Source organism: Sediminibacillus dalangtanensis (assembly GCF_017792025.1).
In the GTDB taxonomy this organism is placed as follows: domain Bacteria; phylum Bacillota; class Bacilli; order Bacillales; family Amphibacillaceae; genus Sediminibacillus; species Sediminibacillus dalangtanensis.
In genome coordinates, this window is record NZ_CP046956.1 from 1,958,987 (window position 1) to 2,074,329 (window position 115,343).

A 115,343-nucleotide genomic window follows, 5' to 3' on the forward strand; every position below is an offset into this window, starting at 1 on the left:
ATTTTTTTTACTCATAATACAAGCATCAACTCCCATAATAGATAGCAAAGTATAAAAGGAGAGTGTCAAGCGCTGTGGCAACTAAATTACACAAAGGACCAGCTATTTTAGCAATAAGTTCCATTCCACTCATTATGACACTTGGCAATTCGATGCTCATACCAATATTGCCAAAGATGGAATCAGAACTGGATATCAACAGTTTTCAATCAAGTTTGACCATAACGATTTTTTCGATAGCTGCAGCTATTTCCATTCCGGTCTTAGGATATTTGTCTGACCGTTTCACAAGGAAAAGCATCATTTTGCCGGCATTGATGCTATATGGGCTCGGTGGTCTGCTCGCAGGAATGGCAAGTGCCTGGTTCGACAGCGCTTATATGTGGGTGCTCATTGGCAGAGCATTACAAGGAATCGGCGCAGCAGGAACAGCACCAATCGCTATGGCTTTGACAGGCGACTTGTTCAAGGGTGGCGAACAAAGTAAGGTCTTGGGACTGGTAGAGGCATCCAACGGTTTCGGAAAGGTACTTTCACCCATTGTCGGTTCCCTACTAGCATTGCTTGTATGGTATGGTCCGTTCTTCGGCTTTCCTGTATTTTGTCTTATATCCATTTTACTGCTGTTGTTTTTTGTGCGAGAAAAAAAGAAAAAACAAAAACCACCGACGCTTGGAAACTATTTGAAAGGGCTGTTCACCGTATTCAAACATGAGGGTCGCTGGCTATTTACCGCCTATTTGGCAGGAGCAACCGGGTTATTTACATTGTTCGGCCTGCTATTTTATCTCTCTGATGTGCTGGAGAGTGATTACAACATCAATGGCGTGCTAAAAGGGTGTGTACTTGCAATCCCACTTTTATTCTTGATGTCTACCTCCTTTACAACAGGGAGTAAAATAGGGAAAAATCACCGGGTCATGAAATTGTTGATTGTTTTGGGATTATTGTTGATGACGGCGTCTTTTGCATCACTGGTATTCTTCACAAAACTAATTCCATTTATTGCAGTTCTGGTAATCAGCAGTATCGGTACGGGTCTTGTCCTTCCATGCTTGAACAGTCTTATCACAGGATCTGTCGGTAAGGCAAGAAGAGGGTTTGTTACATCCCTTTATGGCTCTGTCCGTTTTCTCGGCGTGGCTGCCGGCCCGCCGGTATACGGTTGGCTGATGAACTGGTCGAGGAACGGTATGTTTTTAACGACAGCTGGATTAACCTTGCTGGTCGCTCTGTTGTGTATGCTGCTTATTCATGTGAAAAAGAAAAAAACGGATGAGGACGGATCTGCTCATACCTTATTCAAAAAACTTCAATTAACGACGGAATGACTTAAACTAAAGGAGGAATTTGGTTTGCAACTTTATTTTTCACCAGAATTTTTAAAAGAAGAGGCGCAAGTTTTGAATATTGTGGATGACAGCGAAAAAGCTGTTGGATACCTGGCGTTTTTAATTGAGAGTGATAAAATGTATGTTTATGGTCAGTTGGAGCATGAAGGGGTGACAGAAGATTTCAAAGACTTGGTGAAACCATACTTACAAGGGCTCAGCAAATTAAAACCAAATTTAGAGGTATATTCGTATTTGACGATCGGTGGAAAAAAAGTCGATTTGGATGAAGAAAAGAACGGTTAGCACAAACTGCTGACTGGGTGAATATCATATCCTATCTCGAAATGGGAGGATAGGATACATGGCTTTTATCGGAGAGATCTTCGAACTGCATCATCTAGTGTTCTTAGCTGCAGGTTTGTTGACCGGTATCATTGTTGGAGCATTGCCAGGACTGACGCCGACGATGGGTGTCGCACTCACCATTCCCTTCACTTTTACACTGGGTCCAACAGAAGGATTAATTTTATTAGGAGGGATTTACTGCGGAAGTGTTTTTGGGGGGTCCATTCCCGCAATCCTGTTTAATGTTCCTGGAGCACCTGCTTCTGTGGCGACTACTTTTGATGGATATCCCATGGCACAAAAAGGACAAGGACGAAGAGCTCTTGAATTGACAACGATTGCTTCGGTGATCGGCGGATTGTTCGGAATGATTTTGCTTGTCTTCTTTGCCCCGGTTTTTGCGGATATTTCGTTACAGTTTGGTCCTGCTCAAACCTTTTGGGTTGCTGTATTCGGAATTACTGCGATTGCTGCCATATCAGAAGGAACAGTCACAAAGAATTTAATTGGCGGTTGTATTGGAATCGGTCTTGCGTTCGTTGGTATCCATACGGTAACCGGTGTTCCTAGATTCACTTTTGGGATAGACAGTTTTGTTGGGGGGTTTCATATTGTCGCTGTGTTAATTGGGTTATTTGCATTTCCCCAGGCATTCCGCTTGATAGAGATACTGTCTTTACCTGACAAACGAACCATATCAGCCTTGCAGATAAAAGGTTCAACTATCCGGCAGTCTTTCAAGGACGTGGTACTCCACCCGAAGTCCGTTCTGATCGGCAGTGGGTTGGGATCGTTTATCGGTATGATTCCAGGTGCGGGCGGAAACATCGCCAGCATTCTGGCTTATAATGAAGTGAAACGATTTTCAAAGAATAAAAGTGGATTCGGCAAAGGTGAAAAAAGGGGAATCATCGCATCTGAAAGCGCAAACAATGCCATGGTGGGCGGTTCCTTGATTCCTTTGCTCACGTTAGGTATTCCTGGTTCGCCGACAGCAGCCATTTTTCTCGGGGGTCTGCTGATTCATGGGATTTGGCCGGGAAGAAGTTTGTTTGTGGACCATGCAGACGTTGCTTATACCTTTTTGTTCAGTATGGTTGCAGCTCAGGTTTTGCTATTATTTCTCGGTTTGGCATTGATTAAGTATATGACCAAGCTTTCCTTGATTCCCTCTTTTTTAATGGCACCTGTTATTTTGTCATTTTCTATTATCGGCTCCTATACGACACAGAACAGTGTATTTGATGTGTACACTGCTGTAGTCATTGGTAGTGTGATGTTTTTTCTGCATAAATTCCAATTCTCTGCGGCCCCGATTGCACTTGGATTTATACTAGGCAGCATTGCGGAAGAAGGTCTACTTACCGGTATTCAAGTAGGCAATGCAGAAGGAGGAGCTTGGCACTATTTCTTTTCAGGGCCTTTGAATCTCACACTTGTTCTGCTAATTGCCGGAACCATTGCCACAGCCATCTATCAAGGAATAAGCAACTACCGAAAAAAGGAAAGACCCGATGAAAAGGCTGGCACCGTGCGTCAGTTTCCATATCGAATCCCCTGGATTTCGGCAGCCGTTATTTGTTTGCTAATGGTCGGCTTGTTGAACGGTCTACAATTTGAGCTTCGGGTCATGCCGCAGATCACGTTGATCATTCTATCACTCCTTGCCTTGCTAGAATCAGTTAAAAGGAATAAAATAACGGCTGTCGGATCAGACATCATGCCAAAGAAAATGCTGCCGCTTATGCTGCTTGTTCTGTTCATCCTTTTGTCCGTCCAGATGATCGGGTTTTATTTTCAGGTGCTTTTCCTTATGTTGCTTATCCCCGGATATGCGATAAAAAAAGGTTGGCACACTTTTCCCTATAAGCATTTGCTCGCAGTTACGGTGATTTTTACGGGCATTCTTTACCTCATCTTTTCGTTGATTTTTCAAGTTCCTCTTCCTGTTCTAGGCTGAGTAACAGAGCAGTCAGTTGACAACATGTATAGATTCCAATAGTTCTTTATAATCCTTGGATCGCTGTTCTATTTCTTTTTTTATCTTTTGCCGGTCCATTATCAACATGTCGGCACCGGCTTTTTCCATTTCTTCTAAAAAGTCTTGATCCTCCAATAGTTCCAGAAATGCCTTTTCCAATTTTTCGATAATTTCTTCCGGAGTACCTTCTCTTGCCGCAATACCTCGATCCGTACTCATGATTATTTGCGGAAATCCGAGTTCTTTAAAGGTGGGTATATCAGGTGCAAAGGGGTGCCTTTTCTCCGAAGCGATCGCAAGTGGTCTAACTTCACTGCCCAGTCGGTATATATCAGATAGATTTCCTGCGAGCACGTCTGTGTGCCCACCAAGCAGAGAAGAGATCGCTTCGGAAGAACCTTTAAATGGAACATCCTCTACCTCAATTTTAGCAGCGTTTTCCAGTAGCAGAATAGCGAGATGCTGACCCACGAATCTTCCCGCATTGCCGATTGTCATGGTACCTGGTGACTGTTTTGCGTCCCTTATTAAATCATCGAGCGTGTTGATCTGGCTGTCACTGCGTACGGCAAAGACGGTAGGGTCGCCGCCCCAGTTAACGATCGGTTCGAAGGTATCCAGGTTATAGGATGTATCTCCTACCATAGGCTGAGTGATGATGTGAGGGAGATTGTATGCAGCGAGGATATACCCATCAGGCTTAACCGAGGAAAAATAATTCCAACCAACTTGGCCTCCGCCACCAGGTTTGTTGACAATCACCATTTCCTGCCCCAGGTATTTCTTTGCATACTTGGCTATTATTCTTGCCTGCGTGTCAGTAGCGGCTCCAGGTGAATAGGCGACAACCATCTGAATGCTCTTGTCTGGGTACTTATCAGCACTGCTTTTACTTGTGCACCCTGCAAGAAAAAAGAGACAAATACAGAAGATGAATAACCGGTAGATGATTTTCATACCGAACGCTCCTTTCTTCTTCAAGAAAGCATATGCACGGCAAAAAAAGTTTAAAAATTGTCCCATCAGATAAACTCGGGCTTTTATTTTTGGCTCCTGACGCGGCAAGGCCATTAACTCAACGGACACCGGGACACCAATTATAAGGAAGCATTACGTTTTCGCACTTCAGTTGTAGAGGATGCGAGAAGCCTTGCTAAGACTGATAGCAATGTTTGTATGTGGTCTCTAAAACGACAACCAGAAGAAAAAGGTTACTTTTTCCTTCTGGTTGACAATAAACCCGGCAGAAAAGAAAACCTTGTAGTAAATAGGAGATCCACCATTTTAGTGGATACCCATTGGCAAATGATCGCTTGGATGACGATTCGCCAGTCGATGATCGATGCGGTCAATAAAAATACAGAGCCATTAAGAAACAACAGGGGTTTGCCAGGAGGGATGTTCCGGTATTTTGCGGTGATCAGGGCAATGACGCCCATTCCGCCATTGGAAACACCTTGTTTTAATAGGATTCCGATCCCGAAACCGAGGATCAGGGACCCGAGCAAAAGGTCGAGCCATGCGTTCCCGGCATGCAAAAATAGGGGATTATCAAAAAATTGGACTGCCAGCGAGGTGACTGTGATGGCATACATTGTTCCGAGCGCGCTTGCATTTCCGAGCCAGTGAATTGCCGCGGCCAACAAAGAGAAATTGACAATCCATAATGCGACGCTGATAGGCAATCCGAACCAATAGTTAAACAAAACAGCTATCCCGCCAGCTCCTCCCGATGGAATAAAATGAGGAAATAAAAACACGGACATCGCATAGCCTTGGATAATAGCTCCCAGTGTTACCAAACCGAGTATCGCACCTTTATGCGCCATGATTGCTGTTTTCCTTCCGAGCTTGTAGGAGATTTGTTTGTTCCTTCATCCAAATAATCCACACATTCATTGCCGGGCTCCTCAATTCTTTTTATAAGGCTTGTCAACCTCATTCTATTTTCTTGTTGCTTGTTTTATGTTTAGAAGTAGTGAAAACAGAACTAGACTCAGGGACAAAAGCATGATCAAAGAGGAAAACAAAGCGGCCTGCATCTCGCAGCCCGCTTGCTTGTAGAAAGTACCGAACAGATTTTAATTACGTGAGGGAGTTTGTGTTTGGTCACTGTTTGTGGAAAACATTTCCTTATACATACCCGGTATTTCCTTGAAGGTTTGAATGGTTTCCTGTATATCGCTTTTCGATTTTTGAATGTAATGTTGAATGGACGATTGTTTTTCCGACAAAACGGACGATTGCTGCTTCATTTCATTCATTTCTTGCTGGAGAGGAGCCATTGTTTGACTCATCCTATTTAACTCAGATTGAATCCCTTTTCTGGCCCGGTTTCCCATTACAGCGCCTATAACCAAGGCAATCAGGACGATAGCCAGGCAGATAAATGCAATTACCAATTGAATCAACTCCTTTGTGTTTTATCTACCCGGACAGGCCTCTTGTAAATCCTTTTTGTCCTGATTAAACAGGCGGGATGAAAACCATACTAACCACAAAACAATCGAAGTGGAGGCACGATGATGACTATTTTCCGGCTTGGTTACGTAGCCATGAGTAAACAGGTGACAAACAGTTCTCCTTCTCAGACAATGACATTCAAAACCTTCAGCCAGCTGCACGACCGGGAAGCGGCAAAGCGGAAACTCGAGCGGATTGCAAGAAGCAACATCCATAACTGCCTGCGGCTTCTCAAACATAATAAAGCGCTTGATATTTCTTTTTTCCGGTTAAGCTCTCGGTTAATCCCTCTTGCCACCCACCAGGAATTGTCAGATTGGCGCTATTACGAGGCTTTAGAAGAAGACCTTCAGCAACTCGGTGCGTATGCCCTTGCAAATAAAATGCGAATTGATTTTCACCCTGATCATTTTGTGGTTCTCAATTCCCCTAAGGAAGAAATATTGAAAGTTTCGGTCAAAACATTGAGATACCATCATCGATTGTTATCGGCGATGAAGATTCCAGTAAAACACCGTTGTGTTCTTCATACCGGAGGCCTGTATGGCGATAAAGAAAAAGCACTTGAAAAGTTTATTGATAACTGGAGCAGGATGAACGAAGAATTGCAGCAGATGATTATGCTTGAGAATGATGATAAGACATTTACCCTTAAAGATGTTCTGTATCTTTCTGAAAAACTTGGAGTTCCTACTGTATTTGACCTGCACCATCACTTAGCCAATCATATAGAAGCGGACTGGTTTTCCGATTGGCCAAGGATATTGGAGACATGGAGAACGTCTGAGTTGCCGGTGAAAATTCATCTTTCCAGTCCAAAAAATGAAAAGAATTTTCGCCACCACGCCGATTATGTGGATGCAAATATGGTTGTCGAGTTTGCACGTAAAGTAAGTGGAACGACTGGACAAATCGACTGTATGCTTGAAGCTAAACAAAAGGATAATGCCCTCATCCAGCTCGTTAAAGACTTAAAAGAATTTCCTCAAATAAATTGGATAAATAAGAGCACTTTTATTCTGAAGTGAACTTATATATTTTCTTCTTCTTCTGTTTTTTTTATACTGTTAAAGAAAGAGATAGGAATCAAACGTACAAAGGAGTAGAGGAAATATGGTATATGTAAAAATGAATGTGCAGACCGCTTTCCATGGAGAGTTGTTCCGCGCGGGAAAAACCTATGAAGTAGATGAGAACACGGCAGAACGCTGGCAATCCAGCAACATTGCTGAAATAATAACGCAGAATCAAGAAACAGATGAAAGCGAAATGAATGATTGACAATTCTGATATTTTATCTGATAATGATACAAATATGAAAAAAGCAAGGAAAAAGACCAGTAGGTTGATCTTCCGTGGAAAGAGAAAAGAAACCACCGGCTGAAAGTTTCTTACACATCGAGCCAACCGAACCTATCTTTTGAGCTGTCGGACAATGGACCGTTTTCCTCGTTACGGAAGAAAGAGGGCATACCGTACGTGTATGTCAACAAAGGTGGTACCGCGGAAACATACCCACTTCGTCCTTTGCATGGAATCCCATGCAGGATGAAGTGGGTTTTGTATTGGTCAAATAAAGGGGGAGTCCCAGGCAAGGCGTAAGCACCTAACCTTCCGAAGGCGTGATGTCTTAAAGCCGCAAGATCTGATATGGATTGGAAGTTCGTCTCTTGACCATACAAACAGAGGAAAGCTATCAAGCATGCAACAAAAACAAAACTGCAACGGAACAAGGATAGCGAACTGTATGGATAAACGCTCCCAGGTAGGAGGAAAAGAGGTTTGAAAAAGAGATTCATTGTTAAGGTAGGAAGTAGTTCGCTTGCCAAAACAAACGGCGGTTTGAGTAAAAAAAAGCTGATCAAACATGTAGCTGCAATTTCTCGGTTAGCTCGAAACGGACATCAAGTCATTTTGATTTCTTCCGGAGCCGTGGCTGCCGGTTTCCGTTCACTAGGATATGAAACAAGGCCGGAAACCATCAAGGGAAAACAGGCCGCTGCTGCTGTCGGACAAGGGAAATTACTTCATGCTTACGAAGAAGCTTTTGATCGGTATGACATTGTAACAGCGCAGTTGTTACTAACAAGTAACGTATTTTCAGATATAAATCAGTATTCTAATGTCTTTCATACCCTTGAAGAATTGTTGAAACGTTCAGTGATTCCGATTATAAACGAGAACGATTCAGTGGCTGTAGACGAACTTACCTTCGGTGATAACGATATGCTCGCTGCGCTAGTAAGTGGTTTGTTGAATGCCGACCTTTTAGTGCTGTTCACAGATATGGACGGTATCTATACAGCAGACCCGTCTTGCCATCCTGATGCTGAAAAAATTTCTTATATATCGAAAATAACAGAGTCTCTTTTAGAGGGAATTGATCATTCTTCTGGATCCAAATGGGGGACAGGAGGAATCAATTCAAAATTACTAGCTGCAAAGACTGCCCTCGATCTCGGAGTGCCAGTCTTTATCGGACAAAATACCGGGGAAGAGGTACTGGAAAAAATTGTAACCGGCGAAGGAGAGGGAACATATATTGGAAAAGAAGGATTGGTCAGCTGGAGAAAGCCTAAACAATGGATTGCATATCATTCCAATATATCGGGACAGATAACGATCGATAAAGGGGCCGAACAGGCGATCGTTCATGGCCGTAAAAGCTTGCTTCCTGCAGGAGTCATCGATATATCAGGAGATTTCTCTCCAGGCAATGTGATTGAAATACTCAATCAGGACCGACTCGTTATTGGGAAGGGGCAAGTCAATTACTCTTTCTCCTCCCTTTGCAAAATAGTAGGGATGTCCAGCACGCAAGCCATGGCTGTAACAGGAAGTAAACATCGGGAAGTCGTGCACCGCGACAAAATGGTAATAGAAAAGGGGGATTTTGAATGAGTGAGCTACTACAAAAAGCATCTCTTGCCAAACAGGCAACTCTACAGCTGTCTACTTCAACAACGAAACAAAAAAATGAGGCATTGCAAAAAATCGCTGATCAAGTAAAGAAAGACAAGGAATTAATCCTGGAAGCAAACAAAAAGGATTTGGCAGCTGCCCGCAGCAGAAATTTATCCGAATCCATTGCCGATCGGATTTTGCTGACGAAGGAACGGCTTACGTACATGGCAGACGCCGTTGAAAACCTGATCGATTTAACAAATCCCGTCGGACAATCCATGGCAGAATGGGTAAGGCCGAATGGATTGAAAATAAAAAGGATTTCTGTACCGATTGGGGTAGTCGGAATGATTTATGAAGCAAGACCGAATGTTACTTTAGATGCAGCGTGTTTATGCTTGAAAACTGGAAATGCCATTTTGTTACGCGGCAGTTCTTCGGCTTCTTTTTCCAATCGAGCCATCGTAAAATCAATCCGTTCGGCTCTGGAAAACACGGAACTTCCTTTGCAATCTGTTCAGCAGCTGGAGGATAAAAGCCGTGAAACTGTCCGTGAAATGCTTCGACTTAACGAGTATCTTGATGTGTTAATCCCCCGCGGCGGAAGGAAACTAATCGACACAGTCGTCCAAGAGGCTTCTGTACCGGTGATTGAAACAGGGGCAGGGAACTGCCATTTATATATTGATGCAACAGCAAATGTAGAAATGGCCGTTTCCATTGCCATAAATGCGAAAACCCAACGGCCATCGGTTTGTAATGCTATCGAAACGATTGTCGTACATAGAGATTGGGCCAATTCTCATTTGGATCTGTTAATTGATTCCCTGCAGCAAAAGAGTGTGATCATCAAAGGGGATAAGCATGCGTTGGAACGGAGTTCTTTTGCAATAGAACCAGCAGAAGATGTAGACTGGGCAGAGGAATACCTGGACAATATGGTGGCTTTAAAAATAGTAACAAATATATGGGAAGCCATCGATCATATCAATCATTTTAGCTCCAAACACAGCGAAGCCATCATTAGTGAATCTATCCCCAATGTAGAAGCTTTTTTTCAATCTGTCGATGCCGCAGCTCTCTATCACAACGCATCGACACGATTCACCGACGGCTTTGAATTCGGATTTGGCGCCGAGATAGGCATAAGCACTCAAAAACTTCATGCCAGGGGACCGATGGGACTATCGGCATTGACTTCTTATAAATACCTGATTGAAGGAGACGGGCAAGTTAAATGCTGAAGCTTATCAGAAAATTGGCGTAAATATCTAGTTCTCTGTTGAAATAAATGGTATAACTTGCTATAATAAACAGCTGTATAATAATGATTATTAAATGATAATAAATAAAAATTCAGGGAGAGTCTTGATGTCTAACAGTCATTTAGTCTTTGTTTATGGCACCTTGAGGGAAAATGAACCAAACCATCACTTGTTGGGAGATGCCAACTGCATCGCAAGACAAAGCTGGACAGAGGGTGTATTATACGATACCGGAAACGGATATCCTGTAATGGGTGTTAGCTCTCTTCACCGTGTATATGGGGAAGTGTATGAAGTATCCTCGGAAACACTAGAAAAGTTAGATGAATGGGAAGGTTTTCAAGGAAAGACGGAACGGTATGAAAGAGTCGTTCAGACCATCTATAGCGATGGAGGAACGATGGAAGCAACTATTCATGTCAATGGGATTTTCCCTCTTGAACAGTTGGAAGAAGTCAAATTCGGAGATTGGAAATGCCATCGTTATTTAGATAATGAGTCGTTCCGTTACTTTGCGTATGGGTCATGTATGGATTCGGAGCGTTTTACCACTGCCGGTGTAGTGGAACATTTTACCAAAGTGATCGGTTGCGGAAAAGCGAATAACTTTTCGCTGGCATACACACGAGCTGCAGAAGATGGCGGCAGGGCAGATATTATCGAATCTGAGGGATATGTAGAAGGCAAAGTATATGAATTGAAAAAAGAAGCGTTAGAGTATTTGTTTGTCCGCGAGGGGGTTCAAGGCCACCATTACCGTCCAGCATTTGTTTCCGTGGAATTGGATGGAAAAGTACTCCAAAATGTATTGACCTTTATCGTGATTGATAAATCGACAGAAATCGCACCACCTATCCATTATGCAACTGAAATACTGCGGGGCGCCAGCGGCATTGTCAGTGACCAATATTATCGACAGCTTGAAGAGGATTTGTTCCGTAAATTCCAGTTGAAAATCGATATACAGAAAGACTTGGAAGTTGCTAACTCCTAAAAAAGGAGCCTGGCACAAAAATCATCGTGACCAAAATAAAAACCGAACCATTCGTTCGGTTTTTTTGATGAGCAAAAAGCCAAACCGTTCTCCCCTAAGAAAAGTGCAACTTTCCACTCCGGCAAGGTATTTCGCTTTCCGCGGGCACGGCTTCAGCTAACTTGGTAAAGAATCCCGCTTTGCCAAGTGGATCTTCAGCTCGCGCTCATCCCGCTGGAGTCTGCGTACCTTGCCTCCGTTGAAGGAGATACCTTCTCTTCGGATGTGATTTCCGTTTTGCCTATTTCCGTTATAGATAGAAAGCTGAACTGCATGGAAACCGCCTTTTTATGCTATTGGCCAATTTCCAAAGAATAAAGGAACTCTCATGCTGAATTTTCGTCTTCGTTCCTGTTTAGAGATACCTATCACCCAATAAAAGAATCCGGTTCTATTCACTGTCTTGATCACGTGGAAATCAGAGCCCAAAAACATAGCGAAGGCAAGATACGGAGACTCTAACGGGAACAGCACGAGCTGAAAATCCCGCAAGAAAGCGGTTAGTGCTTTCTGAGGAAGTTGAAGCCGTACCCGTGGAACGCGTAGTATCTTGCCGTAGCGATTTGAAGCACGCATCAAACAACAGGATAAAAGGAAGTCTAACCTTACAAAAAAACCGAGCGAATTCAATCAGCATTTAGAACTCGCTCGGTTTTTGCTTTGGTGGCCTTGCTTTTGTCCCGGCCTCTTTTTCTTTTGATTTGGATAAAAAAAACAATGTTGTAATTCTGAATATTTAAATTATAATGAATGAAAACCCTTTCATAATCTTAAGGTTTCATAAAAAGAAAAGGAGTGATAGCGATGAGCAAAGAGTTAAGTGAACCAGAATCCATTTTCGGGCTATTAGAACGTGCTCGGAGGAATACTTTATCCGACTTATTAGTCCGTACTAGCAGCAGGTATCCTGATAAACCGGCTGTTCAGTATCAAGGGAAACGGCTGACTTACGGACAATTGGACAGTCTGGTTAACCGGACGGCAGGTGGATTAAGGGAAGATGGAATCAAAAAAGGGACAATGGTAGCGGTATTATCCAACAACAGTCTCGATTTCGTCGTATTGAATTTTGCGTTGGCAAGAATAGGCGCTGTTATGGTTCCGCTCAATTATATGCTTCATGTAGAAGACATTCAGTATATACTCGACCATGCCGGTATCGAAGGAATTGCTGCATCTGCCGAGTATGCAGGACGAATAGAGGAAGCCGCCGCGCGAAACGAATCCAATATATCGTGGAGGTATTTGATGGATGCCGACACTGTCTTGGAAACGCAGCCAGACTGGAAACCTTTAGCAGAATTGCAGGATAGTGCGGAAACTGCCCCTGTAGAGGCGGATATCCAAGATGATGACCTTGCCCATGTTCTCTATACGAGCGGCACAGAATCAAAACCGAAAGGGGTTATGCTAACTCACAAAAGTTTGATAGCTGAATATGTAAGCAGCATCATAGAAGGGGAAATGGAGGCTTCGGACATCGCGATTCACGCATTGCCTTTTTATCATAGTGCACAGCTTCATGTTTTTTTGGGGCCTGGCGTCTATGTCGGTTCAACCGGTATCATCCTGCCTCAGGCAAGCCCTGAAGCTATCCTTGAATCCATTGAAAGAGAGCGGGCTACTCAACTTTTTTGTCCGCCAACAGTTTGGATAGCACTATTACGGCATCCCGATTTCGAACGAAGAGACCTTTCCTCTTTGCAAAAATGTTATTATGGTGCTGCCATCATGCCAAGGGAGATACTCAAAGAATTAATGGAAAAACTCCCGCAGGCAAGATTTTGGAATTTCTATGGACAAACAGAAGTCGCTCCGCTTGCAGCAGCACTACAGCCGGAGGACCAATTGCGGAAACTGGGAGCTGCCGGGAAAGCTGTTTTACATGTCGAAACAAAGATTGTGGATGATAACGATGAAGAGGTGCCAAGAAATCAGATCGGTGAGATTGTCCATCGTACCCCGCATGCTATGAAAGGTTACTTGCATGATCCGGAAAAAACTGCCGAAGCCTTTCGGGGTGGGTGGTTCCATAGTGGCGATCTCGGAGTCATGGACAAAGAAGGTTATATAACGATTATCGACAGAAAGAAAGACATGATTAATACAGGCGGTGTGAATGTTTCCAGCAGAGAGGTGGAAGAAACACTTTATGAATTGGAAGGAGTCTCAGAAGCAGCTGTCATCAGTATTCCAGATTCCTATTGGATAGAAGCAGTCACGGCAATTATCGTACCGAAACAGGGTAGCCCGATAACCCGGGAAGAAGTGTTGCGGTTCTGTAAAGAGAAACTCTCCACATACAAGGTACCAAAGTATATCGAGTTCGCTGAGACAATGCCGAAAAATCCTAGCGGAAAATTGTTAAAGCGCACTCTTCGTGAAACATACAAAAATATTGGAAGTTGAAACGGCATGTGTTAATTTAACATGGAGGGTAGGAAATGGAGAAACAACTAATCGAAACAACCATAATGGAAGGTATTGGGCATATACGTTTAAATGATCCAGAAAGAAGAAATTGTTTGTCTCTGGCACTAATGGAACAATTGACAGACCAGCTTTCCCAGTGGGAATCGGACGATAGGGTGAAAATGATTGTCTTATCTGGAGAAGGGAAGACGTTTTGTGCTGGCGGGGATATTCACGCCATGAAAAACCTTCAGAACCAAGCAGACATATCTGCATACATGAAGGCCGCTTCCCGTCTGCCCCAATTGATAACCAAACTGGACAAAATCGTCATTGCCGCCGTTCATGGTCATGCAGCTGGAGCTGGCTTCAGCTTGGCTCTTGCAGCAGATTTTATTGTAGCTGAGGTATCTGCTGTTTTTGCTCTTCGTTTCCGGCAGATAGGATTGATACCTGACTTAGGATTGATGAAGTTGTTAACGGAGAGAATTTCGGTACCATTGGCCAAGCAATGGATTCTGGAAGGAAAGGAATTGACGGCAAAAGAAGCGGACGACCTTGGAATCATCAATCACTTATCGGAACATAATGCAGCAGTAGCTGCCCATTCCTGGGCTGTTCAATTGGCTTCCGGACCAATTGGAACGCATAAATACGTCAAACACATGTTAAATCAAGTATCAGTGGAAATGGATGATTTTCTGATGAAAGAGTCGCAAATTCAACAGGTTTTGTTGCAGACAAGAGATCATAAGGAAGGTGTCCAAGCTTTTCTGGAGAAAAGGAATCCGGTTTTTTATGGTCAATAAACCTGCTTTTATTCCTATAGGAAACACCCTTTTCGTTAAGCGTAATGTCTCAGTATAAGTTACCAGCATATGGGTCTTAACATAATCCTCTAAACCACCCATCTAATTCGTTGTTATATATATCCTTGTAGAAAGAGAGAATAGGAGGTCGATAGCAATGAGATTAAACATGAACCCAGCTATTGCATATACTTTTATCATTATCGGAGCAGCTTTCTGGGGGAGTACAGGGTTTTTTGTCACCTACTTGTATCATTTCGGTTTCACGCCATGGGAGGTCGTTGCTGTTCGGCTGGCTTCGTCGAGTCTCGTGCTTTTTGGTTTAATGGCTACTATGGCCAGAAAATATTTACGCATAAAATGGAGACATATCCCTTACTTTTTTGTTTTGGGAATCATCAGCATTGCCTTGTTTAACTGGTGCTACTTTGAAGTGATTGACAGGGCATCCCTTTCGGTTGCGGTTATTTTTGTTTATACTTCTCCGGTATTTGCGGCCTTGATTGCCTATGCTTTTTTTAAAGAAGAAATGACCTGGAAAAAAGGAATGGCAATCATTTTTACGATCATAGGATGCGCCCTCGTTATCGGTTATTTTCCTGGTGGAAATGCAGGGATGGGTTTTGTTACCATTATCCTTGGCCTAGCTGCGGGGTTGTTCTGCTCATTGTTCAGTGTCATTGGTAAACTGGTCAGCCGTTTTTATCACCCACTTACCGTCACCTTCTATGCAATGCTGTGCGGCAGCCTTTTCATGGTGCCTACCAGCGGCATATGGAAAAAAGGACAGCTTTTTATCAGCGGGGATGTCTGGGGGGGCATTGCCGGCATTACCTTGATTTCCACGATTGCAGCATACTTGCTATATACGATGGGGCTGACCTATGTAGAGTCGAGCAAGGCTGCAATTCTGTCATCTGTAGAATTGGTCGTTTCCGTTTTGATTGGGGTTACTATCTTTCATGATGCTATCGACCGATGGCAATGGATCGGGTTTTTATTCGTCTTTTGTTCATTGTTTTTAACGGTACTTCCCATTAGGAGGACAACCCGTGATTCTTTTGACAAGAAAAAAAGTCAGTTACCAAAATAATACAGCTAAAAAGCAGACGCTCTGATCGTACTGCTTTTTCTTTATCTAAATTTTAAGAAAATATAAAAAATAATGTTTACAATTCGCTTGTTTATGTGTAGTATTGTGCTAACAATTTTTTCAGCAGGAAGGATACGTGGGACATGAGTACAAAGCTAAATACCGTTGAAGTAAAAGATATTATTATTGCTCACCAAATGCTAAAAGACGTTGTCGTAAAAACACCTTTGCAAAGGGATTCCATATTATCCGAGCGTTATCAATGCAATGTTTATTTAAAACGGGAGGACCTGCAAATAGTTCGTTCTTTTAAAATCAGAGGTGCATATAACTTCATGCAAAGCCTGACCGGTGAGGAACTGCGAAACGGAGTGGTATGTGCCAGTGCCGGTAATCATGCTCAAGGCGTTGCCTATTCGTGCAAAGCATTGGGTGTTAAAGGGAGAGTTTTCATGCCGGCTACGACACCGCGGCAAAAAGTGGACAGGGTGGAGTTTTTTGGCGGACCGTTTGTGGAAATTGTATTGACTGGGGATACTTTTGATGATTCATACAAGGAAGCAATCACTTTTTGTGATGAACATGGAATGGCGTTTATCCATCCATTCGACGATTACCGTACCATAACGGGACAGGGAACAATCGGCTTGGAAGTATTGGAAGAAATCGATGAGCCAGTTTCCCACGTATTTATGGGAGTAGGCGGAGGTGGTTTGATTTCCGGCGTCGGTTCCTATATAAAAAATATAAGCCCTTTCACTCAAGTAATCGGGGTGGAACCAGAAGGGGCGCCGGGAATGAAGCTGTCCCTTGATAATGGCCGGGTTTATCCTTTAGATAAGATCGACAAATTTGTAGATGGAGCAAGTGTCAAGCAGGTGGGTAAGTTGACATTTGAAATCGGGAAAGAAGTGATCGATGATATTGTTTTGGTTCCGGAAGGCAAAATAAGCACCGCTTTGGTCGATTTATACAATGAAAATGCGATTGTTGCAGAGCCAGCTGGCGCTTTACCTGTCTCAGCCCTTGATTATTACAAAGATCAAATCAAAGGGAAGAACATTGTTTGCATCATCAGCGGAGGAAATAATGATATTGACCGGATGCAAGAAATCAAAGAACGTTCCTTGATTTATGAAGGATTCAAGCATTATTTCATCGTCAGTTTTCCCCAGCGTGCCGGTGCTTTAAGAGAGTTTATGGAAGACGTATTAGGAGAAGACGATGATATCACACGCTTTGAATACACAAAGAAAAATAATCGTGATAAGGGACCAGTGCTTGTCGGCATCGAACTGAAACATAAAACAGATTATGAACCTTTGATCGACAGAATGAATAAAAAAGGGTTTGCATATATAGAAATCAACAAAGACCAAGACTTGTTCAATCTTTTGATCTAAAAACGGGGAGTTGAGAAGCTCCTTTGTTTTAACCCCAAACTGTTCTAATTAAACCATGTTCTAAATAAACAATGAATTTCTTCAGCCTCGCCCCAATAAAAGATAATATCCTTCAAATTAATGACACGTCCAATCAACTAAGATTTCATAAAGGAGGTAGTCAAAATGGAAAGACAACCAAGTGGATTTTTAGTGAAACAGCGAGCCTTTTTAAAATTATACTTGATTACATTAATAGAAAACAAACATTTATATGGATTGAAACTTCGTGATCTGTTAAAAGAAGAGTTCCGGGAGCTAGGATACAGACCAAACCATCCGGAAATATATAAAGCTCTGCATGATCTAATTGAACAAGGCATCTTGTTCCAGCAAAAGGAGAAGAAACAGGGAACCGTTTACCAGGAGGTTGTTTATTATCAATTTACCGAGGAAGGAAAAGAGAAGGCCGAGGCGTATAAAAAACAATTAAAAATAGAGCTTGAACGCTGCCTCCAGTTGTTGGAAAAGGCAATAAAGGATAATTTTCAATAGCTTGTCCTGAAAAACAAGGACAACCGGGTATGTTCGTTTGTTCGTGATCTCCATGAATTTGAGACTGAGTAGCAACACCATAAAGAAGAAATCCATTTCAACAAGATTTCGATGTAACGACGAACCAACAAAAGAATTTAGCCATCAAAAGGACAGGAGCTCGTTAAGAGTATTTTAGTAGCAACTTTGAACATCGAGGAGTCTTAGGAGTACAATAGGCCAGAGACAGAATCTAAAATCGTATAAGAATAGAGTAAAGCCCCCTGCGGGTTGCATGTCGCTCGAATGGCTTTACTCTATGTTAAAGAGTGCCCAGTCTCTATCCTTATCGTTTACATAGAATCCAATTTTTGAAGGATGTTAAGAACTTTCTTGCTGTTTTGAAAACCGATCAAGTTACCATACTCAAAATCTTTTTGGGCTCTTGCTTCCATTTCCGCGATCCAGTCTCTAGTTCCTTCGCTGCTCACAGAATGTTGGTACATCGAAAATTCCTCGGAAGTTAAACCTGGTACTTTTTGTTTTAAATAATCTGTAGCTTTTTTTTGATCAAAAGTTAAAATAGCTACATCTTTTAAGGAAATCTCTCCATTATCATATAAAGCTTTCGAAATGGAGTTGATTTCGTCGAAGGTGGCATTCCGAACATCATATTTTGTTGCGAGTTCTGCCCACACACTTGAAGGATTACTTTTTTTTAAACGAAAATCCTGGTTATTAGCCGAAGAATCTTCGCGATAAGTTGTTTTGGTTATTTCAGTTTTTCTACTAGTTGTAGCATGTGAATATAAAGAATATCCTTGTCCAGGAGCTACGGTACCTACAATCATTTTTCATCACCTTTCGAAATGTATTACTTAATGTTCATTCTATCAAACATGGTGTTCCAAGGTGAATTGGTTGAAGTGTTTTCGTAAGTGAATAAACCATTTTCATTGCCGCTTGCATCCCACCAAATAAACCAGCCATCTACAATAGAGTCACCTTCCAAATCAATGTTTTCTCTATCTATTTCCGATAATTGTCTCCCATTGAATGCAGCATTTCTTTGGAAACCGTATCCAAGTTCGGCAGTTACAATGTATAATTCTTCTCCTCCATGATCTTGAACGGAAGATAATTGGTTTGAACTAAAGTATTCATACTCTGGATAGTTAGATGATATAGCCGCATATACCTCAAGTGAAGTAAGAGGAGGGGCTGAAGCAGTAATATTAACTCCCGATATCATCTCTTGTTTCTGATATAGTTCATCTTCTCTGGTGTTTTTATCAAGAAATTGTGCATTTGGATAATCGTCTTTGAGGTTTTCTAGTACATGTTGCTTAAACGCTTCTTTTTTTGATAATTCTGTTGGGGTGTTTACTACTTGACCCGACGGCGAAGCTGCAGAAGCTTTTTCAGTTCCTATGAACAAAGGGATAAATAATAAAGCTGTCAAAGTGATGTTTAAAACTTTCCTCATCATTCCGCCTCCTTAAAATTTTTAATAAATAGAGATTTAATTGGACACTCATATCTTCTATCGGTTTATCTTTCGTGTTATTTAGCAATTATTACAAAAATTTGTATATTTCAGGTTGATTTGGAAATCGGTCGAGAATGGCGTAAGGCTTTTTAAGGTACGATATCTTTTTATGAAGGTAGCATGAAAGTGAACGAATGAAATGGTCATCCTGCTATATTCCAAAGATGTAATGTCTGGAAGAGGGGAAAAGGGTACTGGTCTAAAGGCATTTAAGTTAGGAGATTTCTTCATGAACAAAAGAGTAATCAGTCTTTGTATCGGGAATCGTAAGAAGCAAATAACTTGTAAACCACTCCATTTCTAATAAGGGTTGTGAAACATGAATATTAACTTTTCCAACGAGAATGCACTAACTGTTGAAAAAGTCTACGGTCCGATTTTAGTTCAAATAAATTCCCTGCAGTACGATTCACGGAAGGTTGAAGAAAATGTAGCGTTCTTTTGTATCCAGGGAGAGCAGCAAGATGGGCATGTCTTTATAGAAGATGCCATTAAAAAAGGGGCTTCTGTCATCATTGGCAGTAATGAATCAATGCTTTCAAAACTGGCGGCCAACTATCCAGATCGAACCTTCGTAGTAGTGAAAGACGCCAGGGAAGCGATGGCCCGTCTTTCGATATTATTTTATCAGCAAGCATATAAAAAGCTTACAACTATCGGTGTTACAGGGACCAATGGAAAAACAACGGTAGTTGCTTATATCTATTCATTGCTAAATCAAATTGGCGTACCGACGGGTTCCATTGGTACAATTGGCACAATGACTTCTGGAGGTCCTTTTCCCTTCCAACCAACAACGCCTACAACACCTGAAGCACCGGATCTCCATTATATTTTTCACCAATTCCTTCAAAGGAAGGAACAGGCAGCTGCGATGGAAGTATCTTCAATAGCGATCGAACAAAAAAGGGTAGAGGGCATTTCATTCCATATAGGTATCCATACCAATATATCCAGTGAACATTTGGAATTTCATAAAACCTTCGAAAATTATAAAAGGGCAAAGCTCAAATTGTTTAAACAGACAGAAAAAGCTGTAGTAAACCTGGATGACGAGGGAATGGCAAAGGACATCCTCGATTTGTACCACGGTCCTTTGCTAACATATAGCATAGACGGTCATCCAGACGCGGATGTTTTTGCTTCCAATATCAGAATAAAAAGGGAAGGGTCGGCTTTTTTACTGTCCATCGAAGGAGTATCTTCTCTCGTCCATACACCGGTAATCGGTGAGTATAACATCTCTAATTTACTGGCTGCTGTTTGTGCTGCTCTCCACATGGGTGTCACCGGCAAAAAAATCCTGGAGGCATTACCGAAAATCCAAGGCCCGAAAGGCAGATTCCAGCTAGTGGAAATACCAGGTAACAGTAGCGTATTGCTGGATTATGCACATACCCCAGAAGCTCTGCGGAAACTCTTATCGGAAGTTAAGAAACTAAACTACCGTAAACTAATTCTAATGGTGACAGGAGTAGGTATCCGGGATGAAAAGAAAATGGCGAGAATGGGAGAAGCTGCCGATGGACAGGCAGATGTGTACATCATTTCCGTTGATCATCCCGGGTACAGGAAACCAGAAGAGATTGTCGCAAGCGTGCTGTCTGGTTTTTCAAAAACGAAGCGAACACATATTACATGTACACACTCACGAAAAGAAGGAGTTATTGCAGCTTTAAAACTGGCGGAAAAAGAGGATTTAATCATTTTAACTGGAGGTTGTATCAACGGTTGTCAAATGGTTAGAGGAAAAGCCTTCCCACACTCGGATGAAACGATAATCGAGCAATTTTATTCCAAACGCATTAATCAAACAAAATCCTCGCTGGCACCGGAAGCAAAATAACCCTTGTTCTAAGAAATGACAAGGGTTATTTTTGAATCTTACTTATGCATTGGCTGCTTGGTCACCGACATAATAATAAAGCTGTTGGAACAATAATTGCTTCTCATTCTCACCTAAAGGAACCAAAGGCAGACGTACAGAACCTGCATCAATCCCTACGTAAGATAAAGCAGCTTTAACAGGTGCAGGACTTGGAGCCATGAATAATGATTTCATCATTGGAAGCAGGCATTGATGAAGAGTAGCAGCTCTTTGATGGTCGCCATTGAAAAAGCTATCTGCCATCTCTTTCATTTCATTTCCAAAGATATGGGAGGCGACGGATACTACCCCTTTTCCACCAATCGACAAAACAGGAAGTGTAAGCCCGTCATCACCACTATATAAGTGAAAACTGTCTTTTGTACCACTAATGATAGAAGTCATATCATCTAAATTTCCACCAGATTCCTTAACAGCGACAATATTTTCTTCCTCCGAAAGCTTTATGATCGTCTCGGGCGTCATCCCTGCTGCACTTCTGCCAGGGATATTATAAAGCATGATAGGCAGTTTAACCGCCCGGGCGATGGATCGAAAATGTTGATACATTCCTTCTTGGTTCGGTTTGTTGTAATATGGAGTCACCAACATCGAAGCATCAACTCCGGCAGCTTCGGCCGCTCGAGTAAAATCGATGGAATCACGGGTATTATTTGACCCTGTTCCGGCAATGACAGGCACACGCTTGTTTACTGTTTGCACCGTAAATCGCAGCAAATTCAATTTTTCATCTTTCGTTAGGGTTGGTGACTCACCAGTCGTTCCTGCAACAACTAATCCTTCGGTACCATTTGCGATTAAATAGTTGATCAGTATCTCTGTTTTTTGATAATCAATGTCACCGTTCTGATCAAATGGTGTAACCATTGCTGTCAAAATACGCCCAAAATCCATTTTTCTACACCTCTATTCATAATTTTAAAAACAGGACCAGAAGCCCTCTTGGTGAATAGAGAGTATCCCACTAGAGACAAAGCAGTTTTGAATGACGTTTAAAATATCACACAAAAAAACAGCAACGAGGGCTTCGCTGCTGCATCACTATGACATCTTTCTGATGCGTGAGATAGCCCTCCATATAACTAAAGGTTATATGACAGCCCTGTATTTATTGAATACAGAACCAGTGATGCGAAACGATGAGTTTCCACCCACTTCGGCAAATTCCCCTTTCGGCTGCCATCAACAGACCTCATCATCCTACGACAGCGTACTATTGGTTTTTGCACCTCTATCCTCACTCCAAAAATAATTTGAAGTAAAGCAAATAAAATTGTATCTAAAATATAGCAAAATTTTTTCTGGTTTGCAATGCTAAGCAATTAAGAAAGATCTTTTTTTGACTAAAGACGTGGATAACCGAAATAAGGAGGTCTGCCATAATAAGGAGGACGCCCGGCTCCTGGATAGCCATATCCACCATACCACGGACCACCAGGATAACCATATGGTCCCGGACGAGGATAACCGATTGCAGGATTTCCGAAAAGTTCACCGCCTAAATAACCTAGTCCGAATCCAACCAATCCTGCTCCAAGTGGTCCAAAGGCAAAATTCCTCTCTAACATTTCATTTTCTTGAACTGAATGGGGATGAATGTATTGATCATACTGATCGTTATATTGATGAACAGGTAAATAATGTTGCATATTTTTTCTCCTCTCCGCTTTTGTTTGTGAGCAATCCGTCTACTCCTTTACATATTCAGCATATGGTTCAAAGCGGAAAGTGAAATGGATAAACACCTATTTTGATCTCTTGATTAAAGATTCACGAAGAACTACCGGACGTATGCTCGCTTAAAACTGTATCCAGCAAAGCTTGATACTTTTCCCTATCTTCTGCAGTTAGTGGCTTCGGCCCTTTTGTCCGCTTCCCGCTTCTTCGGGCTTTCGCATTAGCATGGCGCATAACCAGCATTTCATCTATAGTGGATAGGTGATATGGAAAGCCTTTATGGTGAAGGACAATACATCCTTTACCTAAAGCCAGGGATGCCAGTCCGTAGTCTTGTGTGATGATAATGTCATTTTTATTAGCCAATTGCATAATTCGGTAGTCTACGGAATCTGCACCGGTATCGACATAAATGCTTTCCGCACCGCTTTGTTCATCACGAGAAGAGAAGTGGGAAAAGCTTTTAACGAGAGTTACAGGAACGGAATACTTTTTAGCGGTCTTTATCGTTATTTCTTTTACGGGACAAGCGTCTGCATCTACTAATATTTTCATTCCAGCACCCCTTTTAACTTTTCAATTTTAACGCGTTAGCTCATGATACCAAAAATACCGGGAAGGAAAAAAGCGCAAGCGCCTGTTTAAAAGAGTACAGGCTAGAGCCGCCACGTCCTGTGGCAACGCCTGCATGGCCCACATCGTTTGGGCCTGCCCAACCTCGGCGTGGCGCTTTTTGCCACACAAAGGGTGGGCTTAAGACCTCGAGGGGGTAGGCGCTGGAGCTGGACGTGGCTGTTTCAGCCAATAATGATCCACAAACAGTCAAAAAGCAGCCGGCGGATAATCGCAGGCTGCTCAGGATACTATATCAACTATTTATTCTTACATAAGATCGTAAACGGATTCTTCAAGATAGAGCCAGTGATAGTACTCGACTTCTTCATCGGTCATTTTCAACACTTCATCTTTGTGCAAAGTTGTTAAATCCCATAATTGTTCCATCAGATTTTCTCTCACTAGTTGGCTCATGGTAAATCCCCCTTAGGATTAGGTTGAATAATAAAGCGTTTTCCCCTTTTGTTACTTTGATTATATATCTCATATCGAGATAAAAACAATATCAAAATTAGATATATTGAGTGGAAGCGATATAGGGTTGATATACTTGAGGACAAATGACGTAATCATGTCTGAAAAGCAGGATCGTATGTCCTTTTTCATTTTTATTTTGTTGGAGCTCGGTTATAATGAAAGGTAGCAAAAATTCACCGTATAAGAAAGAGGTTACAAAATGAGCGAGATACTACCGGGCTCTATCCAACAGGCAGAAGTTCAAAACTCAGTGACAGACGGGTTCTTAGTAAGCATTGGAAAAGAAACCCTATTACTGCCGGAAGCAGATACCGAGCTACAAAAAGGGCAAGAGATAGAAGTGTTTATTTATCAAGATAAAAAAGGGAAACTTCTGGCAACTAAAAATATTCCCGAGGCCAGACTTGATTCCTACGGCTGGGCGCAAGTAGTAGAAGTAGTAGAAAATCTAGGTGCATTTGTCAATATAGGTATTCCGAAAGAAATTCTGGTTTCCAGTGATGATTTGCCTTTGTTAAAGAAAGTGTGGCCAGTTAGCGGCGACAATTTGTTTGTCAGCCTCGATATCGATAAAAAAGGGCGTTTGCTGGCAAAACCAATTAATGAAGCGGATGTAATGGCCGAATTGGTTCCGGCTTCTTCAGACCTCTTACAAAATCAAGTGACGGGAAGAGTGTATCGCTCAACGAAAGCTGGTTCTTTTGTCCTCTCCGAAGAAGGATACAGAGGGTTTATTCATCCTCATGAAAGAAAAAAAGAGCCTCGAATAGGAGAGACGGTTACCGGACGTGTCATCGATGTGAAGGATGACGGCACTATCAATGTCTCTTTGCTGCCACTGAAACAAGAAGGAATGAAAGATGATGCCGAAAATATTATAGAGTATATGGAAAAAAACGATGGAGCAATGCCATTTAGTGATAAAAGTAATCCCGAGGCAATCAGGGAAACCTTTCACATTAGTAAGTCCGCTTTTAAACGGGCACTTGGAAAACTAATTAAAGAGAATAAAGTACAGCAAAAAGACGGTAAAACATACATGATATAGTCTCAATCCCAAAACAGGCACAATCTGATTAGAGGTTGTGCCTGTTTTTATTATGGACAAAGAAGTATCTCCTAGACTGACACAAGATTGTTGATATAATTGTGGGCCTTCCATTGAAAAGAGATACCGCCCGATAAATGTATAATTATGGTATTATTATAGAAAAGGGAAGAATAAGGGGATTCAGTTAAATGCAGATAAAAGAATTAGAAAAAGAAATTCGATTTCTGCAAATCCGATTGTATCAAGTAAAGGATACAGATAATTATTCCAACGGAGCGATCCTGCAACTTAACCAAAAACTAGATAAAATAATCCTTTATTACCAAAAAATCATACGAAATATGGAAAAATGATAGCCATTTCCTCCATAACCACTTATCATGGAAAAAGATTGACGAAAAGTGTCGAAGTAACAATTGGCTTTGTATAGTGTTTAAAGGAGGATTATTGTGAAGGACTTTACTCAATATATACAGGAGTCGAAAGCAGCGTGTAAAAGCATTTACGGGATGTCTCCAGAAGAAATCCCTTTTTTGAAGGTAGGACTGACAAAAGAACAATTACAGCAAAAGCAGAATAAATACGGAAAAGTGTTATCTATTGTAAAGGAATTTATGATAAAGCTTATTAAATATATGGATGGGGTGCCAACCCTTATTGTCACAACAGACGCAGAAGGGTATGTGCTAGAGATCTTTGGGGATACAGGCATCAAACAAATGGTCGATTCTTTAGGAATCACCATAGGGGGCCGTTTTGATGAAAAGGATGTAGGGACTAATTCCGTATCACTCGCTTTAAAGCATGGAGAACCGATCGGTCTCATTGGAGACGATCATTTTCATGATTGTCTAGCTGGGGTGGCCTGCTACTCTGCACCTTTTTCTTATTCAGACAGTAATCAGCTTGCAGGTACTGTCTCGATCATGACCTTGGTTGATTATTCCAATCAATTTCACTTAGGATTATTATCTTCTGCTGTTGATACTATTGAGGGGGAAATTCGTTTACAAGAGCAAAATCATAAGCTTTACCTACTTAATCAGGTCTTGATTAATTCAGCACCTCTAGGAATTATCATGACCGATGATAGTGGAGGAATACTGGAATACAATCCAGGCGCAGAAGAAATATTGGGGATACCCAAGGAAGAAGTTATCCCCAAGGGAATAGCGGGAATAAAAGGATTAAGTGAATATGTCATGAAAGCACTTCAAAAGCAAGAAAAAGTAGAAAATACAGAAACGACATTGATCGATCACAAAAATGGCCTTGAAAGAATATGTTTAGTGGATGTGCTTCCGTTATATGACAACTTCCATCGACTAACTGGTGCATTTGCTCAATTTAGAGATATGACCAGTTATCACGAACTGCAAAAACAAGTCATTCAATCGGAGAAACTGTCAGCCGTCGGAAAACTCGGGGCTGGCTTCGCTCATGAGATACGAAATCCGCTGGCAAGCATAATAGGCCTGGTGCAGCTTTTAAGGGAGAATAATGAACATAATAAGTATTTACAAATTATCACAGATGAACTCGAAAGAATGAAAACGCTAGTCAATCAGTTTGTTCTGCTAGGCAAGCCAACAAAGCTGCAAAAGATGAATAGTGAGGTTGTTCAGTTAATCCGTAACACCGTAGATTTGATGAACAGCAATGCACGCCTTAATAAAATACAAATTGAATTTGTTTCTGAGGAAGATGAATTGTTTGCGCCAATAGATGAGTCGCAAGTTAAGCAAGTGTTGATTAATTTTATTAAAAATGCTGTGGAAGCAATGCCGGATGGCGGACTTCTTTTGGTTCAATTGCAGGTTAATAAGATAGATAAGGAATTTCGGATCATTATTCACGACGAGGGAGAAGGAATGACTCCAGAAGAGGTTGAAAGTCTGGGCACTCCGTTTTTTACAACAAAAGAAAGGGGACTAGGCATGGGAATCCCGATTTGTTTTGATATTGTAAAAGCACACAATGGTTCCATTGAAATAGAGTCAGCCAAAGGAAGGGGGACCAGCATCCATTTGATTTTCCCGTTGCAAAACGGAATGAGGAGGAAAAAAGAGGATGATTAATCATAGTTGTATACTAATTTAAACTTAAGACTAGGTGAACACAGTATTGGAAAAAAACATCCCATTCTTGTGAACCAGATATGATTAAAACATCACTTACGGAGTGGTGTTTTTTGTATTTTCCGACAGAGCAAAAAATGGGGGCGGATTTGGCAATTTCCTTAAACTGTTCTAGATAAGAAAGTCTGTTATACGTTTAGCGTTTACTTACCCTTACATCTATTCAAATTCCATAGCACAGATGCCGATAATTCTGTTTTCTCAATTTAAGAGATTTTCAAAAAACAGAACAGCCAACCAGCCACTTATAAAATAAGAGAATATAACTATAGTGAGGTTGCGTACGAATCGGGACATAAAATCCCGGTGTACAAGTAAAAAGCCTAAAGGAGGTAAGTCATGAGACGATCAAACAATTCTTTACCTAATGATTGTTTTCCAGAGGTTTGTTGTCCAACCGGAGGGTCGTTGTGCCGTGCCCAAGGAACCAGAAGACCAGCTGTCACCAGGGTTATAGATTCAGTGGTTGGACCTACCGGGCCTACTGGACCTACTGGTGCAACCGGACCCACCGGGCCTATCGGACCTACTGGTGCAACCGGACCTACCGGGCCTATCGGACCTACTGGTGCAACCGGGCCTACTGGACCTACTGGGCCCGCTGGTGTGACAGGTGCTCCAGGTGCGGGTGCAATTATACCTTATGCGTCTGGAACGCCAGTAGTTCTGACTACAGTACTCGGCGGACTGGTAGGTACAACCAGTCTTGTCGGATTTGGTTCTAGTAACACGGGAGTGGAACTCCTAGGTACTGGGCAAATTGATATCACCGGAGCAGGAGGAACTGCATTAAATTTTGCTTTTTCCGTTCCTCGTGAAGGAACAATAACTTCGATAGACGCCTACTTTAGTACCACGGCATCTGTAGACCTGATAGGTGATATAACCATTAATGCCCAATTGTACCGCTCCCCGGATCCCGCGACAAATATATTCGATCCAATTCCGGAAACATTGGTTACTTTAACCCCAGATATAACTGCCCCAATAACGATTGGAGAAATCAGCAGAGGATCCTTGGACGGACTGAATGTTCCGGTTACTGAAGGTGACCGTTTATTACTAGTATTTTCGGCAACAGCTTCGGGAATCGAACTGGCCGGTACAGTTGCTGGTTATGCAAGTGCTGGAGTAGCCATTAGTTGATCCTTATACAAAACCGACTATCACAATAGTCGGTTTTGTCATCTCATAAACAAATTCAGGGCTTGATTTTATTTTTTCAGAATTGTATGCTAAATTAATAAAAATGCACAAATATTAATATTTAAATAATTGACAAAAAACAGTTAAAAAATTGAGAATAAGGGGAATCTCCTTCTCAATTTAAATAAATACATGGGGGTTAAAACTTAAGATGGCATTATCAGAAAACAAAAAGGAGAAAACAATCAGCAACAAGAAAAAAAGATGGGAAATGCCAGATACTTATGTCATTTTGTTTTTGGTTTTATTGGCTGGTGTACTAGCTACATATCTGGTTCCATCCGGGACTTTTGAAAGGGAAACGGTGGATGATGTAGAAAGAGTCATTCCCGGTACCTACACGCAGGTAGATAGTTCTTGGCTGAGTCCAATGGATATTTTCACTTCAATTCAGATGGGGATGGTTCAATCCGCTGATATTATTTTTATGGTTTTGTTCACAGGCGGTGCATTTGAAATTATTGAGCGTTCCGGTGCTTTGCGCGGTGCTATCAATAGTGCTGTCCGTCTTACCCGTGGAAAGGAATTTTGGATGATTGCGATTGTATCGACACTGTTTGCGGTTGGTGGCGCTGTCGGCGCAGTAGCAAATGCTGTAATTGCTTTTGTAGCAATAGGGGTGATCATTGCCAGAACGCTAAGACTTGATCCGATTGTGGCAGTAGCTATCACGTTTGGAGCCAACTTTGCGGGCTTCAATGTAGGTTTTATCAATCCTTATACAGTAGGAATTGCACAGAATATAGCAGATTTGCCGATGTTTTCAGGGGCTTTGTTCCGTATTATCGTTTTTGTTATCATATTATCACTGACTATCTGGTACACATGGCGGTACGCTAAGAAAATCATGAAAGATCCCTCTAAGAGTATTATTGGAGTCTACCAAGATGATGAGGAAACGCAAAGCCTCACAGAAGCGTTCACTCTCCGTCATAAGATCCTCTTAGGTTTTGTTGGATTGGGATTAGGATTTTTTGTTTATGCTTCGATACAATTGGGATGGACGATCAACCATATGGCTGCATTCTTTGTGCTCATCGGAATTGTTTCCGGAATAATAGCTGGCATGCATTACAATACAATTGCCGTTACTTTCTTACAAGGGACTCAAAAATTGGTTTATGGAGCATTGGTTGTCGGCTTGGCCAGAGCTGTCATAGTTGTACTTGAAGATGGACAAGTTCTCGATACAATCGTTCATGCTTTGTCCGTTCCGCTAGAAAGCCTTCCTTCCGTATTGGCTGCGATAGGCATGTTTATTTCCAGTGCCTTTCTAAACTTTCTAGTAAACTCCGGGAGTGGCCAGGCGATGATCTCCATGCCGATGCTGGCGCCGCTAGCGGACATGGTTGGAGTGACAAGGCAGGTCGCTGTTCAGGCTTTTCAGTTCGGAGATGGTCTAACGAACAGCATCTTCCCGACCTCTGGTATCCTGATGGCCAGTCTTGCAGTAGCAAACGTGCCTTGGACGAAATGGCTGAAATTCATTTTTCCATTGTTTATTGCCTGGGTCGTTATCGCCATCATTATGCTCACGATTGGCGTTATGATCAACTGGGGACCATTTTGATTGAAACAACTTAAAAAAGGAAACACGCTTGGTAAAAACGAAACTTGCCTCGCGTGTTTTTTTAGTAGGGATATAGAAGTTTTGTTTTCCTTCTTTTAAAAAACGTTTATAATAGAAAGTGTTCATGTAACATCTTTAATTGACAAACTTGATTAATAAGTATTTTTATTGCCGGATAGTAAAGGAAGGTAGTTTATGGAAGAACAAAATATTACAAGGGTCCAGGTTAACGACAAAGAAATCATATTGATCGGCACTGCACATGTTTCTAAACACAGTGCTGAACAAGTAAAAGAAGTAATAGAAGCAGAGAGGCCTGATGCTGTTTGTATCGAACTGGATGAACAAAGATATCAATCCATCAATGAAGGCAGTAAATGGACAGATACCAACATATTTCATATCATAAAAGAGAAAAAAGCAACTTTACTGTTAATGAATTTGGCAATCTCTTCCTTTCAAAAGCGCATGGCCAAGCAATTCGGTATAAATGCTGGGCAGGAAATGATTCAAGGTATTGAATCGGCAAAAGAGATCGATGCAGAGCTTGTTTTAGCAGACCGGAATATTCAAACAACTTTTTCCCGGATTTGGCATGGTGTAGGTTTTTGGGGTAAGGCTAAATTGATGATGCAGGTTGTTTACAGTATTTTTAGCAATGAGTCCATTACAGAGGAAGAACTAGAAAAAATGAAGTCGCAGGATATGCTCGATTCCATGCTCCATGACTTTACAGAGAATTTCCCGCGTTTGAAAGTCCCTTTGATAGATGAACGTGACCAATATCTTTCCCAAAAAATAAAAGAGGCACCTGGTAAAAAGGTCGTCGCGGTCCTTGGTGCTGCTCATGTGCCCGGGATTACAAAAGAAATCCACAAGGACCATGATTTAGACCAGTTAAGGAAACAGCCGCCTAAATCAAAGCTTCCAAAACTAATTGGCTGGATGATTCCCATTTTGATCATCGCCTTGATCGCTTATACATTCATTGCTAATCCTGCTGCCGGTGCCCAGCAAACAATTAGCTGGGTATTATGGAATGGCTCCTTTTCTGCTTTAGGCACAGCCTTGGCACTTGGCCACCCGCTCGCAATTTTAACTGCGTTCGTGGCTGCGCCGATTACTTCATTAAACCCAATGATTGCCGCCGGCTGGTTCGCGGGATTCGTACAAGCGCTGATACGGAAGCCAAAGGTAGGCGATTTTGAAACGTTGTCGGAAGACGTGCTTCATGTGAAAGGATTTTGGAACAATAAGGTCACAAGGATATTATTGATTATCGTTTTAGCCAATATCGGAAGCTCGTTAGGAACCGTCATCGGAGGGGCTGATGTCATCCGCTTGTTCTTCGAAAACATATAGATCTAAAAGGCACCCGCTTCTTAGGGTGTTTTTTACTAGTGGAAAAAGGAACGTATGTTCGGTATAATACAAGTAGGCAGCAAAATAGCGATAAAAGCACAGTTACCACATTCCTTCATTGAAAACGCTATCTTATCAAAAAAATTCGTTAGGAGGAGGGACGTATTGTCCAAAAAACGTAAACGCTTGTTAGATGTAAACGAAATAATAGCCATGTATAAAGAGGGGTATAGCACATCAGAGATTGGAAAAGCAGCCAATGTTACACCAAGATATGTCAGGACCATTCTTCGTGCTAATGATGTGCAATTAAGGCCGAGAGGGAGTTGGAAACGGAAGTACTCGCTTAATCAAGATTATTTCAAAACGTGGTCAAATAACATGGCCTATATTTTAGGCTTCTTCGCCGCTGACGGAAACCTCCCGAAAGAAACCCAAACAGTAAGCTTTTCACAAAAAGATCCTGCAATCCTGGAAAAGATCAAAAAAGAAGTAAACTCCAATCAACCACTTTATAAAAATGATAAAACAGGTGTCTATGTCCTGAATCTAAACAGCAAAGTAATGAAACACGACTTAATGAAGATTCATGGATTTCAGCCAAATAAATCAGCTATATTGGAGTTTCCGACAGTGCCAGAACCGTACATCCACCATTTTATCCGCGGTTACTTTGATGGGGATGGTTACGTAAATCATGAAAAATTCGAAGTAGTGTTTGTTGGAGGTTCCGCACAGTTTATGCAAAGACTAAAGAATATATTAACATCTCAGAACTTGAATACAACCTTACGAGATTATAATCAGTATATCCGGGTGTATTTAAGAGGTAGAAAAACCATTAAGCATTTTGCTGAATGGATTTACGACGGAGGAGAGTTGTACTTACAAAGAAAATATAAGATATTTGCTACTGAACGTCGACATTCCAGCATGCTGCAGGACAGAATCAAGAAAAACACGAAGCAAGCAGTAAGAAATAGAAAACAAAAGTTTTTGGTTAACTATCAACATTCCAAAAACATAGAGCAAGCTTGTAACTATAGCGGGATAGTAAAAAGCACTTTTTATGGATGGTTGAAAAGTGATTCAGCTTTCCGGAAAAACATACATGATATTGCCAGCAGTAACAGGTTCCTGAAAGAGGAGCAATCCGTATATTACTCATACATTGGAAATAAGTAGAGCTGATTCATAATCAGCTCTTTTGTTTCTGTTTATTTCTTGTTTACATAACATATATTATAGGTAGTTATGGTTAAAACAATATCTCAAGTCTCAAAACTTGAGTATTCTTGAGATAATGAGATATTGTAAATTTTTTCCGTTATTTATTCAACTGTCTATCAGTAAATTACATTTATAAATTTTCTTCCTGCGACTCTCTAAATTGCATGGTTCCGATTTGATGCATTTGCAGCGTTTGCTCATAGAACTGCATCAATTGCTGAGAAGGTTTTTCCCAACTGAACTTTTCTGCTTCCAACCGGGCGTTCCTTTTCATTTGCTTCAGTTCTTCCGGTTTTTCCAAATGTTTTAGCGTCTGGATCAAACTTTCAGTATTTTCATTTTCAAACAATAAACCAGTTTGGCCATGATCGATTTGTTCCATCGTCGGACCACTTTCCGCAGCAATTACTGGTAGCCCTGAAGCCATTGATTCCAAAATAACCAACCCTAGCGTTTCCGTTATAGACGGAAATACAAACGCGTCTGCACTTGCGAATGCTTCAGAAAGTTCTTGCCCATGCATAAAGCCAGTGAACAATGTATTTGTCCCTTTAAACACCTGCTCCAACTCTTCTCTGGCAGGACCATCCCCTACAATGGCCAAACAAATATCCTCACGGGATTCTAATAATGGTTTTAATTTATGAATTTCTTTCTCAATCGCCAGCCGTCCGACAAACAGTAGCAGCTTTTTGTCTTTCTGGTTATTCGTCAACCTTTTCCGCATTGTTTCACTGTAATGATCAGGATGGTATTTTTCAATATCCACTCCTCTCTTCCACACATGAACATTGAAAAATTCTTTTTCCTGCAACTCTTTTTGTATCGTCTCTGAAGTACACAGGTTTAACTCCGCTTTGTTGTGCAGTTTCCTGAAATAACTCCAAAAGATCGGCTTTAGTGGCCGATACAATTTATAATAATCCAAGTATTTCGGAACATGTGTATGGTAAGAAGCAATTAGTGGAAAACCTAGTTTTTCCGCATAATGAACTCCAGCTGCTCCCACCAGTGCAGGATTGACAACGTGCACTAAATCCGGCTGGTATTTTTCCAGTATTCTTTTTACCTTTTTTTGCGGCAGTGAAAAGGGACGATAACGGTAAAAAGGCATTGTGGTGGTTTTGACTCCTTCCACCACTGCCCCTTTATACTCGTACACTCCCAAATCAGGCGCTATCACTACTACTTCGTGGTTCAGTTTTCGCAAGTATTTGATTGCCTCTGTCAGCCTGGTAACCACGCCATCAGTGGATGGTAAAAAGGTTTCTGTAATGATTGCTATTTTCAAGGTGAAGCTCCTTTGTCTATTTCCAAGAAATTGATGGTAGTACGTTTTCTTTTATTACACGGTCTTTGTGTTCAAGCGCAGCAGTCAAGATTCCCTTGATAACCTCATCTGTCAGTAAATTCGGTTCTAATCCCAAATCACGAAGCTTCGTGTTGACAGCATGGTAATAATGTTGCTCTAATTCTACCCGTGGATTATCAATATGGGAAACTTCTGTTTTCAACCCCGTCTCTCCTGCCACTTTCTGAACTTTTTCTGCTAAATCCTGGACGGAAAAGTATTCTGTGAATTGGTTGAACACTCTGAACTCACCCTTATCCGCAGGGTGCTCAGCTGCAATTTCAACACATCTTACGGTATCTTTAATATTCAAGAAGGCTCGAGTTTGTCCGCCCGTTCCATAAACAGTTAAGTCATGGCCGGTTGCCGCCTGGATGATAAAACGATTCAGAGCCGTTCCATAGACTCCATCGTAATCAAGCCGGTTGGCAAGCACAGGATCCATTTCCGTTTCCTCTGTATGTAGACCATAAACAACGCCTTGATTTAAATCAGTGGCTCGAATGCCCCAAATTTTGCAGGCAAACATGATATTATGACTGTCATGTACTTTTGACAAATGATAGAAAGAACCAGGCTGTTTCGGATATGGCAGCTTGTCTTTCCTTCCGTTGTGTTCGATTTCCAAGTACCCTTCTTCAATGTCGATATTCGGTGTACCGTATTCTCCCATTGTGCCAAGCTTGATCAAGTGGCATTCTGGTGCAAATTCTCTAATTGCATACAAGACATTCAAGTTGCCTATCACGTTATTTGACTGTGTGTAGACAGCGTGTTCTCTATCTATCATGGAATAAGGAGCAGAACGCTGTTCCGCGAAATGTACAAATGCATCAGGCTCCGTCTGTTTAAATACTTCGGCTAGGAAATCATAGTGGTTCAAGTCACCGACAAACGTTTTTATCTCTTTCCCGGTCAACTCTTTCCACTTTGCCACCCGATCTTCCAATGTGGCAATCGGAGTGACGGAATTAGAGTGTAATTCGTCGTCTATTTTTCTCCTCACCAGGTTATCAACAATCGATACTTCGTGGCCTTGCTTCGAAAGATATAAAGCAGTCGGCCAACCACAAAAGCCATCTCCTCCAGCTACTATAATTCTCATAGTTCCCCTCCTGTTACAATTTCATTACACAACTATCCATCATTATAAAACATAACAGCACACAAGAGAAATAGAAACCATTATATCGGGGCTAATTTCTCAAATACTTTATACAGTTTACATTATATTTACCAATACAACCAAATCCATACTATTTTTGTCAGTTTTTTCATTAGCAAAACCTGTAAAGCTTTAGAAGGCTCTTTTCCGAATTACTATCGGTTGTCTTTTTGTTTTAACGGCATCTTGGCCGGGCCTTCCAAAACTTCGCCTGTTGCTGAAAATCTTGAACCATGGCAGGGACAATCCCATGTCTTTTCTGCCTGATTCCAGTTCACTTCACAACCCATATGAGTACAGGTCGTGTCTATAAGATGAAGGGTGCCATTTTCCTCACGATAAACACCAGTTCGTTGCCCTTCCACCCGAACGATGCCTGCTTGAGATGGTGGGATGTTTTCTATCGTATTCGAGGATCCTTCCATCTTCCCTTTCACCAGTTCTTTCGCCGAGTCAGCATTAAACTTCGCAAAAGCTTTCAAATGCGCTTTAGGGTGAAATCGATTCGGAGCAAAAATTTTTTGAAAACGGTTCTTTTTACCACTTATTATATCCGTGATTAGTTTAGCTGCGCCTGCTGCCAGCGTCATTCCCCATTTCCGAAAACCAGTAGCTACCAGTATATTCGATTGCCGATCCGAAAGCGGACCGATATATGGTAGTTTGTCCAATGTTGTAAGATCCTGAGAAGACCAGCGGTATGACACTTCCTCAGCAGAAAAATGCTCTCGTGCATAGTCGATCAGTGCTTTATAGTGCGCTTCCGTTTCTCCTCCTTTTCCTGTTTTATGGGACTCACCACCGATTAGCCACAATGTTTCATCCTGATAAGGAACAGCCCGAATCGATCTCATTGGAGTGTCCACGCTTGCATACATGCCGCCAGGATAAGGCTGTTTTGTCCGAACAGCTGTTACATAGGAACGTTCCGGGTACAGTCTTGTGGAAAAGCCGCCTCTGGCATCCGTGAAAGGAAAATGAGAAGCTTCGACTACTTTTTGACAGAGAACCTGATGCCCTTCTTTAGTCTGGATGACCGGGTTCTGAGGGTCCTCGACACCAATAGCCATTGTATTTTCGTATATTTGTACCCCGAGGGATTCCATGTCTTCCAGGAGTCTGGTCAGAAATTTTAACGGATGGAACTGATATTGCTTGTTCATTCTTAACGCCGCTTCTACCGGTATGTCGATCGGTACCTCCTCGATATAATCATGATCAATCCCAAGCTGCTTATATGCATTTTTTTCTTCGATTAGAGAGTTGACCCCTCCCTCGGAATTAGTAAACAGATAAGCATCTTCCTCAGAAAAATCGCACACAATCTGCTTCTGTTCGATGATCTGCTTGATCCATTCCATTGCTGCAAGATTAAACTGATAATAGGCGGAAGCGGTGGTTGGATTAAATCTTTCTATCAATTCATGATAAATCAATCCATGCTGTGCAGTTACTTTGGCAGTCGTATGTCCTGTGGTTCCATTCAATAGACTTCCTGCCTCCAGCAATGTAACAGCATAACCTTCCTTGGCTAGTAAGTATGCAGAAATGATGCCTGTAATGCCACCGCCTATTATTCCAACATCAACTTCCAGATCCCTATCCAGCCTTGAGAAAGAAGGGATTTGGACTGTATCTCGCCAGAACGATTCCGTATAGGGTGGCATGTTTGAGTCCGTCTTTTTGCCTTCCATCCAGTTTTCCTCCTCTGTCTCTTGCTAAAACTGCTCCTTTGTATTTTTCCTTCTGCTTCCATCCATAAACCACTAATTTTATTCTACAGGCGCATTTCATTTCTTTTTGCTGCTTATTTCGTAATCGTTATAATGGAAAAAAGGTGTTTTATATGTCACCCTTCAGGCAATGAAAAAAATAAAACGCAGAGGTGAGTTAAGTGACAAACGCATATATGATTGCTAAAGGAAATGTTCAAGGCGTTGGATTCCGGGCTACTGCTCAACAGAAAGCGATGGAAATCGGTGTGAAAGGATGGGTAAGGAATCTGCCAAACGGTGACGTTGAATTAGAAGCTGAGGGAACGGATAGCCAGGTGGACAAGTTTATAGAAACAATCCGGAAAGGGCCTCACCGCTTTATAAAAGTAGAAGATTTAGACGTAGAAAGAAATCAAGCAGATAAAGGCTATGATTCATTTGAAGTCCGTTACTAAACCGCTTGATGTGTACAACACATACCAAAAAGCCGCTGTACTTTCAGCGGCTTTTTTAAGTATAAAAATAAACTTCTTCTTTGTCACTCGTTAGTTTTCCTGGAAAAATTTACGGTTCAGAGCGATATATTCATTTTCCTCTTCTGGAACTTCATCTTCCATATAGATGGCTTCAACCGGACATACCGCTTCACATGCACCACAGTCGATGCAGATATCCGGGTCAATATAGAACATATCTTTTCCTTCTTCTATACAATCTACTGGACAAACCTCCATGCATTCGCCAGCTTTTTCTGTTTTACAAGGTGATGTAATCACAAATGCCAAGTTTATCTCCTCCTTCTTAAAATCGACCTGTCTGCTAGAAATAGGTGGTCAGCACCGCTAAACCGCCTTACTAGGTTATTTATTATACCAAATTATTGTATACTTAACAGCATTGCATGCCAAACAGGCTTTTGGCAAAACAGTACCAACAAAGCATTCTGTTAGAGTATACTATATCTTTTTTCATTTTTCTACCTTTACCGTCAAACATTGCTGACATGGTTATTATTTGGAGAAATAATCTTGGGGAGTGATCGCGGACGACGGAACATTATAAGGGGAATAATAGAAGTAATGAAAATCCAAACTGCTTGTACAATTGAATAGACGTATTATACGAAGCGCCGACAGCCCCTGCGGTTTGGAAAAGGGGCTGTCATGAGTGGTACCGAACTGGATATTAACTCACAACAGGTTCGTCATCAGACCAAATACGTTCCACTATATACTCTCCACCTGTTTTTTGAACTAAATACATATCCGGATTAGTAAACCCTTTCCATTGAGAGAAACCTATATCCGCCTGATAGCTGTTCAACAGTAAAGCAAGTAAATTCCCGTGTGTTACGATACCGATGTTCTCACAGGTGTCGTCAGCCATTATTTCATCGATCAACTGACCAACCCGTAAATTGGCGTCATTGGAGGATTCTCCTCCAGGAAGCCTGAAATCTCTATCTGTAAATGATTCTTCTAAGACATCGAGCCAGTCATCAATCGGCTCCTCACTGAGCAACCGCTCTTCCAGCCTTTCATCTATTTCTATGGACAGATTATGCCGTTCCGCATATGGTTTAATACTCTCGATCGCTCGCAAAAAGGGGCTGGATATAATCCGGTCCAGTTGATAGCCATAATTTTGCAAGAATGTTGAAACAACCTGGGCCTGCTTCACGCCTTCCCTCGTTAAAGGGGAATCCTTATGCTGTCCTTCTGCGCTACAATGACGGATCATAAATAGTCTTTTCATCCAAACCATCTCCTCCAAGGGAATTAACTCTATTATCAGACAACTTCTCTTTAAAAACAAGTGTCGATATGGAATTTTTGATGTTTACAGCCTGCGCTACTGTTCATTTTCGCCATAGATTATTCATTCTATTCACAAAAAAATGAAATGGAAACCGTTATGAAAAAAATGAGGATGTTTTTTTGCCCATAAGAAAATTTTCCTATACTGACGCATAGGATAGGTAAAAAGAAGGGAGGTGTGAAAAATGGGTATCCGGCTTATCAAAATTTCTGTGATTTACTTCTTAGTTGGTGTCTGTCTTGGATATTATATGTCTATTGCACATCAATACACACTTACTGGTGTCCATGTCCATATTAATTTGCTAGGATGGACTGCCTTGACTTTAGCAGGTCTTATTTACTTTGTATTTCCATCCCTTTCCGAAAATAAATTGGGAGTATGGCATTTTTGGCTTCACAACCTCGGACTGCCGGTCATGATACTATCTCTTACTATTATGCTGTTAACCGGAAATACGGCATTAACAGCTGGTGTTGCAATAGGTGCTACTTTGGTCGTCATAGCTGTATTCCTTTTCGCTCTCAATGTTATCCTCCATCTAAACGAAAAAAATAGCAAGTTCAACTAAAAAAACTAACCGTTCGATGACGGTTAGTTTTTTTTTATACTTCTTCAAAATACTCTTTAAAGAATCCACCAATCCTGTTTGTGTTATCAATGATAAAATAAAATTCATCTGTTTCGTTTTTTACATCATACACTTTCCCTGGAGTAAGTGTCTTATCAACTACAAATTTTTTCGCATCATTATGAACACATTTGATGTGCTTGACTGTTTCATTATTTTCCCAATTCTTATGGATCATTTTATTCACCTATCTTCCTATTTAGCGTTCTTCCAAAAGGTATCAATCGTTTTGTTTAGATTTTAGCCCCAAACTACCAAAGCACCATTTAACTTTAACTCAATTTCTCTAAAAACTCCAAACGATTCCCGAAAGGATCATCCAAATAAAAACGCTTATAGCCTGGAAGCCGATCATCCTCTGTTACTTTTACATGACTGCTTTTCAAATTAGATTTCAATTCTACCAGATTTTCCACATAAAAAGCAGGATGCGCTTTCCTGGCTGGATCAAAAGGTTGTTCTACACCGATATGGAGCTGTTGTGCCCCGCATAGAAACCAAATGCCGCCATTTTTCTTGAGCGTTTCCGGTTTTTCGATTTCTTCCATTCCTAACAAATCAGCAAAAAATTCCCTAGCTTTTTGTTCGCTGCCTGCAGGAGCTGCAAGTTGTACATGGTCAATTCCTTGAAAACGGTAAGCCAAAACAATCTCCCCTTGTAACGCCTGAAGGGATGACGATGAATAAATAAGATTGTTTCCCTCCCAAAGCGTTATTTACTTTCTACCATCACTATACCATGATTTGGCCTGTAATACTTCTCTTTGAGATAATTGATGACCCATATTTTCCCAATGAACAGTTACCTGTGCCCCTGCATTCGTTAACAGTTGTTTCAGTTCCTCTGTTTCCTTGCTGTTTATCAAGGGATCGTTGGTGCCTGCACCAATAAATACATTAGTGCCAGTCAAAGAAGGTAGTTCCATTCCTCTTCTTGGAACCATAGGATGGAACAATATAGCACTTTCTAAGGCTTGTGGGTAATGGAACAACAAACTCCCGGCTATATTGGCACCATTCGAGTAGCCGACAGCTACGATGTTATTCCTGTCAAATTGGTAAGTAGATGCAGCTTCACCGAGAAAAGCATGAAGTTCTTCCGTACGGGCAATCAAATCTTCTTCATCAAAAACCCCTTCACGCAATCGACGGAAAAAACGCGCCATTCCATTCTCTGATACGTTTCCCCTTACTCCTAAAACAGATGCCTCAGGATCAATCATCTCTGCTACTGGCAATAGATCCTTTTCAGTCCCGCCTGTTCCGTGCAACAATAACAACACAGGCGCCTCAGGATTAGAACCTTCACGATAAAAATGTTTCATTTGCAATGTGTAAACCTCCCTATCTCGTCTTCTGATTTTAAGTCTCCTGAAATCTAGTTTACATATCATTATTATAAACAACTAGAAATATCTCGGAATCAAGATTATTTTACCACATTTCTTTCTCTCGGCAAATTACGCTATTTAGGATTGAAGTTTTTTAAACAGCCATTTCAGAAAGAATGGCAGGATCAATACAATGGTTAGCAGGCGGATCATCTGCAGAGAACTGACAATCGATGGGTCGCCATTTACCGATTGCGCAGTCAATGCCATTTCGATTAACCCACCTGGTGCAAGGCTCAATACGGCTGTTGCTGTATTCAAATTGGTAAAAGAACTAAAAAGGAATCCGAACAAGAAAGATGTCGCTATTAATAAGATAGCGAGACACAAAAAATAAAGACAATACTTGCCTGCCGTTTTCAGGTCTTTAACTGAAATTGAATTCCCGAGATAAACACCGATAGTCAGCTGTGCAAACAAATATGCGCTATTCGGAAGTTGAAAAAGGGCTATTCCGTTTATTTGCAAAGCTGCTGTTACCAACATCGGAATCAAAACAAGTGAGGCTGGCACCCACCTTTGCAGTAATAACCCGATTAAAAATGCTGCAATAAACAAGAGAATGGTCCATGTCGGTCCATTTACTGCCTGCTGTTGCACTGCTCCTTGTGTTAATTGCGTTTGATGGAAAAACAAATGGGTAGCCGAGAACGGAATGATGAACAATACAGCAACAAGTCGAATGGTTTGAAAAATGGTAACCAGTACAGTATTTCCGTTGAACGATTCACTTAATGCTAAAACTGTCGACAGCCCTCCTGGAATACTGCCTAGCAAGCTTGTTGTTATGTCTAATTTCACCCATCTTGTGATCAAATAAGCGCTTCCCAAGCTTAAAGCAATCAAGAGCAAAGTCAGGACTGTATATGGAACCAGATACGGAACAACAGTGGTCAGTGTGGCAGCGGTGAAGGTAGAACCAATCTGAATCCCCAAAATAGAAAAGCTAACCTTCCTTAGTCGCAGTGAAGCTGTTGTTCTTGCAATAGGAAAAAGCTTATAAATTAGCAAACTCGTTACTGGACCAAGAATCCAGGGCAACGGTAGATGCAACCAGGTATACAAAAATCCGCCAACGGCTCCAATGACATATGTGATAAGTAATCGAGTAAAGAAAGTCGCCAAAGCAACCACCCGCTTTCCAGCTTAATCCTTTATTTCGCTGTCTTGGTTCGATGGTTTCCAGAACCAGCCGATCAGTGCGATGGCTATCATTACCACCCAGAAAATCGTTTTCCATAGAGTGGTTTCTGGAAAATCAGCTGGGATGATCGCCAATTGAGGATGGGCCAATGTGTGCACCGCCAGCTTGACAGCCACCCAGCCGACAATGGTGTAGGCGGCTGTTTCCAAGCCAGGTCTTTTCTTTAATAATTTCACAATATAAGAGGCGGCAATCCTGATTAGTATCAAACCAATCATACCACCGGAAAGGATGACGATAAATTGAGCACCGTCCATTCCCCCAATAGCGGGGAAGGTTGTCTTCGGCAAAGTTGTCGCCAGGGCAACAGCTGCCAAAATAGAATCGACAGCAAAAGCGATATCCGCTAACTCTACTTTGATAACCGTCGTCCAAAAACCAGACCCTTTAGCAGTTTTGACGACGGATTCTTCCTCTTTTTTCAAAAAGATTTTCCATAAATTATTAATCGAGATAAACAGCAAGTATATTGCACCTAACGCCTGAACTTGCCAAATATCAATTAGAAAAGAGATGAAGAACAAAGAGCCAAATCGAAAGATAAAGGCTCCTCCCAGTCCATAAAGAAGTGCTTTCCTTTGTTTGTCTTCCGGCAAATGTTTGACAATGAGCGCCATAACCAGAGCGTTATCTGCCGCTAACAGTCCCTCGAGACCGATAAGTGCAAGCAAAGTCCATCCATATTCGAGCAAAATACCTGTATCCACAATGAAGACCTTCTTTCTTTCTATGTAAATATAACCGCTGTTTCCCAATTCGAAAGTCTTGTCCAAATAACAATAACAACGACACCTTGATACTGGAGGTAAACATTTGATCCGTGAGCTTGCTGGGCACAGGAAGCTTTTCCGTTGCACGCATGCTTCATTACTGGAATTTCGTCTGGATAAGCTACCCTCTCCGCTAGGATTTTATCCTAACTGTTCGTGCAAAAAAAGGCCCGGAATCAGGAAATATCCTTATTCCGGGACGGGTTGTACTTAGCGGAACAAATAGGACAAATATCCATATCCTTCTTGTTCCATCTTTTGTTTAGGAACAAACCGCATTGCTGCAGAATTCATGCAGTAACGCATGCCACCTTTTTCCTGTGGCCCGTCTTCAAATACATGACCCAAATGTGAGTCTGCCTGGCTGCTCCGTATCTCCGTTCGAATCATTCCATGGGAGGTATCCGTATTTTCTTTCACCTGGTGTTTGTCAATGGGTTTTGTAAAGCTTGGCCACCCGCAGCCCGCGTCATACTTATCTTTTGATGAAAACAAAGGTTCTCCGGAAATGACATCCACATAAATACCTTCTTCTTCATTATCAAAGTATTCATTTTGGAACGGAGTTTCCGTACCGTTTTCCTGTGTTACGTGATATTGCAAGGGTGTCAGTTGACGGCGAAGCTCTTCCTTGTTTTTTTCAGGCTTCCAGGTTTTCTCGATGAAATCTTGTCGGCCGGATCCTTTTTTATACAATTTATAGTGAAAAGACTGCTTTTTATAATAATCTTGGTGCTTCTCTTCTGCTTCATAGAAAGGTGCCGCGGGTAAAATCTTCGTTACAATCGGATCGGAAAATTTACCACTTTTTTCCAGGTTTTGTTTAGTCTTTTCTGCCAATTGCTTTTGCTCTTCATTGTGATAGAAGATAGCTGTCTGGTAAGATTCTCCCCTGTCATTAAATTGTCCGCCCGGATCGGTGGGATCAATCTGCCGCCAAAAAATTTCCAACAATCGTTCGTAAGAAAAAATCTCCGGGTCAAAAGTAATCTGCACAGCTTCTACATGTCCTGTCGTATCGGAACAGACTTCCTCATAAGTTGGATTTTCCGTTCTTCCACCGGTATAACCGGAAACAACTTTTTCAATTCCCGGACGTTCATCAAATGGTTCAACCATACACCAAAAACAGCCACCAGCAAAAGTTGCCTTTTCAGCCATTGTGTTACCTCCTTTAAACCGAAAAAACGGAAACAATTCTTCTTCATTCCCGTTTTTTGATCATCTATTTCATTGTCTTATCCCTAAAAGTGCTTTCGGGAAAAATGAGTTTGTATATTCTCTATTCTTTCTTTTTTTAACGGAAAAATCAAGCAGTCTGCATTTACTTATATATATAGTTTTGGTACTGAATTGCCGGATTGGGTAGTACGAGCTTTTCTAACCGTCTTTCTCTTTGGTTTATCTGCTGCTTCGATTTTATAAAGATTTTCTTGTTCCATTTCTATTTTATCCCCTTCTTCTTCCGATGAAACACTGTGAGCTGCTTCAGATTTTGCAGTTTCTTCGTCAACGTCGCTGCCGTCTTCCTCATTAAAAGCTTTGAGCATATTGATCATCATCGGAATGTTTTTCACCATCGGACCATATTGTTGGATAACTGGCATAGCTGATTGCGCCATCTTTATGGCCTGCTGCACGTTACCCAGTGTACTTGTCAATTTCGAACCGCCTCCTGCTGCCGCCGGAAATTGGGAAACAGCTGATGGCTGGGTAAAACGCTGTAGCAAACCGGACAATCCCCCTCCTCTAGGAGCCGGCACTCCTCCTTGGTATGGAGTTGGAAAACTTGGCGGGAATCCCCCTGGAGACCTTACTCCTTGGGAAAAAGGGAACGAACCGATGTTTGATGGCCCATGACTTGGATTGAACATACAAAAACCCCTCTTTTCAAAAAATGATTTGATTTATTGTACGTTCCATACCTACAAGAAGTGTAGGCATTAATCGAGTATTCCCTGGAGCGCTGTCATATAAAAAAGAGCTTCCCATAAGCCGCTTAAGACTTGAAGGAAAACTCCTATTTCGTTCTTGAATTATTTCCCGGGCAAGCGCAGAATACGACGCTTGCCGTACATTTCCCCGCATCGATTGTCGCTAATTGACGTTATATAAAGAAAGCAGCTGATACGTGCAAATCGTTCGTTCTTCTTTCCAAGTAATTTCGACAATCTTCCCGCTCCCGATCTGGTCGGAATCATGGTGACGCTTTATCTCGATTGTCTGGTTTATGGGAAATAACTTGTACCCTGAAAATTCTATCTCAAACATATTTTGCTGGTGCTGCAAACGCTTTTCTCTACCGTGAGTCAGCAGTTTCCATTCAATTGACATAGGCATTGACATTCAATACCCACCTCCCGCTATCATTTACCTATCATAGTACGTCATGGTAGTTTGCTTGACAAGAAAAATTTCCTGAACGGGAGGAACTCACCCCAAAAAATCACGTAATGTGAACGGAAAATTAATATGATAACCACCAAGTATTTGAATGTTTTTTTGAAATGTATCTTCGTACTCCCCTATTCCCCTTCCTTGCTGTAGATGTGTATCTAAAATGGACATGATTGTCTGCAAGGCAGTGGTTACTTCGAATATTTCAGCTAACGATAATTCCTGCAAAGAGGGAATATCCATTAATTGAAAGCTTTTCAATTTGGCTATGTAGCCTTCGGAAAAGTACTCCGGCAAGATTCGGTTATAAATTTCCTCCATCAGAGAAAGGGCATATTCCTGTTGCTCTGAAGTGGAAGCGGTGATCACTTTCATACAAATCCTCCTGTATATCTAAATAGCAAAGCAGAGCCTCCGCTGCTTTCAGTCAATTGATAGCAGCGCTGTTAGGTCATCTTCTTCTACTATATCACGAGCTTCTTTCGATATTTAAGGAGTAATTATTGGCAATCTGGTGTTCAAGCAAACTGGAATGCGGCCTTCGACCCTTTTTGAGACGGCGTAATTTGCAGTTTAGCCGGTATTTCTTCTTTCAACTGAGGAACATGAGAAATAATACCCAGCAATCGGTTGCTTTGCTGTAATCCTTTCAAGCATTCTATCGCTTGTTCCAGGGACAATTCATCAAGTGTGCCAAACCCTTCGTCAATAAATAATGTTTCTAACTGTACTCCTCCGGCGTGGGCTTGGACAACGTCTGCCATCCCCAGAGCCAGACTTAGGGCAGCCTTGAATCCTTCTCCTCCCGATAAGGTTTTAACAGAACGCTGCAAACCAGTATGGTGATCAAGCACTTCCAGATCTAATCCGCTTTGGGCCCCACGCTTGGCAACTTGGTCACTGCGAATCAATTGGTAACGATGATCCGTCATTTGGTCTAAACGAATATTTGCCTGTAATAAGATTTCATCCAGGAATGCCGACAATACATAGCGTTCAAACGATAGACGCAAATGATTTTCTCCTCGAGCCAAATCAGCCAGTTCTCCGATATCGTAGTACTGTTTTGCTTTCATTTGTTTTTCTTCCAGTAATTCCAGCATCGACTTTCTTATTTGCTCATAACTCTTCACGGTCAGTTTCAAATTTTGGATATTCTGATTGACCGCCTCCAGCTTTTCAGAGCATTGGCGAACCGACGCTTCCAGTTCCTCTATATCAGGTTTTTCTTGCCCATCTAATTGTTTGTTGACTGTTTGAAGACGTTTCTCGGTGGTATGCTTTTGTTTATTGAATTCCTCGATCTCATTCTTAAGGTTTAAACTCTCACTCTCTGTAATCCTGGCAGATTGATAGGCTTCTATAGAAGGAAAATGGCTATGTTCAATTTTTTCTTCTAAAGCCGCTTGTTCTGTTGCAAGCTTTTGCTCGGTTTCTTTTGCAAAAGTACGCTGTTGCTGGATAATGGTGTTCAGCTCTTGCAGCTTCTCTTTTCCAGCTTGGTACCTGGATTGGAGGTTTTCCCACTTTTGCATCCATTCAGACAAGGTTTTTTCCTTGCTGCTCACTTTCTTCTGAATGACTAAAGGGTCCTGTTCTTCATCTGACAGTTCCTGTTTTGCTGTCGCTACTTGCATGTTGATATGCATCCAGGATTCGGTGATGGTTTCTTTTGATTGCTTGAGTTCTTCCATCTCTGATTCCAACTGTCGTACTTTTTTTGTTAATTTTTCCGATTGTCGGCTGGCTTGTTCAATTTGCTCTATCTCTTTATAAAGAAGGTCCATTTTTCTTTTCTCTTCAGTTACGGTTTGATTCCAGCTTTCCAAGAGATGTTCGATAGCATGGCCTTCTAACGTGTCGATACTGTCTTTGAATGCCTGGTAATTTTGATCCACTAACGACCTTTGTGCTTGTCCGTCCGATTTCACTTGAATATAGTACTTCTGCCAGTCATCAAAATCTTTTTTAGCTGTTTCAAGCTGTTTTCTTATCTCTTCTAATTGGCTATCCGACACATCCTCTTTTCTACCGCTGGCTGGATCGGGATGTTGTTCGGAACCACAAACCGGACAAGCACAGTCTTCTTTCAAATGCTGAGCCAATAATAACGCATGATTATTGACCTGTTGTGCTTCGAGTTCATTCATCTTTGTTTGCAGATGCTCAATGAGTTGCTGTTTTTCGTTATATTGCTGGTGCACCTGTTGATATTGTTGTCGAAGTTCTTGTAGCTTTTCGAATTGCTTAAGCAATTCCTCCAACTTTTTGGTTTGTTCTTCAGCTTGTTTGGCTTTTTGCTCTACTTGATAATATTTTTTTGTTTTTTCCTGATGCTGTTGTACCTGAACTTGCAGTTTATCCTGTTGGTGACGGATCTTCTCCATATCATCCACTAACCTCTGGATGTTTTTGTCTGCCGCTTGTTTCTTTTGCTCAGCTTGCTTTTGCTCCTGTTTAAGCGTAACAAGATGCTTAGCCTGCTCCAATTGTTTTTTTGCCGTTTCCAATTGCTCCTTCAGTTGTTCCCGTTCGCTCTCTCGATCCAATTCCACTTTATAATCAGCTTCCACTGATTGGAACCATTCCTCTGTCTCTTTCTTTTTCGTTTTTTGACTGTTCAGTCTACTAATTTGATTTTCCCATTCGCTTTTGCGTCTTTTTACTTGCTCTTCAAACGGGATAATTTTAGCCGCTGCTTCCGCTAATTCGAGTTTTTTCTGTTTTTCATTTACAAAAGATTGCTGCTCTGTTAACTTCGCTGATGTTTCCTGTAATTGATCAAATTCCGCAAACAATTCCGATAGCTGTTTACCTTTGTAAAAAGCCTCCTGAGCGGCATTCAATGCGCTTTTTTCTTTTGCCAATTGTTGTTCATCGATTTCCAAATCCTTACGTACCTCGTGAATTTCCTCATTCAATTTTTCTATCGTAATCTCTATGGGGTCCGACTCTTCGGCTTCCTTTTTTCTCCATTGTATTTTTACTGCTTCCTGTTCCAAACGGTTCTCAAGCCGTTCGATAGACTCCAGGAGTTGTTTGGACTGTTTCTTTAATTCCTCGGTAATTTGTTCATAGAAGTGCGTGTGGAAAATTTTTTGTAAAATTTCTTCTCGTTCTTTACTGTTTTCGGAAATAAGCCTCCGAAATTCTCCTTGAGGAATCATGATCATTTTACGGAATTGCTCATAATCCAAGCCGAGTTGTTCTTCCAGCATTTCGTTGACATCCTTGATTTTAGAAGCTACTAAAACGGTCTCTCCGTCATTTACTTCATATAATTCCGCCCTCGCCGGGTCTTCAGTGAATCCATCTCCCCGCTCTTTTCGTTTCTTTTGCTTCGGAAAACGATTTACTTGATACATTCTTCCCTTCAAAGCAAACTGAAAGCTTACTTCAGTCGGCTGGTCGATTTCAGCAAAATGACTGCGGAGTGAGTCATGGTCTCGGTCGTTACCACTCGCCCTACCATAAAGCGCATAACAAATAGCGTCGAAAATAGTTGTCTTCCCCGCTCCTGTAGGTCCAGTTATCAAAAAAATCGATTCATTGCCAATTTCTTGAAAATCAATTATCTGGGTTTCCCGGTAAGGACCAAAAGCGGTCATCGATAACTTTATTGCACGCATGTTACTTCCCCCTCTCCTGATCCATCAACAATTGGACAACTTGATTCATCTGGTTCCTGCGCGATTCCGGAATCGCTTCCCCTTTCATTTCCTTATAAAAGGTTTCAAATAATTCTGTATGGGACATTTTTTGTTTTTCTCGTATTCTATTTAAATCGTTCAACTGCATCTGAGATGTAAGCACTTGACGCTCCAGGCGGAGGATGTTCGGATATCGCTTTCTTAATTTGCCCATCGGATCGACTAGCTGACCATCATCCAAGAGTCGTATATGCAGGTAATCTTCTGCGGGGAAATCAGTGCTTCCCTCCAATAATTCATCAAAATATCCTTCCACCACCCGCATATCTCTTCTTGGGATGAGCGGAAGATACTGTCTATCCACAACGCCATCTTTATCCATTTCCAAAAGGGTAATCGACTTTTTCTGATTTGCTTCTGAAAAAGAATACTTAAGCAACGAGCCACTATAGCGGATGTTATCGTTTGTAACCCGCTGCGGCTGATGGAGATGACCAAGTGCTACATAAGCAAAATTTTTAAACAACCCGGCATCGACATACGGGCTTCCGCCAATCATCGACAGTCGTTCTTCCGACTCAGATTCCATGCCACCGGCCAAAAACGCATGGCCAATAAAAACATGCCGTTCTTGCATGTCATGTCGACTTTCAATATGCGCGATAACGGCCTCCATCGCTTTCTGATGGCTCTGGATGCTGTCATCTTGAAAATAAGCACGAGCATCAGCAGGTTCCATATAGGGAATTAAATGAAAGTGGATGGGTCCATGTTCGTCGTGAAGAGTAATAGGATCCAATCCTCCCTTCAACTTCGTTTCAATAAACAACTGCTGAGAGCGGAATATACTACTGCCGAAATCGAGCCTGTCCGGACTATCGTGGTTACCCGAAATAGCTAAAACAGGCGTTTTCAACTCCGTTACAATGGTCGTCAGCACCCGGTTCAACAATTCAACTGCCTCTTTTGGCGGTACGGAGCGGTCATATAAATCACCAGCAATAATTACCACGTCGGGTTTTTCTGTTCGGATCATCTCTATCATTCTATCAAGCATATAAGCTTGATCTTCTGTCATATGCACACTATTAACGATTTTGCCTAAGTGCCAGTCAGCGGTATGTAAAATTTTCACGTGTATCCCTCCATAGTTGTCATTTTAGCATGTTATTGTCTGCCGAGCATGTGAAATATCTTCTTAAGATGACGAAAAAAAGCCCTGCATGCAGGGCTTTTTTCATGTGCAATCAACTTTCATTCATCAGGTAATCTTCCCATAGTCGGTCGAAGACCTGGGTTGCTTCCGTAAACGGAATATTCCATTCTAAATAACGGCTGACTTCATCATAAGAGGTAGACTGTTTCGGGAAATCGTGAGCCTCGAACATCCAGTCGGCCAGACGGCGTTCATCTGTCCTTGGGCCGGAGCCACGGTATCGCATCATATAGTGATAAAAGGAACGCAATCCTCTCACCTCCATTTCCATAGGCAGGGATTAGTCATCGTTGTCCATAAATGCCTCGTGCTTTCTTTGCTTTTTGCGATAAGTAAAAGCTGAAAGAAAAATGCTTATTTCATACAATAAAATCAGTGGCACGGCGACGACAATTTGTAAAACAAAATCCGGCGGCGAAATCATCGTTCCGATAATAATCAGGATTAAATAAGCGTATTTTCTCGTTTTCCGCATAAACTCCGGTGTCAATATTCCAAGACTAGTCAAAAACATCGTAATGATGGGGATTTCGAATAATATCGCAAAAGGAAGCGTGACACGGAGCAAAAAGCGAAAATACTTATCTACCGTGAAAATCTCGTTGAACATCCCATCGTTTAGCGACAATAGAAACGGTAAAATCAGATCAATAAATACATAATATCCGAAGGCAAGCCCGCCAATAAACAATAAAAAAGTCGCCGGAATATAAGATAAGGAAACTTTTCTCTCTTTAGGTGTAAGTCCAGGCCGCACAAATAGCCATGCCTGCAGGCAGAAAAACGGGATCGTACCGACGACCGCCACCACGGAAGCCATGGTGAAATAGATCCAGATGATTTCCCCTGGACTAATTACATTCAGTGTGAAATCAAGATCATTGACAAAAAAGCCGTATATATCACGGACAAACACAAATCCGACAATAAAAAAAACAATAAAAACAATCGCTGTCCAAATCAATCGTTTGCGCATTTCCGTTAAATGTTCTGTCATATTCATTTCTTTTTCATAACCAGTTGATCCGGACAAAAAACAGCCCCCTTTCTCAAAAAGAAGATGCAAGGAACTTGTCCCTACACCTTCATCGCACGCAATCCGGCGATTCTACGCTCCATCCATTCTCCGTATTCAGAAAAAACGAGAAGCACAGGTACTATTACTTTTGATTCTCTTCTACCTTTTTCGGGTCCTCATCCGAGATGATATCCCTTGTAGCTTTTTTGAATTCCCTCAAAGAACTTCCCACCGCCTTGCCGATTTCCGGAAGCTTGGATGGTCCGAATACAATCAGCGAAATTACCAAAATGAGGATCAAACCTGGAAAACCTATATTACTAAACATATGGATCACTCCATTTCTTATTTTCTATCAACGTCGTCTGAAGAATCCTTTTTGGCATGTTCATCGAACGGTTCCGTTAAATCTTTCGTGGAATTTTTAAACTCTTTTAACGTCTGCCCGGTTGCTTTGCCTATTTCAGGCAGTTTTTTGGGGCCGAAAATGATCAACACGATGATCAATATCAGAATCAACCCTGGAACTCCGATGCTTGTCAACATCTATCATCACCTACTCATTGTGAAATTAACCTGTTTGCAGCTGTCATCTTCTTCAAACCAAAAAAGGTTTGCTTTTCACGTACATCTTACCACTTTTTTCACTGCCTGTCCTCCACCGTCCCTAATTTTACTAAATTTCAATGGACTAAGGTATGAAAAAGACTAACTGTTCCGCCCTATCCGGTCGTACTGAAGGAAATAATAATCATATGGATTGCGCTCATTTTTTTCGCCTAGTACTTTTTTCGTCAACTTCCAGTCCTTTTCGTTATATGCAGGGAAAAACGTGTCGCCGGGAAATGTTTCGTCAATGAAAGTCATGTACATCCTGTCTGCATATGGCAATACTTGACGGAATATTTCTTCGCCGCCGATGACAAATAGTTCAGTCTCCGGATCCTTTTCACTCCATTTGACAATTTCCTCTACAGAGTGAAGGATAAGGCAGTCATCCGCCTGAAAGCTTTTGTCCTTTGTGACAATCACGTTTTCGCGATTAGGAAGGGGGCCGTTCATGGATGCAAATGTTTTTCTCCCCATGATAATCGTGTTGCCAGTAGTCATTTGTTTGAAAAACTTCAAATCATTCGGCAGCCTCCAAGGCAAATCGCTTTGATACCCTATCACGCTATTCCGATCCATCGCGTAAAGCAGTGAAATCATCGTATTTTCCCTCCACTCTAAACCGCCACTGGAGCCTTTATCGGCGGATGTGATTCATAGTTCTTTATGTGTAGATCCTCCATTTCAATAGTAAAAATGGAATCAGCTTTCGGATTGATTTCTAATTCCGGAAACCGATAAGGAGTTCGTTCCAGTTGCGTGTTTACTTGCTCCAGATGATTACTGTAGATATGGGCATCTCCAAGTGTGTGAATGAATTCTCCTGCTTCAAGCCCGCATTCAAATGCAATCAAGTGCGTCAAGAGAGCATAACTCGCAATATTGAAAGGCACGCCCAAGAAAATGTCACCGCTGCGCTGATAAAGCTGACACGACAATTTTCCGTCCGCAACATAAAACTGAAACATGGTGTGACATGGCGGCAACGCCATATTCCCTGGTACATCTTCTGGATTCCAAGCCGTAACGATGTGCCGCCTGGAATCCGGGTTTGTTTTGATCGCTTCTACCACTTGCATTAGCTGGTCAATGGTTTCTCCTCTTGATGTAGTCCAGGCACGCCATTGACGCCCGTAAACCGACCCTAAATCACCATATTTCGCTGCAAACGCATCATCTGATAAAATTCTCTGTTTGAAAGTTTCCATCTGCTGTTGGTAAATGGAACGGAACTGCTCGTCCTGTTGACTTCGATGTCCAAAATCCTTCATATCAGGCCCTTGGTAGTCATCGCTTTCCACCCACGTTTTAAAGGCCCATTCGTTCCAGATGTTGTTGTTATGCTCCAATAGGTAACGAATATTCGTATCCCCTTTGATGAACCACAACAATTCACTGGCGATGAGACGGAAGGGAACACGCTTTGTCGTAAGCAAGGGAAAGCCTTCCTTCAAATCAAATCGCATTTGATGACCAAACACCGAAAGGGTTCCGGTGTTGGTCCTATCCTGTTTTTTGTTCCCCTTCTCTAAGACTGTTTTGCATAAATCGAGATAGGCTTGTTCTCCACTAGTCATCTATAACAAATTCCTTTCGTCAATTAAAATAATATTGAGGGATCGAAGATAAATCCAATTGCTTTAACCTGGTAAAAAATCGATAAGTCTGCGGCGCTTTTTCCGAAATTATCTGCTTTGATCTTTTTCCTGCATAATAAAAAGCAAACACTTCGGAAAAGTATTCAGAAGGATATGTAAGAAAATAATCATCCCCTGGAAATAGCTGTGCTGCTTCTTTTTTCCAGTTTTGATCCATTTGTTCCGCCACAGCAGGCATAGTTCCTAGTAACCGATAAATGGTGTGCCCGGTTTCGTGCAACTCCAAGTTGAATGAGCCATGACCGTTCCCTGGCTGACTGGCACCTATTTTTGCTGATACGAGCCATCCACCTCCGGATCCAGGCACTTCTTCCCACGTTGCGTCCTTTTCCCATCCCCTCGGTTGTTCCCATTTTAAGTGGTATAACAACGGTTCATCTGTTAATCGGCCTTCAAACAAACGAACCTTCACTTGTTGGGAAGCCAAGAGTCTCAACAAGTTGCGATCAATATGATTGAGCCTGGTCACCATTCCTGCCACCGCAGCGGGGTTCTCCGGATTCTCTGGAACTACGACGATTTCATCCAGCAAATCATAGTTGTCCAGTTGGTGCAAAAGTTGGATGTAGTCACTGCCGTTCGCCTCGTTCAGCGTTATGCCGTGAAATGGGCTGGTAATATCGATAAACGGAAAAAACAAAAAAATAAAAATGACTATTGCTGGTTTTATCAATCGGTTTATATGTTTCATTTTCTGTAATCAGGGCAATCATGCTTCGTCCATCATGCTTTCATCATAAGTGGTATCTCTATCTTAACATATTACAATTGTATTTCGGTTACGAAATCCAATCATATTCACGGCCATTCTACATACATCTTGTTAAGAGCACAAATCGGAAAGGGGTTTTGGCATGCTTACTGAAGCGAGTGTTCAACATGTCGTCAAGCATTCAATGTCTTATGGTTTTGTGCTGACCCAACCATTTGCTTTTTATGTAGACGCATATCCTGTTTTAGAAAATCAAATGATCAAGGAATCCAATACACTCTATTACGGCCAGCATAATCAATCTGTAAAAATTTTGCAGCATAAATTGTCCAATCTGTCGTTTTTTTCTCAACCAATTGATGGAGATTTCGGTATATATACAGAATATGCCCTGAAAAAATTTCAAAAAGAACATGATTTGATGGTCTCTGGAAGAGCAGACAAACAGACCGTAGAGAAATTGATTATAGAGGAAAGAAACGAACAATTGACTCCTTTAAGGGAAATAGACGCAGCCCTTTATCCCGGCGAAACCGGAAAGGATATCGAAAAGATACAAAATGCCCTCCAGTACTTCGGTTACTATGAAATGGAAGTAGATGGAATTTTCGGGCCGATGACAGCCCAAGCGTTGCTTGCTTTCCAAAAAGATAATGGGGTTAGGCCGAAGGAAAGAATCGATAAAGCCACCATCGAAGCATTCTTCGCCAAAGAGAATGAATCGGCTGAGGTAAAGGAAGATTTACCGGAACACGCCAAACCAGAACCCGAACAAACAGCTCATTCTACAACAGAGAAAACGGAAGAAGTAGAAGAACCAGAAAAAACAATTCCAAAACCGGCAGAAAAGGCATCAGCAGCTGTCGAACCGGCAGCAGTCATTCAGACCGCGAAACAATTGGTTGGCTCCCCGTACGCTTGGGGCGGTACATCTCCGGACGGGTTCGATTGCAGCGGCTTGATTCAATATATTTATCAAACTCATGGCATCAAGCTCCCGCGGACGGTCAATGAATTATGGAATGTTAGTAAACCAGTCGAATCTCCTTCGATAGGCGATTTTGTTTTTTTTCAAACCTATAAACAAGGGCCATCACACATGGGGATTTATGTCGGCGACGGCAAATTTCTTCATGCCGGTGAATCACGAGGTGTCGAAATAAGTAACATGGATAATCCCTACTGGACTCCTCGCTATCTCGGCGCAAAACGTTTAAGCATACAGCCTTGATCATCTGCCTTTTTTTAGTTCAGAGAGGATACGGACGTGATGTTGTCCAGCTGCAGCGCCTACCCCCTCGAAGTCTTAAGCCATTCCTCTATGTGGCAAAAATCGCCACTCCGAGGCTTTGCTTAAGTTTGTCGGGGGTGGGCAAGGCGCTTTCGCATTTCTGCGTCCAGCTGCGGCGCCTACCCCTTCGAAGTCTTAAGCCATTCCTCTATGTGGCAAAAATCGCCACTCCGAGGCTTTGCTTAAGTTTGTCGGGGGTGGGCAAGGCGCTTTCGCATTTCTGCGTCCAGCTGCAACGCCTACCCCCTCGAAGTCTTAAGCCATTCCTCTATGTGGCAAAAATCGCCACTCCGAGGCTTTGCTTAAGCTTGTCGGGGATGGGCGAGCTTTCTTTGCCGACAGAGCAAGGCTCTACGCCTTTCTTATGCACCTTTTCTACAGTGGGTTTGCTGACGACTCTCCCATAACTTCCCATTCCAGGTGAAATTGACGCAGAAAGCCCTTCATGATCTCATGGCGCTCCTCTGCAATCATTGCTGCGGAATCCGTATTCATTAAGTCCTTCAATAATAGTAATTTATCATAAAAATGCTGAATGGTCGTCTGGTCATTTCCTTCCTCGTAGATCAATCGGCCGTGAGCTCCACCAAAAGCGAAAGCCCGAGCTATTCCAATTGCCCCGATTGCGTCAAGTCGGTCTGCATCCTGGACAATCTGTCCCTCTAACGTTTTAGGCTGGTTGTGGCCGTAACGATAAGAAACATCAGCGATCGCATTATCAATCGCACTCCGCTCTTCTTCCTTAATTCCAATATCCTTCATAAATTGAACAAGTTCCAGCTTGGCGGCAGCCGGATCATCCACTAATTTGTCATCCGTTATATCATGGAGCCAGCCAGCCGCTTCCGAAATCTGTTTATCTGCCTTCTCCCGATCGGCAAGCATACATGCCATGGAGGCGACCCTTTTCATGTGTGAATAATCATGACCGGTACCTTCCTCGCAGAATTTCCGATAGACATATGCTTCAATTTGACGTAAGTGTACAGGATTCATATAGCCACGCCCTTTTTTTCAAAAATTAAAAAAATCAAGCTGCCGGGGGTTTAAATGGTCGTATTTGATACCTAATAAAGCAATCATTTGTCTTGCATTATCGGCTGCATCTCCTCCCGAGTTGTTGTTAAACAGGACTGTTATGTGCTTTGTTTTCTTGGCAAGGTTTTCAATATGTCGTTTCCATTCAATCAGTTCCTGCTCATTATATCGATACAAGAATCGCACTGCACGCCAGTCGCTTCTCCCATTGCGATTCCAACCATGAACATTCCTTCCATGGAAACGGATCAGTGTTTTGTCAGGATGAGTTGGCTCCAAAATGGTCGGAACCGATCCTTCCCCGGCTTGAGGTTCATCGCAAATGGTATGTATCCATCCTTCCTCCTGCATGAAGTCTAAAGTGTTTTTGCGGTACTTATCATTAAACCAAGACCGATTTCTGAATTCGAGTGCAAGTGGCAAATCGGGCAGCAATTCTTTTATTTTCCGGAGTTTGGCGATATTTTCTTTGCTGACATCAAACCAAGGTGGAAACTGAAACAGTAAAGCATTCAGCTTTCCTGCTTCAACAACAGGCTCAATCGATTCCCGATAAGCCTGAAACATTTCCTTTGCTTCCTGAACAGTTAACGGCTGGCGGTCATGACCGGTCATGCGCTGAAATGCTTTTATTACAAAAGAAAAGCCTTCTGGTGTATCCTTTACCCACTTTTCATAGTTACGCTTTGGCTGTATCGCATAAAAAGCAGTATCTACTTCGACAACCGGGAAATGGGAACCGTATACAGCAAGCTTGTCGCGCGGGTTTATTTTATCCGGATAAAGAGACTCATGGTCCCCCCAACCAGTCACTCCTATGTTGATTGTCATTTCTTCTCCCTCCGCAGCAATGGTTATATTCATGGTAGTATACATTCGATTTATTATCTACTGACAGTTATCCTGAATAGCATTTTTCGAGCTACGTTAAATGTTGATAAATTGTACCTTGACAAACCAGGGTTTTCATGATTGAATTCCTTGACTAGTCTAAAAAAATGCGCTATATTTGATTCAAGCAAACAAGGTGAGAGAGCTTTCCTGACTGATGTTGCTTCCTTCATACAAAGAGCACATTTCAAGAGACGGTTTTCCATCTTTTTTGTAAAATTTCCACGTGTTACGTGCAGGTTTTTAGGAGGATTATTTACATGCAAAATGGTGTAGTAAAATGGTTTAATGCCGAAAAAGGTTATGGTTTTATCCAGCTAGAGGATGGGAATGACGTATTTGTTCATTACTCTGCTATCCAAGAAGAAGGCTTCAAGACATTAGAAGAAGGCCAAGAAGTAACTTTCGAAGTTGTCGAAGGCGAACGCGGACCACAAGCTGCTAATGTAACAAAACAATAAATGAAAATAATTCCAACGGTGATCCTGATGATCACCGTTTTTTTACTGTCTATAAACTGGTACTGCCTAACTCCTTATCAGAATCTTAGGAGCGGATTGCATAATCGTCTGCTTGCCAGTATAATATATCTTTGTTGCTTTTATGCACGCGGTTCGCAATCTCCCGCGTTATCAAAACTAAGGAGGATGAATAATGGAAAACGAATTGTTATGGATCTTATTTGCACTGATAAATTTTGTCATGTTGCTTGTTGTTTATCGTATATTCGGCAAACCAGGTTTATTTGTCTGGATCGGGATGTCTACAGTAGTGGCCAACATCCAAGTAGTGAAAACAATTGAACTATTCGGTCTAACTGCGACACTTGGTAATATCATCTATGGTACAGCCTTTTTGGCTACCGACATACTAAATGAAAAATATGGGAAACAAGATGCGAAGAAAGCTGTATGGCTGGGATTTTTCACATTGATCGCCATGACCATTATGATGCAGGTGGCCTTACTGTTTAAACCAGGTGTGGATGACATTGCGCAAGGTGCGATGGAAACCCTTTTTGGTCTAGCCCCAAAAATTGCTGCAGGAAGTTTGGCGGCCTATATTATCAGCCAATACTTCGATGTATGGATTTACGCCCAACTGAAACGAATTTTCCCTGGTTCAAAGTACCTTTGGCTGCGTAATAACGGCAGCACCATGGTCAGTCAGCTGCTGGACAGTGCAGTCTTTTGCGGGATTGCCTTTTTTGGTGAATACCCATTGGGAGTATGGATGGAAATTTTCTTCACTACGTATATAATCAAGTTTCTTGTAGCTGCTATCGATACACCGTTCTTATATTGGGCAAAACATATGCATAACGAACGTCCAACAGAGGAAGCAGTATAGCTCTTGCATTTTTAGTCTTCTCATGCAACAAGCTTTAGACTACCCACTATGAATGCACACGTAATTTTATTAAGAAACATAAATTCTAAAAAAATGATAACGGAAGAGGCGCACACCTGAAGGGATACTGCGTCTCTTTCTTAAAAAAGGAGGAAATGAATTGATTGAAGTATATACCGATGGAGCTGCTAGCGGGGATCCTGGTTTGAGCGGAGTGGGCATTTTTATTAAAGACGGGAAGAAAACATACGCTTATCAATTTCCGCTTGGTTCTATGTCGAACCATCAGGCAGAATTTGAAGCTGTCATCAAGGGATTGCAAGTGTGCAGGGAAAACTTTCAAGATGAGATCCTTTCCTTCCGTTCAGATTCCAAGTTAGTCGTCGACGTAATCGAAAAAGATTTCACGAAAAATCAAACCTTCCTGCCATATTTACAAGAAATAAGAAAACAAATAGAAACTTTCCCTCTCTTTTTTATTAAATGGATTCCCGAAAAGCAGAATAAACATGCAGATCAGCTGGCACGGCAAGCTATTCGGCTTAATTAAAGCTCGATAGCTTTTTTTGCTTTTGAAAAACATCTAAGCAAATCTTCTTATTGCGGTGAATTTGAAAGGAGAGAACGAATTCCTTCCGCGTGGAAGTGTGGTCTCATGATTTCTAGAAAGCGCGCATTTTCTTTTTGTTCGCGAAAAGCCGGAAGCGTTGCAAATAAAAGACCTGCTTCAACGGAGCCATTCCCCCGTTATAGCAGGCCTTGTTTCTTGAGGTTTGCTTGGTACAGAAAGCCCTTTATCCCGAAGCAGCCGGTCTGCCTGGGTGTTTGTTTTCACACGTTCCCCAGCAAAAAGCTCCAGAACGCTTAAAAAGAAGCTGCCATCAAAGTGGAGTTGGAATTGCAAGGTAACTTTCAACGCTTTAATTGTCATCCAGTCCGGAGCATTGGTTGTGTTCTTCCCTAAATAAATAAAATGAATATCTTCATCTGACAATTTAAATCCTTGCGTCCATAAGTCTTCAATAAAGTATCCCAGCGGATGTCTTTTTTCTAACTCCTTTGCCATTATCATCACTCCTGCAAACTTTGCTCCCTGAAAAAATCACTTATCCAGTGTAACATGGTTCATGGAAATCATTATACAGAACATTCGTTCCTATGTCTATTACCGCCCCTTTTCCAATGCACCCAACGCTCTTTCCTCTTCCGGAATTCGTACCCGCAACAATAAGAGATGAAAGAACGGAAACATAATTGCCGTAATATATGTATGAAACATCAGCGGTATAATGATCAATTCCAATAATACGACCAAATAATTGGGATGCTTGATAAAGCGGTAAGGACCTTTTTTAACAAGGTTTGCACCAGGAAGAATAATAATTTTTGTATTCCAGAACCTTCCGAGTGAAGCAATGCACCATATGCGCAGTAGTTGTGTGATGACGAACAGGACAAAAAGATAGATGTTCAGCTCAAGCTGATACAGATCTTTCCATTGTGCTTCTGCCCATAAACTAACGAAAAACAAACTGTGAGTCAGGACAAACCATTTATAATGTTTTGCGCCGGATTCAACCGCACCCTGCTCTTTCATCCAGTTTTCGTTGCTACGGGCGATGCCTAACTCGATCAAACGCTGTAAAACCAAAAACACGAACAAGATGCCCATCCACCAATTCATGAAGCCCACACCAATTCCAACAACTCGGAGCTGAATCCTGGCCCTAGAGCGGACAGTAAACTTCTTTCACCAGGGTCAATGTCGTCCTGCATCCACTTTTGCAAAATATAAAAGACTGTTGCTGAAGACATATTACCATGCCGCTTTAAAACTTCATAAGAGTGAAGCAACTTCTTATCACTTATTTGGAGCACTTCCTCTATCGATTGAAGTACTTTTTTCCCACCAGGATGTGCTACATAGAATGCATAATCGTTTTCTTTGGTGTTTTGTGCTTCTAAAAATGAAAGAACGTGTTGCTTCCAGAATGTTTTGACTATCTGGGGAATGCTTTTGGCAAATATTACTTCAAAGCCATGGTCAGCAATTTCCCATCCCATCACATCCAATGACGCTTTCTTTATTCTCGAGTCTACTTTGGTTATCCGAGGTGCAGCCTTTTTTCGATATACCTGATATGGAGAATCTTCGCCAACTAATAGGGCGGCAGCAATCCCATCCCCAAATAAGGCAGTGCCAATGAAATTACTCTTACGGTCGTCATCTTTCTGAAATGTCAGGCTGCATAATTCCACACTTACCACAAGACAAACACGAGAAGGATTTGCGGTAAGCCACTCGTGGGCACGTGCCAGACCGCTGGCGCCCCCAGCACAGCCCAGTCCCCACAATGGAATACGGCGGACATCATCCCGAAATTCTCGTTCGTTCATAATATAGGCATCTAAGGACGGGGTCGCAATGCCGGTACTGGAGACGAAAACGATGGAATCGATTGCTTCATAAGGAATCGACCTATCTAAAAAGTCCTCGTTATTTAAGCAAGCATCGATTGCAGAAATACTATGTCTAAGTGCTTCTTCTTGATAGATATGGTTTCGCTCCACAAAGGAATGCTGCTCAGAAAACCACGATTTTGGTACGACGAACTGGCGTTGTTCCACTGCCGCATTTTCAAACACGGGAAGCAGCCGGTTTAATTCTCTTTCCGGACGTGGAAAAATATGTTCAACCAGTGTTTTGATTTCCTCTTGTTCCATGGTGTACTCCGGAAGACTTGTCCCGATTGATCCGATAACTGACATATAAGCACCTCTTCTAATATCTTTATTTACCATCCCGTAACTATGTACCCTCATTTGAAAAAGAATTAACAAGCATTTGCCGGACTCTTCTCCAATAGAATTATTTAAACTTTAAACAGAGTCGGCTTAAAATCCATATATGGTCATACCTCCGTCCACAAATAACGTCTGTCCGGTTACATAATTGCTTGCATCTGAAGCCAAAAACACTGCTGCCCCAGCCAGTTCCTCCAGCTTCCCAATGCGTTTCAATGGTGTTCTGGCCAAAATATCGGAAACATACTGTTCATCTTTCAGCAACTCCTCGGTCAATGCTGTCGGAAAATACCATGGTCCGATAGCATTGACGAGTATATTGTCTCCACCCCATTCCATCGCTAGGTTTTTCGTCATTTGAATGATTGCACTTTTCGTCATTGCATAGACTACTCCTGTCCGCAAAGCCACGTGCCCGCCGACTGAGGACATATTAATTATTTTACCTCCACCCTGTTTCTTCATTCGTTTGGCTGCAGCTTGGGCAAGAAAAAAAGAACTTTTCATATTTATGTCGATGATTTGGTCCATTTCTTCAGAAGTGACTTCGATTGCTTGGCTACGAATATTGATGCCAGCGTTATTAACCCAGATATCCACATCACGATCTTCGATTGTGTCATCGAGTTGCCGAATGATGCTCGAATAATTTTTCACATCTTCGCAGATTGTCACTACGTTGCTTCCTAACTCCTCTGCTTCTTTCTGGACCCCCTGAAGAGGATCCTTGTTCCTGGCTATAAGTACTAGGTCAGCGCCTGATTCTGCAAAGGAAAGAGCGACTGCCCTGCCTATCCCTTTACTTGCCCCTGTAATAACAGCTAATTTTCTATCCAATCGAAACGATGGTAAATACATCGCGCATCCTCCTTTTCTTTTTTCAAATCAAAATATTAAGACAATTAAAACATTTCTTCAAATTATTTACTTTTTGTCGATTCAGTACTAAACTACTATTTGGCTACAAAGAATTCAAACAATTTTAACAGGGGGTTATCAAATGAAGAAGTTTTTACTATCGCTAGGTCTTATTTCCGCATTAACCATCGCAGGCTGCTCCCAATCTGACAATGAGGATGAGACTGCTGATGACAGTGCAGCTGAACAGCAGGATGAGGATACACAATCCGATGAGTCATCCGATAATTCAGAACTAAAGAAAGAGTTACTTAACGCGCAGATGGACTTTACAAGTACAATCAGTCCTTATCAGCAAAAAATCAATGCGTATCAGGCTAACTTAGAAGATGAGGAAGTTACTGACGAAGACACCGAAGCATCTGCTGAAGAAGCTTTGACAGCAGCCAAAGATGCACAGGCTGAACTGGAGAATTATCAATTTGAAGCAGATGTACCAGACGACGTAAAAGAAAGCTACGAGCAGGCCATCACATCGCTTGGTGACTACTACAGCGAAATGGAAAAGGCTATCGATGCCTCCGCTCTTGAACCTGATTTATCTTCTGCACAGGAAAAATGGGATGAATTCCAGGAACAAATCACCTCGATTTATGAAGGTCAGGATATGTTCGCTCCTAATATGGCAGACGCTTTAAGCTAAGTAATCGATTTAAGAAATGCGGAAATGCCTGTTAAAAGGAATACAGGCTGAATTCGCCACATCTCTGAGTGGCGCTTCTTGCCGCCTCATAAAGAATTGGCGTAAGACCTTTAGGGGATAGGCGCTGCAACTGGACAGCACAGATCAAGTTTTTACCTACTTACCTTGCAAAAAGGCTTGGAACGAATCCAAGCCTTTTTGTTATCTTCCTTTTATCGAAAAAGACTCCGCAATTTCACCTAGACAAACCCGATAGGAAAACGACTCCTTTTCCACATGTCTAAAAAAAACAGTTCAGATAAAGACTTTCTTCAAAATTGATAAATCCTTGCATACTTGCTTTGCAAGTGTTCCACTAGATATTCCGGATTCAATCCTTCCTCCGTAACATCTCGCAAAATCTCTAACGGTTTTTTCAACTTACCGTATTGATGGATGTTCTCTCCCAGCCAGTTTTTAATGGCTGCAAAGTCACCCGACCTGATAGCAGATTCTACATCCATCGCATCTTTCAGCTTTTGATGGAATTGAGCCGCATACATATATCCAAGGGCATACGAAGGAAAATAACCGAAATCCCCTGCTGCCCAGTGGATATCTTGAAGCACTCCTTCCCTATCAGAACTTGGCCTGATTCCCAAGTAATCCTCCATTTTTTGATTCCAAAGCGCCGGAAGATCTTTTACTTCTATTTCGTCATTGATTAAAGCTTTTTCTAGCTCATAGCGGATCATAATGTGAAGGCAATAAGTCAGTTCATCTGCTTCAATCCGGATCAAGGAAGGCTTCACCTCATTGACCGCCCGGTAAAAGTCGGAGAAAGAAATATTGCCAAAGTCGTCAGGCGCTATGTCCTGGAATAAAGAAAAATGGTTTTCCCAGAACGCTTCACTCCTAGCCACCAAATTTTCCCAGAATAGCGACTGAGATTCATGGATCCCCATTGAAGTGCCATCAGCGAGGGGTGTTTGAGCCAACGCTTGATCAATATTCTGCTCGTACAGGGCATGGCCGCCTTCATGGATGGTACCAAAGACCGCCATCCTAAAATCATTTTCATCATATCTTGTCGTAACGCGCACGTCCTTCGGATTGATTGCAATCGCGAACGGGTGAACCGTTTCGTCCAGACGCCCTGCCGAAAAGTCATATCCCATCCGGTTCAGAATTTCCAGAGTGAATTTTTCTTGGTCTTGTTTTGGAAAATGTTTCTGAAGGATGGACGGATCCGGCTTTCGGTCGGATGCCGTTATTTTTTTTAACAATCCGGTCAAGGACCTTCTCAACTCAGGAAAAACCTCGTCAAGCAGCTCGGTTGTCACACCTGGTTCAAAAACATGCAGCAGGGCATCATAGCGATTTTTTTCATAACCCCAGTATTCTGCGAACTTCTTATTATACTCGACAAGCTTCTCTAAGTATGGCTGCAACAGGTTGAAATCCCCTTTTTCCCGGGCCTCCTGCCATAGTGATTCCGATTTGGATTGCAGCATCGTGAATTCCTTGAATTCAACTTCTGGAATCTTTCGGTTGCGGTCGTACGCTTCTTCGCATTCTTCCAGAGATCGTTGGATAATTTGACTGGACGCCTTCCCTTTTAATGAATCAATGAAATGCTTCATTTTCTCAGAGGTAGCAATCTGGTACACTTTCTGTGAAAGAAAACCGATGACTTCCGAACGCTGATCGACCCCTTTAGGAGGAATCTTTGTGCGTAAATCCCATTGGATAAGCGCCAAAGCTTCTTGATAGGCTTTTTGTTCTTTCAATAATTCTAAAAAATCCGCTTCTAACTGTTTGTTATCTGTCAAACCGATCTCCCCCTATTTACCTCCAAAATATTGGTAATAGTCTGTTTTGATATAACCATTGAACAATTTTCTTTTCTTTGTTGCCTTTTTTCCATATAACGTTTCAAAACGTTCGTTGGAAGTAAGAATATAAACACTCCATCCGGGAAGTTGCTGCATCACTTTGCCAAACTCCCGATACATTTTTTCTACCTCCGCTTTGTCACCGATTCGTTCTCCGTATGGAGGATTTCCCACAAGATAACCCGTTGCCTGCCGTGGATGAAAATCTTTCGCCTGCATCTGTTTCCATGCAATGAGTTCGCCGAGTCCCGCTTCCATGGCATTGTCCTTCGCCACTTCGATCATCCGGTGATCGATGTCAGATCCGGTAATATCCAGCGGTTGGTCGTAGTCAGCCAAATCTTCCGCCTCCTCATGTGCTCTCTCCCACAGCTCACTGCCGACAAGCTCCCAGGATTCTGAAGCAAATTCGCGATTAAAGCCTGGAGCGATGTTCTGTCCAATAAGGGCTGCCTCAATCGGTATGGTACCAGAACCACAAAACGGATCGACGAATGGTTGATCTGCTCTCCAGTTAGTAAGCTTCACTAAAGCAGCTGCCAAGGTTTCTTTTAACGGTGCTTCACCTTGACCAATCCGATAACCGCGTTTATGCAATCCGGTTCCCGAGGCATCGATAGACAATGTGACCTGATCTTTATGTAAGGCGACTTCAATTCGGTAAAATCCTCCTGACTCTTCCAGCCAGGAAGCAACTCCATACTTCTGTTTCAAACGTTCTGCAACTGACTTTTTCACGATAGCCTGACAATCGGAAACACTATAGAGCGTGGATTTCACCGATTTTCCGATGACCGGGAATTCCCCATCCTCGGGTATGTATTGTTCCCAAGGAAGAGCCTTGGTCTGTTCGAATAAGGTATCAAACGTTTTAGCCTCAAACTGGCCTACCAGCACCTTGATACGGTCAGCCGTCCGCAGCCAAAGGTTGCACCTCGGGATAGCAGCTGCATCCGCCGTAAAAAGTACTCTCCCATTTTCAACGGTTGTATCCTGATACCCTAACGCACGTACTTCCTGGGCGACTATTGCCTCTAATCCCATGGCTGCTGTAGCGATCAATGTAACTTGCTGCTTCATAAATGAATTCCTTTCCTGTATCTATTTTGAAAATTATGTAAAACAAAAAGCCCTCTCTAACGCTGGACTGCTGTTAGAAAGGGCTGCATATTTCCTGATCATAGCAACGACCAATGAATGTTTTATAAGCCATGTTCTGTACTATTGTACTGCAAACGGCGGTCAACCTCGTACGCAAGTAGTAATCATCTATCTCCAGGCGAATGCCTGGCTCTCGTTCGGTTCGTTTCCCTACTAGAGAATGCCCCTACCAATATTTGGGTTGCTCACTCGTGGGGTTTACCTCGTTCCACTCAAGCAGTTTCCCGCCTGACTACGTCACTGTGGCACTTTCAAGGTTGCAATACCATATCCAAATGACTTAGGTATCTTCCCTGCCGTTAATCCAAAAAGGATTACCTTGACTTATGAATTCGTCAAGCACGAACACTACAAGCATCTCAGCTTGTGTGAGCATGGACTTTCCTCTACACATATTTGATGTGCAGCGATTACTCAAACATCCATTCATTGCTTATCTATTGTAATATCATCTTCGTTTCACGTCAATGCGACAATACTTAGTATAACACATTCTCTAGCGTATCGCATTGGTAATGATAGCCAAAAGATCAGGAATCAGCATCTGCAAATTTCTTTCCGAAAACAGCTTTTTCTAAATTGGAGACCCTTTTTAAAATGTCATAATTAACCTGGTGGTTACTTGCTGCAGTTGCTGTGCGGGTTCTTGTTTGATCGGACTGTCTTTTCAACCGGTCGTTTTCCTGGCGAAGCCGCTCTATTTCCTGTTGAAAAGCTTCATAATCCTGAATGATAACATCGAGGAATTCATCTACTTCTTCCTGATTATACCCGCGCATTGCAGTCTTAAAGTTCTTTTCCAATATATCTTTCCCTGTCAATTGAATACGATCTAAGCTCATCCATATCACCTCATATCTCGTACAACTTATCTCTTATTTTTTCAAAACATTGACCGAATGTCAATTTTTACTGTCAGAAGTATAACAAAAAAAGAATCTTGCAGATGGTGCGGGATCAGGACCAGTAGTCAGGGTCCTCCATTTGTATCTCCTGGACGATGTCATCTAAGTCCAGCGGTGTGATCGTGTAAATCGGGTAATCCTTCTGTTCACTTGCTTTCTTGGCCTCCTCGTGGAAAAAACGACTGCTACCGGGGTATTCTTCATCAAGCAAAATCAGACAGCCATCACTCTTATCGACCATCCACTTGTTTTTCGCTTTGAATTGATAAGGACCTTTATAATCACTTTGATAAATCGGCTGCTGAAAATCGGCCAGCATAAGGAGCTCTTGATAAGTTTGCTGCATCTGCTCCGGCCAGCGACTCTCCTGATTGGTAAATGGCGGGAAAATACCAAGCTTTACATCATATGTTTCTTTTAAATCGATAATGACTTCCCCTGTCCATAATTCAACACCCATTTGTCCTGATATAAGCACCCATTCCAACCCTTCTTCGATAAATCCGATAATCTTTTTTTGAATTGCCGCTTTAACAAAGCTGATCTTGGGATCATCCTGCTTGAAAATATTCATTTCCATCGGTTTATACCCGGTGACGGCTAGTACATCCATATGTAGTCCTCCTTTTGATTATGTGTAAAGAGGGATCGGGTGTAAAACAAAGAGCCGGCTGAAATTTAGCAACCAGCTCTTCCGTAATTATATTAGCACCACTTTTTCGGTTTCTTCCAACCCTTCATGCCAAACGGTTGCTGATATCCCGGTCCCATGTTTGGTCCTCCTGGACTCATGGTACCTGCTACCTGATTGCCCGGCCCCCCGGGAGGTGTTGCAGCACCTGCTACCTGGTTAGGTGGCACGTTAAAAGAACCGCCGTATTGATCCACACTATCTACGGTATTGCCTACAGAAGTGGAATGAGGATAAACATGCTGATTTTTAACCAAGTGGTGATTCATGATGGTAGTATGGGATGGGTGAATATGCTCGACCGTTTCCTCTGTACAATGGTGTACGACATTTTCCTGGGTCGGATATACAATCTGTTTTGGACAGCCGCAATGCGGGCCGTGGTGATGTCTCATTTTCAGTCTCCTTTCTTTATGTTAGGTTCACTAATAATCTATGATAGGAGGCTAAGACATGTCTGAGACAGAAACCTAAATATTGATATAAATGTCATTCCGGCAAACGAGCGAATTGTTTTCACCTTAGCCTTTTTATAGTAGTGGTGTAGTCCAGCGCTGCGGAAATACCCTGCGCTTTCCGCGGGCGGCTGGTGAGCTTCCTCGAGCTAACGCTCTGCGGGATCTCACCGAGGCCTTTTCTCCCGCAGGAGTCTTCGGGTATTTCCTTCGCTTGGAACAGATTCCTGTTTATAAACTGTACTAGACATTTTTCTCTTGAATCACTTCATATTGCATGCAGCTAGAAAAACAAGCAAAAAGTCCAAGAGAAGGAGAAAAGACGGAACCCCAACTGTTTTCTAGGAAGAAAAGCACGCGTTTCCTGACAACTGTTTTTTAAGAAGTCTTGTTGGGTTTCCAGGAAAAAAGTTTCTACGCTAGCACTAGTCAGCATGCTTCTTAGCGCAGGGAGCAAACACAGACTCCTGCGGGAAAAGCTCGAGCTGAAGATCCACTTGGTAAAGCGGTTTTCTTTACCAAGTTAGCTGAAGCCGTGCCCGCGGAAAGCGAAGTATGCTACCGAAGTGGTGGTTACCACTCAATTTGAAGAGGCAATGAAATGAAACTTCCAATCAAAGTTACTGCGCAGTTTATACTCTTTTCGCAATAACAATTTAGAAAACAGCTTTCTATAAAAAACGAAACCCTGTTCAGCAACAGGGTCGTTCCCACACTTATTCATCTTCAACAGGAAGATCAGCAGATTCAAATGAAAACGGCAGTAACTCTTCCATTGACATCGTTTTACGATCATTTTCCAGGTTTCCAATATGTATCGGCATCTTCTTGTCAAAAAACTCACTCATCACCTGACGACAAGAGCCACACGGTGACACGGGACGGCCAGTATCAGCTACAACAGCCATTTCGGCAAAATCAGTAACACCGTCCGAAATGGCTTTGAAAATGGCCACCCTTTCAGCACAAAGGCTTACCGGATAGGCGGCATTTTCAATATTACAGCCTTGATATACCTTCCCGGACTTCGTCAATAAAGCAGCCCCTACAGGGAACTTGGAATATGGCGTATAAGCCCTCTCTCTAATTTCTTTCGCCTTCTCGAATAGTTGGTTTTGGTCCATTCATCTTTGCACCCTTTCTTCTAGCGGGAAAATAATTATAAAAGAAAAAATTTATTCTGTAAAGGTTTGCATGTTGTCACTTTCCGCTATTCGGGGCTGGTTTCAATTCTGTTTATATCGGCCAGGAGCTGATCCAAAACATAATGAATCGATTGGTGCATTTCCATATAACGTGTTTTCGGTGTATCTATATAATAACTATTCAATAAGATAATTTGCAGGTTATCGCTTGTAGACGCGATTTGTTGTGGGTGTACTGTCACTTCTTTATTTTTCACGAATTGGAGAGCCTTTTCTTCCCATTCCTTTACCATCTCGAAAAATGGAGTTGTTTCTTCTTTTACGAACAGAAAAAATTGCTTATCTCTTCTATTCTCTGGTTTTTCGCTCTCTTCAAACCGCTGCTTCAAAGAATTGAGTTCCTGTTTGAGTTGATTGGTCAATGCTGTTAACTCCATTACCTATCGCCCGCCTTTCTTTCCTTACTGTATCATTATTTACGGGCAAATTGCATTTTTTTAAACATATATCGCCAAAACGATGTTTTTTTGCCAACATACCGATTCAGCTTCTGTTCTTCCTTTTTGCTTTTCAGCTGCTTTATTTCCTTTCTCAGTTTTACTATCTCTTCTTGCAGTTCTTCAATTTCCTGACGATGGGAAAGCGCCAGGGTAAGCACTACTTCATCAGCCTTTGTAGCAAGTTTTTGGTCGATCAGTCGTACTCTGTCAGATAGTTCTACATATGCTTTTTCAAATACCTGTTTTGACACTCCGTTTTTTGAGGCAACAGTCTTCCCGGCAAAATCCATTGGTCATCTCTCCTCTTTTTAGCTTGTTTTCACATTGATTCTGCAAGGAACCTACAGTCCCCTGCCGTGCCGACAAAACTAGAAGCAAGCAGACAAATTAACCGGGAAACCTGTATGTTTTGCGTCTGGTTGACAACAATAGAAATAAGGAGGGTTTTGTTATGACCGATAAGTCTAAAGACCAGTTGAAAAAAGATCGTAAAAATGAAAAAAAGCAGCAAACTGAGTACAAAAACAAAAAGCTGGATGGTCCCGACCGGCCATCTGTATAACACCATGACAAATCCGGGCCAACTATATCGGTCCGGATTTGTTATGTCCATATTGATTGCTTGACCTGCCAAATGAGGGCAAGCATTCTTCTCTTTCGATAAAAATGCTCGAAAGTTCTATCGTTCTCTGTCACTTCAGGTGGAAGCAGCCACTCTGGCTTTATACCCCCATTTACACTCCAGTCCTCACGAATATTATCCTGATGCTCGATTGGCTTGATAATCGCTCGCAAATCGGGCGCCCGGAATGAAGGATGCTTGATCTCTAGGAAGTCTTCATATTCGCTTCTCGAACCGGTAGGCTCAACGGTATTGGCGAACTCAAGGATATTGGAGAAATTGCTGGGGTCGAAAAGTTTTGCGGCCAATGTTTTTCCCAGCAGGATCCGCTTGTTTAAATTAGAAAAATCATACACATAGGAGCCGATAACAGAGCCTTTATGCTGTGGAAATAAAACCGCGCTCAGCAGAAAAAAATCTTCAACTAAGTATGGAAGTCGCATAAAAACTTTTTTTCGGAAATAAGGATGTTCGATAACAGGGCGCTGGATAATATTTTGTTCATTGATGATTTGGGCTTGCATCAATCGATCACCGTTTTTGTTCTCCCAAAAATGTTTCCATTCACGGCGCATATATAACGAAACATTAAACTGCTGTAAAAGATGGAATAACGGACCGCCTTGTTCTTTAGAGAATTGGTAAATAAGCAACTGTGGATAGGCATCCGAAAAAATCAGCCAATTAGCCCGTTCATAAGTGGAAAACAACCTTTTTCTTGTTCTTTTGGGTAGCAAACCGGCCATTACAGGTGTATATAAATCGGTAATATTCCAGCCTGCGTTCCGTGACACCATGCTCGCCAGGAACGACCAGGTTATTTCAGGGTGCCGATTGTAATAAGCGAGGTAAGCCTTCGTTCTAGCTACATTGTCCACGTTGGCGCGCTGGGTCGCCGAATCAATATAACGAACGAGTTCCTGTTGTTCCTTCCACATTTTCACCGCCTCCTGGTATAGCTTGTGCAAATACTGGAAAAATACCGGGTTTTGTCACTGTTTTTTTTGATTTTTAGTTCTCATAAGCCATGTATTTCTGGTATGATACTCTCATGTATGGGAGGAATAAACATGAATTACCCAAACGGAAAGAAGCAATCTTTTCGTACATCAGGAAAAAATTTGCAAGAACCCGCCTTTGGCAACAGAGGGATGACACTCGAAGAAGACATCAATGACACGAATGAACATTACCTTGTGATGAACAAAGCAGTCATTCATAAAAAACCGACACCGGTTCAAATCGTCAAAGTGGATTACCCGAAACGTAGCGCAGCAACTATCAAGGAAGCCTATTTCAAGCAAGCATCGACAACGGACTATAATGGAATATATAAAGGAAAATATATTGATTTTGAAGCAAAAGAGACAAAAAACAAAACGTCCTTTCCCCTTTCCAACCTGCATGACCATCAGGTGAAACATATGAAGCAGGTGAATGAACATGGAGGGATAAGTTTTTTGATTGTCCGTTTCTCTATGTTGAATGAAACTTTTTTATTCCCATCCATGAAACTTTTCTCTTACTGGGAAAGTCAATATAATGGAGGGAGAAAATCCATACCCTATTCAGACATTAAAGAAGCTGGTCACCTTATCCCATTTAAGTTTCAGGCAAAAGTGGATTATTTGGATGTTTTAGATCAGCTCTATTTTTAGATCGGAGGAAGATGCGTGATGGCAAATACAAGCCAATCTCGTTCTGCAAGACGAAAGCAATTAAAGCAGCAGAAAAAGCAAAAGAAATCACTTTTCAAAAAGATTGTTAAGACACTTCTAATCGTAGTGTTGTTAATTGGCATAGGTATTGGTGGTTTATTCACCTATTATATAGCAACAGCTCCAAAGCTTGATGCAGAGAGTCTGGCCGTGCCGGCCTCGACCAAACTGCTGGATGTCAATGGCGAAGAATTCGCCAATCTCGGAGAGGAAAAAAGGACAAAGATTGATTATGAGGACCTTCCGCCACTATTGGTTGATGCCGTTACAGCAACGGAGGACTCCCGATTTTTTGACCATATAGGGATAGACTTCCGCAGAATCGGCGGGGCCATACTGGCAAATATCACCGGCGGATTCGGAGCGGAAGGTGCAAGTACAATTGACCAACAGGTGATTAAGGGGGCTTTTCTGACTCCGGAAAAAACGTTGAAACGGAAAGTACAGGAGCAATGGCTTGCGCTTCGCCTGGATGCCAAGTATTCCAAAGAAGAAATTCTGGAGATGTATTTAAACCGAATTTATTACGGAAATGTCTACGGTGTAGCCGAAGCAGCAGATTTTTACTTTGGCAAGGAAGATTTAAGCGAATTAACCCTGCCGGAAGCTGCTGTCTTGGCAGGCCTGCCGCAACGTCCGTCTGCGTATGACCCGACGAGAAATCCCGAGTTGACCCAAGAACGAATGAACACAGTTTTAAGTCTAATGGTTCAACACGGTAAAATCTCACAGGAAGAAGCGGATCAAGCAAGTGAAGTCTCTGTGGATTCCTTACTTGTAGAAAGCAAGCAGGAAACAACTCCTTACCAAGCCTTTATTCAGCAGGTACAGGACGAAGTGAGTGAAAAATTGGATGCAGATATCTATAATGACGGCCTGGAAATACAGACCACGTTAGATCCCGAAGCCCAAAAACATGTTGAATTTTTGCTTAGCGAGGATGACAGCAATCCCATCAGTTATCCTAACGACGAATTCAGGGCCGGAATGACCGTTCTAGATACAACCTCAGGAGCGATTCGTGCAATCGGCGGCGGTAGAAACCTTGATAATACGCAGGGCGGCTGGAACTATGCCATCGATAATGAAAATCGTCAGGCCGGTTCGACATTTAAGCCAATCATTGACTATGGCCCGGCCATCGAATACGAACAGTGGTCCACTTATCATCAAATCAATGATGATGGGCGTTATCACATTGCAGGTACCGATTCTTATATTGATAACTGGAACGGACAGCATAACGGCTGGATGTCGGCCCGTTCGGCTTTAGCCCAATCACTGAACGTCCCGGCAGTCAAAACATTCGAAGAAATTGGCGCAGAGCGTGCACAAGAATTTGCTGAAGGACTCGGAATAAGATTTAACGAGGGTTCTATCGCCTTGACGGATGCCATCGGCGGTTCTTCTACCGGGGTCACCACCCTGCAGATGGCCGGTGCCTATAGTGCTTTTGGAAATAAAGGAATCTATAATGAGCCGTACGCGGTTACTAAAGTGACTTATAGCGATGGCCGTACCGTCGATTTGAAACCAGAACCCAAATCAGCCATGCATGAATATACGGCTTATATGATCACAGACATGTTGAAATCGGTGGTCAATGATCCTTCTGGAACTGGAACAGCAGCCAAAGTGCCTGGCCTGCCAATGGCCGGAAAAACGGGAACTACGAACCTGGAAGGAAAAGAAGGTAGCCCGGACTCCTGGTTTAGTGGTTACACAACCAATTACACAATCGCTGTTTGGACAGGGTACGATGATCAGAAGGAAACCCTAAATGGGCATTCAGAAACTGTCATTGCACAAGACCTCTTCCGGGAAACGATGTCTTATTTATCGGAAGGAATCGATACAGCTGATTTTACCAAGCCTGATTCCGTCGTAGAGGTACAAGTGGAAAAAGGATCCAATCCGGCCAAGCTGCCAAGTGAATATACACCGCAATCGAACATTGTGACCGAACTTTTTGTAAAAGGAAACGAACCAAGCAAGACTTCTCAGAAGTTTGATCGAATCGACGCGGTTAGCGGGTTGAAAGCAAGCTTTAATGAAGAAAGTCAATCCATTGATATTTCCTGGAATTACGATCAGGATGATGACCGTCCTGTCACCTTCAACGTGAAAGCAGGTACGGATGACGGCTCCTTGAAGGACTTGGCCGATACAAAAGATACTAGTCTGGAAATTAGCAACGTCGATCTTGGCACCACTTATACCATTCAAGTGACAGCTGTAAGCGACCAAGACTCTGGAAATACAAGTGATCCGGCAACGGTCACGGTTCAGGTAGCCGACGATGAAGCTGATAAAGAAGAAGAACAGCAGGATGAAGAAGAAAACCAAGAAGAAAATCCTGAAGATAACGAAAATCCTGGAGACGGAAATGGCAACGGAAACGGTAATGGTAATGACAACAACCAGGGTGATAACGGAAATGGAAATGGCAATGGTAATGAAGGCGGAAATGGCGAAGGTAACGGTAACGGAGCCGGAGATGACAACGGCAATGGAGGAAATAATGACAACGATAATGGAGAAACAGATAACGAGGATGAGACTCCGGGAGATGAGCCGGTAGATGATGAGGAACCCACTGGAGACACAGGTGACCCCGAAGCCAATGCTTCTTCTTCCGAAAGTGCATCCAGTTATTTGTTACACGCCATTCGAGAAGAAGAGATTGCCTGATAGTTAAAAATTAAAAAGCCATTAGTCTGATTCTTACAAGCTATACAGAATAAAAATCATCAGCGTGATAGAAACGCTGATGATTTTTTCTTTTGCCTTCATCATTTAGTTTAAGAGTAGCTATATCTCGTTAGCACCACTGTTTTACTACTTTTTGTTTTTACAACAAAGGAGCTGTCCATGTTTTATCAATCATACATGAGACAGCTCCTCTTTAATCAACTTCAATACCAAGGTTCCTTGCTTTCATCCGTTTTTGTCCTTCCCTGCAAATATCAAGCAGCGGGCATTCCGGACAGTTTGGAATTTTCGCTTTGCAATGATATCTGCCGAAAAAAATCATCCGATGGTGGGTTTGACTCCATTCTTGTTTTGGTACCTTCCGCATCAACGTCTTTTCTACTTCCAATACCGAATCCTTCCATCGGCATATTCCCAGACGTTTTGATACCCTTTCGACATGCGTATCCACAGCAATAGCCGGTTCATCAAATGCAACGGAAGCAACCACATTTGCCGTTTTTCTACCTACTCCAGCTAATTTGACAAGTTCTTCCTGGGTCGAAGGAACTTCTCCACCATAGTCATCAATCAGCATTTGACAAAGCTTACGGATGTTTTTTGCTTTATTGCGATATAAACCGATGGAACGTATGTCTTTTTGCAATTCTTCCAGTGATACAGCTAGATAATCTTCAGGTGTTTTGTATTTTTTAAATAAATCCTTGGTCACTTTATTGACTAATGCATCCGTGCATTGAGCCGATAAAACGACTGCAATCACCAATTCAAAAGGATTGTCATGGACAAGCTCACATTCAGCATCGGGAAACATTTCTTCCCAAGCATCCAGACAATGTCTTACCTGCGCCTTATTCAACATTCCTATCCCCCTACTCCTCTAACCAATTATAATACAACGATACATCCCGCTTCGGTTGCTGCTGTTCCTGCTGGTTATTTTGATTGATATGGAATTGCCTGCTCTGATTTCTCGCCTGCTCAACCGATTTGATTCCTTTCTTTTTCCACTCACGTAAAATCCGGTCAATATAGCGGAAATTCAATTTCCCCATCAACACAGCTTCCCTTAAAGCAGCTTTGATCAGAGCCGGCGTTTGTTGTTCTTCATCAAGCCAAATGTTGATCGTTTCAATTTCAAAAGGTGACAACGGCCGTCCGAACTCCTGTTCAAAAAGAATAAAAATATTGGCCTGCTGCTGATCTGTCTCTCGGTTTGCTTGAGCAGAATAATCCACTTTATATATCGTGACCCATAAAGGTTCTAGTGAATAACATTCAGTTAATACCTGCTTTTCATCCTCTTCCTGCTCAATCAAAAGAATATTCTTCTGAATCAACTGACGGAGTATTTTTGTACAGTCTTCCGGCGAGATACTCGTAAACTGAGCGATTTCTTCCGGTGTAGGAAAAGAGTTCCCTTCCATTTGAAAACGATGGATATGTAAAATAACCATTACTTCCGTTTCCGATAGTTTTAATTGATGGTACCTTTTCAATAACATGGAAGGTATCACCATCTGATCTTTCACAATTTGTTGGTAATTGAAATCACTTGCCACAAAAACTCACCTCTAACATATTATAGCACGAATGACGGATAGGGAAATTTCCAATTATAAACACAACAATCCCTTGTCGCGAGGGCGGCAAGGGATCTTTGGAATAAATACAGACGAACAGCCAGGGGATAGCTCACGGATATAGACGATTGAGCAAGCGCGGGAATGGGATGGTCTCTCTTACATGCTCCACCCCGGCAAACCAAGCCACTGTCCGTTCCAAGCCTAATCCGAAGCCGGAATGAGGGACGCTACCGTATTTTCTTAATTCTAGATACCATTGATAAGCGTCACCGGTCAAATCATGTTCCTGATAGCGTTGCTCCATCAATGCCAAGTCATCGATTCTTTGAGAGCCGCCAATCACTTCTCCATATCCTTCGGGAGCAATCAAGTCTGCACAAAGAACAACTTCTGGACGGTCCGGATCAGGCTTCATATAAAATGCTTTTATGTCGGCAGGATAATGCGTAATAAAAACTGGTTTTTCGAAGCTTTCAGCGATAGCCGTTTCGTGCGGTGCACCGAAGTCTTCTCCCCACTCAATGTCATCGAAGCCTTTTTCTTTCAAGAGATCAATCGCTTCGTCGTATGTGATACGGGGGAAAGGAGCCTGGATTTTTGCCAATTTATCCGTATCTCTTTCCAAAATATCAAGTTCAAGCTTACAATTTTCCAATACGCTTTGTGCAATAAAGCTAACATACTGTTCCTGAATCTCGAGACTTTCTTCATGCTCTACAAAGGCCATTTCCGGTTCAATCATCCAGAATTCAATTAAATGACGGCGGGTTTTTGATTTTTCCGCTCGGAAAGTCGGTCCGAAGGAAAAAACCTTGCCAAAAGCCATTGCCGCGGCTTCCATGTACAATTGTCCACTTTGAGACAAATAGGCCTCTTCGTCAAAATATTTCGTGTGGAACAATTCTGTTGTTCCTTCAGCAGAAGATCCAGTCAATATCGGCGGGTCGATCTTTACATAATCATGATCATTGAAAAACTGATAGGTAGACCGAATAATTTCATTGCGGATTTTCATCACGGCATGCTGCTTCTTAGAACGCAGCCATAAATGGCGGTGGTCCATCAAAAACTCCGTGCCGTGTTCTTTCGGTGTGATTGGAAAATCAGTTGATTCATGGATGACTTCCAATCCCTTTACTTGTAATTCATAGCCAAACGGAGAGCGGGTATCCTCAGCCACTGTTCCGGTTACATATAAAGAGGTTTCCTGGGTGATGTTTTTCGCTGCCTGAAAAACATCTTCCTCCACCTCTGCTTTTACGACTACTCCCTGAATAAATCCTGTACCGTCACGGAGCTGCAAAAAAGCAATTTTGCCACTGGATCGTTTGTTGGCAAGCCAGGCCCCGATGGTTACTTCTTCTCCTACATGTTTAGCTACTTGTGATATTGTCGTCTTCAAAATTCTATACCTCCGCACACATTATTGATGATTTTGTACAAATCGTTTTATTCTATTGGCTGCTTCTTCCAATTGTGGTAAGGAAATCGCATATGATAAACGAATATTTTCTGGAGCACCAAAACCCGAACCAGGAACAAGTGCCACCTTTTCCTCTTCCAGCAATGCAGCCACCCAGTCGTCTACATTGGAAAAACCATTCGCTTTTACGGCTTCACGTACATTCGGGAACAAGTAGAAAGCGCCTTTCGGTTTAACACATGAAACTCCAGGAATGTCAGTGATTAACTGATAAAGATTTTCCAACCGTTCTTGGAATGCCTGTCGCATTTCCTCCACCTTATCCTGCGAACCACTGTAAGCTTCCAAAGCTGCATATTGAGCGATGGAATTCGGATTCGAGGTCGAATGGGATGCCAGCCCGGTCATCGCTTTGATGATCGTGCTGTCACCTGCTGCATAGCCGATTCTCCAACCTGTCATGGAATGGGATTTGGACACACCGTTAATAATTACTGTTTGTTTTTTCAACGGTCCGGATAGTTGCGCGATTGATACATGTTGTTGTTCTGTATAAATCAATTTTTCATAAATTTCATCCGATACGATCAACAGATCATGTTTGAGGCAAATGTCTCCGAGTGCTTTTAGTTCCTCTTCAGAATACATCGCCCCTGTCGGATTGCTTGGAGAATTCAGAATAACTGCCTTTGTTTTATCCGTAATAGCCTGTTCCAATTGTTCAGGAGTTACTTTGAATTGATTCGCTTCTTTAGACTCTACGACAACCGGCATCCCTTGTGCCAGTTTAACCTGCTCTGGATAACTGACCCAATAAGGTGCAGGAATGATCACTTCATCTCCTGGATCGAGAAGAACTTGAAATAGAGTATAAAGGCCGTGCTTAGCTCCATTGGTTACAATGATTTCTTCCGGCGTGTACTCCAGCTGCTGATCCTGCTTGAGTTTCTTTATGATTGCTTCTTTCAAAGCCGGAAGTCCGCCAGATGGGGTATATTTCGTATGTCCCTCCCGCATGGCTTTTTCCGCTGCATCCAAAACGGTTTGAGGCGTGTTGAAGTCCGGCTCTCCAGCGCCGAGCCCAATCACATCATGACCCTGACTTTTCAGTTCTTTTGCTTTGGCAGTAATTGCCAGAGTCGAAGAAGGGGTCAATGTTTTTACTCTGTTTGCTAAATCCATCATGTAAATCACCTTTCCGAAAAATGGTCAGGATCGATTAAACCGGAAATGGTCTCCGGAACTGCCATCTGTCAAGGAATAATAATGTAATACATATCGATCCCTGTCATCTATGTATTTTAGTTCCAATAGTGGCTGGTCATTTTCAATAGCTAAATTCGTTTCCAACAATTCGCAATTCGAGCAATCATTATTCCATGCTTGGAGAATGGATTGTTCCGATACTAAATCCTCCGTACGGAAAATAACTATTTTTCCTTCCTTCTGTTCAGCAGGTACATAGGCAATTGCCTCCGATCCATCGTCGGTAGTTCCAGTTACAACATGATACAGCATATTACCATGATAACGGGTAACATTTTCTGCTTTTTCAAGATCTGTTTCGGCGACTGCACGATCTGCAGAAGCTTGAAAGCCTGCTTCCTTATCCTGCTGGATACTGTTATATAAATAAATGCTGTATCCTAAAGCACCGATAAAGATTATAATAAATAGGACAACTGCCCATTTGACCCAGTTAGGTACGGTAAATGGTAAAGATAGCTTTTCCATCATTTTCATCATCCAGTGCTAATCCAAACATTAAATCATCTTCCTTTAGCGTTCTGTTCAAATTATCGACTATTTTGTATAAATCATCTGAATGCGTAATTTTCACAGTCGACAGCGTTTCAATTTTTTTGTCCATTTGCTACACCTCCACAATCCCCTAAGATGACGGGAATAGTGCAAAAGTTTTTACAGTTATCGTGCACTTTCTCATCATAACTCATTTTTGTTCATTCTTGAAGCAGTTTGACACAAAATGACGAAGAAGTTGGGAATAGTTCAGTGGACATCCTTATTAAGAGATGCCAACGCAACCTGTCCCCATAGGCAGAATTGTCACTGCTATCAATATTTGTAACACATAGCTAAGCTGATTTAACCAACAATATAGTTAGAGTTGAAAAGCAAATTCCTTCTTAAATGAAACTTTTGCTGTTTGATGATTTGTATTTTTTCAACCAATTTCCCTAACCCATACACCAATCGTGCGCTGCTTGCAGTGCACATTTTTTTTAGATGCATAAGGAAATCATTTATAACAGATACGGATAAGTCGCCACACCATATCCTCTCGAAGCTGTAAGGCTTCCGTTCAACAGTCTAATTATATGCGGCAGACGAAGGAATCTCTCTGCCGCATAGAGCATTCAAGATAATACTTCGTAATCCGTTTCGTTTAAACGGATTATGGTAGTCCCGACTTGATCAAGCTGGTATACATCAATCCACGATTCATTGAGACGCTCCATCAATCCCTCGTTTGGCTTCTTATCTTTACTAGTGAAAATGATACCGATATGGGGATCGATTTTATCTAACAAATAACCGCTCGGCGACTTACCTTGGGCATAATCACCAATTTTGATGATTTGGGGTTCAAGTTTATGCTGCAACAGGTCATCTTCATCTTCTATGGAGCTGTTGCTGAGATATAGCATGGAAGTTTTCCCATAAACAATATCGAGGGTCATTTCCCCGGTTTCGTCAGCTTTCAGAACAGTCAGTGAACCACCCATCGGTAAATCGATGAGTTTGTTTGTATCCCATTTTACGCTATTGGTGGATTCGACTTCCTTCCCACATGTTTTACTCATCTTACCGGCATAAGCAATTGAACTTGGGTGAAAGCGATCAATCAGCTCAGCGGTATTTCCGCAGTAATCGGACATCTGTTTTGTCAGAATGATCGTGTTGATTTCCTTTACATCCAATTCTTTCAACTGATCGAACAAAGCACTCGTGCTTGACGGAGCACCTGTATTGATCAATATCGCCCCGTTGAACCCTCTTATCAATGTGGCTTCTCCATCCGGAAGATGGAAAAAAGCGTAATATACTTCACCATCTTTCAAGTCAATCATTGCATCACTCCGGATCGAAGGTACCAAAAGGACAAAGGTTAACCATAGAGAAAATGCACAAGAAAACTTTTTCACTTTTACATCACCTATCCTAGATCAAACTAGGTATAGGATATGTAGAAAAACGATTCATATCATAACCATGCTTCAGCTTTTTCAATTATCTTCGTAGTGGTATCGTAGGATATCGGGACTTCTGGAATAGAATCAGTAAAATACTTTCCATACCTCGCTTTGACAATCCGCTCATCGCAAACCATGACAATACCGCGGTCAGTACTAGACCTGATCAGTCGTCCAAATCCTTGCTTAAATCGGATCACAGCGTTGGGAAGGGCCAGCTCCATAAACGGATTTTTTCCCATTTCTTTCAGCTGTGCCGATTTAGCTTGATAAACGGGATGATCCGGAGGCTGGAAAGGCAACCGTACAATCACGAGAGAAGAGAGGTCGCTTCCAGGTATATCTACTCCCTCCCAAAATGAACTGGTTCCTAACAAGATGGAACGCTCAAAAGCCTGAAAGTTCTTTTTCAACCGTGCTCGGCTACCGCTCGAAATTCCTTGAGCGATAAGAATAAAATCTTTTTCTTCTGTAAGCTCCTTCAATACTTGATGTGCTTTACGGAGCATATCATAGGAAGTGAACAAAACAAGCATTCTTCCTTCCGTGACTTCAGCCAAAGAATAAACAGCCTCGCAGACGGCTAAAATATATGCTTCTGGGTTGCCATATTTCATATCAGGGAAATCATTCGGTATCATGAGTTGAACTTGTTGATCGTATTGGTAAGGCGATTGGATTTTTTTCTCTATGGTCGTTTCAAAAGGCAGGCCCAATCTTTCACGGATATAATCGAAGGATTTGTTCATACTCAACGTTGCGCTGGTCAGCACAATGCTGTCTTTTTTGGCAAACAGATCCTCAAATAACGCGCTTGCCACCTCTACAGGTTCACTATATAGATAAACAGCATTTTTTGCTCCATGTGCTTCGATTTCTGCCCACTTCACTTGATTAGAGTCAGCGGAAAAGAAAAAGTGTTCCAGTTCGTCGATGACATTTTGCAACAGTTCGATAAAGCTCTTCACCTCGTCCATCAAATCGGTTGCCGGAGAATCAGATTCCGTTCCTCCTTGCCCGTATTTCAACTGCGACAGGATATGGATGAGATCTCTGACCAGGAAGCTTAACCTGCTAGCCATTTCCTGAATTGTATTCCACGAATGCGTGCTTTCTTTCTCTTTTTCAAATCGATACTGTATTCTTCCGATATCATTTAAGGCAGTGTTTCGTCGATTTTTTTCCAAAACGTAGTGAAAAACATAACGGAATAAATCATCCGCCTCCGCTTTAGACTGCTGCCATAGGCTATCCCAGTTCTCGGACGAAACTGGTTTGACTTCCGTCTCTGTGAGAGCCCGGTTAAACCAGTCGCCTGCCTCCACGGTACCGATCCGATTAAATAAATGCTGGATACCTACATAGTCCAATTTCAATCCAAAATGTTTTGCCGCTGTCGCTTCCAAATGATGTGCTTCATCAATGATTGCCATTTTATAGGAAGGCAGTAACTGAAAACCACTGTTCAAATCGGTGCAAAACAAAGAATGGTTGGTGATGACCAAATTAGCATGCTGTACCTTATTCCTCACCCGCTGGTAAAAGGATCTGCTGAACCATGGCGATCGCGGATCAAGGTACCCTTCTGACTCTGTTGAAATACTGCGAAAAAAATTTTTTCCGCTGGATGGCAACTGGACTTCATCGATGTCTCCTGTGTTTGTTTCAGTAAGCCATACAAGCAGGATGGCCTTCGTCAAGGTAATATCATAATTATCCTGCTGCTCCGAGAAGATTTCTTTTTCAAATTTACTCAGGCTTAAGTAATGCTGCTTTCCTTTAATCAATGCAGCCTGGAAAGGGAACTTCACCATCGCCTGGAGAAGTGGTATTTCTTTTTCAAGCAGCTGGGACTGGAGCTGCGTCAGATGCGTACTAATAACGACTCTCTGTCCTTTGGCCAGCGATTGGTAAATTGCCGGAAGCAAATAAGCCAACGACTTGCCTGTCCCTGTCTCTGCTTCTATCAGCGCATGCTGTTTACTTTCAAAAGCATCGAATACCGTTTCCGACATTTCCCGCTGGCCTGGCCTTTTTTCATACCCGGCCATAAAATCGGACAGTTTTCCGCCCTGTTCATAGATAAGGTCAAGGAAATCCGCATAAGCTGGCAAGGGCTGTTCCTCGGAAGCTTCCCGACTGGGAATTTGCTTGATCGCAAGACCACGGAAGATTTCTAGATCCTCTCTCTCTTGTTCAGAAAAAGCAGCGCCATCTATATACGCTTGTAAAATCGCGAACAAATCACTTTTCAACCGGGTTTCTAAGGATTGCAGCTGTGTCAGCGTTTCAAGCGGCAGCACCTCCAACCTGGCAAATAAAAACAACAGCAATTTTGCCGTAACATCTGCATCAGACAAGGCACGATGTGGGTCATCATGTCTTAATGATAAATATTCAGAAAGCTGCCCTAATTTAAAACCAGGAGCCTGTGGCAATAAAATCCTTGCAAGCTCGACAGTATCCAGCACAGGCTGCTGTAAAGCATTTCTGCCACTAGCCTGTATTTCATAATTAAGAAAGCCGAGATCAAAGGGTACATTATGGGCTACCACGTATGCGTCTGTAAAACAAGCAATCACTTCATCGACTATTTCAGTAAACACGGGAGCATCGTGTACGTCTTCGTCTTGTATCCCGGTCAAATTGGAAATAAACGGAGGGATGGTAATTCCAGGGTTCACCAGGCTGGAAAACTCTTTAACGACCGTCCCGTTTTCTAGTACCACGATTCCAATTTCAATTATTTTATCCCCTTTAGACGGTGTATGGCCGGTTGTTTCCAAATCAACTACTGCAAATGTTTGCATTCTCTCACCTCCATAACTATCAGCTTGCTATGTACGATCAAAAAGGAATACAGGCTAAATCCGCCACGTCCTGTGGCAACGCCTGCATGACCCACATCATGTAGGCCTCCGACAAGCTTAAGAACAGCCTCGTGGCGCTTTTTGCCACAAAGAGGATGGACTTAAGACCTCGAGGAGGGGGAGGCGCTGGAGCTAAGATTACAAATACGACAAGCACCAGCATCACCCGTCAACTTTTACTTCCTAAGATAAAGAAAACCCTTATCAAACACCACGTTGATAAGAGTTTCAAACAAGGGATGACCCTTATGGTATTCATTTCATCGTTTATTGTTTAGATGACTGTCAACGGCGGTTCTTCTTCTATAAGCTCTACTATTTGGTTATGTTCATTCATCAAGGCGATTTTTGGCGAGAAGTCTGCTAATTCTTCTTCATCAACCATTGCATAAGAAACAATGATTACGACATCGTTTTTTTGTACCAAACGTGCGGCTGCGCCATTTAGGCAAATCACGCCACTGCCCGGATCTCCGGGGATAACATACGTTTCCAGTCGTTCACCATTATTGTTATTCACAATTTGCACTTTCTCATTTGGCAAGATGCCCACCCGCTTGAGAATATCGGAATCAATGGTTACACTGCCAACATAATCCAGGTTGGCCTCTGTCACCCGGGCACGATGAATTTTTGCCTTCATCATGGTACGCAACATTGTCTTTCCTCCTATAATCCTTCAGAAATAAAGCCATTCTGGCCAAATACCAAATTATCGATCAACCTTGCCTTTTCAAAGTGGACAGCTATTGCAAGAATCACCTGCCGCTGAATGACTGTCGTCGTGGTCAATTCCGGATAAGTTAATAATTCTACATAATCTATTTTACCATGGGTACGTTTATTTATGAAATCCTCGACCTCTTTTACAATCGTATCAGGATTTTTCTCCCCGTCAACAATTAATTGCCGACCATGCAGCAGAGCTTGGTATAGTTCCTTTGCTTCCCGACGCTCTTGATTGGAAAGATAGACGTTTCGACTACTTTTAGCCAAACCGTCTTCTTCCCTCACTGTTGCTACCGGAACGATTTCTAGGGGAAAATTAAAGTCTTTCACCAAAGCATCGACCACTGCAACCTGCTGGGCATCCTTCATGCCGAAGTAAACACGATGCGACTGGGCAAGATGAAAAAGTTTTGTAAGGACTGCAACAACCCCATCGAAGTGGCCTTTCCGTGATTTTCCGCATAATGCATCCACTCTGCGTACCACCCGCATTGTAACGGCCTGTTCATCTGGATACATGTCTTCTGTACTTGGCAGAAACAGAATATCAACTTGGTTTTCTTTAGCAATCTGTATGTCACGTTTTTCATCTCGGGGATACGTGTCGAAGTCTTCACCAGGTCCAAATTGCAACGGATTGACAAAAATACTGACGATTACCATATCATTTTCATTTCTGGCTTTCTCCATCAGGGCTTGATGGCCTTCGTGCAGGTATCCCATCGTAGGAACGAATCCAATCCGCTTGCCTGATTGTCTCAATTGTTCCGTTGTTTGTTGGAGCTGCTTAACTGATTTAATAATCTCCATCCTGCTCTTCTTCCTCCCGCTTCATAACAGGTAAAAAATCATGGTTCATGGTGAAGGAATGTTCATCGCTTGGAAATCTGGATGACTTCACCTCTTCAATGTACTGTTTTAATGAAACCGTTACATCTTCATTGCCATCCATATAGGGCTTTACGAATTTAGGTAAACGATCCACACCATACCGAAGCACATCATGGTAGACAAGGACTTGGCCGTCACAAGCTTGTCCAGCTCCAATTCCGATAGTCGGAATGGACAAAGAATCGGTAATGATTTCTGCAAGCTCTTTCGGAATACATTCGAGAACAAGGGCAGCTGCTCCGCTTTTTTCAACAGCTTGGGCTTCTTCCCATATTCTTTGAGCTGTCAGCCGATCTTTCCCCTGAACCCGGAATCCTCCCAACACATTCACCGACTGTGGCGTCAATCCCAAATGGGCAATGACAGGAATTCCGGCTGCGGTCATTCTTTCAATTAGTCGAAGTGTTTCCGCTGTAGCCCCTTCCACCTTCAAAGCGTGGGCATTGGTCTCCTGAAAGATGCGTTTGGCATTATTTAACGAGTTTTCCAATGACACATGATAGGACATAAAAGGCATATCCACGACTAAAAAAGTATCACCGGCACCTCGGGCAACTGCTTTTCCATGGTGAATCATATCTTCGATGGTAACCTGGACGGTAGAAGCATAACCGAGCACCACCATTCCCAAAGAATCTCCGACAAGGAGCATGTCAATACCTGCCTGCTCTGCAAGTTTCGCGGACGGATAATCATAAGCAGTGAGCATCGTTATCTTCTCGCCCTTGTCTTTCATGCTTTGCAAATGTGAAACAGTTAACATTATGTTTTCCCCTTTTCACCAATGGATTTCTGCAGAATACAGATTTTCGTCACCACCGTCAAGTTTGCGGACTCTTAAAGCGCCATCTTCAGCAATACCTAGAATCTCTGCTTGATACTCCTGCTTACTTGCAGATACGTGCACCTGTTCTCCGATTTTATATCCGTAATGTTCCCACTTCTCTTTTATCGCCGCAAAACCGTTAAGCAGATAATTTCCATAATACGTTTCAAAGTCAGCTAGTATTTGTTGCACAAGGGGTGCTAACTCCCATTCTATGCCAGTCTCCTGCTTTATGGATGTTGCAGTCTGCTGGATGTCTTCGGGAAGATCAGATAATGACTGATTAACGTTGATGCCTATCCCCAAGACTATGTATTGAATTTCATCCTGCTCTGCCTGCATTTCGGTTAAGATTCCAGCGGCCTTGCGATCATGAAAGAATATGTCGTTCGGCCATTTTATTGCTGGTGTGGTATTTGTGAGTGACTCGATTGCCTCAGCTATGGCTACAGCTGTCAGCAACGTAATTTGCGGTGCCTTGTGTGGAAGGATCGGAGGCCGTAGAATAATGCTCATCCATATCCCTTCCGTTTTTGCCGAGTGCCATCTCCGGCCCATTCTTCCCTTGCCTGCTGTTTGCTCGTCTGCAAGAATGACTGTACCTTCTTCAGTACCTTTCTGGGCAAGTTGATGTCCGATTACTTGGGTAGACTCTACAACTGGGTAATGAAACAATTGCTTCCCTGCCCATCTCGTCCTCAACCCCCATTTCACGGTACTTGCACTTAGCTTATCAGGCTGACCACTAATACGATATCCTTTTCTGGGTACGGCTTGTACTTGATACCCCTCTTTTTCCAGCTCCTTCATGTGCTTCCATACCGCGGTACGCGAAATACCCAGGTTTTCCGAAAGCTCCTGTCCAGAAATAAACGATTGATTGCTTCTTTTCAGTAATTCAATCAGTTGATTGCGGGTGGTATTCATGTTTCAGCCACTCCTTCAAAACATTTTTTTGATTGGGCAGCTCACCGATTACCACTAATTTTTCTAAGGAGGTCAGAGCCTGATTGATCCAAGGGCCCTTTTTCCGTTCCGGGAACCATTGGATGAGATCTTTTCCTGTTACCGACAGGTCTCTTTTCTGTCTGATTGGAAGAGAATGTATTAGATGATTGATATAATCAATCCTTACTGGCGAAAAATAGGTAGTATGCAACCGGATAAAACTGTCCAAAAGATGGCTGGGCAACTGATAAACGAGCCAGGCATCGATTTGTTTTTTTCTACTGTAGGAAATGGCTTCGTATAATTGCTCTGCCTCTTTTTTTGTTCGATTAGATAGCTTCCATGCTTTGGTCCATTCCGATATTGTTACTTGCTTATCCCAGTAAACCAGCATGCAAATAAGCTCGGACAGCTGTCCAAACGGCACCTTTACTTGCCTTAGAGAATCCTGTAACCGCCGGTTCTCTTTAAATACAGGCAGACAATCAACCAGGTTTGACCTCCGTAATAATTCAACCCCTTTGCTGACATACGGACCGGCAAACAATTTTTCCAATTCACCTGTTATACGCTCGGTCGATATTTCCTTTATCATTACAGCTCCATCGGCTAAAGCAGAAAACGTCTCTGAATCAAGTTGAAAATCAAGCTGGCTGGCAAAACGAAGCGCACGCAACATCCGAAGTGGGTCTTCTGAAAAACGTTCAGAAGGGTTTCCGACCGTTCGAATCATTTTGTTCTTTATCGATTTCCTCCCATAATATGGATCGATCACTTTTCCCTGTTTGTCCATAGCAATGGCATTCATCGTGAAATCCCGGCGTGCGAGGTCTTTTTCCAGATCATCCACGAATTCTACTTCATCCGGATGCCGAAAATCAGAATACCCTTCTTCTACACGAAAGGTCGTCACTTCGAATGACTCCCCGTTATGGCGAACGATAACAGTTCCGTGTTCGATCCCAACCGGTATCACTTTCGGAAAAACCTCCTTTACTTGTTCCGGTTTTGCCGAAGTAGTGATATCGATGTCGCCGATCGGTCGACCAATCAAGAAGTCTCGAACTGCCCCGCCGACAAAGAAGGCAGAATAACCATGCCGCTCCAGTTTTTCCAATATATTTTTTCCATTAGAGAATGCCGGAAACTCCATTATTGACCACCTGTCATGACACTGTCGTAGACTTGCTCATATGCTGTCAATATTTTTTCAGCACGAAAACGTTTATGAGCCGATTGCACGGCCGTTTTTGAAAAAGTCTGCCACAGCTCACTGTCAGTAAGCAGCTGAACAGCACGTTCCGCTATATCCTTTATGTCACCTAAATCGGTGATAAACCCGGTTTGGCCATGCTCGATGACTTCCGGGATACCGCCGATATTAGTTCCGATGCAAGGAACACCGCAGGCCATTGCTTCCAGGAGCACCAGTCCGAAGCTCTCTTTTTCAGATAAAAGCAGCTTTAAATCGGCTATCGAAAATAAATCACTGACGTTTATCTGGCGTCCCAGGAACAGGACACGGTCTTCTATTCCAAGCTGTTTCACTACCCGGCACATTTCGGAGTATTCGGGACCGTCGCCTACAAGCAATAGCTTTGCAGGCACTTTTCCCTGGATTATATGAAAGGCAGCAATCACGTCTGCCACTCGTTTCACTTTCCTGAAGTTAGAAACATGAATGATGACTTTTTCCTCATCAGCAATGCCGTAATCCTGTCTAAGGCGTTGATTTTCCCGCTGATGATATTCCCGTTCATCGATAAAATTGTAGATGACTTCTATTTCTCTCTCCACACCCAGCATTTCTTTCGTCTGGGCAACAAGGCTCCGTGAAACTGCTGTAACGGCATCGGATTGATCAATACCGTGTTTGATCATTTTGGTTAAACTATTATCAATCCCGAGGACTGTGATATCCGTCCCATGCAACGTAGTGACGATTTTTACATCATGCTCCGCTATTTCCCTTGCCAATATGGCACAGATGGCATGTGGCATGGCATAGTGAACATGAAGAATATCGAGTTTTTCCTGATCAATCACTTCTGCCATCTTGTTGGCCAACGCTAGGTCATATGGCGGGTATTGGAAGACGGGATAATGGTTCAGCTCCACTTCATGGAAATAAATATTAGAGTTAACGCCCTGTAAACGGAACGGCAAACTTGAAGTGATAAAGTGTATTTCGTTCCCCTGCTTTGCCAGCAGTTTACCTAATTCTGTTGCTATGACTCCTGATCCACCAACAGATGGATAACAGGTTATACCGATTTTTTTCATGATTGACTTCCTTAGCTTATTATTTTCCTTTGACAATTTCTCTCCATTGAAAATCCCCATGCTCCAAAGCCCGGACGACAATTTCAGCTGCTCCGAGATTGGTAGCCAAAGGAATTTGGTATACATCACACAGTCTCATTAAGGCGCTGACATCTGGCTCATGAGGCTGAGCGGTAAGTGGATCACGGAAGAAAATGACGACATCCATGTCGTTTTGTGCAATCATCGCACCGATTTGCTGGTCGCCGCCAAGTGGACCCGATTGAAAACGGTGTATATCCATATTCGTTGCTTCGGCTATTTTGGAGCCGGTTGTTCCGGTGGCATATAGCTGATGCTTTTCCAGGATATGCGTATAAGCAATCGTGAATTCGATCATATCTGATTTCTTCTTATCATGTGCTATAAGAGCAATGTTCACCTTAATCCCTCATTCCAGTAAATTTTCCAAACCGTACACCAACAAATCCAGCTTCATTACATGATCAATCGCCAGCTTCACTCCTGACATAAAGGATTCCCGATGGAAGGAATCATGTTTGATGGTCAGATTTTGGCCGGAAGCACCGAAAACGACTTCCTGGTGCGCAACGAGTCCGGGAAGTCGAACACTGTGTATTTTCATGCCGTCGACATCAGCCCCTCTCGCTCCTTCGATGGTTTCCTTTTCATCCTGGTGTCCCTGCCGCTTGCTTTCCCTCACTTCCTGAATCAATCGGGCAGTTTTCACAGCTGTTCCCGATGGAGCATCGAGCTTATTGTCATGATGACGTTCAATGATTTCCACATCAGGAAAATACTTCGCTGCCCACTTGGAAAACTGCATCATCAAAACAGCACCCAAGGCGAAGTTTGGAGCAATCACAGTCCCTAATTGTTTTTCTTCTGCCAGTCTCGTCAATTCTTCGAGCTGCTCCTCCGTGAAACCTGTTGTACCTACAACCGGGCGGATGCCATTCTCCAAAGCGGTCTTCGTATGCAAGTATCCATATTCAGGGGTAGTCAAGTCCACCAATACATCTGCTTCAACTTGCTGGAAACACTCTTCCACGTCTTCATAAATACGGGCATCAAAAGCAGGCAGTCCATCTATATCTCTCACGAGCATGCCGTCGTTTTTACGATCAAGACAAGCAGCAAGTTCCAGATCATCTTGTTTGGCGATCATGCGAAGCGCTTCACTCCCCATTTTCCCGCGTGGTCCTGCAACAATTACTTTTGTTTTAGTCATGATCCTTCCCCTCTCCATCTTTTCTTGTCCAACGATTTTTGTCTCTTGTTTCTATTTTGCTCATCGACCGTTCAAATGCGTCTGAAAGGTCGATATCCAACGAATTGGCAAAACATATGGCGACAAATAACAAATCACCTAATTCGTCTTCCATTGTTTTTTCCTGTTCAGAAGCTTTTTTTGGTTTTTCTCCATGATGATGATTCACTTCCCGTGCCAACTCGCCGACTTCTTCCGTCAACCTTGCCATAAGGCTTAATGGAGAAAAATATCCTTCTTTGAATTGTCCTATGTAAGCATCCACTCTTTTTTGCATTTCAACCGTGGTATATCCTTTTTCGTGATCCATCTCCGATACTCCTTTTTTACAGCAAGCCCATACGGAGGGAAGCTTGGCTTTTGTATGTTCAATCAATTAACATGTTAGCTAAAAGGAGGACGTTTGACAAATTTTTAATACAGGAACGGTAATGATTGTTACCTAATCGGGGATTGTCTATAATGGTTAAGGTAATTCTATTAGAAGAGGTGATGGAATGAGTGTTTTCGGCATCAAGTTAAAAAATACACTGTTCATCTTGTTCGGATCTGCTGTATTTGCTTTCGGAATCGTCCATTTTAATATGCAAAATGAACTGGGTGAAGGTGGCTTTACCGGAATAACCTTGCTATTTTATTTTTTGTGGGGCTGGGACCCTGCCATCATGAATATTGTATTGAATGTACCGGCATTCATCGTCGGCTGGCGATTTTTAAGCCGCAATACGTTTATTTATACGATTATTGGAACGTTGGCCGTATCCTTGTTTTTAAGTATTTTTCAAGCCCATCAATTTTATTTGCATTTAGAGTCGGACATGACCTTGGTTGCGTTATTCGCCGGGGTGTCTATCGGGATCGGACTTGGCATTATTTTTCGTTATGGCGGAACGACAGGTGGTGTCGACATCATTGCCAGGATCGTTCACAAGTATGCCGGCTGGAGCATGGGCAAAACCATGTTTTTATTCGACGCGATTGTTATCTCCACTTCAATTATCGCTTATTTAGAGCTTGTCGAAGGGATGTACACGCTTGTTGCTGTCTATGTCGCTGCGCGAGTCATCGACTTTATCCAGGAAGGGGCATATGCTGCTAGAGGAGCAACCATCATCTCCAATCGCAGCCATGAAGTTTCCGAAGAGATCCTGCGTAGGATGGATAGGGGCGTCACGGTCCTACAAGGAAAAGGAAGATATACAGGAGAAAACCGCGAAGTCTTGTATTGTGTCGTAGGCAGAAATGAAATCGTACGACTGCAAAATATCATCAACAGCGTTGACCCGCATGCTTTTGTGGCCGTTACTTCTGTACACGATGTTCTTGGCGAGGGATTCACCCTCGATGAAAACAAACAACCGCTTCAGGACTGATGCCTGGGCCGCAATGGAGTGTGCTGAGGAAGTTGAACCTGTAGAAAGCGCAGTATTGACATGTCGCTGAGAAGCATTTACAAAACAACAGAAAGTAAAAGAGTTTATCTTATAAGGACAAAAGCGCAAGCGCCTGTTTAAAGGAGTACAGGCTAGAGCCGTCACGTCCTGTGGCAACGCCTGCATGACCCACATCGTGTGCTTAAGAACAGCCTCGGCGTGGCGCTTTTTGCCACACAGAGGATGGGCTTAAGACCTCGAGGGGGTAGGCGCTGGAGCTGGACGTGGCTGTTTCAGCCAATAATGATCCACAGACAGTTAAATTTAACATTTCCTATATAATAAAAAAGAAAAACCGAACGAGTTCGAATGCTAGGATTCGAATCATCGTTCGGTTTTTAGCTTTGGCGACAATGCTTTGTCCCAGCCATGTATATTTGTCTTAGCTTTAATCGTCATTTGATACGACAAACATCAATATGAAGCGGATCAATTCTGCCACAGCGACCATTGCCGCAGCGACGTAAGTCAAAGCGGCTGCATTTAACACTTTCTTCGTTTGCCGCTCTTCATTATTGCGGATGATACCGCTGGAAACCAATTGGCCCATCGCCCGACTCGATGCATTGAACTCAACCGGAAGTGTCACCAGCTGGAACAACACAGCAAACGACATGAACACGATACCGACAAATACAAGGTTCATCATATCCATGATCGCACCAGCAATTATCAGGATAAAAGACAAATTGGAACCTAGATTAGCCAGCGGAAACAGTGAATGCCGGAAGCGTAGAAACGCATAAGATTCTGCATCCTGGATTGCATGCCCCACCTCATGCGCTGCAATTGCTGAAGCAGCCATCGAATGTCCATGGTAGTTGTCTTGGGACAACCGCACAACCTTTTTCCTCGGATCATAGTGGTCGGAAAGTGTGCCGCGTGTCTCTTCAACCCGTACATCGAAAATACCGTTATCATCTAATATTTTCCGGGCTACCTGTGCGCCAGTCACATAGGATGAAGTTGCAACTTGAGAATACTTTTTATAGGTTCTTTTCACTTTTGATTGAGCCCATAATGGGATGATCATTAAGAGCGCGATATAAATTAAGTAGCCGCCTAACGAAGCGAACATGCTCATTCCTCCATTGATGAAATTCAGTTCTTTCATTAAGGTCAATTTTAGTCAAATATGAGCAAATAGTCAACTGTTTTCTCTTTTGTTCTCTTGTCTTGTTCTTTCCCCTTTATACTTTTTCCAGGCTACATAGGAAAGCGTGATAATAATGAAACCACCGACAGCAGCCACCATAAAAATAAGCGTTAAATTCCGTTTCAATGTGTCATCGTTCCCTGTTTCAATTTGTTGCAATAGATCGGAAGCAGTAATCATCTGCTCTTGCCACCCGGGGCTGTCCATTGAAGCCAGCAAATAAGAAATGGCTGCACTCGTTTGCATATAACCTTCCTCGTCAGCAGCCAGCTTCAATGCCGGCTCCATGATATTCCAATGTGTTGTCAGACGGTTTATATCTTGCATGGCAAGTTCTTCATCGGTTTTAGACAATTGTTCTATTTCACTCTGCAGTTCCTGCTTCCAGGTCATCCAAAGCGGTTCCTTTTCATTTTTTAAAGCATCAAACACAAGAAGCAATGACATTGCATGGGTATACAGCTGTGAATCTTTATCCTCCGGGACCGCGACAGCTTGCAGGTTGCGTTGCAGAACATCAACAGCGATTTTTGCTTTGTCAGTATCGGTATGCTCAGAAGCATATTGTGTGAATTCTTGAGAATGGTGTTGCAGCAAGGCTTCGGCCTCTTCATATCTTTCCTCCTGTACGAAGCGGACATACTGGTAGATGGAGGAATGAACATCCTGGTGATGTGCCAAGACGGCCTTTCCTGGCAAAAACGCACCGACAGCCAGCAAAAAACAAAGTAATAATTGCGCATAACTTGTCCTATTCATCGAGATCCCCTCTCTAACCTATTCCTTTTCCAATGTATGAAAAGGAGGACAAGTTTAGACCATAAAGATAGTGATTTCTTAACGAAAGAGGGCTACGGTTCCGTTGCCTTTCTATAGAATCGTCAATCAAGACAACGGAAAGCTATCATCTCTAATAACACGCTGCCTGTATATAGCAGTGAATCAAGTGAAAATAGAGAGAACGATCACTGTAAGAGATGGCTTTTTCGTTTCAGGTGAATGGTTAGGTAATAAGCAATGGCAATCGAAACAATGCTCAGCCAAAAAGTAAAGTAGCCGATTTCATTCATGTAATCAGTTAACGAAGAGTAAACCGGCATCATGCCAAACACATAGTCGATAATATCATTATGTAAAGTCCAGATGGCTGCCACCATGATATGTCGAAGCTTTATTTTATAAAATGGTGCATATAGCAAACCCTGAATAGCCATTGCTCCATGCGACGCCATCAGCATATACCCCTGCCAGACTAAATCGCCAGTGGTAAACAAAGTAAGCAAGTTCATGACCACTGCCCACACACCATATTTGAATAAAGTGATGATAGCAAGTGCTTCTATGTAAGGAGCTTGCCTTCCATATAAATAGAAACCCAAAAATAAGCTAAAGAACAGGCTTGCTGTCGGACTATCCGGCACAAATGGCAGAAAAATGGTTGGTGTAACTGCCAACTGGCTGCCATACCAATAATAACCGTAAATCGTTCCCAATATATTGATGACCAGCAACATCCAAAGAAATTGTTTATTGGTTAATAGATACTTATACATTTCTTCATTCCCTTCATTCCTCAACAATAGAATGCTAATCCTGCCTTACTATCGAAAAAACCCTCGCCAGTAAATATGTCGGCGAGGGTTTTTTTCGATTGACTTATTCTCCACTTTCATTGACTTCGACTATAAACTCAGCCAATTGCTGTAATTCTTCATCGGTACCTTCGAATTGCCCAGGAGGCATATCCCCAATACCGTTTTGAGCGATATCTTTTATTTCATCTACTGAATGGTCAATGTCTGTTAATGGTGGGGCTGCTGCTCCGCCTTCGAGGCTTTCGCCGTGACATTGAATACAGCTATTGTTTTGGTAAACTTCGTAGCCTGGATGGTCTTCGTCAATTTCGACTTCAACAGGCAATTCAGGAGTATTTTCCTCCGCTCTTTGTTGCCAGTTCACGTGCTCTGCAGCTTCATATGTAAGCCAGAAAACACTTGCCATACCCAATAACATCAGCGATACAGCGATTGGACGCTGGGAAACCTTTCTGCCTGGCCTGTTGTCCAGGAACGGTGCCAGCAAAAGTCCGCCAAAAGCCAAACCTGGTGCTATGATGGCCCCTATGACAAAATATGGGCCACTGGCAAATTCATACTTTAAGAATTGGTATAAAAATAAGAAATACCAGTCTGGTAATGGTATATAACCTGCAGCTGTCGGATCGGCGATTCCTTCCAGCGGTGCCGGGTGAGCGGCAGTCAAACATAAGAAACCAACAAGAAATACCGCACCAACCAACCATTCTTTTAATAGGAAGTTCGGCCAAAATGCCTCTGTTCTCCCAGGATACTCTGAATAGTCCTTCGGTATATTAGGCTTTCGTTCAGCAGTGATTCGAGAATCACCGACAAACTTCATCCCTTTCCCTTTATGCACAGCTTTCCCTCCTTTTTACAATGTATCGTTGCTTATAGTGGTCCAGAAATACCTTGCTTTCGAATCAAGATAAAGTGGACGGCCATTAGGGCAAATAATGCAGCCGGCAGGAAAAATACGTGAATGGCAAAGAAACGGGTCAATGTTTGTGCACCGACAATATTTGGATCCCCTGCCATTAATGTTTTGGTCGCTTCACCGATGAAAGGCACTTTCTCGGCAATTTCCAGCGTTACCTGGGTTGCGAAATAAGCTTTGTTATCCCACGGAAGCAAGTAACCGGTCAAACCAAGGCCGAGCATGATGAAGAACAACAGTACACCGACCATCCAGTTCAATTCACGCGGCTTTTTATAAGCTCCCTGGAAAAAAACACGTAAAGTATGTAGGAACAGCATGACAATTACGACACTGGCACCCCAGTGATGCATTCCTCTAACGATTTGTCCGTGGGCGACTTCTGTCTGCAGATAGTAAACAGATCTCCACGCGTTTTCAATATCCGGTACATAATACATGGTCAAAAACATACCCGATAAGATTTGAATGACTGTCACAAAGAAAGTCAATCCGCCAAAACAATAGACAAACGCCGAAAAGTGATGCGCAGGATTGACGTGCTCCGGCACCTCATGGTCGGCAATATCCCGCCACAAAGGCGTAATATCAACGCGCTCGTCTACCCAATCATAAAGTTTTTGCAGCATAGATTACGCCTCCCCTCTCGGTTTTGTAGGTCCAAGCAATAAGGTCCCATCTTCAATTTTATATTCATAGAAATCCAAGCCTTCCGGCGGCGGTGTGTTTGGTACATTTTCACCGCTCTTGTAATAACGGCCGTCATGGCACGGGCAATAGAATTGATCAGGATAATCATCATTACCGGCCCATGTGACCATACAGCCAAGGTGCTTACAAATCGGAGACAGTGCCACAATATCACCATTTTCATCTTTGTAGACCCAGGCTGTTTTTGTTACGGTTGACTCATACCAGGCGTCGACCTGATCAATTTCCCAGTCAACCCTTGTAGGTTCTTCCGTGATGTTTTCCACATCTTCAACAGCTTTAAATTCGCCAGTGGTAGAAGCCTGCAAAGCTGGGTCGATAGCGAAACGCACCATCGGCGCAAGCATTCCGGCAGCCATAAACCCACCCACGCCTGTAAGCGTATAATTCAAAAACTGGCGACGGGACACTTGTTGTCTCTTTTCACTCATGGTTTACCCCCCTCTATGCTAAAATCCAACACATGATAATATCAAGTTTACTAGGACATATCCATGATAGCGCAATCTGTTTGTCCGGTCAATAAATTATAAGCAGGCGGACAAAGTTTCTATAACAGGAGTTGACTGGCTCCGTGCCGCAAGTCGACGCTAGCCATTTCCATTTGATTCAGCCAGCTGCAACTCGAACAAGCTTAAAGCTTTACTGTTCTTACTGATTCGTGCCAAGAATGTTACCAATAGGTTTTGATCAGGTCGGTCAGTTGGCTGACCTGGTCTTTAATGATAGTTTGTGTTTCTTTCGACTGCGTGTCTTCGGACTGGATGGCCGGCAGCCATAACAGGTTACCGTTCAAGTTCCGCTCCTGTTTCTTCCAATGCGGGTCAAAACTGAAGAAGAACACATGCTTGAACGGCCTCTCGCTTGCTTTAGCCGCCCATTCATTCAGTCGCGAAACCTCTGCACCCAAGTTCTCCGAAGCAAGATAATGATAGGCTGGCAGTAAAAAGATTCTTCCTTTAAAGTGCTTTTCCATTTCTCTTACAAAAATCATGCCTGTTTCCTGCTGGGCCGCACTTTTTTCCATTTCCTTCTGATTTGTAAAGGTAACCGGAATCAGCGGAATGAGTAAAGTATCAATATACTCTTCTGCGGTAAAATACTGACCCAAATCTTGTTTGTTCCATTGCATGGTCTGTCACCTTTCCTATTCTTTGTCACTTTACTAAAAATATCATAAAAAAGAGCGAATTTCATCTAATAAAAATGAAATCCGCTCTTTCCATCTCATGCACCAGATGTATGTCACCTACTTCACCTGCGCAAATCTATCTTCCAGTTCCCTCAATTCTCTGATCAACCGGTCGAAGCTTGACTGATCCCGATTATCCAGCGCCAAGTCAATTCCTTCTTGCAATCTTTGTTTCTGGGTTTGATAAATGGATTTATCCAACATTTTCTTCGCAGCCAGACGATCTTTTTTTGTAATAAAGTAGTCATCCGGGAGATATGGATTATCTTCCAATACTGCTACATAAGAGGCTGATTGGTTCGCATTTTTAAAATTGAGTTGAATATATACCGGATCCTTTCGGTTCAGCCGTATGTCATGAAACGATTTTTCGGCATCGGTCGTGACGATATGGTTTTTATAAAAGCGAAAAGGAGCTTCCTCTGAGCAGAAGGTAGAGATGACAATTCCCCGCGGACAATACCTTGCTTCCCTGATAAAATGGACGCGCTCTAATAAGTTTTCATGATTGATTAAATAGTTCAAAATCCAGACACTTTCTCTTCTTTTCAACTGATAATTTCGTAAAAACCAGCGAATAAATTCTTTTTTATCCTTAATTGAAATAGGTGTGTTCAACGCAATTGCTCCCTCCTTCTTAAAGAGAGTTAAAAATCCTCCGACTCGGTCAAACGACTAAGATATCCCTCGATTTCTGTATCGCTTGGCTCCAATTTTAAATACTTGGCAAACACCTCTTTCGCTTCCCGGATCCTCCCTTCTTCCACTAGAAAATATCCATATTCTTTTAGGAAGTCAGCGTCTTCTGTAAAGTTATTATATGCAGTTTGATATTGAATTAATGCATCATGATAGGATTCTGTCTCCTGGTATGCCCGGGCAAGTTCCCACCGATAATTGGCATCCTCTTCCCCGTTTTCCAGCAGCCTGGTTAACAGTTCGACAATAGCTTCATAATCGCTATTCCCTTTATATGTTTCAATTAAAAACAATACCGCTTCTTTAAAGCCTGGATCCATAGCTACTGCCTCTTCGACAAGTTTATAGCTTTCTTCCTGGTGACCCAGCTTAAGTGCGAGCACACCTGCTAGGTGATAAAGTTCCTTGTTGAACTCATCCGCTTTCAAGCCTTTCTTCGCCGTTTCGTACGCTTCTTCTACCATCCCTTCAGACTCATAGGTTTGCGCTAAATATAAATAAACAGACTGGTAGTATGGATCACTTTTGATCACCTGCTCCCAGACATTGATGGCAATGTCTGGCCTTTGTGCCCGATACGCAGTGAACCCGTATTTAAATAAGTTGTCAGGATTTTCGCTTTCCATTTCCTGATAGTAATCGATCGCCTTTTCGAACTCTCCTGTCGCGGCATAGGCCTCTGCCAACCTTGCTGCAATTTCAATATCACTGATGACTGGCTGTACCTCTGCCACTTTTTCATAATAAGGAATCGATTTCTGGTATTCTCCAGTGGAAAAAGCCAGTTCTCCCAACGCAAAGTCGATTACGGGCTCAGTGGGATCAAAATTTTTTGCCTCCAGCAGTTTTTGCTCGGAAACCTCAAACAGTCCTTGGGCCTGGTATAAATCAGCCAGTTGAACGAGTGCTTCCATGTATTCTTCGTCTTCAGGAGAAAAACGGTTCAAGACATCAATTGCCTCTTCATCTTCATCAAGATCGATATGAATTTCCGCCAGCATGATTTTCAGTTCGGCTTCCTTAGGGTACTGTTCGGAAAGGGTTTGAAAAATAAATTTTGCCTCTTCCAGCATTCCCCATTGCATATAAAGTTCGCCGATCGTGTATTTTTCTTCTTCATTTGCCTGAGGAAGATAGGTTTCCAGTCTATCGATCGCTTCCTCTGTTTTATTTTGTTCCATCAATTTTATCGCTTCATGAATTTCCTGCATGCTAGGACATCCTTTCTCATTACCGCACAACGCTTCTATACAAAGTGACCAGGTATGGACACTTTCTTGTACATGCCGTTACCTTTCCGGCATTTAACGATATGGTTTACTTTGATTACTTTTCCTTTGGCGACTGTAACCTCCGGAATAGCTTTATGATATCGGAAATTGTGCGGTTCATCAATGGATTGGTTTTCTTGAAAGAGGAACAGATTATAGTCAGCACTGGCATGCGGTATTAATTCGCCTTTATACGGAGAAATTCCTGTCTTTCTTAACAGTTTTTTTGGTAAAGGCAGTTCTAATTCTGTTGCATCGACGAGGGTGAGATCAAGTTCAGGAGCAATAGACGGCCAGTCAACGGATTGCTGCCTGTGAGTCCGTTTGGAGGATGAGAGCATCAAGAGCGGTATTTTTGTCAGACTTTGGGCCTGATGAATCCATTCCCATTTTATCTTTTGCCCATCCTTGAGAGGGTCCTGCTCGACAAGAAGGAACGGAACTTTCTGCCTTCCGAAAAACCGAACCATTTCCGGGCGTATTTGGGACAATGGAATCCTTGGAACAATCATGTAATCAATCGGAGATTCTGTCAGCTTCTTCTGGAAAGAGGTGAAATTTCTTTTATAATCGCTGTGACTGCGTATCGGCAGTTGGCACAGTATCAAAGTGCATCCTCGATAAATAAACTTTTTTAGATTTATTTCCAAGGATGCTTGTTGGTAAAAAGGCTCTTCTATATCTAAATACACCTTTCCAGGACCAACCCAGAATTGTTTGGTATTCATTTCCCTTGCTGGTGCTTTATCGTTAATCCGGCGGGTGAATCTCCCGTTTTCCACCATCATGCTTTTTGACTGCCAGCCATCTTCGTCATACACATACTCATTGTAAAAATAATAAGCCCCCATGCTTGTACACCTCCTAACAGGATTTATACAAACTATGAGGGCAATAGGACAACTATGAGTGATCTGTTGTGACTTTTTCCAAGTGTTCAAAAAAAGCTGGATAGGAAATATTGATACAATCCGGGTTATTCAATGTTACTGGCCCATCTGTCACAAAGGAGGCAATGCCAGCCATCATGCCGATCCGGTGGTCTCCGTATGAATCCACTGTTCCACCGTGCAGGGGCGTTTTCCCTTTAATGACCATCCCGTCTTCGGTAACTTCCACTTTTGCTCCTAACGCCTGAAGCGTTTTGGCAACAGCAGCAATTCTGTCCGTTTCTTTATAACGCAGTTCTTCCGCATTTCGGATATGTGTTTCTCCTTCTGCCTGGGTAGCCAACAAAGCCACAATCGGCAATTCATCAATTAAACGCGGAATTACTTCGCCGGCAATGATGGTGCCTTTCAACGGAGCATAGTCGATCCGGATATCACCAAAAGCCTCTCCGCCATTCCGTTTTTCATCAAGAATCGTGATTTCTGCACCCATGCTTGTAAGGACATCAAGTATCCCGGTTCTCGTCGGATTTAGTCCAACCCGCTTGAGAACGAGTGAACTTCCTGGGACTAAAGCCGCCGCAACAGCAAAAAAAGCAGCAGAAGAAATGTCGCCGGGAACTTCCACGTTTGTGCCTTTCAGTTTTTGGCCCCCGTTAATCGATATCCGCTCACCTTTGATATCAAGCGTGGCACCGAACCCGTTTAGCATGGTTTCTGTATGGTTTCTGGTTGCGGTTTTTTCGATTACGGTGGTTCTTCCGTCTGCCTGTAAGCCTGCTAACAAAACGCAGGATTTCACCTGGGCACTTTTTACAGGCGGTTCATAGTCAATAGATTGAAGCTTTCCTCCCCTGACCGCCAGGGGCAATAGTCTACCGCCTGTCCTCCCGTCAATTTCTGCACCCATTTGTTTTAGTGGCACTGTCACCCGATCCATTGGACGGCGGGATAAAGAATCATCTCCGTACAAAACAAAATGATAAGGCAGTCCGGCTAGAACTCCTATGAGGAGACGGGCAGTTGTTCCCGAGTTTCCTAAGTTGATAGGCTGGGAAGGTTCTTGGAGCGCATCCTTCCCCTTCCCGTATACAATGATTTTTTCTTCGTTCACCTCAATGTGTACACCCATCGCTCGAAAAGCATCAATAGTCCTTAAACAATCCTCTCCCTGCAAGAAGTTGGTTATTTCTGTAACTCCTTCGGCTAGTGAACCGAAAATCACAGCACGATGAGAAATCGATTTATCTCCTGGAACTGCCAATTCTCCAGTCAGCGGAGAGTGGGCAGAATGGAAAGTTCGCTGAGCCATTTTCTCTTCTCCTTTTACTCTTGTATGGTGGTTTCGTAACCTTTTCCTGATAAAATCCGATCACTATCCTGCTGTGATTTTTTATCAGGGAAACTTAAGCGAAGAACCCCTGTTATTCCTTCGCGAATTTCCAGTATCTCGATATTGTTTATACTGATTTGACTAGAGGCCAGTAGTTCTACTACCTTCAGCAAGGCTCCCGGTTGATCGCGAATATCGACATAAAGATCGTAAAAGGCAGGGATCGCTCCTTTTTTCTTAGGTGCCAGTCCGTCGCGGTACTCCTTCGCCTGTTCTAAATAATCATACATCGTTTCCCGGTCACCATTCTCCAGCAGTTCCTTCAGCGAGCTCATTTCAGATATCCAGTCCTCCAGCAAACCGGCCATACCCTGACGATTGTGAAAAAAGATGTCCTGCCACATCTCGGGATTGCTGGATGCAATCCGAGTGATATCCCGGAAACCGCCGGCAGCAAGTTTCGGTATATACGGATGTGTTTCCTGCCAGTTCTTGGCTTGGTGGACAAGCGAAGATGCAATCAGGTGAGGGAAATGCGAGATAACGCTCGTCATTTCATCATGCTCCACCGGATTCAATATCATGAAATTGCTTTTTGTTGCCTGCAACAAGGCTTGCAGCTCTTCTACCACGTCATCTGTACAGTTATACATTGGCGACAAGACGTATATGGCATTTTCGAATAGATGGACTCTCGCAGCCTCGATCCCTTTCTTATGCGAACCGGCCATGGGATGGCCACCAATGAATCGAATGAACGGAGAAGTCAGTGACTGGGCCGCCTCCATAATCGGGCGTTTCACCGAAGAAACGTCTGATACAATCACTTGTTTATCCAATGAAAAAGTATTTAGCTGCTGCATTAGATGGACCGTTTTCGAAACCGGAGCTGCCAAAATAATGTAATCGGCCATTTGGGCAGCCTTTTCAAAATCCTCCAGTCCTTCCTCTACAATGCCATTAAGGATGCAATATTCTAATACAGAAGAGTCGATATCGTAGCCGATTATACGGTGCTTGCCAGCCTGCTTAATAGATAATGCAATAGAACCACCGATCAATCCTAGACCGGCGACCAGGACTGTTTTGTTCACTGTATCTTCCCTTCCTTTAAGGAAGTCAGATATTCACTGATATGCGACTCGAGTTCTATCATATCTTCCAGATTGCCGATGGTCACCCGGATTCCATTTGGATGGCCCAGAGCCTCTCCAGAACGGACAATGAATCCTTTGCTCAGTAAATGTTCAAACATCTCATCACCACTTACTGGCAACTTGACGAAAAGGAAATTGGTCTGTGAATCATAGTATTCTAGACCCTCTTGGTCACAGAAGGCCATAAACTTTCGTTTATTTTCTGAATTTTTTTCAATAGATTCCCGTAAAAACCGGTCATCTTCCAAGGCAAGCAGAGCTGCTTTTTGAGCGGTGGATGTTGTATTGAAAGGTCCTCTGGTAATATTCAGCAGCATGGCGATCTCCTTGCTGGCAATGCCATATCCAATACGTAATCCTGCCAGCCCATACGCCTTGGAAAAAGTTCTCAGCACAATCAGATTAGCGTATGTTTCCAGTGCTTTGACTGAATCTGGAGCTCCATCTGTTTCGATATATTCATAGTAGGCTTCATCCACTACGACAAGGACATGGTCGGGACATTTCTCCATTACAAAACGGAAATCTTCCTTATTAATTAATGAACCTGTTGGATTATTCGGAGAACAAAGCCATAAAATCTTGGTCTCGTCATCGACTCGGTTCAGCATTCCCTGCAGATCATGATACCCATTCACTAATGGTACCTCCCGAACTTCGGCACCCTCAATCAGGGCATTGTGTTTATATTGCGGAAAAGTCGGATGAGCCATCACTGTATTTGTTCCTTCATCCAGGTAGGTTCGACAAATGATCTCCACTATTTCATCAGAACCGCAGCCAAAGATCAGCTGTTCGCCATCAATGCCAAGCCTTTCTGCCAAACTGGCACGTAGAACAGTGGAGTAACCATCCGGGTATATTTCCAGACTTTTGATTAGTTCGGGTAAGGCCTGTTCGACTTTTGGCGAGAAACCAAATGGGTTCTCGTTTGAAGCAAGCTTGATTATTTTCTCGAGTCCATATTCCGCCTTCACATCTTCTATTTGTTTACCTGGTTTGTAGGGTGCCATCCCTTTAAATACCTTTTTTGCTAACATTACTCCGTCCCCTCTCTAACGCGACAAATCTGGTCTCAACTGCACCGCCTGATTATGATAAATATGTTGAACTTCTTCCTGACGAGTATGACTGTTAACAGTCATCATAACACGAATGCATTTTGGAAGACTATTTGGAACTTCTATTTCTTTCATACACATGACCGGCACATACTTCCATCCGTTTATTTCGCGAAGTGCTTTGGCGGGAAAGCTTGCATTAATATCCGCTGTAGCAGATATCAGCACAGTTGCAATCTCATCTGGTGAAATCTTATTGACCTCCGCCATTTCCATGACCAGTTCCTTTGTATTAGCAACAATCTCATTTGCGTCATTTTCCGTTACTGTTGTAGCTCCCCTGATTCCTCTGATCAATTCATCACCAACTCTCTAAAAAAATCATTTGCAATCTCGAGTAGTAATTCATCATTTACTTCCCGTACTTCAAGCTGCCCTATTTTTTTCAACAATACCATTTGTATTCGTTGGTTTCTTGATTTTTTGTCAATCTTCATGCGATTCACCAGTCTCACCGTGTCAATATCTTGAAATTCCATTGGGTAATGATTTTTTTTCAGCCAGTCGTGCAGCTTGTTTATCGGCAAAGTGTTGCCAAAAACAAACTCACTCACTTTCATCGCAAAAAGCATTCCTATCGCAACTGCTTCACCATGGGTAATGCGACCATAACCGAGTTCTGCCTCCAGTGCGTGACCAAGCGTATGACCAAAATTCAAGTATTGTCTGATTCCGTTTTCCTTTTCATCTTTTTCGACAATATCTGCTTTTACTTGTATTCCTTTAAGCAAATGTTCCGTCAATATGGAATTGGAAAGCTTGTGGATACCGCCTTGTGCCAGGACACTCTCATAATAGGCTTCATCGCTGATCAACCCATGCTTGACGACCTCTGCATAACCGGAACGGACCTCCTGCTCTGGAAGGGTGTATAGCGTTTCAACATCATAGATGACTGCCTCGGGTGGATAAAAGCTTCCGATCAAATTCTTCCCTTCCGGGTGGTTGATGGCGACCTTTCCTCCGACACTGCTGTCATGTGCAAGTATTGTTGTCGGTACTTGGACATAATCAATCCCCCTCATATAAGTGGCAGCAACGAATCCAGCCAGATCCCCTACAACCCCACCGCCAAGTGCTATGATTAAAGAATGGCGATCTAGCTGACGCTGAATGCATTCGGTTATCAAATCAAAATAAACGTCTTTGCTTTTTGATGCTTCTCCAGCGGGAACAATGGAAGTAAAAACGCTTTGGTCCTCCTCAAAAGCCGTTTTTACATCTTCCAGATAAAGATCGGCAACAGAGCTATCCGTCACAATCATGATGGTCTGGTATTCTTTTGGGAGAAAGGAAGGAAGTTTATGCCTGATTTTTTCTCCGATGTGCACGTCATATTGATTGGTGTTTGTTTCAATGGTGATTGAATTCATTTTAAAAATCCCTGATTTCTTTCCGATAAGATTCCAGCGCTTCTTTCAGTTTAGGGAACTGATCGTGAGGAAACTGTTCCAACAGCCCTTTCGCCAATTCGAAAGCCACAACATGTTCCATTACAACAGACGCAGCAGGTACTGCACACGCGTCCGACCGCTCGATGCTAGCAGAAAAAGGTTCTTTTGAGTCGATATCTACACTTTGCAGCGGCTTATAAAGCGTAGGAATCGGCTTCATTACTCCTTTTACGACGATTGGCATGCCAGTGGTCATGCCACCTTCAAAACCTCCCAAGCGGTTTGTTTTGCGGTAATAGCCTCTTTCTTTTTCCCAAGCAATTTCATCGTGTACTTCACTTCCATTTCTTCGTGCAGCTTCAAATCCGATACCAAATTCAACGCCTTTAAAGGCATTGATACTGGCAACACTACCGGCGATTCGTCCATCAAGTTTGCGATCATAATGGACATAAGAACCAACTCCTGCCGGCATTCCTTCCACGTATACTTCGCATACTCCACCGATGGAATCTCCCTCTTTTTTCGCCTGGTCGATTGCATCCATCATTTGACGGCCGGCATTTTCATCCAGACAGTGTACTGGTGATTGTTCTGAAATTCGCTTTCGTTCTTCCATTGTAAGATTTGGTTTGTCTTGCGCTTTGATTCCAGCTATTTCCCGAACATAGCCAACCACTTGGATATCCAACTCGGCAAGCAGCGTCTTCGCCACTGCCCCTGCTGCCACTCTGGCTGCTGTTTCCCTGGCAGAGGACCGCTCCAGTACATTCCTGATATCCCGGTGGCCATACTTCATCGCGCCGTTTAAATCTGCATGTCCCGGCCTCGGTCTGGTTACTGTCCGGCGTATTTTCTGTCCTTCCGGAAACGGATCTTCTCCCATAATATCTTCCCAGTGCTTAAAATCATCATTATGTATTACCATTGCTATTGGGGAACCCAGGGTATACCCGTGGCGTACGCCGCCTGCTATTTCAACCAGGTCTTTTTCAATTTGCATCCGCTTACCTCTGCCATGCCCTTTTTGTCTGCGCAATAACGATTCATTGATATTTTCTTTCGTTAAAGGAAGCTGGGCAGGCAGCCCTTCGATGATGGTGGTTAATTGTTTGCCATGTGATTCTCCGGCGGTTAAATAGCGCATGAATATACCTCCATATACCATTAATTTTGTACTACTATATCATACCTTGTAATCCTTGTGGGCAGAAAAATATTCCGAAAACGCTTACAATTCTGTATTTGTTTATCCTTTTTTATCAAGAAGAAGTGGGGACATATCTAATCCACTTGTAAAATCGAACGATAACTGGATAGGAAGTAAGAAAGAACTTCCTTTCATTCAGGTGTTTATGGAGCGCTATTCATCGCTGCGGCAAAATAAGGTGTTCTGATTTATGCGGTGATAAAAGATTCTCTGTAATAAAGATGCAGAATACTTATAAAGTTGTCCTCCAACCAGCAATCTAAAATGTGCTAGTGAGAACAATTTCCAGCAATATAGCTTATATATGGAAAGAATCCAGGCTTTCAAGCTTTTTAACCCATCATATACGACATCATTCCGAAGTTGCCATTTCACTAGAATCAAAGTGTTCCAAAATAACGGAGGCAAAGTACACCAGACTCCAGAAGGGCGCGATCTGAAGATCCACTTGGTAAAGGGATTTTCTTTACCAAGTTAGCTGAAACCGTTCCTGAAGAAAGCCTTGTATCTTAATGTAGTAATGCGAAGCACTCATCAAACAACAGTATAAAAGGAAATTTTCTAAGGAGTTTACCTGATATGAAAGACAAAAAACCGAACGAATTCGAATGCTTACCATTTCGAATATCGCTCGGTTCTTGCTTTGGTCACCATATTGTTTTCCAGCTACTTCTCTAGAACCATTACTGCTTTTGATAAAAGAAATTGTCGATGACGCGCAAATCGTATTGTTGGGGCTGGAATATCTGCTCTGTACTGCCCACAAAAAACACGCCGTCCTTGTTTAACGATTTGCTGAAATTTTGATAGACAGTTTGCTTTGCTTCCTCGGTGAAATAGATTAGCACATTTCTGCAGACAATCAAGTCCAGACTTTGTTCAAATGGATCAGACAACAGATTATGTTTTTTAAATTGAACCAATCGCTTTATCGAATCATCTACACGAAACAAAGGTCCATCCTGATGGAAGTATTGTTTCTTCACCGCTTGCGGAACTTCCTTTAACGACCGTTCCGGATAAATGCCTTTTCTGGCTCTTTCCAATACTGCTTCATCTAGGTCTGTAGCAATAATGGTAATATTTTCAGGGTCCATATACTGGCGGAGAATCATGGCAATCGTGTAGGGTTCCTCTCCCGTCGAACAAGCAGCACTCCAAACCTTAAGCTTTCTTTTCTTTTTTAACAGGGAAGGAAGAATTTTTTTCTCAAGTACTTCCCACCTTGGATAATTTCTGTAAAATTCTGAAACGTTAATCGTGACCCTGTCCAAAAATTCCTTAAAAATCGTATGATCTGCGGACATGGCGTGATAATAGGAGACAAAATCCTTAAAGCCCCGTTTCTCCCTTAGGGTGTTCAAACGTCTTTTCATCTGTACTTCTTTATAAAGATGTAAATTCAAACCCGTTTTCTTATGTATCAAAGCAGTGAATTCCTGATAGTCTGTCATTCAACTTTCTCCTCTTCTTGCACCTATGATAATTATTATCCTAATGAATTTTAGTAGATAAGTAAACAAAAAACAGTAAATTATGCAGAAAAACGGAAAATTAGATAAGGAGAAGTAACGATAGCAGTCATAAATGGAATGTAATCATTCCACTTTGATTCTTGATACAACACATTGAAAAGAAAAACTCACTAGAATCGAAGTATTCCTAAAGTTTAAGACCTCGAGGGGGTAGGCGCTGGAGCTGGACACAGAAATGCGGAAGCGCCTTGCTCACCCCCGACAAGCTTAAGCAAAGCCTCGGAGTGGTGTTTTTGCCACACAGAGGCTTTGCTTAAGACCTCGAGGGGGTAGGCGCTGGAGCTGGACAGCATCACATCAAAATTTTATAAGTTATGATGGTACAGCAAAAACCGAACGAATTAGTGTATCGTTCGGTTTTTCTTTCAGCCGCTAAACTTTTATCCCGGCCGCTTTACAAACTAGTATAACCAGTTCTTATTCATTTTTTCATATTGCAATAGTTCCTGTTCCTCGAAAAACAAATTAATCTCACGCTCCGCACTTTCCGAAGAATCAGAACCGTGAATGACATTCTTGCCGACCGAAATACCGTAATCTCCTCTTATTGTACCAGGTGAAGCTTCTTGAGGATTCGTTTTACCCATCATTTGCCTGGCTGCAGCAATCACATTATCGCCTTCCCACACCATTGCAAAAACCGGGGATGATGTGATGAAGGAAACCAGTTCATCATAAAACGGTTTTCCCTTGTGTTCTCCATAATGCTCTCCGGCTAGCTCGTCACTAATTTGCATTAATTTTGCAGCCTTTAACTGATACCCCTTCTTTTCAAACCTTTCGACAATAGTGCCGATTAAATTTCGCTGTACTCCATCAGGTTTAACCATAACAAAAGTTTTTTCCATTACTTCCACCTCTTCGCGATAATTTAGTATGTATGAAAGCGCTAACCTAGTAAAGTCTATCAAATTTTTGCCATAATTACAATCGCTATTAAGATTTCCGCTTGCCGATATATTTTGCTATATCCTTCAGCGTCTGTTTAGCTTTAATATCCGGAAGTTCATCAAGTGACTGATAAGCCTTCAGTAAATATTTCTCACTCAAATCATAGGATCTTTCAATGGCTCCAGAAGCTTTGATTCTATCGATAAACGGGCGTATGTCACGGTTAGTCAATCGTGAAGGATCGTCAAACAATGTTTTCAATTCGGTCCGAAAAAGCGGGTCTTCCATCGCATAAAACACCGGCAGCGTAAGATTACCTTGGAGTAAATCACTGCCAGCCGGTTTCCCAAGCTCTTTTTCAGTAGCAGTAAAATCAAGAATGTCGTCGATAATCTGATAGGACATTCCAATGTGGTAACCATAACGGTATAGAGCTTTTTCATAGGGTTCCGGTACCTCTGCCGCAATAGCCCCGAGCCGGCAGCTTGATGAAATCAACAGCGCGGTCTTTCGCTTGATCCGGCGCAAATAATTTCGGACATTTTGGTTCACAACGTATTTATCACGTATCTGTTCGACTTCTCCAATGCATAGTTCGACGATGGTTTCAGACAACTGTTTATGAGCCCGCGGCTTTTCCAAAGATGTCAAATACTCAAGCGAACGAGCAAATATGTAATCGCCTGTGTACATTGCCACACGGTTGTCCCACTTTGATTTAACGGTTGGCTCCCCACGACGCAGTTCGGATTCATCGATAACATCGTCATGGACGAGAGAAGCCATATGTATTAATTCCATCGACACAGCAATTGTCTTCATTCGCTCGATATCATAATGTCCGAACTTGGCAGCCAGCAATACGAATACAGGACGGAGACGTTTCCCGCCGGCCTGTAGCAATTGCTGGGATGCATCCCTCAGGACCGGGTGTTTTGCTTGGATGGTCTTGTCGAGAGCTTTTTCGATTTGATCCAAATCTTGTTTTAAATAAGAATAGGTCATTGCTAATTTCATGTTGGTCACCTTTGCATTAAGTTTGAGATGGCTTTTCTCCCATATGCATAGCGGCTACTCCACCTGTATAGCCTTTCATTTGCACATTTGTCATTCCAGCATCCAAAAACATGGAACGCAATTCCTGCTTTCCTGGAAAATCTTTTGCTGACTCATGAAGCCAAGAGTACTCCTCATAGCTTTTAGCAAACATCCTGCCAAACAAGGGCATGATAAAGCGGAAGTAAAAGTAATAGACTTGCCGGAAGCCAGGGGCAGTGGGCTGGGATGTTTCCAGGCAAACCACCTTACCGCCGGGCTTTACTACTCTCGTCATCTCTTTCAACACTTGCATATAGTCAGGTACATTGCGTAACCCAAAACCAATGGTTACAAAATCAAAGCTGCTATCATCAAAAGGAAGCTCCATGGCATTTCCGTGAACAAATTCCAACTGCTCAATGTGTTGTTCCTGTTGTTTCGTCCTGCCGACTGAAAGCATGTTTTTACTGAAATCCAGACCGACAACTTTGCCTGTCTCTCCTACAGCGTCGGCTAAAGCCAAGGACCAATCCCCCGTACCGCAACAGACATCCAGCGCTGCGTCTCCTTCTTGGACATCCATTCGCTTCATAACATCCTTACGCCATGCTTTGTGCCTTTGAAAAGAGATGATGGAATTCATGACATCATACCGGTTATATATTTTTTCAAAAACGTGGTGAACACGCTCTTCTTTTGTTTGCTGATTCATTGCGGTCAACCTTCCTCCACAATTTGTGAATTGTTCCCCAAATAGTCGTAAATGATTTTATTCGTATAAGTCTTCAGTGATTGAAAGTGGACTGGAAGCTGGGATACGGTTTCTTCCACTCTTGAAAAACTAAGCTGGATGAATTGCTCAACAGTGTTGACGATTTGATTATAGTGGACATTGTGTGCAGGTCCTTTTGTCAGCAAGTCAAAAACAGGTGAATGTTCCTGTTGAAGGTAACTATGTTTTTCCTTTATCAGTTTTCTCGTCAGGAGCCAATTGCCCGTAAACTCATTGACGGCAGAGCGTTCAAAAAATTCGGCAACACGTCGGATCAGTAACGACTCAATTTGCTTCAATGCATCCATGAATTCCTCAATCGATTCAAATTCTTTATAATAGACTGTCATCTTTAGTTCATTGATTTCCTTTATGGCAGATGCCAGTGTGTGAATCATTGCTATATCATCCAGTTGGGATAAAAAATAATAATATAAACCGCTGAAATAATCGCCGGCAAGTACTGTAAGCTGCCTTTGCTTCTTCGTTTGGTCGGTTTCGTTTTTCTCCTCATGCTTAGCTACTAAATCATGGGTGTCCAATGCTATTTGTACTAACATGACTGTTATTATGTAATTTTTCTTCTTCGTTTCCGAATAGGAGGTGTTTTTGACGATAGAGGACAGAATGTATAATTTATCTTCATCGATGACGGGCTTTTGAATATACTTCTCCAAATAGGAATGCTGTATCTTCTTTTCAATCGCTTCTTTCAATTCCCCAAGCGGTAAATTCGATGTTTTCAAAGTGATCACCCCAAGCCCTTTCATGCATATTCCCGATCTTGTCTAATCTATAGTATAACATAACTCCGCCAGGTTATCGCCTAAAGCACATCGGCGATTGGATGAGTCAGGAAAGCAGCTTCAAATTAAGCAAAAATAAAAAGGGTGCTTTAAATCGCACCCTTTTTGCCCTTATGTAAATTATTTTACATTATCTTTCAGGGCTTTACCCGGTTTGAAAGCAGGAACCTTGCTTGCAGGGATTTCAATTTCATCTCCTGTTTGAGGGTTGCGTCCTTTACGAGCAGCACGTTCGCGCACCTCAAAGTTTCCGAAACCAATCAATTGTACTTTCTCACCGTCTTTAAGTGAATCCATGATAGATTCAAAAACTGCGTCTACAGCTTTTGTAGCATCTTTTTTAGAAAGATCGCTTTTTTCTGCGACTGTGTTAATTAGTTCAGTTTTGTTCATGACATTCACCTCCTCCCAATCTTTACTTACCTGTTTCGAACAATGAAGTCATACTTCCATTTGTTCACATTTATTAAGTATTTTATACCTCCGTCACCTGTTAAAAAGATGACATGGCTTATAATAACCGAGTTTTCAAGGAAATTCAACAATAATCAGCAACTTTATTCAATTTTTGTTTAGATTTCCTATAATTATTAAGCCCGGGCATATTTGGATAGTATCACAGTTGAATACTGTCAGCAAGCTGTTTTAGGGCTTTGATAGAAAAAAATCAACAGATTCGTGAAATTAATTGATTTTTTTAGCATAATACATGCAATTGGTTGATAGAAAGGTGCATGGTCATTTGTTTTTTCATCCTGTCCTATGACTCCTTTTCTTCTCCTGAAGTTTTATGGCGGTAAAATAAGCACCTCCTGCATAGGAGTAAGCCCGACGATTGGAACCCATAAGATGTTAGAAGCAACCAAAGAAAGGAGTGTATCCATGTGGATTTTTTCCGTAAAAACAAAAAAGCGGCCTTGAGCAAGCCGCTAAAGAATGATCGCTATTAGTCCGCCGGAACCTTCATTGATGATACGTTCCAGTGTTTCTTTTAATTTATACCGGGCATTCTCCGGCATAAGGGATAATTTCGCTTGTATTCCCTCTCGCACAATGGAGCTCAAGGATCTTCCAAAGATGTCCGATTCCCAAATGGACAAAGGATCTTCCTCGAAATCCTGCATTAGATATCGCACCAATTCCTCGCTCTGTTTTTCCGTACCGATAATCGGCGCAAATTCTGATTCTACATCCACCTTGATCATGTGTATCGATGGTGCAACTGCTTTCAGTCGAACACCGAAACGGGAACCCTGTCGGATGATTTCCGGTTCATCAAGCACCATATCCTGCAGGGTTGGAGCAGCGACGCCGTAACCGGTTTGTTTGACCATTTGCAACGCTTCTGCAACCTGATCATATTCTCGCTTGGCATTTGCAAAGTCCTGCATCAGTTCAAGGAGATGGTCTTTCCCTCTGATCTCCTCTCCAACAATCTCTTTTAACACTTGATCATATAAGTGATCGGGTGCCTGTAAGTCAATTTCTGCTACCCCTTCACCCATTTCCATTCCAGCTAACTTCGCATCGTCAATATAGTCGTATTCACTGAAGTTCCCGACTACTCGATCGACGTCTCTCAACCTTTTTATGTCCCTGACTGTTTCCTGTATGGCAGATTGATAATTTTCCCGAAGCCAGTGATCTTCGTTCAAAACCATTACCCAGCTCGGAAGGTTCACATTGACTTCGAGAACAGGAAATTCATACAGTGCTTCCCGTAACACGTTGTAAACATCGTGTTCTTCCATGCTTTCCACACTCATGGCCAAAACCGGTATATCGTATTTTTCCGTTAACTCCTGCCGCAAAAGTTCTGTATCCTGTTTATAAGGCTGGACAGAGTTGATGACCATGATAAACGGTTTGCCTACTTCTTTTAACTCATCTACTACTCTCGCTTCGGACTCTAAATAATCTTCCCGGGGAATATCACCAATCGTTCCGTCAGTGGTGACGACCACTCCGATGGTTGAATGTTCTTGAATGACTTTCCTGGTACCAATTTCTGCTGCATCGTGAAACGGGATTGGCTCTTCATACCAAGGTGTGTTGATCATTCGTGGACCGTTTTCATCTTCAAAACCTTTGGCACCCTTCACCGTATAACCGACGCAATCGACGACCCTTACATTCACATCAAGACCCTCATCCACTTGAATCGATACAGCTTGATTCGGTACAAACTTAGGCTCGGTTGTCATAATGGTTTTCCCAGCTGCACTTTGCGGCAATTCATCCTGTGCTCTTGCTCTTTCCCCTTCATCCTGAATGTTTGGCAAAACAACGAGTTCCATAAACTTTTTAATGAAGGTCGACTTACCCGTTCGGACAGCACCCACTACTCCCAGGTAAATATCTCCATTGGTCCGTTTCGAGATATCTTTAAAAATATCTACTCTTTCCAAAAAATCCCCTCCCGGTCTACTTCGCCATAGTACGTTACGAATCTTTGACATTTAAATTCTATGACGTTGTCCTATCAAAATATGACTTGTTTAATTGAAAAAGTTGAAAATAAAAAGAAAGAAGAACATAAGGTTTTTGTTTCGGGTATTTCTTTCGGCAGAATTCCAAAGTTGGTATTGGGCAAGAACTCCTTGCCCGCACCCCAGCAGGGTTAAGACGATCCCTTGGTATAACTTTATGTTGCTTTGCTGAAGATTGTCTTAAGAACTTGAACTGCTGAAAGAACAGAGCATGCCACGCTGTCAAACTGTTAATTCTTGTCACCAGGCAGGAAAATGCAGCTTACTTTATGTAACATACAAAATCCCTTGCCACATTATATGCAGCAAGGGATAAATTATTCGAAAGCAATTTCACTCCGCAGTCGTTAATTCAGTTGTGAATACCGGCTCTTCCCCTTCAATCGTGTAAGGTAGCGAATATGCTGGAACGAAAGGTGTATTCTCCGGGAGAATATATCGGATATCATCCCCGTTTTCAAAGCTATGTTCATACGACTTAATCGCTTCATAAAGATCCGGGCGGTAATCGACATAGACTTCCCCGTTCACGTCCATCACAAGTGACAGATTCTTCTGCGAATAAGGGCTTTGAAGCTGTGGTTTTTCTTCCATGCCCAACTTGTCAAAGTTGATTTGATAAATCCCGTCGGCTATCTGTTCACCAAAGGGTGGATAAAGATGTTCATCCCGATACAAATCAACCTGCCTCCTGACCGTCCGCACTTGTTGGGCGATTCGCAAATCGATTAATTTGACCTGTGGGTTTTCTTCCGGATTTATCAACACATACTGATAAATGCCGCCATTTTCGAAAGCAGTTCCAGGGATACTGGAAATATAACCTCCTTGTTTGAGGGCTGTGAAATCAAGCAAGTATTTTTGAAAAATCGGGGTATCGCTAGGTTTTGTTTTTATCGGGACAAGGCCTTGGTTATCTTCTCTATACTGCGTGACAGCCTGCTGAATCGTTTGCAGTTGTACCTCGTTGGGTACCTGATTTTTCGTTAGTTGATCATTCGGATACAAGCAGCCACTCAGCAAAAGCGCCATAACCATTAAGCCTACAGCCATGAACCATTTCATTCCTAAATCCTCCTAAACAGCAAAGCGTGTAAAACAACAGAGACGCTCTGTTTCCTGTATATTCAATCAGCCTGTCGGCCCGCTAAAGACAATATAAAAAATAATCAATCCACCGACAACTAAAAATATGTAAGCAAGAAATGCCACTATTCCTGCAAAAATACCTTTTAATTTGTATCTACTAAGTAAAATTAAGCCAATAGCCAAGAACAAAAAAATAATTCCGCCAAAGGAAATATACATATTCAACATGGATTCTGACAATTTTTTCACTCCTCTACAT

120 protein-coding genes, 1 other RNA gene, 1 riboswitch and 1 other annotated feature are annotated in these 115,343 nt (G+C 42.4%); of the genes, 31 read left to right on the top strand and 90 right to left on the bottom strand.

Annotated features, from left to right (window positions below; genetic code table 11):
• Window positions 1-134: 134 nt before the first annotated feature.
• From ERJ70_RS09810 to ERJ70_RS09820, 3 genes are read left to right on the top strand one after another with little or no spacing between them, the layout of a single operon-like run.
• Entirely contained in the window at window positions 135-1,331 is a 1,197-nt protein-coding gene (locus ERJ70_RS09810) for an MFS transporter (RefSeq protein ID WP_209369279.1), read from the top strand.
• A gap of 24 nt (window positions 1,332-1,355) precedes the next feature.
• Entirely contained in the window at window positions 1,356-1,637 is a 282-nt protein-coding gene (locus ERJ70_RS09815) for a hypothetical protein (RefSeq protein ID WP_209368929.1), read from the top strand.
• A gap of 58 nt (window positions 1,638-1,695) precedes the next feature.
• Window positions 1,696-3,639, top strand: coding sequence for a tripartite tricarboxylate transporter permease (locus tag ERJ70_RS09820; protein WP_209368931.1), 1,944 nt, complete (start codon window positions 1,696-1,698; stop codon window positions 3,637-3,639).
• Window positions 3,640-3,651: 12 nt separating this feature from the next.
• Here the strand turns inward: ERJ70_RS09820 and ERJ70_RS09825 are convergent, their stop codons facing one another.
• From ERJ70_RS09825 to ERJ70_RS09835, 3 genes are all read right to left on the bottom strand, one after another.
• Window positions 3,652-4,617: a tripartite tricarboxylate transporter substrate binding protein gene (locus ERJ70_RS09825; protein ID WP_209368932.1), complete on the bottom strand. Its 966-nt coding sequence runs from the start codon at window positions 4,615-4,617 to the stop codon at window positions 3,652-3,654.
• A 254-nt stretch (window positions 4,618-4,871) separates the two neighbouring features.
• Window positions 4,872-5,489 carry a YitT family protein gene (locus tag ERJ70_RS09830; protein WP_209368934.1) on the bottom strand — a complete coding sequence of 206 codons (618 nt, stop codon included), beginning with the start codon at window positions 5,487-5,489 and terminating at the stop codon, window positions 4,872-4,874.
• 252 nt (window positions 5,490-5,741) lie between these two features.
• Window positions 5,742-6,062 carry a DUF948 domain-containing protein gene (locus tag ERJ70_RS09835; protein ID WP_209368936.1) on the bottom strand — a complete coding sequence of 107 codons (321 nt, stop codon included), beginning with the start codon at window positions 6,060-6,062 and terminating at the stop codon, window positions 5,742-5,744.
• A 123-nt stretch (window positions 6,063-6,185) separates the two neighbouring features.
• On the opposite strand from ERJ70_RS09835, the gene uvsE reads away from it, so the two are divergent.
• From uvsE to ERJ70_RS09885, 10 genes are all read left to right on the top strand, one after another.
• Complete coding sequence (gene uvsE / locus ERJ70_RS09840; protein WP_209369281.1) at window positions 6,186-7,151, top strand: UV DNA damage repair endonuclease UvsE; 966 nt, start codon at window positions 6,186-6,188, stop codon at window positions 7,149-7,151.
• Between the two features lie 85 nt (window positions 7,152-7,236).
• Window positions 7,237-7,404, top strand: coding sequence for a hypothetical protein (locus ERJ70_RS09845; RefSeq protein ID WP_209368938.1), 168 nt, complete (start codon window positions 7,237-7,239; stop codon window positions 7,402-7,404).
• 37 nt (window positions 7,405-7,441) lie between these two features.
• Window positions 7,442-7,654 (top strand) — a binding site (T-box leader).
• A gap of 251 nt (window positions 7,655-7,905) precedes the next feature.
• Complete coding sequence (proB, locus tag ERJ70_RS09850) at window positions 7,906-9,024, top strand: glutamate 5-kinase (protein ID WP_209368940.1); 1,119 nt, start codon at window positions 7,906-7,908, stop codon at window positions 9,022-9,024.
• Window positions 9,021-10,271 carry a glutamate-5-semialdehyde dehydrogenase gene (locus ERJ70_RS09855; protein WP_209368941.1) on the top strand — a complete coding sequence of 417 codons (1,251 nt, stop codon included), beginning with the start codon at window positions 9,021-9,023 and terminating at the stop codon, window positions 10,269-10,271. Before proB ends, ERJ70_RS09855 begins: the two co-directional genes overlap by 4 nt.
• Before the next feature lie 127 nt (window positions 10,272-10,398).
• Window positions 10,399-11,286 (top strand): gamma-glutamylcyclotransferase family protein, encoded by an 888-nt coding sequence (locus ERJ70_RS09860; RefSeq protein ID WP_209368943.1) that lies wholly within the window; start codon window positions 10,399-10,401, stop codon window positions 11,284-11,286.
• Between the two features lie 843 nt (window positions 11,287-12,129).
• Window positions 12,130-13,734 carry a fatty acyl-CoA synthetase gene (locus tag ERJ70_RS09865; RefSeq protein WP_209368944.1) on the top strand — a complete coding sequence of 535 codons (1,605 nt, stop codon included), beginning with the start codon at window positions 12,130-12,132 and terminating at the stop codon, window positions 13,732-13,734.
• A 35-nt stretch (window positions 13,735-13,769) separates the two neighbouring features.
• On the top strand, window positions 13,770-14,546 hold the full coding sequence (locus ERJ70_RS09870; protein ID WP_209368945.1) for an enoyl-CoA hydratase/isomerase family protein: 777 nt from the start codon (window positions 13,770-13,772) through the stop codon (window positions 14,544-14,546).
• 157 nt (window positions 14,547-14,703) lie between these two features.
• On the top strand, window positions 14,704-15,639 hold the full coding sequence (locus ERJ70_RS09875) for a DMT family transporter (RefSeq protein WP_209368946.1): 936 nt from the start codon (window positions 14,704-14,706) through the stop codon (window positions 15,637-15,639).
• A gap of 143 nt (window positions 15,640-15,782) precedes the next feature.
• Window positions 15,783-17,042 (top strand): threonine ammonia-lyase IlvA, encoded by a 1,260-nt coding sequence (gene ilvA / locus ERJ70_RS09880; RefSeq protein ID WP_209368947.1) that lies wholly within the window; start codon window positions 15,783-15,785, stop codon window positions 17,040-17,042.
• A 165-nt stretch (window positions 17,043-17,207) separates the two neighbouring features.
• Window positions 17,208-17,576, top strand: a complete 369-nt coding sequence (locus ERJ70_RS09885) for a helix-turn-helix transcriptional regulator (protein ID WP_209368948.1) — start codon at window positions 17,208-17,210, stop codon at window positions 17,574-17,576.
• A 332-nt stretch (window positions 17,577-17,908) separates the two neighbouring features.
• Here the strand turns inward: ERJ70_RS09885 and ERJ70_RS09890 are convergent, their stop codons facing one another.
• Window positions 17,909-18,406 (bottom strand): hypothetical protein, encoded by a 498-nt coding sequence (locus tag ERJ70_RS09890; RefSeq protein ID WP_209368949.1) that lies wholly within the window; start codon window positions 18,404-18,406, stop codon window positions 17,909-17,911.
• 23 nt (window positions 18,407-18,429) lie between these two features.
• Window positions 18,430-19,044 (bottom strand): DUF4879 domain-containing protein, encoded by a 615-nt coding sequence (locus ERJ70_RS09895; protein ID WP_209368950.1) that lies wholly within the window; start codon window positions 19,042-19,044, stop codon window positions 18,430-18,432.
• A 379-nt stretch (window positions 19,045-19,423) separates the two neighbouring features.
• Between ERJ70_RS09895 and ERJ70_RS09900 the strand changes: the two genes are divergently transcribed.
• The gene (locus ERJ70_RS09900) at window positions 19,424-20,950 is read left to right on the top strand and encodes a UDP-N-acetylmuramoyl-L-alanyl-D-glutamate--2,6-diaminopimelate ligase (RefSeq protein ID WP_209368951.1); all 1,527 of its coding nucleotides are present in this window, start codon (window positions 19,424-19,426) and stop codon (window positions 20,948-20,950) included.
• Between the two features lie 42 nt (window positions 20,951-20,992).
• Here the strand turns inward: ERJ70_RS09900 and dapA are convergent, their stop codons facing one another.
• The 4 genes from dapA to ERJ70_RS09920 all read right to left on the bottom strand — a co-directional run bounded on the left by dapA (window position 20,993) and on the right by ERJ70_RS09920 (window position 23,698).
• Window positions 20,993-21,886 (bottom strand): 4-hydroxy-tetrahydrodipicolinate synthase, encoded by an 894-nt coding sequence (dapA, locus tag ERJ70_RS09905; RefSeq protein ID WP_209368953.1) that lies wholly within the window; start codon window positions 21,884-21,886, stop codon window positions 20,993-20,995.
• Window positions 21,887-22,051: 165 nt separating this feature from the next.
• Window positions 22,052-22,234, bottom strand: a riboswitch (Lysine riboswitch).
• Window positions 22,235-22,335: 101 nt separating this feature from the next.
• Window positions 22,336-22,641, bottom strand: coding sequence for a hypothetical protein (locus ERJ70_RS09910; RefSeq protein WP_209368954.1), 306 nt, complete (start codon window positions 22,639-22,641; stop codon window positions 22,336-22,338).
• Between the two features lie 121 nt (window positions 22,642-22,762).
• Window positions 22,763-23,224, bottom strand: coding sequence for a YaiI/YqxD family protein (locus ERJ70_RS09915; protein ID WP_209368955.1), 462 nt, complete (start codon window positions 23,222-23,224; stop codon window positions 22,763-22,765).
• 327 nt (window positions 23,225-23,551) lie between these two features.
• A complete protein-coding gene (locus tag ERJ70_RS09920) occupies window positions 23,552-23,698 on the bottom strand; it encodes a BH0509 family protein (protein ID WP_209368957.1) in 147 nt (48 codons plus the stop codon).
• Between the two features lie 262 nt (window positions 23,699-23,960).
• Here ERJ70_RS09920 and ERJ70_RS09925 point away from each other — a divergent pair, with 262 nt between their 5' ends.
• The 7 genes from ERJ70_RS09925 to ERJ70_RS09955 all read left to right on the top strand — a co-directional run bounded on the left by ERJ70_RS09925 (window position 23,961) and on the right by ERJ70_RS09955 (window position 32,273).
• Window positions 23,961-24,809, top strand: a complete 849-nt coding sequence (locus tag ERJ70_RS09925; RefSeq protein WP_209368958.1) for a CvfB family protein — start codon at window positions 23,961-23,963, stop codon at window positions 24,807-24,809.
• Between the two features lie 191 nt (window positions 24,810-25,000).
• A complete protein-coding gene (locus ERJ70_RS09930) occupies window positions 25,001-25,165 on the top strand; it encodes a Spo0E family sporulation regulatory protein-aspartic acid phosphatase (protein ID WP_209368959.1) in 165 nt (54 codons plus the stop codon).
• Between the two features lie 96 nt (window positions 25,166-25,261).
• A complete protein-coding gene (locus tag ERJ70_RS09935) occupies window positions 25,262-26,890 on the top strand; it encodes an ATP-binding protein (RefSeq protein WP_209368961.1) in 1,629 nt (542 codons plus the stop codon).
• A gap of 399 nt (window positions 26,891-27,289) precedes the next feature.
• Entirely contained in the window at window positions 27,290-28,096 is an 807-nt protein-coding gene (locus ERJ70_RS09940; protein ID WP_209368962.1) for an exosporium glycoprotein BclB-related protein, read from the top strand.
• Between the two features lie 211 nt (window positions 28,097-28,307).
• Window positions 28,308-29,726 (top strand): YfcC family protein, encoded by a 1,419-nt coding sequence (locus tag ERJ70_RS09945; protein WP_245208166.1) that lies wholly within the window; start codon window positions 28,308-28,310, stop codon window positions 29,724-29,726.
• A gap of 195 nt (window positions 29,727-29,921) precedes the next feature.
• Entirely contained in the window at window positions 29,922-31,088 is a 1,167-nt protein-coding gene (locus ERJ70_RS09950; protein ID WP_209368963.1) for a TraB/GumN family protein, read from the top strand.
• Between the two features lie 213 nt (window positions 31,089-31,301).
• Window positions 31,302-32,273 (top strand): LAGLIDADG family homing endonuclease, encoded by a 972-nt coding sequence (locus ERJ70_RS09955; RefSeq protein ID WP_245208196.1) that lies wholly within the window; start codon window positions 31,302-31,304, stop codon window positions 32,271-32,273.
• A gap of 175 nt (window positions 32,274-32,448) precedes the next feature.
• Here ERJ70_RS09955 and ERJ70_RS09960 read toward each other — a convergent pair whose 3' ends face one another.
• The 3 genes from ERJ70_RS09960 to ERJ70_RS09970 all read right to left on the bottom strand — a co-directional run bounded on the left by ERJ70_RS09960 (window position 32,449) and on the right by ERJ70_RS09970 (window position 36,528).
• The gene (locus tag ERJ70_RS09960) at window positions 32,449-33,609 is read right to left on the bottom strand and encodes a glycosyltransferase family 4 protein (RefSeq protein ID WP_209368966.1); all 1,161 of its coding nucleotides are present in this window, start codon (window positions 33,607-33,609) and stop codon (window positions 32,449-32,451) included.
• A gap of 16 nt (window positions 33,610-33,625) precedes the next feature.
• Window positions 33,626-34,774 (bottom strand): NAD-dependent epimerase/dehydratase family protein, encoded by a 1,149-nt coding sequence (locus ERJ70_RS09965; protein WP_209368968.1) that lies wholly within the window; start codon window positions 34,772-34,774, stop codon window positions 33,626-33,628.
• 215 nt (window positions 34,775-34,989) lie between these two features.
• The gene (locus ERJ70_RS09970; RefSeq protein WP_245208167.1) at window positions 34,990-36,528 is read right to left on the bottom strand and encodes an FAD-dependent oxidoreductase; all 1,539 of its coding nucleotides are present in this window, start codon (window positions 36,526-36,528) and stop codon (window positions 34,990-34,992) included.
• Between the two features lie 200 nt (window positions 36,529-36,728).
• Here ERJ70_RS09970 and ERJ70_RS09975 point away from each other — a divergent pair, with 200 nt between their 5' ends.
• A complete protein-coding gene (locus tag ERJ70_RS09975; protein WP_245208168.1) occupies window positions 36,729-37,004 on the top strand; it encodes an acylphosphatase in 276 nt (91 codons plus the stop codon).
• A gap of 90 nt (window positions 37,005-37,094) precedes the next feature.
• On the opposite strand, the gene ERJ70_RS09980 is transcribed toward ERJ70_RS09975, so the two are convergent.
• Window positions 37,095-37,334: a ferredoxin family protein gene (locus tag ERJ70_RS09980; RefSeq protein ID WP_026570189.1), complete on the bottom strand. Its 240-nt coding sequence runs from the start codon at window positions 37,332-37,334 to the stop codon at window positions 37,095-37,097.
• A 400-nt stretch (window positions 37,335-37,734) separates the two neighbouring features.
• Window positions 37,735-38,304: a histidine phosphatase family protein gene (locus tag ERJ70_RS09985; RefSeq protein ID WP_209368969.1), complete on the bottom strand. Its 570-nt coding sequence runs from the start codon at window positions 38,302-38,304 to the stop codon at window positions 37,735-37,737.
• A gap of 247 nt (window positions 38,305-38,551) precedes the next feature.
• Between ERJ70_RS09985 and ERJ70_RS09990 the strand changes: the two genes are divergently transcribed.
• The gene (locus ERJ70_RS09990; RefSeq protein ID WP_209368971.1) at window positions 38,552-38,938 is read left to right on the top strand and encodes a cytochrome-c oxidase; all 387 of its coding nucleotides are present in this window, start codon (window positions 38,552-38,554) and stop codon (window positions 38,936-38,938) included.
• Window positions 38,939-38,972: 34 nt separating this feature from the next.
• Here ERJ70_RS09990 and ERJ70_RS09995 read toward each other — a convergent pair whose 3' ends face one another.
• The 18 genes from ERJ70_RS09995 to ERJ70_RS10080 form a co-directional block, all read right to left on the bottom strand.
• Window positions 38,973-39,176, bottom strand: coding sequence for a DUF6501 family protein (locus tag ERJ70_RS09995; protein WP_209369288.1), 204 nt, complete (start codon window positions 39,174-39,176; stop codon window positions 38,973-38,975).
• A 94-nt stretch (window positions 39,177-39,270) separates the two neighbouring features.
• Window positions 39,271-39,642, bottom strand: a complete 372-nt coding sequence (locus ERJ70_RS10000) for a VOC family protein (protein WP_209368973.1) — start codon at window positions 39,640-39,642, stop codon at window positions 39,271-39,273.
• A 72-nt stretch (window positions 39,643-39,714) separates the two neighbouring features.
• Window positions 39,715-40,323 (bottom strand): alpha/beta hydrolase, encoded by a 609-nt coding sequence (locus tag ERJ70_RS10005; protein WP_209369290.1) that lies wholly within the window; start codon window positions 40,321-40,323, stop codon window positions 39,715-39,717.
• A gap of 144 nt (window positions 40,324-40,467) precedes the next feature.
• Window positions 40,468-41,523, bottom strand: a complete 1,056-nt coding sequence (locus ERJ70_RS10010) for an AbrB family transcriptional regulator (protein WP_209368975.1) — start codon at window positions 41,521-41,523, stop codon at window positions 40,468-40,470.
• A gap of 12 nt (window positions 41,524-41,535) precedes the next feature.
• Entirely contained in the window at window positions 41,536-42,300 is a 765-nt protein-coding gene (locus ERJ70_RS10015) for a TerC family protein (RefSeq protein WP_209368977.1), read from the bottom strand.
• Window positions 42,301-42,573: 273 nt separating this feature from the next.
• Window positions 42,574-43,524: a peptide-methionine (R)-S-oxide reductase MsrB gene (gene msrB, locus ERJ70_RS10020; protein ID WP_209368979.1), complete on the bottom strand. Its 951-nt coding sequence runs from the start codon at window positions 43,522-43,524 to the stop codon at window positions 42,574-42,576.
• Window positions 43,525-43,691: 167 nt separating this feature from the next.
• Window positions 43,692-44,102: a VrrA/YqfQ family protein gene (vrrA, locus tag ERJ70_RS10025; protein WP_209368981.1), complete on the bottom strand. Its 411-nt coding sequence runs from the start codon at window positions 44,100-44,102 to the stop codon at window positions 43,692-43,694.
• A gap of 358 nt (window positions 44,103-44,460) precedes the next feature.
• On the bottom strand, window positions 44,461-44,709 hold the full coding sequence (locus tag ERJ70_RS10030; protein WP_209368983.1) for a DUF2584 family protein: 249 nt from the start codon (window positions 44,707-44,709) through the stop codon (window positions 44,461-44,463).
• A gap of 87 nt (window positions 44,710-44,796) precedes the next feature.
• Entirely contained in the window at window positions 44,797-45,135 is a 339-nt protein-coding gene (locus ERJ70_RS10035; RefSeq protein ID WP_209368985.1) for a DUF5365 family protein, read from the bottom strand.
• Window positions 45,136-45,278: 143 nt separating this feature from the next.
• Complete coding sequence (locus ERJ70_RS10040; RefSeq protein ID WP_209368987.1) at window positions 45,279-48,389, bottom strand: AAA family ATPase; 3,111 nt, start codon at window positions 48,387-48,389, stop codon at window positions 45,279-45,281.
• A gap of 1 nt (window position 48,390) precedes the next feature.
• Window positions 48,391-49,545, bottom strand: coding sequence for an exonuclease SbcCD subunit D (locus ERJ70_RS10045; RefSeq protein ID WP_209368989.1), 1,155 nt, complete (start codon window positions 49,543-49,545; stop codon window positions 48,391-48,393).
• A gap of 112 nt (window positions 49,546-49,657) precedes the next feature.
• Window positions 49,658-49,876: a YozE family protein gene (locus ERJ70_RS10050; RefSeq protein WP_209368991.1), complete on the bottom strand. Its 219-nt coding sequence runs from the start codon at window positions 49,874-49,876 to the stop codon at window positions 49,658-49,660.
• A gap of 30 nt (window positions 49,877-49,906) precedes the next feature.
• The gene (gene tatC, locus ERJ70_RS10055) at window positions 49,907-50,629 is read right to left on the bottom strand and encodes a twin-arginine translocase subunit TatC (protein WP_209369292.1); all 723 of its coding nucleotides are present in this window, start codon (window positions 50,627-50,629) and stop codon (window positions 49,907-49,909) included.
• A 157-nt stretch (window positions 50,630-50,786) separates the two neighbouring features.
• Window positions 50,787-50,972 (bottom strand): twin-arginine translocase TatA/TatE family subunit, encoded by a 186-nt coding sequence (locus ERJ70_RS10060; RefSeq protein ID WP_209368993.1) that lies wholly within the window; start codon window positions 50,970-50,972, stop codon window positions 50,787-50,789.
• A 17-nt stretch (window positions 50,973-50,989) separates the two neighbouring features.
• The gene (tatA, locus tag ERJ70_RS10065; RefSeq protein ID WP_209368995.1) at window positions 50,990-51,190 is read right to left on the bottom strand and encodes a twin-arginine translocase TatA/TatE family subunit; all 201 of its coding nucleotides are present in this window, start codon (window positions 51,188-51,190) and stop codon (window positions 50,990-50,992) included.
• Window positions 51,191-51,352: 162 nt separating this feature from the next.
• Entirely contained in the window at window positions 51,353-51,853 is a 501-nt protein-coding gene (locus ERJ70_RS10070; RefSeq protein ID WP_209368997.1) for a dihydrofolate reductase, read from the bottom strand.
• A 17-nt stretch (window positions 51,854-51,870) separates the two neighbouring features.
• Window positions 51,871-52,830 (bottom strand): thymidylate synthase, encoded by a 960-nt coding sequence (locus ERJ70_RS10075; protein ID WP_209368999.1) that lies wholly within the window; start codon window positions 52,828-52,830, stop codon window positions 51,871-51,873.
• A gap of 19 nt (window positions 52,831-52,849) precedes the next feature.
• A complete protein-coding gene (locus tag ERJ70_RS10080) occupies window positions 52,850-53,602 on the bottom strand; it encodes an anthrax toxin lethal factor-related metalloendopeptidase (RefSeq protein WP_209369001.1) in 753 nt (250 codons plus the stop codon).
• Window positions 53,603-53,765: 163 nt separating this feature from the next.
• On the opposite strand from ERJ70_RS10080, the gene ERJ70_RS10085 reads away from it, so the two are divergent.
• Window positions 53,766-54,854, top strand: coding sequence for a C40 family peptidase (locus ERJ70_RS10085; protein WP_209369003.1), 1,089 nt, complete (start codon window positions 53,766-53,768; stop codon window positions 54,852-54,854).
• 435 nt (window positions 54,855-55,289) lie between these two features.
• Here ERJ70_RS10085 and ERJ70_RS10090 read toward each other — a convergent pair whose 3' ends face one another.
• A complete protein-coding gene (locus ERJ70_RS10090; RefSeq protein ID WP_209369005.1) occupies window positions 55,290-55,910 on the bottom strand; it encodes an HD domain-containing protein in 621 nt (206 codons plus the stop codon).
• An 18-nt stretch (window positions 55,911-55,928) separates the two neighbouring features.
• Entirely contained in the window at window positions 55,929-56,783 is an 855-nt protein-coding gene (locus tag ERJ70_RS10095) for a DUF72 domain-containing protein (protein ID WP_209369007.1), read from the bottom strand.
• A 320-nt stretch (window positions 56,784-57,103) separates the two neighbouring features.
• Here ERJ70_RS10095 and ERJ70_RS10100 point away from each other — a divergent pair, with 320 nt between their 5' ends.
• From ERJ70_RS10100 to ERJ70_RS10110, 3 genes are all read left to right on the top strand, one after another.
• Complete coding sequence (locus ERJ70_RS10100) at window positions 57,104-57,304, top strand: cold-shock protein (RefSeq protein ID WP_026570171.1); 201 nt, start codon at window positions 57,104-57,106, stop codon at window positions 57,302-57,304.
• 193 nt (window positions 57,305-57,497) lie between these two features.
• Window positions 57,498-58,193, top strand: a complete 696-nt coding sequence (locus tag ERJ70_RS10105; protein ID WP_209369008.1) for a queuosine precursor transporter — start codon at window positions 57,498-57,500, stop codon at window positions 58,191-58,193.
• Window positions 58,194-58,353: 160 nt separating this feature from the next.
• Window positions 58,354-58,743 carry a reverse transcriptase-like protein gene (locus ERJ70_RS10110; RefSeq protein ID WP_209369010.1) on the top strand — a complete coding sequence of 130 codons (390 nt, stop codon included), beginning with the start codon at window positions 58,354-58,356 and terminating at the stop codon, window positions 58,741-58,743.
• A gap of 177 nt (window positions 58,744-58,920) precedes the next feature.
• On the opposite strand, the gene ERJ70_RS10115 is transcribed toward ERJ70_RS10110, so the two are convergent.
• The 4 genes from ERJ70_RS10115 to ERJ70_RS10130 all read right to left on the bottom strand — a co-directional run bounded on the left by ERJ70_RS10115 (window position 58,921) and on the right by ERJ70_RS10130 (window position 61,856).
• Window positions 58,921-59,259 carry a DUF6123 family protein gene (locus tag ERJ70_RS10115; RefSeq protein WP_209369011.1) on the bottom strand — a complete coding sequence of 113 codons (339 nt, stop codon included), beginning with the start codon at window positions 59,257-59,259 and terminating at the stop codon, window positions 58,921-58,923.
• 99 nt (window positions 59,260-59,358) lie between these two features.
• Window positions 59,359-59,877: an isoprenylcysteine carboxyl methyltransferase family protein gene (locus ERJ70_RS10120; protein WP_209369012.1), complete on the bottom strand. Its 519-nt coding sequence runs from the start codon at window positions 59,875-59,877 to the stop codon at window positions 59,359-59,361.
• Window positions 59,874-60,962, bottom strand: coding sequence for a type III polyketide synthase (locus ERJ70_RS10125; RefSeq protein ID WP_209369013.1), 1,089 nt, complete (start codon window positions 60,960-60,962; stop codon window positions 59,874-59,876). The genes ERJ70_RS10120 and ERJ70_RS10125 overlap by 4 nt, the downstream gene beginning before the upstream one ends.
• Window positions 60,963-61,088: 126 nt before the next feature.
• Window positions 61,089-61,856, bottom strand: coding sequence for an SDR family NAD(P)-dependent oxidoreductase (locus tag ERJ70_RS10130; protein ID WP_209369014.1), 768 nt, complete (start codon window positions 61,854-61,856; stop codon window positions 61,089-61,091).
• Window positions 61,857-61,998: 142 nt separating this feature from the next.
• Between ERJ70_RS10130 and ERJ70_RS10135 the strand changes: the two genes are divergently transcribed.
• Window positions 61,999-62,559 (top strand): hypothetical protein, encoded by a 561-nt coding sequence (locus tag ERJ70_RS10135; protein WP_209369015.1) that lies wholly within the window; start codon window positions 61,999-62,001, stop codon window positions 62,557-62,559.
• 311 nt (window positions 62,560-62,870) lie between these two features.
• Here the strand turns inward: ERJ70_RS10135 and ERJ70_RS10140 are convergent, their stop codons facing one another.
• The 10 genes from ERJ70_RS10140 to ERJ70_RS10185 form a co-directional block, all read right to left on the bottom strand.
• Window positions 62,871-64,370, bottom strand: a complete 1,500-nt coding sequence (locus ERJ70_RS10140) for a carboxypeptidase M32 (RefSeq protein WP_209369016.1) — start codon at window positions 64,368-64,370, stop codon at window positions 62,871-62,873.
• A 12-nt stretch (window positions 64,371-64,382) separates the two neighbouring features.
• Window positions 64,383-65,513: a THUMP domain-containing class I SAM-dependent RNA methyltransferase gene (locus tag ERJ70_RS10145; RefSeq protein WP_209369017.1), complete on the bottom strand. Its 1,131-nt coding sequence runs from the start codon at window positions 65,511-65,513 to the stop codon at window positions 64,383-64,385.
• Window positions 65,514-65,633: 120 nt separating this feature from the next.
• Window positions 65,634-66,016: RNase P RNA component class B (gene rnpB / locus ERJ70_RS10150), an RNA gene on the bottom strand.
• A gap of 108 nt (window positions 66,017-66,124) precedes the next feature.
• Entirely contained in the window at window positions 66,125-66,436 is a 312-nt protein-coding gene (gpsB, locus tag ERJ70_RS10155) for a cell division regulator GpsB (RefSeq protein ID WP_209369019.1), read from the bottom strand.
• A gap of 115 nt (window positions 66,437-66,551) precedes the next feature.
• Entirely contained in the window at window positions 66,552-67,112 is a 561-nt protein-coding gene (locus tag ERJ70_RS10160) for an SLOG family protein (RefSeq protein WP_209369020.1), read from the bottom strand.
• Between the two features lie 92 nt (window positions 67,113-67,204).
• The gene (locus tag ERJ70_RS10165; protein WP_209369022.1) at window positions 67,205-67,585 is read right to left on the bottom strand and encodes a spore coat protein; all 381 of its coding nucleotides are present in this window, start codon (window positions 67,583-67,585) and stop codon (window positions 67,205-67,207) included.
• Window positions 67,586-68,361: 776 nt separating this feature from the next.
• Window positions 68,362-68,769 carry a cytidine deaminase gene (locus ERJ70_RS10170; RefSeq protein ID WP_209369024.1) on the bottom strand — a complete coding sequence of 136 codons (408 nt, stop codon included), beginning with the start codon at window positions 68,767-68,769 and terminating at the stop codon, window positions 68,362-68,364.
• An 86-nt stretch (window positions 68,770-68,855) separates the two neighbouring features.
• Entirely contained in the window at window positions 68,856-69,227 is a 372-nt protein-coding gene (locus ERJ70_RS10175; protein WP_209369026.1) for a DUF1798 family protein, read from the bottom strand.
• A gap of 35 nt (window positions 69,228-69,262) precedes the next feature.
• Window positions 69,263-69,580, bottom strand: a complete 318-nt coding sequence (locus ERJ70_RS10180) for a hypothetical protein (RefSeq protein WP_209369028.1) — start codon at window positions 69,578-69,580, stop codon at window positions 69,263-69,265.
• Window positions 69,581-69,893: 313 nt separating this feature from the next.
• Complete coding sequence (locus tag ERJ70_RS10185) at window positions 69,894-70,850, bottom strand: DUF2515 family protein (RefSeq protein WP_209369029.1); 957 nt, start codon at window positions 70,848-70,850, stop codon at window positions 69,894-69,896.
• A gap of 132 nt (window positions 70,851-70,982) precedes the next feature.
• On the opposite strand from ERJ70_RS10185, the gene recU reads away from it, so the two are divergent.
• Both recU and ERJ70_RS10195 read left to right on the top strand, forming a co-directional pair.
• The gene (gene recU / locus ERJ70_RS10190) at window positions 70,983-71,570 is read left to right on the top strand and encodes a Holliday junction resolvase RecU (protein WP_309507426.1); all 588 of its coding nucleotides are present in this window, start codon (window positions 70,983-70,985) and stop codon (window positions 71,568-71,570) included.
• Window positions 71,571-71,588: 18 nt separating this feature from the next.
• Window positions 71,589-74,321, top strand: coding sequence for a penicillin-binding protein 1A (locus ERJ70_RS10195; RefSeq protein ID WP_209369030.1), 2,733 nt, complete (start codon window positions 71,589-71,591; stop codon window positions 74,319-74,321).
• Window positions 74,322-74,535: 214 nt separating this feature from the next.
• Here ERJ70_RS10195 and nth read toward each other — a convergent pair whose 3' ends face one another.
• The 17 genes from nth to ERJ70_RS10280 all read right to left on the bottom strand — a co-directional run bounded on the left by nth (window position 74,536) and on the right by ERJ70_RS10280 (window position 90,693).
• On the bottom strand, window positions 74,536-75,204 hold the full coding sequence (gene nth / locus ERJ70_RS10200) for an endonuclease III (RefSeq protein WP_209369032.1): 669 nt from the start codon (window positions 75,202-75,204) through the stop codon (window positions 74,536-74,538).
• A gap of 10 nt (window positions 75,205-75,214) precedes the next feature.
• Window positions 75,215-75,904, bottom strand: coding sequence for a DnaD domain-containing protein (locus ERJ70_RS10205; RefSeq protein ID WP_309507427.1), 690 nt, complete (start codon window positions 75,902-75,904; stop codon window positions 75,215-75,217).
• A 133-nt stretch (window positions 75,905-76,037) separates the two neighbouring features.
• Window positions 76,038-77,330, bottom strand: a complete 1,293-nt coding sequence (asnS, locus tag ERJ70_RS10210) for an asparagine--tRNA ligase (protein ID WP_209369033.1) — start codon at window positions 77,328-77,330, stop codon at window positions 76,038-76,040.
• A 21-nt stretch (window positions 77,331-77,351) separates the two neighbouring features.
• The gene (locus ERJ70_RS10215; RefSeq protein ID WP_209369297.1) at window positions 77,352-78,533 is read right to left on the bottom strand and encodes a pyridoxal phosphate-dependent aminotransferase; all 1,182 of its coding nucleotides are present in this window, start codon (window positions 78,531-78,533) and stop codon (window positions 77,352-77,354) included.
• A 27-nt stretch (window positions 78,534-78,560) separates the two neighbouring features.
• Window positions 78,561-79,088, bottom strand: a complete 528-nt coding sequence (locus ERJ70_RS10220) for a cell wall elongation regulator TseB-like domain-containing protein (protein WP_209369034.1) — start codon at window positions 79,086-79,088, stop codon at window positions 78,561-78,563.
• Window positions 79,051-79,221, bottom strand: a complete 171-nt coding sequence (locus ERJ70_RS10225; protein WP_209369036.1) for a YpmA family protein — start codon at window positions 79,219-79,221, stop codon at window positions 79,051-79,053. The genes ERJ70_RS10220 and ERJ70_RS10225 overlap by 38 nt, the downstream gene beginning before the upstream one ends.
• A 508-nt stretch (window positions 79,222-79,729) precedes the next feature.
• The gene (locus ERJ70_RS10230) at window positions 79,730-80,518 is read right to left on the bottom strand and encodes an MBL fold metallo-hydrolase (RefSeq protein WP_209369038.1); all 789 of its coding nucleotides are present in this window, start codon (window positions 80,516-80,518) and stop codon (window positions 79,730-79,732) included.
• A 59-nt stretch (window positions 80,519-80,577) separates the two neighbouring features.
• Window positions 80,578-83,376 carry an ATP-dependent DNA helicase DinG gene (gene dinG / locus ERJ70_RS10235; RefSeq protein ID WP_209369040.1) on the bottom strand — a complete coding sequence of 933 codons (2,799 nt, stop codon included), beginning with the start codon at window positions 83,374-83,376 and terminating at the stop codon, window positions 80,578-80,580.
• 334 nt (window positions 83,377-83,710) lie between these two features.
• The gene (panD, locus tag ERJ70_RS10240; protein WP_209369042.1) at window positions 83,711-84,094 is read right to left on the bottom strand and encodes an aspartate 1-decarboxylase; all 384 of its coding nucleotides are present in this window, start codon (window positions 84,092-84,094) and stop codon (window positions 83,711-83,713) included.
• Window positions 84,095-84,105: 11 nt separating this feature from the next.
• Entirely contained in the window at window positions 84,106-84,975 is an 870-nt protein-coding gene (gene panC / locus ERJ70_RS10245; RefSeq protein WP_209369043.1) for a pantoate--beta-alanine ligase, read from the bottom strand.
• A complete protein-coding gene (panB, locus tag ERJ70_RS10250; protein WP_209369045.1) occupies window positions 84,962-85,819 on the bottom strand; it encodes a 3-methyl-2-oxobutanoate hydroxymethyltransferase in 858 nt (285 codons plus the stop codon). The genes panC and panB overlap by 14 nt, the downstream gene beginning before the upstream one ends.
• Before the next feature lie 15 nt (window positions 85,820-85,834).
• Window positions 85,835-86,809 (bottom strand): biotin--[acetyl-CoA-carboxylase] ligase, encoded by a 975-nt coding sequence (locus ERJ70_RS10255; RefSeq protein ID WP_209369047.1) that lies wholly within the window; start codon window positions 86,807-86,809, stop codon window positions 85,835-85,837.
• On the bottom strand, window positions 86,781-87,983 hold the full coding sequence (locus ERJ70_RS10260; protein ID WP_209369048.1) for a CCA tRNA nucleotidyltransferase: 1,203 nt from the start codon (window positions 87,981-87,983) through the stop codon (window positions 86,781-86,783). Before ERJ70_RS10260 ends, ERJ70_RS10255 begins: the two co-directional genes overlap by 29 nt.
• The gene (gene bshA / locus ERJ70_RS10265) at window positions 87,983-89,113 is read right to left on the bottom strand and encodes an N-acetyl-alpha-D-glucosaminyl L-malate synthase BshA (protein ID WP_209369049.1); all 1,131 of its coding nucleotides are present in this window, start codon (window positions 89,111-89,113) and stop codon (window positions 87,983-87,985) included. The genes ERJ70_RS10260 and bshA overlap by 1 nt, the downstream gene beginning before the upstream one ends.
• Before the next feature lie 19 nt (window positions 89,114-89,132).
• The gene (gene mgsA, locus ERJ70_RS10270; protein ID WP_026570142.1) at window positions 89,133-89,534 is read right to left on the bottom strand and encodes a methylglyoxal synthase; all 402 of its coding nucleotides are present in this window, start codon (window positions 89,532-89,534) and stop codon (window positions 89,133-89,135) included.
• A 9-nt stretch (window positions 89,535-89,543) separates the two neighbouring features.
• Window positions 89,544-90,344, bottom strand: coding sequence for a 4-hydroxy-tetrahydrodipicolinate reductase (gene dapB / locus ERJ70_RS10275; protein WP_209369050.1), 801 nt, complete (start codon window positions 90,342-90,344; stop codon window positions 89,544-89,546).
• Window positions 90,337-90,693 (bottom strand): nucleotide pyrophosphohydrolase, encoded by a 357-nt coding sequence (locus ERJ70_RS10280; protein ID WP_209369051.1) that lies wholly within the window; start codon window positions 90,691-90,693, stop codon window positions 90,337-90,339. Before ERJ70_RS10280 ends, dapB begins: the two co-directional genes overlap by 8 nt.
• A 187-nt stretch (window positions 90,694-90,880) precedes the next feature.
• Between ERJ70_RS10280 and ERJ70_RS10285 the strand changes: the two genes are divergently transcribed.
• On the top strand, window positions 90,881-91,756 hold the full coding sequence (locus ERJ70_RS10285) for a YitT family protein (protein WP_209369052.1): 876 nt from the start codon (window positions 90,881-90,883) through the stop codon (window positions 91,754-91,756).
• 448 nt (window positions 91,757-92,204) lie between these two features.
• Here the strand turns inward: ERJ70_RS10285 and ERJ70_RS10290 are convergent, their stop codons facing one another.
• The 25 genes from ERJ70_RS10290 to ERJ70_RS10410 form a co-directional block, all read right to left on the bottom strand.
• Entirely contained in the window at window positions 92,205-92,894 is a 690-nt protein-coding gene (locus tag ERJ70_RS10290; protein WP_209364811.1) for a zinc metallopeptidase, read from the bottom strand.
• Between the two features lie 69 nt (window positions 92,895-92,963).
• Window positions 92,964-93,731, bottom strand: a complete 768-nt coding sequence (locus ERJ70_RS10295) for a sporulation protein YpjB (protein WP_209364812.1) — start codon at window positions 93,729-93,731, stop codon at window positions 92,964-92,966.
• A 206-nt stretch (window positions 93,732-93,937) separates the two neighbouring features.
• Window positions 93,938-94,525 carry a lipoprotein heptaprenylglyceryl N-acetyltransferase LhaT gene (gene lhaT / locus ERJ70_RS10300; RefSeq protein WP_209364813.1) on the bottom strand — a complete coding sequence of 196 codons (588 nt, stop codon included), beginning with the start codon at window positions 94,523-94,525 and terminating at the stop codon, window positions 93,938-93,940.
• Window positions 94,526-94,628: 103 nt separating this feature from the next.
• Window positions 94,629-95,408, bottom strand: a complete 780-nt coding sequence (locus ERJ70_RS10305) for a menaquinol-cytochrome c reductase cytochrome b/c subunit (RefSeq protein WP_209364814.1) — start codon at window positions 95,406-95,408, stop codon at window positions 94,629-94,631.
• Window positions 95,409-95,440: 32 nt separating this feature from the next.
• On the bottom strand, window positions 95,441-96,115 hold the full coding sequence (qcrB, locus tag ERJ70_RS10310) for a menaquinol-cytochrome c reductase cytochrome b subunit (RefSeq protein ID WP_074597146.1): 675 nt from the start codon (window positions 96,113-96,115) through the stop codon (window positions 95,441-95,443).
• 3 nt (window positions 96,116-96,118) lie between these two features.
• Window positions 96,119-96,628, bottom strand: a complete 510-nt coding sequence (locus ERJ70_RS10315) for a QcrA and Rieske domain-containing protein (RefSeq protein ID WP_209364815.1) — start codon at window positions 96,626-96,628, stop codon at window positions 96,119-96,121.
• Window positions 96,629-96,870: 242 nt separating this feature from the next.
• A complete protein-coding gene (locus ERJ70_RS10320) occupies window positions 96,871-97,329 on the bottom strand; it encodes a DUF2487 family protein (protein ID WP_209364816.1) in 459 nt (152 codons plus the stop codon).
• A gap of 117 nt (window positions 97,330-97,446) precedes the next feature.
• Window positions 97,447-98,007, bottom strand: a complete 561-nt coding sequence (locus tag ERJ70_RS10325) for a ReoY family proteolytic degradation factor (protein WP_209364817.1) — start codon at window positions 98,005-98,007, stop codon at window positions 97,447-97,449.
• A gap of 29 nt (window positions 98,008-98,036) precedes the next feature.
• A complete protein-coding gene (locus ERJ70_RS10330) occupies window positions 98,037-99,299 on the bottom strand; it encodes a tetratricopeptide repeat protein (RefSeq protein ID WP_209364818.1) in 1,263 nt (420 codons plus the stop codon).
• 35 nt (window positions 99,300-99,334) lie between these two features.
• The gene (locus ERJ70_RS10335; RefSeq protein ID WP_209364819.1) at window positions 99,335-100,210 is read right to left on the bottom strand and encodes a hypothetical protein; all 876 of its coding nucleotides are present in this window, start codon (window positions 100,208-100,210) and stop codon (window positions 99,335-99,337) included.
• A 52-nt stretch (window positions 100,211-100,262) separates the two neighbouring features.
• Window positions 100,263-101,561, bottom strand: a complete 1,299-nt coding sequence (gene aroA / locus ERJ70_RS10340) for a 3-phosphoshikimate 1-carboxyvinyltransferase (protein WP_209364820.1) — start codon at window positions 101,559-101,561, stop codon at window positions 100,263-100,265.
• Window positions 101,562-101,575: 14 nt separating this feature from the next.
• Window positions 101,576-102,676, bottom strand: coding sequence for a prephenate dehydrogenase (locus ERJ70_RS10345; protein ID WP_209364821.1), 1,101 nt, complete (start codon window positions 102,674-102,676; stop codon window positions 101,576-101,578).
• Window positions 102,673-103,779 carry a histidinol-phosphate transaminase gene (gene hisC, locus ERJ70_RS10350; RefSeq protein WP_209364822.1) on the bottom strand — a complete coding sequence of 369 codons (1,107 nt, stop codon included), beginning with the start codon at window positions 103,777-103,779 and terminating at the stop codon, window positions 102,673-102,675. The genes ERJ70_RS10345 and hisC overlap by 4 nt, the downstream gene beginning before the upstream one ends.
• A 15-nt stretch (window positions 103,780-103,794) precedes the next feature.
• Entirely contained in the window at window positions 103,795-104,157 is a 363-nt protein-coding gene (gene aroH, locus ERJ70_RS10355; protein ID WP_209364823.1) for a chorismate mutase, read from the bottom strand.
• Window positions 104,154-105,233: a 3-dehydroquinate synthase gene (gene aroB, locus ERJ70_RS10360; protein ID WP_209364824.1), complete on the bottom strand. Its 1,080-nt coding sequence runs from the start codon at window positions 105,231-105,233 to the stop codon at window positions 104,154-104,156. The genes aroH and aroB overlap by 4 nt, the downstream gene beginning before the upstream one ends.
• Before the next feature lies 1 nt (window position 105,234).
• A complete protein-coding gene (aroC, locus tag ERJ70_RS10365; protein WP_209364825.1) occupies window positions 105,235-106,401 on the bottom strand; it encodes a chorismate synthase in 1,167 nt (388 codons plus the stop codon).
• Window positions 106,402-107,147: 746 nt separating this feature from the next.
• Window positions 107,148-107,918, bottom strand: a complete 771-nt coding sequence (locus tag ERJ70_RS10370) for a CheR family methyltransferase (RefSeq protein ID WP_209364826.1) — start codon at window positions 107,916-107,918, stop codon at window positions 107,148-107,150.
• 482 nt (window positions 107,919-108,400) lie between these two features.
• Entirely contained in the window at window positions 108,401-108,847 is a 447-nt protein-coding gene (gene ndk, locus ERJ70_RS10375) for a nucleoside-diphosphate kinase (RefSeq protein ID WP_209364827.1), read from the bottom strand.
• 88 nt (window positions 108,848-108,935) lie between these two features.
• On the bottom strand, window positions 108,936-109,907 hold the full coding sequence (hepT, locus tag ERJ70_RS10380; protein ID WP_209364828.1) for a heptaprenyl diphosphate synthase component II: 972 nt from the start codon (window positions 109,905-109,907) through the stop codon (window positions 108,936-108,938).
• Between the two features lie 16 nt (window positions 109,908-109,923).
• The gene (gene menG, locus ERJ70_RS10385; protein WP_209364829.1) at window positions 109,924-110,640 is read right to left on the bottom strand and encodes a demethylmenaquinone methyltransferase; all 717 of its coding nucleotides are present in this window, start codon (window positions 110,638-110,640) and stop codon (window positions 109,924-109,926) included.
• A gap of 5 nt (window positions 110,641-110,645) precedes the next feature.
• Entirely contained in the window at window positions 110,646-111,455 is an 810-nt protein-coding gene (locus tag ERJ70_RS10390) for a heptaprenyl diphosphate synthase component 1 (protein WP_209364830.1), read from the bottom strand.
• A 171-nt stretch (window positions 111,456-111,626) separates the two neighbouring features.
• Complete coding sequence (gene hbs, locus ERJ70_RS10395; protein WP_035426707.1) at window positions 111,627-111,899, bottom strand: non-specific DNA-binding protein Hbs; 273 nt, start codon at window positions 111,897-111,899, stop codon at window positions 111,627-111,629.
• Between the two features lie 536 nt (window positions 111,900-112,435).
• Entirely contained in the window at window positions 112,436-113,914 is a 1,479-nt protein-coding gene (gene spoIVA / locus ERJ70_RS10400; protein ID WP_209364831.1) for a stage IV sporulation protein A, read from the bottom strand.
• Window positions 113,915-114,328: 414 nt separating this feature from the next.
• The gene (locus tag ERJ70_RS10405; RefSeq protein ID WP_209364832.1) at window positions 114,329-115,060 is read right to left on the bottom strand and encodes a YphF family lipoprotein; all 732 of its coding nucleotides are present in this window, start codon (window positions 115,058-115,060) and stop codon (window positions 114,329-114,331) included.
• A 66-nt stretch (window positions 115,061-115,126) separates the two neighbouring features.
• Window positions 115,127-115,324, bottom strand: coding sequence for a DUF2768 domain-containing protein (locus ERJ70_RS10410; protein ID WP_209364833.1), 198 nt, complete (start codon window positions 115,322-115,324; stop codon window positions 115,127-115,129).
• Window positions 115,325-115,343: the final 19 nt, after the last annotated feature.

Coding starts and splice junctions, on each gene's coding strand:
- ERJ70_RS09810 (WP_209369279.1), top strand. CDS start 135: ATGACACTTGGCAATTCGATGCTCATACCAATATTGCCAAAGATGGAA.
- ERJ70_RS09820 (WP_209368931.1), top strand. CDS start 1,696: ATGGCTTTTATCGGAGAGATCTTCGAACTGCATCATCTAGTGTTCTTA.
- ERJ70_RS09825 (WP_209368932.1), bottom strand. CDS start 4,617: ATGAAAATCATCTACCGGTTATTCATCTTCTGTATTTGTCTCTTTTTT.
- ERJ70_RS09830 (WP_209368934.1), bottom strand. CDS start 5,489: ATGGCGCATAAAGGTGCGATACTCGGTTTGGTAACACTGGGAGCTATT.
- uvsE (WP_209369281.1), top strand. CDS start 6,186: ATGACTATTTTCCGGCTTGGTTACGTAGCCATGAGTAAACAGGTGACA.
- ERJ70_RS09845 (WP_209368938.1), top strand. CDS start 7,237: ATGGTATATGTAAAAATGAATGTGCAGACCGCTTTCCATGGAGAGTTG.
- ERJ70_RS09855 (WP_209368941.1), top strand. CDS start 9,021: ATGAGTGAGCTACTACAAAAAGCATCTCTTGCCAAACAGGCAACTCTA.
- ERJ70_RS09860 (WP_209368943.1), top strand. CDS start 10,399: ATGTCTAACAGTCATTTAGTCTTTGTTTATGGCACCTTGAGGGAAAAT.
- ERJ70_RS09865 (WP_209368944.1), top strand. CDS start 12,130: ATGAGCAAAGAGTTAAGTGAACCAGAATCCATTTTCGGGCTATTAGAA.
- ERJ70_RS09870 (WP_209368945.1), top strand. CDS start 13,770: ATGGAGAAACAACTAATCGAAACAACCATAATGGAAGGTATTGGGCAT.
- ERJ70_RS09875 (WP_209368946.1), top strand. CDS start 14,704: ATGAGATTAAACATGAACCCAGCTATTGCATATACTTTTATCATTATC.
- ilvA (WP_209368947.1), top strand. CDS start 15,783: ATGAGTACAAAGCTAAATACCGTTGAAGTAAAAGATATTATTATTGCT.
- ERJ70_RS09885 (WP_209368948.1), top strand. CDS start 17,208: ATGGAAAGACAACCAAGTGGATTTTTAGTGAAACAGCGAGCCTTTTTA.
- ERJ70_RS09890 (WP_209368949.1), bottom strand. CDS start 18,406: ATGATTGTAGGTACCGTAGCTCCTGGACAAGGATATTCTTTATATTCA.
- ERJ70_RS09895 (WP_209368950.1), bottom strand. CDS start 19,044: ATGATGAGGAAAGTTTTAAACATCACTTTGACAGCTTTATTATTTATC.
- ERJ70_RS09900 (WP_209368951.1), top strand. CDS start 19,424: ATGAATATTAACTTTTCCAACGAGAATGCACTAACTGTTGAAAAAGTC.
- dapA (WP_209368953.1), bottom strand. CDS start 21,886: ATGGATTTTGGGCGTATTTTGACAGCAATGGTTACACCATTTGATCAG.
- ERJ70_RS09910 (WP_209368954.1), bottom strand. CDS start 22,641: ATGCAACATTATTTACCTGTTCATCAATATAACGATCAGTATGATCAA.
- ERJ70_RS09915 (WP_209368955.1), bottom strand. CDS start 23,224: ATGAAAATATTAGTAGATGCAGACGCTTGTCCCGTAAAAGAAATAACG.
- ERJ70_RS09920 (WP_209368957.1), bottom strand. CDS start 23,698: ATGAGCCAACTAGTGAGAGAAAATCTGATGGAACAATTATGGGATTTA.
- ERJ70_RS09925 (WP_209368958.1), top strand. CDS start 23,961: ATGAGCGAGATACTACCGGGCTCTATCCAACAGGCAGAAGTTCAAAAC.
- ERJ70_RS09930 (WP_209368959.1), top strand. CDS start 25,001: ATGCAGATAAAAGAATTAGAAAAAGAAATTCGATTTCTGCAAATCCGA.
- ERJ70_RS09940 (WP_209368962.1), top strand. CDS start 27,290: ATGAGACGATCAAACAATTCTTTACCTAATGATTGTTTTCCAGAGGTT.
- ERJ70_RS09945 (WP_245208166.1), top strand. CDS start 28,308: ATGGCATTATCAGAAAACAAAAAGGAGAAAACAATCAGCAACAAGAAA.
- ERJ70_RS09950 (WP_209368963.1), top strand. CDS start 29,922: ATGGAAGAACAAAATATTACAAGGGTCCAGGTTAACGACAAAGAAATC.
- ERJ70_RS09955 (WP_245208196.1), top strand. CDS start 31,302: ATGTATAAAGAGGGGTATAGCACATCAGAGATTGGAAAAGCAGCCAAT.
- ERJ70_RS09965 (WP_209368968.1), bottom strand. CDS start 34,774: ATGAGAATTATAGTAGCTGGAGGAGATGGCTTTTGTGGTTGGCCGACT.
- ERJ70_RS09970 (WP_245208167.1), bottom strand. CDS start 36,528: ATGGAAGGCAAAAAGACGGACTCAAACATGCCACCCTATACGGAATCG.
- ERJ70_RS09985 (WP_209368969.1), bottom strand. CDS start 38,304: ATGAAAAGACTATTTATGATCCGTCATTGTAGCGCAGAAGGACAGCAT.
- ERJ70_RS09990 (WP_209368971.1), top strand. CDS start 38,552: ATGGGTATCCGGCTTATCAAAATTTCTGTGATTTACTTCTTAGTTGGT.
- ERJ70_RS09995 (WP_209369288.1), bottom strand. CDS start 39,176: ATGATCCATAAGAATTGGGAAAATAATGAAACAGTCAAGCACATCAAA.
- ERJ70_RS10005 (WP_209369290.1), bottom strand. CDS start 40,323: ATGAAACATTTTTATCGTGAAGGTTCTAATCCTGAGGCGCCTGTGTTG.
- msrB (WP_209368979.1), bottom strand. CDS start 43,524: ATGGCTGAAAAGGCAACTTTTGCTGGTGGCTGTTTTTGGTGTATGGTT.
- ERJ70_RS10030 (WP_209368983.1), bottom strand. CDS start 44,709: ATGTCAATGCCTATGTCAATTGAATGGAAACTGCTGACTCACGGTAGA.
- ERJ70_RS10035 (WP_209368985.1), bottom strand. CDS start 45,135: ATGAAAGTGATCACCGCTTCCACTTCAGAGCAACAGGAATATGCCCTT.
- ERJ70_RS10040 (WP_209368987.1), bottom strand. CDS start 48,389: ATGCGTGCAATAAAGTTATCGATGACCGCTTTTGGTCCTTACCGGGAA.
- tatC (WP_209369292.1), bottom strand. CDS start 50,629: ATGAATATGACAGAACATTTAACGGAAATGCGCAAACGATTGATTTGG.
- ERJ70_RS10060 (WP_209368993.1), bottom strand. CDS start 50,972: ATGTTTAGTAATATAGGTTTTCCAGGTTTGATCCTCATTTTGGTAATT.
- tatA (WP_209368995.1), bottom strand. CDS start 51,190: ATGTTGACAAGCATCGGAGTTCCAGGGTTGATTCTGATATTGATCATC.
- ERJ70_RS10070 (WP_209368997.1), bottom strand. CDS start 51,853: ATGATTTCACTGCTTTACGCGATGGATCGGAATAGCGTGATAGGGTAT.
- ERJ70_RS10075 (WP_209368999.1), bottom strand. CDS start 52,830: ATGACTAGTGGAGAACAAGCCTATCTCGATTTATGCAAAACAGTCTTA.
- ERJ70_RS10080 (WP_209369001.1), bottom strand. CDS start 53,602: ATGAAACATATAAACCGATTGATAAAACCAGCAATAGTCATTTTTATT.
- ERJ70_RS10085 (WP_209369003.1), top strand. CDS start 53,766: ATGCTTACTGAAGCGAGTGTTCAACATGTCGTCAAGCATTCAATGTCT.
- ERJ70_RS10090 (WP_209369005.1), bottom strand. CDS start 55,910: ATGAATCCTGTACACTTACGTCAAATTGAAGCATATGTCTATCGGAAA.
- ERJ70_RS10095 (WP_209369007.1), bottom strand. CDS start 56,783: ATGACAATCAACATAGGAGTGACTGGTTGGGGGGACCATGAGTCTCTT.
- ERJ70_RS10100 (WP_026570171.1), top strand. CDS start 57,104: ATGCAAAATGGTGTAGTAAAATGGTTTAATGCCGAAAAAGGTTATGGT.
- ERJ70_RS10105 (WP_209369008.1), top strand. CDS start 57,498: ATGGAAAACGAATTGTTATGGATCTTATTTGCACTGATAAATTTTGTC.
- ERJ70_RS10115 (WP_209369011.1), bottom strand. CDS start 59,259: ATGGCAAAGGAGTTAGAAAAAAGACATCCGCTGGGATACTTTATTGAA.
- ERJ70_RS10120 (WP_209369012.1), bottom strand. CDS start 59,877: ATGAATTGGTGGATGGGCATCTTGTTCGTGTTTTTGGTTTTACAGCGT.
- ERJ70_RS10125 (WP_209369013.1), bottom strand. CDS start 60,962: ATGTCAGTTATCGGATCAATCGGGACAAGTCTTCCGGAGTACACCATG.
- ERJ70_RS10130 (WP_209369014.1), bottom strand. CDS start 61,856: ATGTATTTACCATCGTTTCGATTGGATAGAAAATTAGCTGTTATTACA.
- ERJ70_RS10135 (WP_209369015.1), top strand. CDS start 61,999: ATGAAGAAGTTTTTACTATCGCTAGGTCTTATTTCCGCATTAACCATC.
- ERJ70_RS10145 (WP_209369017.1), bottom strand. CDS start 65,513: ATGAAGCAGCAAGTTACATTGATCGCTACAGCAGCCATGGGATTAGAG.
- gpsB (WP_209369019.1), bottom strand. CDS start 66,436: ATGAGCTTAGATCGTATTCAATTGACAGGGAAAGATATATTGGAAAAG.
- ERJ70_RS10160 (WP_209369020.1), bottom strand. CDS start 67,112: ATGGATGTACTAGCCGTCACCGGGTATAAACCGATGGAAATGAATATT.
- ERJ70_RS10165 (WP_209369022.1), bottom strand. CDS start 67,585: ATGAGACATCACCACGGCCCGCATTGCGGCTGTCCAAAACAGATTGTA.
- ERJ70_RS10170 (WP_209369024.1), bottom strand. CDS start 68,769: ATGGACCAAAACCAACTATTCGAGAAGGCGAAAGAAATTAGAGAGAGG.
- ERJ70_RS10175 (WP_209369026.1), bottom strand. CDS start 69,227: ATGGAGTTAACAGCATTGACCAATCAACTCAAACAGGAACTCAATTCT.
- ERJ70_RS10180 (WP_209369028.1), bottom strand. CDS start 69,580: ATGGATTTTGCCGGGAAGACTGTTGCCTCAAAAAACGGAGTGTCAAAA.
- ERJ70_RS10185 (WP_209369029.1), bottom strand. CDS start 70,850: ATGTGGAAGGAACAACAGGAACTCGTTCGTTATATTGATTCGGCGACC.
- recU (WP_309507426.1), top strand. CDS start 70,983: ATGAATTACCCAAACGGAAAGAAGCAATCTTTTCGTACATCAGGAAAA.
- ERJ70_RS10195 (WP_209369030.1), top strand. CDS start 71,589: ATGGCAAATACAAGCCAATCTCGTTCTGCAAGACGAAAGCAATTAAAG.
- nth (WP_209369032.1), bottom strand. CDS start 75,204: ATGTTGAATAAGGCGCAGGTAAGACATTGTCTGGATGCTTGGGAAGAA.
- ERJ70_RS10215 (WP_209369297.1), bottom strand. CDS start 78,533: ATGGATTTAGCAAACAGAGTAAAAACATTGACCCCTTCTTCGACTCTG.
- ERJ70_RS10220 (WP_209369034.1), bottom strand. CDS start 79,088: ATGATGGAAAAGCTATCTTTACCATTTACCGTACCTAACTGGGTCAAA.
- ERJ70_RS10225 (WP_209369036.1), bottom strand. CDS start 79,221: ATGGACAAAAAAATTGAAACGCTGTCGACTGTGAAAATTACGCATTCA.
- dinG (WP_209369040.1), bottom strand. CDS start 83,376: ATGCAAACATTTGCAGTAGTTGATTTGGAAACAACCGGCCATACACCG.
- panD (WP_209369042.1), bottom strand. CDS start 84,094: ATGTTGCGTACCATGATGAAGGCAAAAATTCATCGTGCCCGGGTGACA.
- panC (WP_209369043.1), bottom strand. CDS start 84,975: ATGGAGATTATTAAATCAGTTAAGCAGCTCCAACAAACAACGGAACAA.
- panB (WP_209369045.1), bottom strand. CDS start 85,819: ATGTTAACTGTTTCACATTTGCAAAGCATGAAAGACAAGGGCGAGAAG.
- ERJ70_RS10255 (WP_209369047.1), bottom strand. CDS start 86,809: ATGAATACCACCCGCAATCAACTGATTGAATTACTGAAAAGAAGCAAT.
- ERJ70_RS10260 (WP_209369048.1), bottom strand. CDS start 87,983: ATGGAGTTTCCGGCATTCTCTAATGGAAAAAATATATTGGAAAAACTG.
- bshA (WP_209369049.1), bottom strand. CDS start 89,113: ATGAAAAAAATCGGTATAACCTGTTATCCATCTGTTGGTGGATCAGGA.
- dapB (WP_209369050.1), bottom strand. CDS start 90,344: ATGACTAAAACAAAAGTAATTGTTGCAGGACCACGCGGGAAAATGGGG.
- ERJ70_RS10280 (WP_209369051.1), bottom strand. CDS start 90,693: ATGGATCACGAAAAAGGATATACCACGGTTGAAATGCAAAAAAGAGTG.
- ERJ70_RS10285 (WP_209369052.1), top strand. CDS start 90,881: ATGAGTGTTTTCGGCATCAAGTTAAAAAATACACTGTTCATCTTGTTC.
- ERJ70_RS10290 (WP_209364811.1), bottom strand. CDS start 92,894: ATGTTCGCTTCGTTAGGCGGCTACTTAATTTATATCGCGCTCTTAATG.
- ERJ70_RS10295 (WP_209364812.1), bottom strand. CDS start 93,731: ATGAATAGGACAAGTTATGCGCAATTATTACTTTGTTTTTTGCTGGCT.
- lhaT (WP_209364813.1), bottom strand. CDS start 94,525: ATGTATAAGTATCTATTAACCAATAAACAATTTCTTTGGATGTTGCTG.
- qcrB (WP_074597146.1), bottom strand. CDS start 96,115: ATGCTGCAAAAACTTTATGATTGGGTAGACGAGCGCGTTGATATTACG.
- ERJ70_RS10315 (WP_209364815.1), bottom strand. CDS start 96,628: ATGAGTGAAAAGAGACAACAAGTGTCCCGTCGCCAGTTTTTGAATTAT.
- ERJ70_RS10320 (WP_209364816.1), bottom strand. CDS start 97,329: ATGCAATGGAACAAACAAGATTTGGGTCAGTATTTTACCGCAGAAGAG.
- ERJ70_RS10330 (WP_209364818.1), bottom strand. CDS start 99,299: ATGCAGGAAATTCATGAAGCGATAAAATTGATGGAACAAAATAAAACA.
- ERJ70_RS10335 (WP_209364819.1), bottom strand. CDS start 100,210: ATGGGGGCTTATTATTTTTACAATGAGTATGTGTATGACGAAGATGGC.
- aroA (WP_209364820.1), bottom strand. CDS start 101,561: ATGGCTCAGCGAACTTTCCATTCTGCCCACTCTCCGCTGACTGGAGAA.
- hisC (WP_209364822.1), bottom strand. CDS start 103,779: ATGTTAGCAAAAAAGGTATTTAAAGGGATGGCACCCTACAAACCAGGT.
- aroB (WP_209364824.1), bottom strand. CDS start 105,233: ATGAATTCAATCACCATTGAAACAAACACCAATCAATATGACGTGCAC.
- aroC (WP_209364825.1), bottom strand. CDS start 106,401: ATGCGCTATTTAACCGCCGGAGAATCACATGGCAAACAATTAACCACC.
- ERJ70_RS10370 (WP_209364826.1), bottom strand. CDS start 107,918: ATGACAGACTATCAGGAATTCACTGCTTTGATACATAAGAAAACGGGT.
- ndk (WP_209364827.1), bottom strand. CDS start 108,847: ATGGAAAAAACTTTTGTTATGGTTAAACCTGATGGAGTACAGCGAAAT.
- hepT (WP_209364828.1), bottom strand. CDS start 109,907: ATGAAATTAGCAATGACCTATTCTTATTTAAAACAAGATTTGGATCAA.
- menG (WP_209364829.1), bottom strand. CDS start 110,640: ATGAATCAGCAAACAAAAGAAGAGCGTGTTCACCACGTTTTTGAAAAA.
- hbs (WP_035426707.1), bottom strand. CDS start 111,899: ATGAACAAAACTGAACTAATTAACACAGTCGCAGAAAAAAGCGATCTT.
- ERJ70_RS10405 (WP_209364832.1), bottom strand. CDS start 115,060: ATGAAATGGTTCATGGCTGTAGGCTTAATGGTTATGGCGCTTTTGCTG.